The organism is Castellaniella sp. S9 (assembly GCF_027257175.1).
Lineage (GTDB): Bacteria > Pseudomonadota > Gammaproteobacteria > Burkholderiales > Burkholderiaceae_B > Castellaniella.
The window spans coordinates 391010-502114 of the sequence record NZ_JAPFGD010000001.1; the positions used below are offsets into that span (position 1 = coordinate 391010).

Annotated in this window: 110 protein-coding genes, 1 other RNA gene and 2 pseudogenes (2 of these 113 only partly in view); 41 read left to right on the forward strand and 72 right to left on the reverse strand. The window is 66.9% G+C overall.

The genetic code is table 11. The features are described from left to right. From rfaD to gyrA, 13 genes are all read right to left on the reverse strand, one after another. Nucleotides 1–135 carry the 5' portion of an ADP-glyceromanno-heptose 6-epimerase gene (rfaD, locus tag OOZ48_RS01915; RefSeq protein WP_269495145.1) on the reverse strand. It extends 864 nt beyond the left edge of the window, so only the first 135 of its 999 coding nucleotides appear in the window; the start codon lies at nucleotides 133–135; its stop codon lies beyond the left edge, outside the window. Further along, entirely contained in the window at nucleotides 132–1064 is a 933-nt protein-coding gene (gene rfaE1, locus OOZ48_RS01920; RefSeq protein WP_269495147.1) for a D-glycero-beta-D-manno-heptose-7-phosphate kinase, read from the reverse strand. Before rfaE1 ends, rfaD begins: the two co-directional genes overlap by 4 nt. Beyond that, entirely contained in the window at nucleotides 1061–2272 is a 1212-nt protein-coding gene (lapB, locus tag OOZ48_RS01925) for a lipopolysaccharide assembly protein LapB (protein ID WP_269495149.1), read from the reverse strand. The genes rfaE1 and lapB overlap by 4 nt, the downstream gene beginning before the upstream one ends. Before the next feature lie 19 nt (nucleotides 2273–2291). Next, nucleotides 2292–2615: a LapA family protein gene (locus OOZ48_RS01930; RefSeq protein WP_269495151.1), complete on the reverse strand. Its 324-nt coding sequence runs from the start codon at nucleotides 2613–2615 to the stop codon at nucleotides 2292–2294. Nucleotides 2616–2741: 126 nt separating this feature from the next. Beyond that, nucleotides 2742–3092 (reverse strand): integration host factor subunit beta, encoded by a 351-nt coding sequence (locus OOZ48_RS01935; RefSeq protein ID WP_269495389.1) that lies wholly within the window; start codon nucleotides 3090–3092, stop codon nucleotides 2742–2744. Between the two features lie 8 nt (nucleotides 3093–3100). After that, nucleotides 3101–4816, reverse strand: a complete 1716-nt coding sequence (gene rpsA, locus OOZ48_RS01940; RefSeq protein WP_269495153.1) for a 30S ribosomal protein S1 — start codon at nucleotides 4814–4816, stop codon at nucleotides 3101–3103. 104 nt (nucleotides 4817–4920) lie between these two features. Further along, nucleotides 4921–5595, reverse strand: coding sequence for a (d)CMP kinase (cmk, locus tag OOZ48_RS01945; RefSeq protein WP_269495155.1), 675 nt, complete (start codon nucleotides 5593–5595; stop codon nucleotides 4921–4923). Next, entirely contained in the window at nucleotides 5592–6914 is a 1323-nt protein-coding gene (gene aroA / locus OOZ48_RS01950) for a 3-phosphoshikimate 1-carboxyvinyltransferase (protein WP_269495157.1), read from the reverse strand. The genes cmk and aroA overlap by 4 nt, the downstream gene beginning before the upstream one ends. Further along, complete coding sequence (locus OOZ48_RS01955; protein WP_269495159.1) at nucleotides 6911–7801, reverse strand: prephenate dehydrogenase; 891 nt, start codon at nucleotides 7799–7801, stop codon at nucleotides 6911–6913. Before OOZ48_RS01955 ends, aroA begins: the two co-directional genes overlap by 4 nt. Nucleotides 7802–7808: 7 nt before the next feature. Continuing rightward, on the reverse strand, nucleotides 7809–8927 hold the full coding sequence (hisC, locus tag OOZ48_RS01960; protein ID WP_269495163.1) for a histidinol-phosphate transaminase: 1119 nt from the start codon (nucleotides 8925–8927) through the stop codon (nucleotides 7809–7811). A 6-nt stretch (nucleotides 8928–8933) separates the two neighbouring features. Next, a complete protein-coding gene (gene pheA / locus OOZ48_RS01965) occupies nucleotides 8934–10019 on the reverse strand; it encodes a prephenate dehydratase (protein WP_269495166.1) in 1086 nt (361 codons plus the stop codon). Further along, nucleotides 10012–11139, reverse strand: a complete 1128-nt coding sequence (serC, locus tag OOZ48_RS01970) for a 3-phosphoserine/phosphohydroxythreonine transaminase (protein ID WP_269495168.1) — start codon at nucleotides 11137–11139, stop codon at nucleotides 10012–10014. The genes pheA and serC overlap by 8 nt, the downstream gene beginning before the upstream one ends. Further along, nucleotides 11139–13841, reverse strand: a complete 2703-nt coding sequence (gyrA, locus tag OOZ48_RS01975; RefSeq protein WP_269495171.1) for a DNA gyrase subunit A — start codon at nucleotides 13839–13841, stop codon at nucleotides 11139–11141. Before gyrA ends, serC begins: the two co-directional genes overlap by 1 nt. Before the next feature lie 366 nt (nucleotides 13842–14207). On the opposite strand from gyrA, the gene ompA reads away from it, so the two are divergent. From ompA to OOZ48_RS02005, 6 genes are all read left to right on the forward strand, one after another. Next, nucleotides 14208–14780, forward strand: a complete 573-nt coding sequence (gene ompA, locus OOZ48_RS01980) for an outer membrane protein OmpA (protein ID WP_269495173.1) — start codon at nucleotides 14208–14210, stop codon at nucleotides 14778–14780. 94 nt (nucleotides 14781–14874) lie between these two features. After that, nucleotides 14875–15582: a bifunctional 2-polyprenyl-6-hydroxyphenol methylase/3-demethylubiquinol 3-O-methyltransferase UbiG gene (ubiG, locus tag OOZ48_RS01985; RefSeq protein WP_269495175.1), complete on the forward strand. Its 708-nt coding sequence runs from the start codon at nucleotides 14875–14877 to the stop codon at nucleotides 15580–15582. 6 nt (nucleotides 15583–15588) lie between these two features. Beyond that, entirely contained in the window at nucleotides 15589–16269 is a 681-nt protein-coding gene (gene gph / locus OOZ48_RS01990) for a phosphoglycolate phosphatase (protein ID WP_269495177.1), read from the forward strand. A 17-nt stretch (nucleotides 16270–16286) separates the two neighbouring features. Then, nucleotides 16287–17021 (forward strand): transporter substrate-binding domain-containing protein, encoded by a 735-nt coding sequence (locus OOZ48_RS01995; RefSeq protein WP_269495179.1) that lies wholly within the window; start codon nucleotides 16287–16289, stop codon nucleotides 17019–17021. 117 nt (nucleotides 17022–17138) lie between these two features. Next, nucleotides 17139–17502: a transfer-messenger RNA gene (ssrA, locus tag OOZ48_RS02000) on the forward strand. 124 nt (nucleotides 17503–17626) lie between these two features. After that, a complete protein-coding gene (locus tag OOZ48_RS02005) occupies nucleotides 17627–18016 on the forward strand; it encodes a cupin domain-containing protein (RefSeq protein WP_269495181.1) in 390 nt (129 codons plus the stop codon). Between the two features lie 107 nt (nucleotides 18017–18123). On the opposite strand, the gene OOZ48_RS02010 is transcribed toward OOZ48_RS02005, so the two are convergent. From OOZ48_RS02010 to OOZ48_RS02020, 3 genes are all read right to left on the reverse strand, one after another. Further along, entirely contained in the window at nucleotides 18124–18315 is a 192-nt protein-coding gene (locus OOZ48_RS02010; protein WP_269495183.1) for a DUF3008 family protein, read from the reverse strand. 103 nt (nucleotides 18316–18418) lie between these two features. Beyond that, complete coding sequence (locus OOZ48_RS02015; RefSeq protein WP_269495185.1) at nucleotides 18419–18772, reverse strand: YgiW/YdeI family stress tolerance OB fold protein; 354 nt, start codon at nucleotides 18770–18772, stop codon at nucleotides 18419–18421. Nucleotides 18773–18857: 85 nt separating this feature from the next. Then, a complete protein-coding gene (locus tag OOZ48_RS02020; RefSeq protein WP_269495187.1) occupies nucleotides 18858–19322 on the reverse strand; it encodes a MaoC family dehydratase in 465 nt (154 codons plus the stop codon). A 116-nt stretch (nucleotides 19323–19438) separates the two neighbouring features. On the opposite strand from OOZ48_RS02020, the gene OOZ48_RS02025 reads away from it, so the two are divergent. Together OOZ48_RS02025 and OOZ48_RS02030 are read left to right on the forward strand one after the other, a co-directional pair. Then, complete coding sequence (locus tag OOZ48_RS02025; protein ID WP_269495189.1) at nucleotides 19439–20296, forward strand: zinc-dependent peptidase; 858 nt, start codon at nucleotides 19439–19441, stop codon at nucleotides 20294–20296. A gap of 96 nt (nucleotides 20297–20392) precedes the next feature. After that, the gene (locus OOZ48_RS02030) at nucleotides 20393–21070 is read left to right on the forward strand and encodes a dienelactone hydrolase family protein (protein ID WP_269495191.1); all 678 of its coding nucleotides are present in this window, start codon (nucleotides 20393–20395) and stop codon (nucleotides 21068–21070) included. On the opposite strand, the gene OOZ48_RS02035 is transcribed toward OOZ48_RS02030, so the two are convergent. From OOZ48_RS02035 to OOZ48_RS02085, 11 genes are all read right to left on the reverse strand, one after another. After that, a complete protein-coding gene (locus tag OOZ48_RS02035; RefSeq protein ID WP_269495193.1) occupies nucleotides 21067–21792 on the reverse strand; it encodes a dienelactone hydrolase family protein in 726 nt (241 codons plus the stop codon). The genes OOZ48_RS02030 and OOZ48_RS02035 overlap by 4 nt on opposite strands. Before the next feature lie 69 nt (nucleotides 21793–21861). Continuing rightward, nucleotides 21862–22680, reverse strand: a complete 819-nt coding sequence (locus OOZ48_RS02040) for a shikimate dehydrogenase family protein (RefSeq protein ID WP_269495195.1) — start codon at nucleotides 22678–22680, stop codon at nucleotides 21862–21864. Continuing rightward, on the reverse strand, nucleotides 22677–23687 hold the full coding sequence (locus OOZ48_RS02045) for a Gfo/Idh/MocA family oxidoreductase (protein WP_269495197.1): 1011 nt from the start codon (nucleotides 23685–23687) through the stop codon (nucleotides 22677–22679). Before OOZ48_RS02045 ends, OOZ48_RS02040 begins: the two co-directional genes overlap by 4 nt. 23 nt (nucleotides 23688–23710) lie before the next feature. Beyond that, the gene (locus tag OOZ48_RS02050; protein ID WP_269495199.1) at nucleotides 23711–24466 is read right to left on the reverse strand and encodes an SDR family NAD(P)-dependent oxidoreductase; all 756 of its coding nucleotides are present in this window, start codon (nucleotides 24464–24466) and stop codon (nucleotides 23711–23713) included. A 29-nt stretch (nucleotides 24467–24495) separates the two neighbouring features. Then, nucleotides 24496–26049, reverse strand: coding sequence for an acyl CoA:acetate/3-ketoacid CoA transferase (locus OOZ48_RS02055; RefSeq protein WP_269495201.1), 1554 nt, complete (start codon nucleotides 26047–26049; stop codon nucleotides 24496–24498). Then, entirely contained in the window at nucleotides 26046–26516 is a 471-nt protein-coding gene (locus OOZ48_RS02060) for a MaoC family dehydratase (RefSeq protein WP_269495203.1), read from the reverse strand. The genes OOZ48_RS02055 and OOZ48_RS02060 overlap by 4 nt, the downstream gene beginning before the upstream one ends. A gap of 53 nt (nucleotides 26517–26569) precedes the next feature. Then, complete coding sequence (locus OOZ48_RS02065; RefSeq protein WP_269495205.1) at nucleotides 26570–27616, reverse strand: alcohol dehydrogenase catalytic domain-containing protein; 1047 nt, start codon at nucleotides 27614–27616, stop codon at nucleotides 26570–26572. Between the two features lie 52 nt (nucleotides 27617–27668). Further along, complete coding sequence (locus OOZ48_RS02070; protein WP_269495391.1) at nucleotides 27669–28388, reverse strand: amino acid ABC transporter ATP-binding protein; 720 nt, start codon at nucleotides 28386–28388, stop codon at nucleotides 27669–27671. An 86-nt stretch (nucleotides 28389–28474) separates the two neighbouring features. Continuing rightward, nucleotides 28475–29341, reverse strand: a complete 867-nt coding sequence (locus OOZ48_RS02075) for a transporter substrate-binding domain-containing protein (RefSeq protein WP_269495207.1) — start codon at nucleotides 29339–29341, stop codon at nucleotides 28475–28477. Between the two features lie 67 nt (nucleotides 29342–29408). Continuing rightward, nucleotides 29409–30059 carry an amino acid ABC transporter permease gene (locus OOZ48_RS02080; protein ID WP_269495209.1) on the reverse strand — a complete coding sequence of 217 codons (651 nt, stop codon included), beginning with the start codon at nucleotides 30057–30059 and terminating at the stop codon, nucleotides 29409–29411. Between the two features lie 9 nt (nucleotides 30060–30068). Further along, a complete protein-coding gene (locus OOZ48_RS02085) occupies nucleotides 30069–30737 on the reverse strand; it encodes an amino acid ABC transporter permease (RefSeq protein ID WP_269495211.1) in 669 nt (222 codons plus the stop codon). Between the two features lie 239 nt (nucleotides 30738–30976). On the opposite strand from OOZ48_RS02085, the gene OOZ48_RS02090 reads away from it, so the two are divergent. The 5 genes from OOZ48_RS02090 to OOZ48_RS02110 all read left to right on the forward strand — a co-directional run bounded on the left by OOZ48_RS02090 (nucleotide 30977) and on the right by OOZ48_RS02110 (nucleotide 33505). Continuing rightward, nucleotides 30977–31759, forward strand: a complete 783-nt coding sequence (locus OOZ48_RS02090; RefSeq protein WP_269495213.1) for an IclR family transcriptional regulator — start codon at nucleotides 30977–30979, stop codon at nucleotides 31757–31759. Nucleotides 31760–31907: 148 nt separating this feature from the next. Beyond that, complete coding sequence (locus OOZ48_RS02095; protein WP_269495215.1) at nucleotides 31908–32234, forward strand: virulence factor; 327 nt, start codon at nucleotides 31908–31910, stop codon at nucleotides 32232–32234. A 60-nt stretch (nucleotides 32235–32294) separates the two neighbouring features. Continuing rightward, nucleotides 32295–32630 (forward strand): carboxymuconolactone decarboxylase family protein, encoded by a 336-nt coding sequence (locus OOZ48_RS02100; protein WP_269495393.1) that lies wholly within the window; start codon nucleotides 32295–32297, stop codon nucleotides 32628–32630. Nucleotides 32631–32704: 74 nt separating this feature from the next. After that, the gene (locus tag OOZ48_RS02105) at nucleotides 32705–33067 is read left to right on the forward strand and encodes a DUF4870 family protein (RefSeq protein ID WP_269495217.1); all 363 of its coding nucleotides are present in this window, start codon (nucleotides 32705–32707) and stop codon (nucleotides 33065–33067) included. A gap of 216 nt (nucleotides 33068–33283) precedes the next feature. Then, the gene (locus OOZ48_RS02110; RefSeq protein WP_269495219.1) at nucleotides 33284–33505 is read left to right on the forward strand and encodes a YgdI/YgdR family lipoprotein; all 222 of its coding nucleotides are present in this window, start codon (nucleotides 33284–33286) and stop codon (nucleotides 33503–33505) included. An 83-nt stretch (nucleotides 33506–33588) separates the two neighbouring features. Here OOZ48_RS02110 and lipA read toward each other — a convergent pair whose 3' ends face one another. Further along, nucleotides 33589–34575, reverse strand: coding sequence for a lipoyl synthase (gene lipA, locus OOZ48_RS02115; RefSeq protein WP_269495221.1), 987 nt, complete (start codon nucleotides 34573–34575; stop codon nucleotides 33589–33591). Nucleotides 34576–34747: 172 nt separating this feature from the next. Between lipA and OOZ48_RS02120 the strand changes: the two genes are divergently transcribed. After that, nucleotides 34748–36283: a glycosyltransferase family 39 protein gene (locus tag OOZ48_RS02120; RefSeq protein ID WP_269495223.1), complete on the forward strand. Its 1536-nt coding sequence runs from the start codon at nucleotides 34748–34750 to the stop codon at nucleotides 36281–36283. 9 nt (nucleotides 36284–36292) lie between these two features. Here the strand turns inward: OOZ48_RS02120 and OOZ48_RS02125 are convergent, their stop codons facing one another. The 6 genes from OOZ48_RS02125 to OOZ48_RS02150 all read right to left on the reverse strand — a co-directional run bounded on the left by OOZ48_RS02125 (nucleotide 36293) and on the right by OOZ48_RS02150 (nucleotide 44253). Further along, on the reverse strand, nucleotides 36293–38443 hold the full coding sequence (locus OOZ48_RS02125) for a putative bifunctional diguanylate cyclase/phosphodiesterase (RefSeq protein WP_269495225.1): 2151 nt from the start codon (nucleotides 38441–38443) through the stop codon (nucleotides 36293–36295). A gap of 134 nt (nucleotides 38444–38577) precedes the next feature. Further along, the gene (gene ribA / locus OOZ48_RS02130; protein WP_269495227.1) at nucleotides 38578–39222 is read right to left on the reverse strand and encodes a GTP cyclohydrolase II; all 645 of its coding nucleotides are present in this window, start codon (nucleotides 39220–39222) and stop codon (nucleotides 38578–38580) included. A gap of 116 nt (nucleotides 39223–39338) precedes the next feature. Further along, nucleotides 39339–40043, reverse strand: coding sequence for an ABC transporter ATP-binding protein (locus OOZ48_RS02135; protein WP_269495230.1), 705 nt, complete (start codon nucleotides 40041–40043; stop codon nucleotides 39339–39341). Then, nucleotides 40030–41841, reverse strand: a complete 1812-nt coding sequence (locus tag OOZ48_RS02140; protein WP_269495232.1) for a branched-chain amino acid ABC transporter ATP-binding protein/permease — start codon at nucleotides 41839–41841, stop codon at nucleotides 40030–40032. The genes OOZ48_RS02135 and OOZ48_RS02140 overlap by 14 nt, the downstream gene beginning before the upstream one ends. Nucleotides 41842–41933: 92 nt before the next feature. Then, nucleotides 41934–42800, reverse strand: coding sequence for a branched-chain amino acid ABC transporter permease (locus OOZ48_RS02145; RefSeq protein WP_269495234.1), 867 nt, complete (start codon nucleotides 42798–42800; stop codon nucleotides 41934–41936). A 91-nt stretch (nucleotides 42801–42891) separates the two neighbouring features. After that, nucleotides 42892–44253 carry a substrate-binding protein gene (locus OOZ48_RS02150; RefSeq protein WP_269495235.1) on the reverse strand — a complete coding sequence of 454 codons (1362 nt, stop codon included), beginning with the start codon at nucleotides 44251–44253 and terminating at the stop codon, nucleotides 42892–42894. A gap of 693 nt (nucleotides 44254–44946) precedes the next feature. On the opposite strand from OOZ48_RS02150, the gene OOZ48_RS02155 reads away from it, so the two are divergent. Continuing rightward, a complete protein-coding gene (locus tag OOZ48_RS02155; protein WP_269495237.1) occupies nucleotides 44947–45426 on the forward strand; it encodes a hypothetical protein in 480 nt (159 codons plus the stop codon). Between the two features lie 58 nt (nucleotides 45427–45484). Here OOZ48_RS02155 and OOZ48_RS02160 read toward each other — a convergent pair whose 3' ends face one another. From OOZ48_RS02160 to OOZ48_RS02170, 3 genes are read right to left on the reverse strand one after another with little or no spacing between them, the layout of a single operon-like run. Continuing rightward, a complete protein-coding gene (locus tag OOZ48_RS02160; protein ID WP_269495238.1) occupies nucleotides 45485–46924 on the reverse strand; it encodes a YdgA family protein in 1440 nt (479 codons plus the stop codon). 11 nt (nucleotides 46925–46935) lie between these two features. Beyond that, complete coding sequence (gene ispH, locus OOZ48_RS02165) at nucleotides 46936–47907, reverse strand: 4-hydroxy-3-methylbut-2-enyl diphosphate reductase (protein WP_269495239.1); 972 nt, start codon at nucleotides 47905–47907, stop codon at nucleotides 46936–46938. Next, entirely contained in the window at nucleotides 47904–48380 is a 477-nt protein-coding gene (locus OOZ48_RS02170) for an FKBP-type peptidyl-prolyl cis-trans isomerase (protein WP_269495241.1), read from the reverse strand. Before OOZ48_RS02170 ends, ispH begins: the two co-directional genes overlap by 4 nt. A gap of 51 nt (nucleotides 48381–48431) precedes the next feature. Between OOZ48_RS02170 and radC the strand changes: the two genes are divergently transcribed. Further along, on the forward strand, nucleotides 48432–49139 hold the full coding sequence (radC, locus tag OOZ48_RS02175) for a RadC family protein (RefSeq protein ID WP_269495243.1): 708 nt from the start codon (nucleotides 48432–48434) through the stop codon (nucleotides 49137–49139). 32 nt (nucleotides 49140–49171) lie between these two features. Here radC and OOZ48_RS02180 read toward each other — a convergent pair whose 3' ends face one another. Next, the gene (locus OOZ48_RS02180; RefSeq protein WP_269495244.1) at nucleotides 49172–50329 is read right to left on the reverse strand and encodes a mandelate racemase/muconate lactonizing enzyme family protein; all 1158 of its coding nucleotides are present in this window, start codon (nucleotides 50327–50329) and stop codon (nucleotides 49172–49174) included. A gap of 320 nt (nucleotides 50330–50649) precedes the next feature. Between OOZ48_RS02180 and OOZ48_RS02185 the strand changes: the two genes are divergently transcribed. The 3 genes from OOZ48_RS02185 to OOZ48_RS02195 all read left to right on the forward strand — a co-directional run bounded on the left by OOZ48_RS02185 (nucleotide 50650) and on the right by OOZ48_RS02195 (nucleotide 54173). After that, complete coding sequence (locus tag OOZ48_RS02185; protein WP_269495245.1) at nucleotides 50650–50916, forward strand: type B 50S ribosomal protein L31; 267 nt, start codon at nucleotides 50650–50652, stop codon at nucleotides 50914–50916. Nucleotides 50917–51003: 87 nt separating this feature from the next. Continuing rightward, nucleotides 51004–52764, forward strand: coding sequence for an ArnT family glycosyltransferase (locus OOZ48_RS02190; protein ID WP_269495247.1), 1761 nt, complete (start codon nucleotides 51004–51006; stop codon nucleotides 52762–52764). Then, the gene (locus tag OOZ48_RS02195; protein ID WP_269495249.1) at nucleotides 52761–54173 is read left to right on the forward strand and encodes an MATE family efflux transporter; all 1413 of its coding nucleotides are present in this window, start codon (nucleotides 52761–52763) and stop codon (nucleotides 54171–54173) included. Before OOZ48_RS02190 ends, OOZ48_RS02195 begins: the two co-directional genes overlap by 4 nt. 15 nt (nucleotides 54174–54188) lie before the next feature. Here the strand turns inward: OOZ48_RS02195 and OOZ48_RS02200 are convergent, their stop codons facing one another. From OOZ48_RS02200 to OOZ48_RS02215, 4 genes are all read right to left on the reverse strand, one after another. Continuing rightward, the gene (locus OOZ48_RS02200; protein WP_269495252.1) at nucleotides 54189–55439 is read right to left on the reverse strand and encodes a quaternary amine ABC transporter ATP-binding protein; all 1251 of its coding nucleotides are present in this window, start codon (nucleotides 55437–55439) and stop codon (nucleotides 54189–54191) included. A 1-nt stretch (nucleotide 55440) separates the two neighbouring features. Then, nucleotides 55441–56295 carry an ABC transporter permease gene (locus tag OOZ48_RS02205; protein ID WP_269495394.1) on the reverse strand — a complete coding sequence of 285 codons (855 nt, stop codon included), beginning with the start codon at nucleotides 56293–56295 and terminating at the stop codon, nucleotides 55441–55443. 11 nt (nucleotides 56296–56306) lie between these two features. Continuing rightward, nucleotides 56307–57290 (reverse strand): ABC transporter substrate-binding protein, encoded by a 984-nt coding sequence (locus tag OOZ48_RS02210; RefSeq protein ID WP_269495395.1) that lies wholly within the window; start codon nucleotides 57288–57290, stop codon nucleotides 56307–56309. A gap of 346 nt (nucleotides 57291–57636) precedes the next feature. Further along, nucleotides 57637–58893 (reverse strand): class I SAM-dependent methyltransferase, encoded by a 1257-nt coding sequence (locus tag OOZ48_RS02215; RefSeq protein ID WP_442867504.1) that lies wholly within the window; start codon nucleotides 58891–58893, stop codon nucleotides 57637–57639. An 88-nt stretch (nucleotides 58894–58981) separates the two neighbouring features. Between OOZ48_RS02215 and OOZ48_RS02220 the strand changes: the two genes are divergently transcribed. The 5 genes and pseudogenes from OOZ48_RS02220 to OOZ48_RS02240 all read left to right on the forward strand — a co-directional run. After that, the gene (locus OOZ48_RS02220; RefSeq protein ID WP_269495257.1) at nucleotides 58982–60175 is read left to right on the forward strand and encodes a multidrug effflux MFS transporter; all 1194 of its coding nucleotides are present in this window, start codon (nucleotides 58982–58984) and stop codon (nucleotides 60173–60175) included. A gap of 70 nt (nucleotides 60176–60245) precedes the next feature. After that, on the forward strand, nucleotides 60246–60482 hold the full coding sequence (gene rpmB / locus OOZ48_RS02225) for a 50S ribosomal protein L28 (protein ID WP_269495260.1): 237 nt from the start codon (nucleotides 60246–60248) through the stop codon (nucleotides 60480–60482). A gap of 19 nt (nucleotides 60483–60501) precedes the next feature. Then, nucleotides 60502–60669 carry a 50S ribosomal protein L33 gene (gene rpmG, locus OOZ48_RS02230; RefSeq protein WP_003810296.1) on the forward strand — a complete coding sequence of 56 codons (168 nt, stop codon included), beginning with the start codon at nucleotides 60502–60504 and terminating at the stop codon, nucleotides 60667–60669. An 85-nt stretch (nucleotides 60670–60754) separates the two neighbouring features. Continuing rightward, nucleotides 60755–61250: pseudogene (locus OOZ48_RS02235) on the forward strand (integrase); the annotation flags it as partial. Between the two features lie 43 nt (nucleotides 61251–61293). Next, nucleotides 61294–61422 (forward strand): annotated as a pseudogene (locus tag OOZ48_RS02240) (XRE family transcriptional regulator); the annotation flags it as partial. A 245-nt stretch (nucleotides 61423–61667) separates the two neighbouring features. Here OOZ48_RS02240 and OOZ48_RS02245 read toward each other — a convergent pair. Further along, nucleotides 61668–62597: a LysR family transcriptional regulator gene (locus OOZ48_RS02245; protein ID WP_269495262.1), complete on the reverse strand. Its 930-nt coding sequence runs from the start codon at nucleotides 62595–62597 to the stop codon at nucleotides 61668–61670. A 124-nt stretch (nucleotides 62598–62721) separates the two neighbouring features. Between OOZ48_RS02245 and OOZ48_RS02250 the strand changes: the two genes are divergently transcribed. Continuing rightward, nucleotides 62722–63438, forward strand: a complete 717-nt coding sequence (locus OOZ48_RS02250) for an SDR family oxidoreductase (RefSeq protein ID WP_269495264.1) — start codon at nucleotides 62722–62724, stop codon at nucleotides 63436–63438. A gap of 167 nt (nucleotides 63439–63605) precedes the next feature. Here OOZ48_RS02250 and OOZ48_RS02255 read toward each other — a convergent pair whose 3' ends face one another. Continuing rightward, the gene (locus tag OOZ48_RS02255) at nucleotides 63606–64484 is read right to left on the reverse strand and encodes a LysR family transcriptional regulator (protein WP_269495266.1); all 879 of its coding nucleotides are present in this window, start codon (nucleotides 64482–64484) and stop codon (nucleotides 63606–63608) included. 102 nt (nucleotides 64485–64586) lie between these two features. On the opposite strand from OOZ48_RS02255, the gene OOZ48_RS02260 reads away from it, so the two are divergent. The 11 genes from OOZ48_RS02260 (at nucleotide 64587) to OOZ48_RS02310 (ending at nucleotide 76504) form a co-directional block, all read left to right on the forward strand. Next, nucleotides 64587–65660, forward strand: coding sequence for an alkene reductase (locus tag OOZ48_RS02260; protein ID WP_269495267.1), 1074 nt, complete (start codon nucleotides 64587–64589; stop codon nucleotides 65658–65660). 204 nt (nucleotides 65661–65864) lie between these two features. Beyond that, a complete protein-coding gene (gene leuS / locus OOZ48_RS02265; protein WP_269495269.1) occupies nucleotides 65865–68516 on the forward strand; it encodes a leucine--tRNA ligase in 2652 nt (883 codons plus the stop codon). A gap of 4 nt (nucleotides 68517–68520) precedes the next feature. Beyond that, complete coding sequence (locus OOZ48_RS02270; protein WP_269495270.1) at nucleotides 68521–69156, forward strand: LPS-assembly lipoprotein LptE; 636 nt, start codon at nucleotides 68521–68523, stop codon at nucleotides 69154–69156. Between the two features lie 4 nt (nucleotides 69157–69160). After that, nucleotides 69161–70216 (forward strand): DNA polymerase III subunit delta, encoded by a 1056-nt coding sequence (gene holA / locus OOZ48_RS02275; RefSeq protein WP_269495274.1) that lies wholly within the window; start codon nucleotides 69161–69163, stop codon nucleotides 70214–70216. Between the two features lie 14 nt (nucleotides 70217–70230). Beyond that, the gene (locus OOZ48_RS02280; protein WP_269495276.1) at nucleotides 70231–71496 is read left to right on the forward strand and encodes a glutamate-5-semialdehyde dehydrogenase; all 1266 of its coding nucleotides are present in this window, start codon (nucleotides 70231–70233) and stop codon (nucleotides 71494–71496) included. A 2-nt stretch (nucleotides 71497–71498) separates the two neighbouring features. Beyond that, nucleotides 71499–71915, forward strand: coding sequence for a CopD family protein (locus OOZ48_RS02285; RefSeq protein WP_269495279.1), 417 nt, complete (start codon nucleotides 71499–71501; stop codon nucleotides 71913–71915). A gap of 30 nt (nucleotides 71916–71945) precedes the next feature. After that, nucleotides 71946–73415 carry a THUMP domain-containing class I SAM-dependent RNA methyltransferase gene (locus OOZ48_RS02290; RefSeq protein ID WP_269495281.1) on the forward strand — a complete coding sequence of 490 codons (1470 nt, stop codon included), beginning with the start codon at nucleotides 71946–71948 and terminating at the stop codon, nucleotides 73413–73415. A 143-nt stretch (nucleotides 73416–73558) separates the two neighbouring features. Further along, nucleotides 73559–73741: a hypothetical protein gene (locus OOZ48_RS02295; protein ID WP_269495284.1), complete on the forward strand. Its 183-nt coding sequence runs from the start codon at nucleotides 73559–73561 to the stop codon at nucleotides 73739–73741. A 145-nt stretch (nucleotides 73742–73886) separates the two neighbouring features. Then, nucleotides 73887–74390, forward strand: coding sequence for an RDD family protein (locus OOZ48_RS02300; protein WP_269495287.1), 504 nt, complete (start codon nucleotides 73887–73889; stop codon nucleotides 74388–74390). Further along, entirely contained in the window at nucleotides 74387–75301 is a 915-nt protein-coding gene (gene hslO / locus OOZ48_RS02305) for an Hsp33 family molecular chaperone HslO (protein WP_269495289.1), read from the forward strand. Before OOZ48_RS02300 ends, hslO begins: the two co-directional genes overlap by 4 nt. Before the next feature lie 192 nt (nucleotides 75302–75493). Next, a complete protein-coding gene (locus tag OOZ48_RS02310) occupies nucleotides 75494–76504 on the forward strand; it encodes a hypothetical protein (protein ID WP_269495290.1) in 1011 nt (336 codons plus the stop codon). A 26-nt stretch (nucleotides 76505–76530) separates the two neighbouring features. Here OOZ48_RS02310 and ftsB read toward each other — a convergent pair whose 3' ends face one another. The 9 genes from ftsB to OOZ48_RS02355 form a co-directional block, all read right to left on the reverse strand. Continuing rightward, a complete protein-coding gene (gene ftsB, locus OOZ48_RS02315; RefSeq protein WP_269495292.1) occupies nucleotides 76531–76821 on the reverse strand; it encodes a cell division protein FtsB in 291 nt (96 codons plus the stop codon). An 18-nt stretch (nucleotides 76822–76839) separates the two neighbouring features. Next, a complete protein-coding gene (gene eno, locus OOZ48_RS02320; RefSeq protein WP_269495294.1) occupies nucleotides 76840–78126 on the reverse strand; it encodes a phosphopyruvate hydratase in 1287 nt (428 codons plus the stop codon). 119 nt (nucleotides 78127–78245) lie between these two features. Beyond that, complete coding sequence (locus OOZ48_RS02325; protein WP_269495296.1) at nucleotides 78246–78530, reverse strand: DUF1330 domain-containing protein; 285 nt, start codon at nucleotides 78528–78530, stop codon at nucleotides 78246–78248. 19 nt (nucleotides 78531–78549) lie between these two features. After that, a complete protein-coding gene (gene kdsA, locus OOZ48_RS02330) occupies nucleotides 78550–79401 on the reverse strand; it encodes a 3-deoxy-8-phosphooctulonate synthase (protein WP_269495298.1) in 852 nt (283 codons plus the stop codon). Between the two features lie 9 nt (nucleotides 79402–79410). Continuing rightward, on the reverse strand, nucleotides 79411–81066 hold the full coding sequence (locus OOZ48_RS02335; protein WP_269495299.1) for a CTP synthase: 1656 nt from the start codon (nucleotides 81064–81066) through the stop codon (nucleotides 79411–79413). A 46-nt stretch (nucleotides 81067–81112) separates the two neighbouring features. Further along, nucleotides 81113–82918: an aminopeptidase P family protein gene (locus OOZ48_RS02340; RefSeq protein WP_269495301.1), complete on the reverse strand. Its 1806-nt coding sequence runs from the start codon at nucleotides 82916–82918 to the stop codon at nucleotides 81113–81115. 12 nt (nucleotides 82919–82930) lie between these two features. Continuing rightward, complete coding sequence (locus OOZ48_RS02345; protein ID WP_269495302.1) at nucleotides 82931–83584, reverse strand: CoA transferase subunit B; 654 nt, start codon at nucleotides 83582–83584, stop codon at nucleotides 82931–82933. Nucleotides 83585–83598: 14 nt separating this feature from the next. Continuing rightward, nucleotides 83599–84297 (reverse strand): CoA transferase subunit A, encoded by a 699-nt coding sequence (locus tag OOZ48_RS02350; RefSeq protein WP_269495303.1) that lies wholly within the window; start codon nucleotides 84295–84297, stop codon nucleotides 83599–83601. 33 nt (nucleotides 84298–84330) lie between these two features. Beyond that, nucleotides 84331–84768: an acyl-CoA thioesterase gene (locus OOZ48_RS02355; protein WP_269495304.1), complete on the reverse strand. Its 438-nt coding sequence runs from the start codon at nucleotides 84766–84768 to the stop codon at nucleotides 84331–84333. Between the two features lie 121 nt (nucleotides 84769–84889). On the opposite strand from OOZ48_RS02355, the gene OOZ48_RS02360 reads away from it, so the two are divergent. Further along, nucleotides 84890–86536 (forward strand): electron transfer flavoprotein-ubiquinone oxidoreductase, encoded by a 1647-nt coding sequence (locus OOZ48_RS02360; protein ID WP_269495305.1) that lies wholly within the window; start codon nucleotides 84890–84892, stop codon nucleotides 86534–86536. A 79-nt stretch (nucleotides 86537–86615) separates the two neighbouring features. Here the strand turns inward: OOZ48_RS02360 and acs are convergent, their stop codons facing one another. The 3 genes from acs to OOZ48_RS02375 form a co-directional block, all read right to left on the reverse strand. Next, a complete protein-coding gene (gene acs / locus OOZ48_RS02365; RefSeq protein ID WP_269495307.1) occupies nucleotides 86616–88595 on the reverse strand; it encodes an acetate--CoA ligase in 1980 nt (659 codons plus the stop codon). A 127-nt stretch (nucleotides 88596–88722) separates the two neighbouring features. Further along, nucleotides 88723–90009, reverse strand: coding sequence for an MFS transporter (locus OOZ48_RS02370; RefSeq protein ID WP_269495396.1), 1287 nt, complete (start codon nucleotides 90007–90009; stop codon nucleotides 88723–88725). A gap of 11 nt (nucleotides 90010–90020) precedes the next feature. Further along, entirely contained in the window at nucleotides 90021–91907 is a 1887-nt protein-coding gene (locus tag OOZ48_RS02375; protein ID WP_442867505.1) for a propionate--CoA ligase, read from the reverse strand. A 215-nt stretch (nucleotides 91908–92122) separates the two neighbouring features. On the opposite strand from OOZ48_RS02375, the gene OOZ48_RS02380 reads away from it, so the two are divergent. Continuing rightward, the gene (locus tag OOZ48_RS02380) at nucleotides 92123–92851 is read left to right on the forward strand and encodes a C40 family peptidase (RefSeq protein ID WP_442867506.1); all 729 of its coding nucleotides are present in this window, start codon (nucleotides 92123–92125) and stop codon (nucleotides 92849–92851) included. 16 nt (nucleotides 92852–92867) lie between these two features. Here the strand turns inward: OOZ48_RS02380 and OOZ48_RS02385 are convergent, their stop codons facing one another. The 4 genes from OOZ48_RS02385 to lptF all read right to left on the reverse strand — a co-directional run bounded on the left by OOZ48_RS02385 (nucleotide 92868) and on the right by lptF (nucleotide 97172). Beyond that, nucleotides 92868–93239, reverse strand: coding sequence for a DUF2325 domain-containing protein (locus tag OOZ48_RS02385; RefSeq protein ID WP_269495308.1), 372 nt, complete (start codon nucleotides 93237–93239; stop codon nucleotides 92868–92870). 137 nt (nucleotides 93240–93376) lie between these two features. After that, a complete protein-coding gene (locus tag OOZ48_RS02390; protein ID WP_269495310.1) occupies nucleotides 93377–94339 on the reverse strand; it encodes a CysB family HTH-type transcriptional regulator in 963 nt (320 codons plus the stop codon). Between the two features lie 114 nt (nucleotides 94340–94453). Further along, a complete protein-coding gene (locus OOZ48_RS02395) occupies nucleotides 94454–95947 on the reverse strand; it encodes a CoA-acylating methylmalonate-semialdehyde dehydrogenase (RefSeq protein WP_269495314.1) in 1494 nt (497 codons plus the stop codon). A gap of 118 nt (nucleotides 95948–96065) precedes the next feature. After that, nucleotides 96066–97172, reverse strand: a complete 1107-nt coding sequence (lptF, locus tag OOZ48_RS02400; protein ID WP_269495317.1) for an LPS export ABC transporter permease LptF — start codon at nucleotides 97170–97172, stop codon at nucleotides 96066–96068. Between the two features lie 63 nt (nucleotides 97173–97235). Here lptF and OOZ48_RS02405 point away from each other — a divergent pair, with 63 nt between their 5' ends. From OOZ48_RS02405 to OOZ48_RS02415, 3 genes are all read left to right on the forward strand, one after another. Then, nucleotides 97236–98735 carry a leucyl aminopeptidase gene (locus OOZ48_RS02405; protein ID WP_269495323.1) on the forward strand — a complete coding sequence of 500 codons (1500 nt, stop codon included), beginning with the start codon at nucleotides 97236–97238 and terminating at the stop codon, nucleotides 98733–98735. 3 nt (nucleotides 98736–98738) lie between these two features. Next, nucleotides 98739–99188 carry a DNA polymerase III subunit chi gene (locus OOZ48_RS02410; RefSeq protein WP_269495325.1) on the forward strand — a complete coding sequence of 150 codons (450 nt, stop codon included), beginning with the start codon at nucleotides 98739–98741 and terminating at the stop codon, nucleotides 99186–99188. Nucleotides 99189–99302: 114 nt separating this feature from the next. Further along, nucleotides 99303–100007: a Bax inhibitor-1/YccA family protein gene (locus OOZ48_RS02415; RefSeq protein WP_269495327.1), complete on the forward strand. Its 705-nt coding sequence runs from the start codon at nucleotides 99303–99305 to the stop codon at nucleotides 100005–100007. A 10-nt stretch (nucleotides 100008–100017) separates the two neighbouring features. Here the strand turns inward: OOZ48_RS02415 and rarD are convergent, their stop codons facing one another. From rarD to acpP, 12 genes are all read right to left on the reverse strand, one after another. Beyond that, the gene (rarD, locus tag OOZ48_RS02420) at nucleotides 100018–100908 is read right to left on the reverse strand and encodes an EamA family transporter RarD (protein WP_269495330.1); all 891 of its coding nucleotides are present in this window, start codon (nucleotides 100906–100908) and stop codon (nucleotides 100018–100020) included. Beyond that, nucleotides 100905–101504: a DNA repair protein RecO gene (gene recO / locus OOZ48_RS02425; RefSeq protein ID WP_269495332.1), complete on the reverse strand. Its 600-nt coding sequence runs from the start codon at nucleotides 101502–101504 to the stop codon at nucleotides 100905–100907. The genes rarD and recO overlap by 4 nt, the downstream gene beginning before the upstream one ends. Next, the gene (gene era / locus OOZ48_RS02430; RefSeq protein ID WP_269495335.1) at nucleotides 101497–102384 is read right to left on the reverse strand and encodes a GTPase Era; all 888 of its coding nucleotides are present in this window, start codon (nucleotides 102382–102384) and stop codon (nucleotides 101497–101499) included. The genes recO and era overlap by 8 nt, the downstream gene beginning before the upstream one ends. Then, nucleotides 102381–103136, reverse strand: a complete 756-nt coding sequence (rnc, locus tag OOZ48_RS02435) for a ribonuclease III (protein WP_269495336.1) — start codon at nucleotides 103134–103136, stop codon at nucleotides 102381–102383. Before rnc ends, era begins: the two co-directional genes overlap by 4 nt. After that, nucleotides 103136–104023: a signal peptidase I gene (gene lepB / locus OOZ48_RS02440; RefSeq protein ID WP_269495337.1), complete on the reverse strand. Its 888-nt coding sequence runs from the start codon at nucleotides 104021–104023 to the stop codon at nucleotides 103136–103138. Before lepB ends, rnc begins: the two co-directional genes overlap by 1 nt. Nucleotides 104024–104053: 30 nt before the next feature. Continuing rightward, on the reverse strand, nucleotides 104054–105847 hold the full coding sequence (gene lepA, locus OOZ48_RS02445) for a translation elongation factor 4 (RefSeq protein ID WP_269495338.1): 1794 nt from the start codon (nucleotides 105845–105847) through the stop codon (nucleotides 104054–104056). Nucleotides 105848–105991: 144 nt separating this feature from the next. Beyond that, nucleotides 105992–107458: a DegQ family serine endoprotease gene (locus tag OOZ48_RS02450; RefSeq protein ID WP_442867507.1), complete on the reverse strand. Its 1467-nt coding sequence runs from the start codon at nucleotides 107456–107458 to the stop codon at nucleotides 105992–105994. Between the two features lie 19 nt (nucleotides 107459–107477). Further along, on the reverse strand, nucleotides 107478–108521 hold the full coding sequence (locus tag OOZ48_RS02455; protein WP_269495339.1) for a MucB/RseB C-terminal domain-containing protein: 1044 nt from the start codon (nucleotides 108519–108521) through the stop codon (nucleotides 107478–107480). Next, entirely contained in the window at nucleotides 108521–109033 is a 513-nt protein-coding gene (locus tag OOZ48_RS02460; RefSeq protein ID WP_269495340.1) for a sigma-E factor negative regulatory protein, read from the reverse strand. Before OOZ48_RS02460 ends, OOZ48_RS02455 begins: the two co-directional genes overlap by 1 nt. Nucleotides 109034–109042: 9 nt before the next feature. Next, nucleotides 109043–109642, reverse strand: a complete 600-nt coding sequence (rpoE, locus tag OOZ48_RS02465) for an RNA polymerase sigma factor RpoE (protein WP_269495341.1) — start codon at nucleotides 109640–109642, stop codon at nucleotides 109043–109045. Between the two features lie 45 nt (nucleotides 109643–109687). Further along, nucleotides 109688–110917, reverse strand: coding sequence for a beta-ketoacyl-ACP synthase II (gene fabF / locus OOZ48_RS02470; RefSeq protein WP_269495343.1), 1230 nt, complete (start codon nucleotides 110915–110917; stop codon nucleotides 109688–109690). Between the two features lie 151 nt (nucleotides 110918–111068). Next, nucleotides 111069–111105, reverse strand: partial view of an acyl carrier protein gene (gene acpP, locus OOZ48_RS02475; protein WP_043680887.1) — the final stretch only. The gene runs 203 nt beyond the window's last position; 37 of the gene's 240 nt are visible here — the last part of the coding sequence; its start codon lies beyond the right edge, outside the window; its stop codon occupies nucleotides 111069–111071.

Below are 111105 nucleotides of genomic sequence, written 5' to 3' on the forward strand. Positions count from 1 at the left end.
CAGATCGACCATGTTCAGGAACTTGTCGCCGTCGCTCAGGTCATCGACCACCAGGATGTCGTCGATCCCCCGCTGGTTGAGGCCGCGCACGAGATTGCTGCCGATGAAGCCGGCGCCGCCGGTCACGATGATCATGAGAGTTCCTCCACACTGACGATGGACGTGCCGAGCTTGCCGACCACGATGCCGCCCGCCCGGTTCGCCCACAACATCGATTCATGCCAGTCCAGGCCGGCCGCGCGGGCGACGGCCAGCGTCGCCAGCACGGTATCGCCCGCGCCCGATACGTCGAAGACCTCGTGCGCCTGGGCATCGGCATGCCGGCGCCCCTGCCCGGTGAACAGAGTCATGCCCTGCTCGGAACGCGTGATCAGCAAGGCCTCGAGCCCCAGTTCGACGCGCAGCGCCTGGGCGCGCCGCGCCAGGTCGTCCTCGGAATCCCAGCGCCCGACCGCGTCCTGCATCTCGCTACGATTGGGCGTGACGATGCTGGCGCCGTAATAGCGCCGGTAACGGTGGCCCTTGGGATCGACCAGCACGGGCACGCCGGCGGCGCGCGCGGCCTGGATCAGGCCCTCGACGCGCCCCAATGTCCCTTTGGCGTAATCGGAGAGCACCAGCAGGTCGCAGTCGGCCAGCGCAGCCGCCACCCGGGTGTCCACACCGTCGAGTGCGCGTTCGCCGGGCAGGTGCTCGAAGTCCACGCGCAGCAATTGCTGCTGGCGACCCAGGACGCGCATCTTGAGGGTCGTGTCCATGCCGTCCGTATCCTGGACCAGATGCGCCTCGATGCCGGCGTCCGCGGCCAGCGCGTCGATGCGGGCGCCCGCCTCGTCGGCGCCGACCACGCCCACCAGCACGGCCTTGGCGCCCAGCGCCGCGATATTGCGCGCCACGTTGGCCGCGCCGCCCAGGCGGTCCTCGCGGCGCGCGACGCGCACCACGGGCACCGGGGCCTCGGGGGAAATACGGTCGACCTCGCCGAACCAATAGCGGTCCAGCATGATGTCGCCGACCACCAGTATCGTGGCGGCGCGAGCCGCCTGCGCCGGAAACGGCGTCATTTCAGTTCCTCCAGACGGCGCGGGGCATAGGATTCCCAGGTATTGCATCCCGGGCACTGCCAGTAGAAACGCCGGGCCTCGAAGCCGCAATGGTTGCATGCGTAGCGGTCCAGGCGCTGGGTGTGCTTGTGGATCATCGAGCGCAGCAGGCCAAGATCGGCGCCGGGAATCATGTGCTCGCCGGACGCGCCTTCCTTGGCATGCGCGAGTTCGACCTCGAGCAGGCGATCCAGGCCCAGGAGCGACGGATGCGCCCTCAGCGCCTCGCGTGCGAAGGTCCATGCCGGCAAGGAGCCCTGCCGCGCTCTCAGCGCCCGGAAGACGACATTGAACAGGTCGAGGGTCGGCACGCGCATGTAATGGGCATGCAGCAGGGTCAGGCCCTCGTCGGGCTGTCCCAGGGTCTCGTAGCACGCCAGCAGGGGTTCGGCCACCAGGCCGGCATAGTCCGGCGCCCCCGTCAGGACGTCCTGCAAGTGTGCGCGCTGGCCCTCGACGTCGCCACTGGCCGCCGCCCATTGCGCGCGCAGCATCCGCACGCGGGTTTCCGCGGCGGGACTGCTGCCGGTCTGGCGCATGGCGTTGTCCGCCGCCTCGAGGGCCCGCGCGGCGCCTTCGAGGTCCGGCGGGTGGGCGGCGAGCATCCCGCCGGCGAGTTCGCACTGATAATGGGCCAATTGGGGAACGGGCTCGTCGACCAGCTTGTGGAGGTGCCGCACGGCATCGATGGCCCGCGGCCAATCGTGCTCGGATTCATAGATGCGGATCAGCGCGCGCACCGCGTCAAGGGCATGGCGCGTGTGCATCACCGCCTGGAAGCCCTGCTCTGCCCGGTCCAGCATGCCGGCCTTCAGGAAATCCTGGGCCAGCTCGAACTGCGCATTCTCGCGGTCGGGCATGGGCAGGTCCTGACGCGTCAGCAGGCTTTGGTGCACACGGATGGCGCGCTCCACCTCGCCGCGTCGGCGAAACAGGCTGCCCAGGGCGAAATGCAGTTCGGTGGTCTCGGGGTCGAGCTTGGCCACCTCGACGAAGGCGTCGATCGCCCGGTCGGGCTGCTCATTGAGCAGAAAATTCAGGCCTTTGAAATAGGAGTCGGGCAGATTCCGGGTCTCGGAGAGCATCTGCCGGAAATCGAAGCGTGCGGCCATCCACCCCAGGGCGAAGACCACCGGCACAAAGATCAGCCACCAGGGTTCGAAGGACACTTTTCGCGCGCCCCGCTGATCAGAGCGGCGCGAGGGGCGCCACGGTTTCGGGGATGACCGGCCCGTCGGGCGCCTGCGGGCGCTCGAGCGCCTCCTGGGCGCGCGCGAGCTCGCGGCGCAGGCGAGCGGCCTCGCGCCGCTTGCGCAGGACCGCCGTGGCCGCAATCAGCAGGCCGAAGGCCACGCCCAGAACGAAGGCGACCAGCATCACGACGATCAGGGGGACCTGGTGGAAGACCCGGTCGGCGAAGAATCCCACATCCACCGGCGCTGTGTTCTTGAGAGCGAAAAGCAGCACGATGACGAAGATCGCCAGCCGCAGTATCCAGACCAGATAGCGCATATCCAAAGCTCCGTGCGAGGGAATTCCGACATTGTAAGGGGAAACGGCCGGGCCGCAGGCCGCCGTGCAGCCAAATGAAACAGGCCCTCGCATGAGGGCCTGCCTGCGGTTGCCGTCCGGGAGGACCTAGCCGCCGATCACACGCGCCTGGTACAGGTCGGCCTCGGTGGCGAGTTCCTCGCCGCCGTCGCCGTCCGGCCCCCGGTCCACGCGCTCGCGCAACTCCTTGCCCGCCTTGAAGTGCGGCACCAGCTTGGCTGGCACCAGGACTTTCTCGCCGGACTTGGGATTGCGGCCGATGCGCTGCGAACGCTGCGACAGCGAAAAGCTGCCGAAGCCGCGGATCTCGATGCGCTGGCCCCTGGACAGGGTGTCCGCCATGGCATCGAGCAGAGTCTTGACCGCAAAATCCATATCCCGGGCCGCCAATTGGGGATAGCGGCCCGCGAGCAGGGTGATGAGCTCAGACTTGGTCAAGCCACCCATCAGCTATCGTCACGCTGCTGGTCGAGCTTGGCCTTGAGCAGCGCGCCCAGGTTGGTGGTGCCCGAGGAGGCGCTGGCTTCGGTCATGCGCTGGATGGTCTCGGCGGTCTCGGCGTTGTCGCGCGCCTTGATCGACAACTGGATCGAACGCGCCTTGCGGTCGATGTTGATGATCATGGCCTCGACCTGGTCGCCGGCATGCAGGACCGTGGTGGCATCCTCGACGCGGCCGGCGGAGATCTCGGAGGCGCGCAGATAGCCCTCGACGTCCACCGACAGGGTCACGACCGCACCCTTGGGCTCGACCGACTTGACCGTTCCGGTCAGCACGGCGCCCTTGTCGTAGGTGGCCACGAAGTTGTTGAACGGGTCGCCTTCGAGCTGCTTGATGCCCAGCGAAATGCGTTCCTTGTCGGTATCGATGCCCAGGACCACGGCGTCGATTTCGTCGCCCTTCTTGAAGTTGCGCACGGCTTCTTCGCCCGTCTCCGTCCACGAAATGTCGGACAGGTGCACCAGGCCGTCGATGCCGCCGGGCAGGCCGACGAACACGCCGAAGTCGGTGATCGACTTGATCGCCCCGTGGACCTTGTCGCCGCGCTTGAAGTTGGCCGCGAAATCCTCCCAGGGATTCGGGCGGCATTGCTTCATGCCCAGCGAGATGCGGCGGCGATCCTCGTCGATCTCGAGGACCATGACCTCGACTTCCTCGCCCAGGGTCACGACCTTGCGCGGATCGACGTTCTTGTTGGTCCAGTCCATTTCCGAGACGTGCACCAGGCCTTCGATGCCGGCCTCGACCTCGACGAACGCACCGTAGTCGGTGAGGTTGGTGACCTTGCCGAACAGGCGGGTGCCTTGCGGATAGCGGCGGCCCAGGCCGATCCAGGGATCCTCGCCCAGTTGCTTGACGCCCAGCGAGACGCGGGATTTTTCCTGGTCGAACTTGAGGACCTTGGCCTCGATTTCCTGGCCGACCTGCAGCACCTCGGAGGGATGGCGGACACGGCGCCAGGCCATGTCGGTGATGTGCAGCAGGCCGTCGATGCCGCCCAGGTCGACGAACGCGCCGTAGTCGGTGATGTTCTTGACCACGCCCTTGATGACGGCGCCCTCGTGCAGGGTCTCGAGGAGCTTTTCGCGTTCCTCGCCCATGCTGGCCTCGAGCACCGCGCGGCGCGACAGCACGACGTTGTTGCGCTTGCGATCGAGCTTGATGACCTTGAATTCGAGTGTCTTGCCCTCGTAGGGGGTGGTGTCCTTGACGGGACGCAGGTCGACCAGCGAGCCCGGTAGGAAGGCGCGGATGCCGTTGGTCATGACCGTCAGGCCGCCCTTGACTTTGCCGGTGATGGTGCCGTTGACCAGTTCGCCGGACTCGAGGGCTTGTTCGAGCTGCAGCCAGGCCGATAGGCGCTTGGCGCGGTCGCGCGACAGGATGGTGTCGCCATAGCCGTTTTCGAGGGAGTCGATGGCGACCGAGACGAAATCGCCGTCCTGGACTTCGAGCTCGCCCTGGTCGTTGAGGAATTCTTCGAGGGGAATCAGGGCCTCGGACTTGAGACCGGCGTTGACCACGACGAAATTATGGTCGACGCGCACGACTTCGGCGGAGATGACCTCGCCGGAGCGCATGTTCTGATCCTTGATGCTGGCTGCAAACAGATCGGCAAAGCTTTCGCCGCCCAGCGCGGCTTCGGTTGAAAGGGTGGACATGAACAATGTTCCATTCGCCCATGGGGCGATCAATGACACGCCAGGCATCATGCCCGGCGGAGTGAAAAAAACCCCGCAAGACCGGCTGCGGACCTCGGTGCCGCCTACCTTGCGAGTCCTCGTGCCGACCACAGGTCGAGCACCTGCTGGACCGTTTCATCGATTCCCAACCGGGACGAATCCACGATCACGGCGTCCGCCGCCGCCACAAGCGGCGCGTGCGCCCTGTCGCGATCGCGCGCATCACGCAACCGCAAATCCTCTAAAAGGTCGCATAGATTAGCAGAAAACCCTTTTTCCTTCAACTGCTTATGGCGCCTGTTCGCCCGTTCCGCCACGTCCGCGTCGAGGAAAACCTTCAGCGATGCGTCCGGAAAGACCACGGTGCCCATGTCGCGGCCGTCGGCGACCAGCCCGGGGGGCGCGCGGAACGCCCGCTGGCGTTCGAGCAAGGCCTCGCGCACCGCCGGATAGGCGGCCACGCGCGAGGCCAGGTTGCCGATCGCCTCGCGGCGGATCTCGTCGCCGACCTCGGCGCCGCACATCCAGATGCCGCCGTCCCTGAAGGCGACGTCCAGCCCGCGCGCCATCGCCGCCGCGCCGGCCTCGTCGCCGCCGTCGCCCCCCGCGCGCGCCACCGCCAGCGCCGTGAGGCGGTACAGCGCCCCGCTGTCGAGGGCGTGCCAGCCCAGCGCGCGCGCCACGCGCGCCGCGATCGTGCCCTTGCCGGAGGCGGTCGGGCCATCGATGGTGATGACGGGGATCGAGGATGAGGTCATGCTTGGATCAACCGGCGAAAGTCCTCGAAATAGGCGGGATAGGTCTTGCTGACGCAGCCCGGATCCAGGATGGTCACAGGCACGGGACCAAAGGCAGCCAGCGAGAAACACATGGCCATGCGGTGATCGTCATAGGTGCGGATGTCGGCCGCGCGCCACTGGCCCTCGGCCATGGGATGCACCGTCAGGCTGTCGGCGTCCGACTCGACCCGCGCGCCCAGGCGCGCCAGCTCGGCATGCATCGCATCGATGCGGTCGGTCTCCTTGACGCGCCAGCTGCCGATGTTGCGCAGCCGGCACGGTCCATCGGCGTACAGGGCCAGCACGGCCGCCGTCATCGCGGCATCGGGAATCAGGTTGAAGTCCAGATCGAAGGCCTTGAGGCGATCGCCGCGGGCCACCACCGGGCCGGTGACCGTCATGGCATGGTCGCCGCGCTGGATCCGCGCCCCCATGCCCTCGAGCACATCGGCGAAGGCGATGTCGCCCTGGATGCTGCGAGCCCCCGCCCCGCGCACCTCGATCGGGCCGCCGGCGATGGCGCCCAGCGCCATGAAATAGGACGCCGAGGACGCGTCGCCCTCGATCGTGTAGCACCCCGGACTGCGGTAGCGGGCACCGGCCGGGATCACGAAGCGATGCCAGTCCTCGCGCGCGACCTCGACGCCGAAGCGCGCCATGAGGTTCAGCGTGATCAGGATGTAGGGCTTGGAAATCAAGGGGCCGTCCAGTTCGACGACCACCTCGCGCTCCTGGCGGGCCGCGAGCACCGGCGCGGCCATCAGCAGCGCCGTGAGAAACTGGCTGGACACCGAGCCGCGCACGCGGATCGCACGGCCGGCGTCCGGCCGGCCGGCGGCGATGCGCAGCGGCGGATAGCCGGCATGCGCCTCGTAATCGATCTCGCAACCCATGCCGCGCAAGGCTTCGACCAGGTCGCCGATCGGGCGCTCGTGCATCCGGGGCACGCCCGCAAGCCGGTAGGATCCGCCCATCAAGGCCAGCACCGCCGTCAGCGGCCGGAAGGCCGTCCCCGCATTGCCCAGGAACAGGTCGGCGCCCTCGGCCGGCCAGCGCGCAGCGCCCATCACCTCGATGCCGGCGGGATCGGCATCATCGACGGCCACGCCCAGCGCGCGCAAGGCCGCCAGCATCACCCGTGTGTCGTCCGAATCCAGCAGGCCCTCCAGCCGCGTGCGGCCCTCGGCCAGCGCGGCCAGCAGCAAGGCCCGGTTGGAAATGCTCTTGGAGCCTGGCAGCGCCACCTCGCCCTGGGCGCGCACGGCGGGCTCCAGGCACAGCGCGTCAGTCGAATTCATGTCATCGCACTCCTGCCGTCCCACAGGCGGCGCGCCAGCGCAGCCTGCTCGAGAAAGGCCTCCAGCGCCCGGGGATCCGGGTCCTCGAGCGTTTTGCGCAATTCGCCGAGCACGCGCTCGAAGGCCGCCAGTTCGTCCAGCACCGACTCGCGGTTGGACAGAAAGATATCCCGCCAGACCTCGGCCGAGCCGGCCGCAATCCGCGTGAAATCACGAAATCCGGTACCCGCCAGCGACAGGCGCAGGTCGGCGTCACCCTCGCGCGAGACCTGGGCCATGTAGGCCGCGGCCAGCAAATGCGGCAGGTGGCTGATGGAGGCCAGCACCCGGTCGTGGCGCTCGGCGTCCATCAGCAGCACGTGCGCGCCGCACGCCTCCCAGACCCGCGTCAGCCAGTCACGCGCCCGCACCGGCGTCTCGGCCAGCGGCGTCAGGACCACCTTGCGCCCATGGTAGAGCGCCGGATGCGCCGCCTCGGGGCCGGTCATCTCGGACCCCGCGATCGGATGCCCGGGCAGGAATTGACGCAGGCGCTCGCCCAGCGCGGCGCGGGCGATGGCCGCCACGTCGGCCTTGGTGCTGCCCGCATCGGTCACGAGGGCCTCGGGGCGCAGGTGCGGACCCAGCGCCTCGAGCGCGGCGCGCATGGCGCCCACCGGGGTGGCCAGCAGGATCAGGTCGGCCCGCCGGGCCGCCTGCTCGAGATCCACGACCTCGTCGATCAGTCCCAGCGCCAGCGCCCGGTCCAGCGACGCCTGGCGGCGACCCACGCCCAGCACCCGCCCCACCTGCCCCGCGCGGCGCAGCGCCGCGGCGAACGAGCCGCCGATCAGGCCGATGCCCACGACCGCGAGCACCGGCACGAGGGGCACGGGCTGTGCACTCATGGCGCGCTCATGCCGCAAGAATATCCGTGAGCGCCCGGATGAAGCGTTCGTTCTCCTCGGGCAGGCCGACCGAGACGCGCAGGTGCTCGGGCAGGCCGTCGCCGCCCACGGGGCGCACGATGATGCCCCGTTCGAGCAGGGCGCGGTTGATGCGGGCCGCATCGCCCACCCGCACCAGTACGAAATTGGCGCTGCTGGGGACGAATTCCAGGCCCAGCGCCCCGAACGCCTGGGACAGGCGTTCGCGGCCGGCGCGATTGAGCGCGTAGGTCTGCCGCAGGAAGTCCTGGTCGGCCAGGGCCGCGCACGCCGCCACCTGCGCCAGGCTGTTGACGTTGAACGGCTGGCGCACGCGATTGAGCAGGTCGGTGGTCTCGGCCTGCGCCAACGCGTAGCCTACACGCAAGCCCGCCAGGCCATAGGCCTTGGACAGCGTCCGGGTCACGATCAGGTTGGGATACCGGCGAACCCACTGGGCGCTGTCGAAGCGCTCGGCCGGATCCAGGTAATCGTCATAGGCCTCGTCCAGCAGCACCCTCACCCGGCCGCCGTGCCGGGCCTGCACGCGCTCGAGAAAGGCCTCGATGGCGGTGGCCGGATGATGGGTGCCGGTGGGGTTGTTGGGGTTGGCGATGAACACCAGCCGCGTGTCCTCGGCGATCGCCTCGGCCATCGCATCCAGGTCGTGGCCGTAGTCGCGGGCCGGCACCATGAGGTGGCGGGCGCCCCGCGCCTGGGTCGCGAGGCGATACACGACGAAGGCGTACTGGGCATAGACCGAGGACGTCCCCTCGTCGAGAAAGGCCAGCGAGGCCAGTTCCAGCAAGTCGTTGGAGCCGTTGCCCAGCGTGATCCAGTCCGCCGGGACCCCGTGGCGCGCCGCGATCGCCGCCTTCAGTTCGAAGCCGTTGGGGTCGGGATAGCGGCCCTGCATCGAGACCACCGCCTGGCGCAGGGCCTCGCGAACCTGTTCCGAGCATCCCAGGGGATTCTCGTTGGAGGCCAGCTTGATGATGCTTTCAGGATCCAGCCCGAATTCGCGGGCCAGTTCCTCGATCGGCTTGCCCGCCTGATAGGGTGCGATCGCCTGTATGTGCGCCGGCGCGGGCGACGGGGAGGTGGACATAGGGATTTACTGTCTGGGATAGGAACCGAGGATCTTGAAGAACGCCGCCTGCTGTTTCAGCTCGGAGAGCGCCTGGCCGACCGCCTCGTCCTCGCGGTGACCCAGCAGATCGACGTAGAAATAATATTCCCACTGCCCGGTGCGGGCCGGGCGCGATTCGAAGCGCGTCATGGACACCCCGTGCGCGGCCAGCGGCGCCAGCATCTCGTAGACCGCGCCGGCGCGATTCGGCACCGCGAGGATGAGGCTGGTCTTGTCGCGGCCCGTCGAGCCCGAATCGGCTGCGCCGATCGCCATGAACCGGGTCTGGTTCTGGGGATCGTCCTGGATGCCCGACACCACGACGCTCAGGCCCCAGGCGGCGGCGGCCGCATCGCCGGCGATCGCTGCGCGCGACGCGTCCTCGGCCGCCAGGCGCGCCGCCTCGGCGTTGCTGGCCACAGGCAGGCGCTCGAGTTCGGGATGATTGCGGCTGAGCCAGGCCTGACATTGGGCCAGGGCCTGCTGATGGCCGAGCACCTGGCGCACGCCCTCGAGCCCGCCGGTGAGCGTCATCAGGTTGTGGTGGATGCGGATCGTGCGCTCGCCCAGCACCTTCAGCGAGGAATTCAGCAGCAGGTCGAGGCTGCGGTTGACCGCGCCCTCGGTCGAATTTTCTACCGGCACCATGCCCACGTCGGCCTGCCCCGCCTCGACCGCGCGAAAGACCTCGTCGAAGGACTCGCAGCGCAGGCCGCTGATCGCGTGGCCGAAATGCTCGTAGGCCGCCTGCTCGGAAAACGAACCCTGCGGCCCCAGGTAGGCCACCGTCAGGGTGCTCTCGAGCCCGCGACAGGCGGAGATGATCTGGTTCCAGACGGCCTGGATCGCCTCGGCCGGGACCGGGCCGGCATTGACGTCCTGCAGGCGGCGCACGACCAGGGCCTCGCGCTCGGGCTTGAGGACCGGGCCGCCGGCGTCGAAGGCCTTTTTAACCTCGCCGACCTCCAGGGCCGTGCGCGCGCGTTCGTTCAGCAGGTCGAGGATTTGCTCGTCGAGCGCGTCGATGTGCGCCCGCAAAGGCTCGAGCCGCGCCAGCAGGTCTTTATCCATGACGCCTCTCGAAGTCGCGCATGAAGTCGATCAAGGCCTGCACGCCCTCGTAGGGCATGGCGTTGTAGAGCGAGGCCCGCATGCCGCCCACGCTCTTGTGACCCTTGAGCGACAGCAGCCCCGCCGTCTCGGACTCGGCCAGGAAGGCGGCATTCAGCTTGGAGTCGCGCAGCACGAAGGGCACGTTCATGCGCGAGCGGCTGGCGGGATGAATGGGATTGTCATAGAGCCCCGAACCGTCGATGTATTCATACAGCGCGCGGGACTTGCGGTCGCTGGCCGCGTCCATCGCCGCCACGCCGCCCTGGCGCAGCAGCCACTTGAAGACCAGCCCGGCGATGTAGATCGCATAGGTCGGCGGCGTGTTGAACATCGATTGCGCGCCGGCCACATTCGCATAATCAAAGACCGAGGGACAGACCGGCAGCGCATGGCCCAGCAGGCCCTTGCGCACGAACGTCAAGGTGACGCCCGCCGGGCCCGCGTTCTTTTGCGCACCGCCGTAGATCAGGCCCACCCGCGAGAAATCCACCGCGCGCGAGAGGATGTCCGAGGACATGTCCACCACCAGGGGCACGTCCGGCGCCCCCAGGTCGGCCATCACCGGCAGTTCGGGCAGTTCGACCCCGCCGATCGTCTCGTTGGCGCAAACGTGCAGGTAGGCGGCGTCCGGCCGCACCCGCCACTGCGCGGCGGGCGGCAGCCAGCACCAGGGGCCATAGTCGCGTCCGTCGATCCGCGCCGCAGACTCGGCGGTGGCGGCCACCGCGATGTCGCCGTAGCGGCGCGCCTCGTTCAGGGATTTGCGCGCCCAGTGACCGCTGAGGACGTAGTCGGCGCGGCCCAGGCCATTCCTGCCGATCAGGTTCAGCGGCACGATGGCGTTCTGGGCCGAGGCGCCGCCCTGCATGAACAGGACCTCGAAATCCTCCGGCACCGCCAGCAAGGCCCGCAGGTCGGCCTCGGCCTCGTCGCGGATGCGGGTGTAATGCCGGCCGCGATGGCTCATTTCCATCACCGACATGCCGCTGCCCTGCCAGTCCGTCATCTCGGCCGCCGCCTGCTGCAATACCTCGAGAGGCAGGGTCGACGGACCCGCCGCGAAATTCCATGGGCGCATCACGCATCATCCCCGCTGTCCGTGTCCCCGGCCGCTGCCGGGCCCGCATCGTCCGCGCCGTCGGCGCCCGGCTCACCGCCGGCATCCGCGCCGGGTCCGCCGCCCTCGGCCTCACCGTCCTCGACTTCGTCGGCATCGCTTTCGACGATGCGGCGCACGCCCGACAGCAGGCTGTCCTCGTCCACATTGATCAGGGTGACGCCCTGCGTCGCCCGGCCCATCTCGCGGATCTCGGACACGCGCGTGCGCACCAGCACGCCGGCGGTGGTGATGAGCATGATTTCGTCCTCGGGCCGCACCAGCACCGCGCTGACCACCTTGCCGTTGCGCGCCGAGGTCTGGATGGCGATCATCCCCTTGGTGCCGCGCCCGTGGCGCGTGTATTCGACGATGGAGGTGCGCTTGCCGTAGCCATTTTCGGTGGCGGTCAGCACGCTCTGGGTTTCATCCTCGGCAACCAGCAGCGCGATGACCGTCTGCCCGTCCTCGAGCATCATGCCGCGCACGCCGCGCGCGGCGCGGCCCATCGGGCGTACATCGTTCTCGTCGAAGCGCACGGCCTTGCCGGCATCCGAGAACAGCATCACGTCGTGCTCGCCGTCGGTGAGTTCGGCGCCGATCAGGAAATCGCCCTCGTCCAGCCCGACGGCGATGATCCCCGCCTTGCGCGGATTCGAGAAATCCGACAGCGGCGTCTTTTTCACGGTGCCGCGCGAGGTCGCCATGAAGACGTACTGGTCCTCGCTGAAGGCCTTGACCGACAGGACCACGGTGATGGTCTCGCCGTCGGCCAGCGGGAACATGTTGACGATGGGCCGTCCGCGCGAGTTGCGCGAACCCTGCGGCACCTCCCAGACCTTGAGCCAGTACACGCGGCCGCGATCCGAGAAGCACAGGAGATAATCGTGCGTATTGGCGATGAACAACTGGTCGATCCAGTCGTCTTCCTTGGTGGCCGCCGCCTGCTTGCCCCGGCCGCCGCGCTTCTGGGCCCGGTACTCGGACAGCGGCTGGCTCTTGATGTAGCCGCTGCGCGACAGGGTCACCACCATGTCGGTCGGCGTGATGAGGTCCTCGGTTTCGAGTTCGGTGGCGTTGTATTCGATCTCGGAGCGGCGCTGGTCGCGCGCCGCGGTCGAGAACTCGGCCCGGATCGCCTGCAACTCGTCGCCGATGATGTCCGTGACGCGCTCGGGACGCGCCAGCACATCGAGCAGGTCGGCGATCGTGTCCATGATCTCGCGGTACTCGCCGACGATCTTGTCCTGCTCGAGTCCCGTCAGGCGCTGCAGGCGCATATTGAGGATTTCCTGCGCCTGGACTTCGCTCAAGCGGTACTGGCCGTCGGCCTGCAGGCCGTAGCGGGGCTCCAGCCCCTCGGGCCGGTAGGCCGCGCGCCCGCCCGAGGCGATGTTCTCGTCGGCGCGCGCCAGCATCTCGCGCACCAGCGAGGAATCCCAATCGCGGTCCATCAGGGCCTGGCGGGCGACCGGCGGCGTGGGCGCCGCCTTGATGATGGCGATGAAATCGTCGATGTTGGCCAGCGCCACCGCCAGGCCTTCCAGCACGTGGCCGCGCTCGCGGGCCTTGCGCAACTGGAATATGGTGCGCCGGGTCACCACCTCGCGACGGTGCAGCAGGAAATACTCGACCATCTGCTTGAGGTTCAGCAGGCGGGGCTGGCCGTCGACCAGCGCCACCATGTTCATGCCGAAGGTTTCCTGCAGCTGGGTGTTCTTATAGAGATTGTTCAGGACGACCTCGGGCACCTCGCCGCGCTTCAGTTCGATCACCAGGCGCATGCCGTCCTTGTCGGACTCGTCGCGGATGTCGGAGATCCCCTCGATCTTCTTTTCGTTGACCAGTTCGGCGATGCGTTCCTGGAGGGATTTCTTGTTGACCTGATAGGGAATGGCGTCGACCACGATCGCCTGGCGGTTGCCGCGTTCCATGTCCTCGAAGTGCACCTTGGCGCGCATCACCACCCGGCCACGGCCGGTGCGGTAGCCTTCGCGCACCCCGCCCATCCCGTAGATGATGCCGCCGGTGGGAAAGTCGGGCGCCGGAATGCGCTCGATCAGCTCGTCGATCGAGCACTCGGGATTACGCAGGCAGTACAGGCAGCCCTCGACCACCTCGGACAGGTTGTGCGGCGGGATGTTGGTCGCCATGCCCACCGCGATCCCGGCGCTGCCGTTGACCAGCAGGTTGGGCAGCCGCGAGGGCAACAGCAAGGGTTCTTGTTCGCTGCCATCGTAGTTGGGCCCGAAGTCGACCGTTTCCTGATCGATGTCGGCCAGCAGTTCATGGGCGATCTTGGCCAGGCGGATTTCGGTGTAGCGCATCGCCGCCGCATTGTCGCCGTCGATCGAGCCGAAGTTGCCCTGCCCATCGACCAGCATGTAGCGCAGGGAAAAATCCTGGGCCATGCGCACGATGGTGTCGTACACGGCGGTATCGCCATGGGGGTGGTACTTACCAATCACGTCCCCGACGATGCGGGCGGATTTCTTGTAGGCCCGGTTCCAGTCGTTGTTCAACTCGTGCATGGCGAACAGCACCCGGCGGTGGACGGGCTTGAGGCCGTCGCGCACGTCGGGCAGCGCACGCCCGACGATCACGCTCATCGCATAATCGAGGTAGCTGCGGCGCATTTCATCTTCGAGCGAGATGGGTAGCGTCTCTTTCGCAAAGGAGTCCATGGTGTATCCGAAACCTTCAGGCGTAAATGATTACCGATGACGGGCCAATCGTAAATTCTAGCATTGACGCGCCCCCTCCCGACCCTCGAGGGATCCGACGGCTCGATCCCGCCCGATCGCCCCGTCGTTGCGAAAACCCCACAACAAGCCGGCCGGCAACCGAGAAATCCCCCGTTCTGAGGCTCTATGCCCGCGATGACTTAACCCAGGCTAGAAAAATGCCTTAAGATTTCGGCTAACACGCATGAAACCCAGCGCAAATTCTGAGTATTCAAACAGGACATTGCTATACTGGAAGCGTTTATCGATATGCGGCGGGGGTTCGCTGCGGTCACTTTCAAGCATCATGCTCAAACGAGGAGAAACATGAACAAACCCTCCAAAATCGCTATTGGACTCGCCATCGCTGCCATGTCGGTCGTCGGTTCGGCTTCTGCCAGCGACAACTGGACGAACGTTGACGGCAACGTCTGGAAGGATGCGAGCGGCCAACACTGCTGGCGCGATGCGTTCTGGACTCCGGCTACCGCCGCCAGCGCAGAATGTGGCCTGCCCGTCGCCCAGGCTCCCGTGGTCGCTCCGACCGCCAGCAAGGTCGTGCTGAACGCCGATACCTTCTTCGACTTCGACAAGTCCACCATCAAGCCCGAAGGCCGTCAGGTTCTGGACCAGGTTGCTTCGCAAGCCTCGTCGATCAACCTGGAAACCGTGATCGCCACCGGCCACACCGACTCCATCGGCACCGAGGCCTACAACCAGGGCCTGTCCGAGCGCCGCGCCAACTCGGTCAAGCAATACCTGATCAGCAAGGGCGTGCCGGCCGACCGCATCTACGCGGAAGGCAAGGGCGAACTCAGCCCCGTCGCCTCCAACCAGACGCGTGAAGGCCGCGCCCAGAACCGTCGCGTTGAAATCGAGATCGTCGGCACCCGCAAGTAATCCCTGCCTGTCGCCGCAGCACCCGCCGCGCCCCTGGCGCGGCGGGTACAATAAGGGCTCCATTCGGAGCCCTTATTCTTTGGAGCACCCTGCCATGCAGACCGCCAACGCCGATCAGGCCGAAGTCGACAAGTTCAGCGCCCTGGCCTCCTCCTGGTGGGATCCCAACGGCGAACTCAAGACCCTGCACGACATCAATCCCCTGCGCCTGGACTGGATCCGCGAGCAGGCGGGCGGGCTGAATGGCCGGCGAATCCTGGACGTGGGCTGCGGCGCCGGCCTGCTGTCCGAGGCCATGGCCATCGAAGGCGCCGAGGTCACCGGCATCGATCTGGCCGGCGAATCCCTGCAGGTCGCCCGGCTGCACGGCCTCGAGACCGGCGTCAAAGTCGATTACCAGCAAGCCAGCGCCGAGGAACACGCCGCCGATCATCCCGCGCAGTACGACCTGGTGACCTGCATGGAACTGCTCGAGCACGTGCCCGACCCGGCCTCGGTCGTGCGGGCCTGCGGCGCCCTGGTGCGCCCGGGCGGGCTGGTGTGTTTCTCGACGCTGAACCGCAATCCCAAGGCTTTCATGCTGGCCATCCTGGGGGCGGAATACCTGCTGCGCATGCTGCCGCGAGGCACGCACAGCTACGAACACTTCATCAAGCCCAGCGAACTCGCCGCCGCCGCCCGCGCGGCCGGACTCGAACCCGCGGCATTGGCGGGACTGGAGTACAACCCGCTTACCCGGCATTACCGGGTGACGCGCGACACGAGCGTCAATTACATGATGGCCGCCCGGCGCCCGGACTGACCCCCTATGAAAAACCTGGTTCTATTCGATTTCGACGGCACGCTGGCCGATACCGCGCCGGACCTGGCAGCCGCCGCCAACAAGCAGCGCGCCTATCGCGGACTGCCTCCCCTGCCCTACGAGGCCCTGCGGCCGTATGCCTCGCACGGCGCGCGCGGCCTGCTCAAGGTTGCCCTGGGCCTGCAGCCCGGCGATACCGACTACGAGGACAGCCGCCGGCGCTTCCTCAGCGACTATGCCCAGGACATCGCCGTGCACACCCAGTTGTTCCCCGGCATTGCCGAATTGCTGGACGAGCTCGCCCGGCACGACTATGCCTGGGGTATCGTGACCAACAAGGTCGAATACCTGGCACGGCCGATCATCCGCCACCTCGGGCTCGAATCCCGCTGCGCGGTCACGGTCGGCGGCGACACCACCCCGCACGCCAAGCCGCACCCCGAGCCCCTGCTGCACGCCGCCCGGCAGGCGGGCTGTGCGCCCATCCGTTGCATCTACATCGGCGACGACGAGCGCGACGTCGTCGCGGGCAAGGCGGCGGGCATGGCCACCGTCGTAGCGGCCTACGGCTATTGCTCGCTCGCCGACCCCGTCACCTGGCAGGCCGACGCCATCGCCCAGCAGGCGCCCGACCTCTGGCCCATCATCCAGCGATGGTCCGGGCCCGCGGCCCGGCCGGCGCAATAAGCGACGATACAGCGACCATGGACCTCTCCGCTTCCGACGCCCAGGCCCTGGCACCCGGCGGCCGCCTGCGCGCGGCGATCAATGTGGGCAATCCCATCCTGGCCCGCCTCGACCCCGCCACCGGCCAGCCGGTCGGCGTGTCCGTGGACCTAGCCGCCCGGCTGGCGGCGCTGCTCGGCGCCAGCCTGGAACTGGTGGTCTTCGACGCCGCCGGCAAGTCCGTCGAAGGCGTGGCGGCTGACGAGGCGGATTGCGGCTTCTTCGCCGTCGATCCGAAACGGGGCGAGGCCATCGCCTTCACCGCGCCCTACGTATTGATCGAGGGCTGCTACCTCGTGCGCAAGGACTCGCCCATCCGGGACAACGGCGAGGTCGACCAGGCCGGCCTCACCGTGGTCGTCGGCAAGGGCAGCGCCTACGACCTGTTCCTGACCCGCGAACTCGCCCAGGCCACGATCCTGCGCGCCCCGACCTCGCCGGCCGTGGTGGACACCTTCATGGAATCCGGCGCCGACGTGGCCGCGGGCGTACGCCAGCAGCTGGAAATCGACGCCCGACGCCTGGGCGGCCTGCGGCTGCTGGACGGCCGCTTCATGGTCATCCGGCAGGCCATGGGCACGGCGCGCAGCCGCGGCCCACGGGCCGCCGCCTTGCTATCGGACTTCGTCGAGGACGCCAAGGCCTCGGGCTTCGTCGCCGAGGCGCTGGCGCGCCACGGCATCCAGGGCGCATCCGTGGCGCCCGCCGCCTGAGGACAGCCGCGCGTCCGGCCGCCGTATCCGGCCGGCCATACGATCGCGGCTTCCACTGCCGATTTTTGGCCGAACTTTATTTCATTATCTGAAAAAGACCGGTATAATCGAGGGTCTGGGGCCGACATGGCTTCGACGTGGGTCACAAAGCAAGATAGTGCATACCGAGCACCAGTACGCTCGTAAATCCACTGGAAAACTACAAACGCCAACGACGAGCGTTTCGCTCTGGCCGCTTAAGCGGTGAGCCGCTGCACCGACTGGTCCCTGGGTCGGGTGGGGTCAAACCCACAGCAGCGTCATTCACAGGGAATCGGATTCGGCCAGGTCACTGGGCCGGATCTTAAATCAGTGTGAATCGCCAAGGAAGGGCCTGTCGTCCGGCACGATCCAAGGTTAAATCCAAAATAGGCCGACTAAGTATGTAGAGCTGCTTGTGGAGGGCTTGCGGACGGGGGTTCAATTCCCCCCGGCTCCACCAGATGCCCCAATAAAAACAACACCCAACTGTGATAAAACCCATACATGGCCTTTGGGCCGTGCATGGGTTTTCTTTTTCCAGCCGCCGATGAACCGGCAGGCCATTTTTTCCAGGAGTCAAGACATTGAAAGGCTTTGTGCAGAATATCGAGACACTGACCGTCGAAAACGACAACTTCCGCAAGGTGCTGTATACCGGCAAGCACATGCAGCTCGTCCTGATGACGTTGCAGGCGGGCGAGGAAATCGGCGCCGAGGTGCATGAGACCCACGACCAGTTTTTCCGTATCGAGGCCGGCAAGGGCCGTGTCGTCATTGACGACAACACCTACGATATCGAGGACGACGATGCCATCATCGTGCCGGCCGGCGCGCGCCACAATGTCATCAATACGGGCGCCGAGCCGCTGCGCCTCTATACCCTGTACGGACCGCCCGAGCACCGCGAAGGCGTGCTGCACCCCACCAAGGCCGACGACAAGGAAGAACACTTCGACGGCACCACCACCGAGTAAGCCCGGGACGCTTCCGTTTCCCCGGGCATGCACCTTGATGTGATCGCTGCGAGCCGGGCCTCCTGTCCGCCTCGTAGCGCTGCGGCCTCCCGCCGGGCGCGCCAGATTCAGGATTTTTCGGACTTGTGCTTGGGCTTGTCGCGGGTCTCGGTGTCGGCGAGCTCGTGCAATTCCTTTTCGCTCATGGACTCGTACATGGATTTCGACGCGCCCTTGAGTTCGCCGACTTTCTTGTCACCGCGCTTGGCGGCGAGCGCGATGCCCGCCGCCTGTTGCTGGGCCTTGGATTTTGCTGGCATGGAGACCTCCTGTCGCCGCATGGATCCGCCGATCGGAATCGCGGCCCTGGGCCCGCAGCAAGCGACATGCCCGTGCGCATGATCCGGCCCGCGTCGCCCGCCCCTACTCGACCACTCGCATGGAGTCGACCTCGATTTCGGGCGGCCGCGTCAGGCCGGTATCCACCTCGCCGATGATCTCGACCTTCGTTTTTTCATCCACAGGCCGGGCCGGGAAGCGCTTGTCATCGATCTCGGCGACGATTTCCCCGGTGCCGTCCGAGAACACATATTTTTCCGGCCCCGTGCGTCGCAGCAGGTAGCCTTGCAATTGCACCGCCTGGTCATCGACGGGTTTGGCCAGTATCCCTGCAACAGTGCCCTCGCCGATCGCCGATGGCCCGGTGTACTGCGCCTGTGCGGGCATGGCGATGAACCCGGCGGCCATCGCCAGGGCGATCCCATAGCGCGCTTTCATGCATACGGTCATACTGCCTCCGAAATGATGGTGCAAAAGCCAACGATAGCAGCAAATGGCGTCCCCGCAACGGGTTGGCGGACGGCTATGCCTCGTCGGGGACGGGCCGGCGCATCACGACGAGCGTCGGCGACAGCCGCTGCAGGACCTCGCCGTGCTGGTTCAGCGTCAGGGTCTGGATGCGCACGATGCCGCGATCCGGTTTCGAGCGGGACGGCTTGATCTCCAGGACCTCCGATTCCACGTGCAGGACGTCGCCGGGGCGCGTGGGTTGTGGCCACGCGATCTCGCCGCCGGCGCCGATGAGGCCGCCGGCCAGCGGCAAGCTGGAAACCAGCAGTTTCATGCTGAGGGCGGCGGTATGCCAGCCGCTGGCCGCCAAGCCCTGGAAAAAGGTGTCCCGCGCCAGCGTGTCGTCCAAGTGAAATACCTGCGGATCGAACTGCCCGGCGAACGTGACGATCTGCTCCGCATCCAGGGCATGTTCGCCGCTGACGAAGCGATCCCCCGGCGCCAGATCCTCGAGATACAGCTTGGCTTGATCTTGCATGATTGTTGTTGTCCTTGATTGACCTGCCGCCATTGTATCCATGCGGCGGTGGGCCCGGGCAGCCGCCAACAGGCCTGCTATCCTTTACAGGGTTCGAAACATCCGTGGATGCAAGCATGTTCAGATGGCTGGCCGGCAGGGGCGCCTCGAGGCGCAATGTGGAACGCACCCTCGCCCGGATCGAGGACGCCCAATGGCGGCGCTCGGTCCAGGCACACCCCTTCCTCGATGGCCTGTCCCCGCGCGAGGACGAGGCCCTGCGCCTGCGCGCCGCATGGATTCTCGCCAGCAAGTCCTTCCATGGCGCGCATGATTTCCGCGTCGACGACGACATCATGCTGTCGATCGCCATCCAGGCGGCCCTGCCCATTCTGGAGCTCGACCCCGTGCTGTACGAGGGTTGGACCGACATCGTGCTCTACCCGGGCGGTTTCCTGATCCCGCGCGTCGAGATCGATGAGAGCGGCGTGGTGCACGAATACCTGCAGGAATCATCCGGCGAGGCCTGGGACGGCGGTCCGGTGATCCTGTCCTGGGAGGACGCGGATCCGGACACATCGCGCTATGGCAACGTGGTCATTCACGAGTTCGCCCACAAACTCGACCAGCATGCGGGCGAGGTCGACGGCATGCCCAGCCTGCATGCGCATGCCGATCTGCGACCGCGCCGGTGGCGCCAGGTGCTCGAGGCGTCGTACGAGGCGTTCTGCGAGGCCTTGACCGAGGTCGAGGATGCGATCCCGCACGACGTCGACCCGGAATCCGAGGCCGCCTCGCCCTGGTACGACACGCTGCCGCTGGACCCTTACGCCGCCACCGATCCGGCGGAGTTCTTCGCGGTCAGCTCGGAGGCGTTCTTCGTGGACCCGGCGCCGCTGGCCGATGCGCTGCCCGACTGGTATGGGCTGCTGGCGCGCTACTATCGCCAGGATCCCCTGCTGCGCCTGGGGGGCGACGCCCGCCGCATTGCCTGAACCGGCTCGCCGCGCGGCCCGGCTGGCACGGGCGGCCGGCACCCCCTACACTGCGGGCATCGGGTTCCCGCAAGCATCGAAACCATGGAGGCACACATGAGCGACATCACCCTCACCGCGGCCGACGGCCACACCCTGGACGCCTACATCGCCGGTCCCGAGGACGCCAGCCTCGGCGTCGTGGTCCTGCAGGAGATCTTTGGCATCAACGCGAACATCCGCCAGATGACCGACATGTTCGCCTCGCACGGCTACCGTGCCATCTGCCCCGCGCTGTTCGACCGCGCCCAGCGCAATGCCGAACTGGGCTACGACGACGCGGGTCGCGACCTGGGCCTGGCCTTGCGCAACCGGATCCCCGAATCCGACTCGCTGCTCGACATCCGGGCCGCCGCCGATGCCCTGCCCGCGCAGGGCGCGCGGGCCATCGTCGGCTACTGCTGGGGCGGCACCCTGGCATGGCTCGCCGCCTGCCACGATGCGTCGTTCGCCGCCGCCTCGTGCTGGTACGGCGGCGGCATCGCCAAGGCCATGGACGGCACGCCGACCTGCCCGGTCCAGATGCACTTCGGCGAGGACGACCGGTCGATCCCGATGCACGACGTGGAGGCCATCGGCCGCGCCCATCCCGAGGTCGATCTGTACACCTACCGACATGCCGGACATGCGTTCGGGCGCGCCGGCACGCCGGCCCATCACGCGGCCTCGGCGGCCCTGGCCTGGGACCGCACGCTGAAACTTTTTGCCGCCGCCGCGGGCACGCCCCGCGGCTAGTGCAGGTCCTCGGGGCCGGGGCCGTTGTCCTGCGGATCATCGGCGCTATATTCGTCCACCCGCAGATCGGGCGCGCCCATGGCGGCCTCCCAGCTGCGCAAGGGCACACAGGTCTGCAGGCGCACGATGCCCTGCCGGATCAAGGCCGCATGCAGCGCATGGCCGACGCCCGAGGCGATGTCCAGGGTGGCATCGCCCCGCAATTCGGCCAGGCGCGCATGAACCTGGCGCGCCTGGCCGACGGGCGCGACGTGATCCTGCGCACCGTGCAGCAGATGCAGGGTGGTACGCGGCGGCGCAGCCTGGGGCAATGTGGCGAAGCGCGTGCAGAACAATAGGGCGCGGCCGGCCACGCCCGCCGCGATGCAGGCCTCCAAAGCGACCGCCGCGCCTTCCGAGAAGCCCGCCAGGGCGGTCCGTTCATCGTCCAGTCCATGGGCCCGCTGCCAGGACCGGACCTCCGCGGCCAATGCCGCGCCCGCGTCCGCGACCTGATCCGCATAGCCCTGCGCGTCCGGCTGCGCCTCGGCGATCCAGCGCCACGCCTGCGGCTCGCCGAACGGCCCGTGCGGCTGAACGATCAGCGCCTGGGGGAAGGCCTGGCGCACCGCGCCCGCCAGGTCGAGGACTTGCCCCGGCCCGGCGGATTCACCGTGCAGCAGCACGAACAGCTGGGCGGGCGCGCCGCCCGATGGAGGAATGAACAGAGGATCCGGCCTCATGGATGGGCTCCGGCAGTGGGCATTCGCCCCACTGTACGGCCCGGAGCGCCGCCCCGGCAAGGCCGCCGGTCAGGCATCCCCGAGGAAAAATCGCCTGTACATGTCGATCTGGTGCGACAGCATGTGTTCCCCATGCAGCACCGGCATCCCGCGCCCCAGGGCGCACTGCAGCAGGCGGGTCTCGCGCGGCTTCATGATGATGTCGGCGATCAGCGTGTCCTTCGGCAACACCAGGGGATCGAAGGGCAAGGGATCCCCACTCCCCAGGCCCAGCGGCGTGGCATTGATCATGATGTCCGCCCCGGCCCAGTCGGTGCCGTCGGGCTCGACCTGGGCGACGCCCGCACGATGCGCATTCAGGCGCCGCACGAGTTGCTCGGCCTGCCCCGCGCGCACGTCACGCACGCGGATCGAGGCGATGCCCGCCATCACCAGCGCCGCCGCGATCGCCACCCCCGCGCCGCCCGCGCCGACCAGGCCGATCACCGTGCCGGCCGGCTCCCAGCCTTCGGCCTGGAGCCCGGCGACAAAGCCCCGGCCGTCGAAGTTGTCGGCCTCCCAGGCGCCATCCGCCGCCCGGCGCAGCGCATTGGCCGAGCCGGCGAGCTGCACGGCGGGGCTCAGGCGCTCGACGCCGTCGCACACGGCGAATTTATGGGGAATGGTGACCAGCATGCCGTCCATGTTGTCGATTCGCCGCAGCGCGGCCAGCACGCCCGGCAAGGCCTGCGGACTGGCCTGCACCGGCACCATCACCGCATCGACGCCCAACTGCACGAACAGCTGGTTCATCATGGGCGGCGCCTTGGCTTGCGCGATCGGATGGCCGAGCATGGCGTATAGCCGCGTCGTACCCGTGGGGCTGGGGATGGTCGGGTTTTGCGTCATGATGGGTCCAGTTCGTCGATTCTCACACTACGGCCTTCCCGCGCGGACAGGACGGCCGCCTCCGCGATGCATTGTGCCGCAAGCCCGTCCTCGATGGTGGGCACCGAGGCCTCATGGCCTGCGATAAAGTCCGCGAAACCCTCGATGACGCGATAGTACGAGCCGCCGATCCGTTCATAGATGGTCTGCGGGAACGGCGCCGACGCCAGCTCGGCGCCTACCGCCCGGCGAACGGCGGCTGCCGGCTGGCGGCAGGACTCCACCCACCCCTGCGAACCGAAGGCCTCGATGCGCTCATCGTATCCGTAGCTGGCCGTCCGGCTGTTGTCGATCTGGCACAAGGCGCCGCCGCGCATGCGCAGGCTGACGATGGCGGTGTCGAAGTCCCCGAGGTCGCGCACGTCCTGATGCACCAGGGCGGCGCCCATGGCCGAGACCTCCTCGACCTCGTCGCCGGTGATGAAACGCGCCAGATCGAAGAAATGCACACCCTTGTCACGAAAGAAGCCGCCGCTGGTTCGCAGATATTCGACGCTGGCGAGACGGCTGGGGCCGCGCGAGGTGAGCTGCACGATCTGCAATCGGCCGAGGCCTCCGGACGCAACCTGGGCCCGCACGGCGGCATGGCTCTCTTCGTAGCGCCGATTGAATCCCATCATGACGCGCGCACCGCAGTCGCGGACCACCGCGGCCGCCTTGCGGGCCTCATCCAGGCTCAGATCGATGGGCTTCTCGCAGAAGACCGGCTTGCCCGAATGCGCGGCCCGCTGCAACAGTTCACTGTGGCTGTCCGTGGAAGACGCGATCATCACGGCGTCGATGTCGGGCGCATCGAGGATGTCCTCCAGGCTGTGCGCCGCGCGGCCGCCGAACTCGACGGCAAAAGCCTGGCGGCGCTGGGACGAGCGTGAGTACGATGCGGCCAGGGTCAATGCCGGATGGCAGGCGATATTGCGCGCATGCACGGCGCCTATATGACCGGCGCCGATCAATCCAATTTTATACATTGTATATACTATATAAGGTGATCTCACAACGCGAGAAAGCCGCCATCCACAGCGATCTCGACACCCGTGATGTACGAGGCCTCATCCGAGGCCAGAAAGAGGACGGCAGCCGCGACTTCCTCCACCTGCCCGACGCGTTTGAGCGGCACGGCGGCAATCTGCTTTTCGCGCCAGGCCGGATCCGCCGAGCCCCGGGACGTGCGCATGGCCGGCAGCATGCCCGGCGCCACGGCATTGACGCGAATCCGGTCATCGGCATAATGGACCGCCGCTGCGCGGGTCATGGCCTGCACCGCCGCCTTGGAGGCGCTATAGCCCATGTGCACCCGATGCTGGCCGACTGAGGCCGATATCGAGGACATGTTGACGATCGCACCGCCGCCCCGCATGCGCATGAGCGGCACGGCATGCTTCATGCCGAGGAAAACCCCCTTGGCATTCACGTCCAGCAGCCGCTCCCAGGCCGGTGTACTGGTCAGGTCGGGATCAAAGGTTCCGCTGATGCCCGCATTGTTGAACAGCACATCCAGGCCGCCATGGGTGTCCCTCAGTGTCCGCCCCAGCGCCTCCCAACCGCCCTCGCTGGCGACATCCAGGCACACGAACTGCGCAGCCCCGCCGCCGGCGGCGCCCAGTTCGGCCAACAGCGAGGCGGCCTCGTCCTGCAGCACGTCGCATGCGATGACGCGCGCGCCCTCGCGGGCGAAGGCCACGGCGGCGCTGCGGCCCATGCCGCTGGCGGCGCCGGTGACCGCCACTATTTTGTCCTCGAACCTCATGGTTTCTCCTGTTTTTGAATGTTGCGGCTTCAGGCCGGTTCGGCGCACGCCGCAGCATCCTCGAACAAGGATCTGTCCATGCGTCTGGGTTCGGCGGGAATGATCGGCGTGAATCCCATTTGCTCGAGCACATCGCGGCGCACGTCGACGCCCGGCGCAACCTCGGTCAGCACCATGCCCTCGCGGCTCAGTTCGAATACGGCCCGCTCGGTGACGACCGTGGCCTGGTGGCCGCGCAGCAGCGCCTGGGTGCCCGAATACGTGATCTGCTCGACCCGCTCGACCAGTTTGCGCACGGTGCCATACCGGTTCACCCGCAAACCGTCGGGCGTCACCTGGGCATCGCCGCCCTTCGCGTCGAAGGTGCCGCAGAACACCACCTTTCGAGCATTCTGGGCAATGTCCATGAAGCCGCCCGGGCCTACGGTCAGGCCGCCCAGCCTCGACACATTGACGTCCCCGCGCGCATCGAGTTCGCCGAAGCCCAGAAAGGCGATGTCCAATCCCCCGCCCGCATAGAAATCGAATTGCGACGGCCCGTCGATCATCGCCGACGGGCTCTGCGCGAAGCCGAACAGCATCCCCACCAGCAGCGAGCCGCCGTAGGTGCCGTGCTCGATCGTCTGGTAGTAGCGGCCGCCCTCGCCGCGCTCGGCGATCAGGCGGGCCACCCCTTCGCCGATGCCCACGCCGAAATTGAGGATTGCGCCATCGCGCAGCTCCTGGTGGGCACGCCGGGCGATGAGGGCGCGCACGGACGAATGTTCGGCCGCCGGCAAGCGGGCCGGGCCGGCGCGCTCGCCGGAAATCGTGGGGTCGTACGGCAGGTCGTAGCTCATGCGTTGCTCGGGATCGACCACCACGACATCGACGATGGCGCCCGGGACCCGGACCGATCGCGCCGGCAAGGAATTCACGTTGACGGCGGTGCGGACCTGGGCGATCACGAGCCCACCGGAATTGTGTGCCGCCAGCGCGGCCGCATAGACGTCCACATTGGCAGCCTCCTGGTCCAGGCTGATGTTGCCCTCTGCGTCGGCAAAAGAGCCGCGGATGATGGCCACGTCGATCGGAAAGGACTTGTACCAGAGCAGTTCGCGCCCGCCGATCTCGACCACCTCCACCAGTTCCCCGGTGGCCGAGCGGTTCATCCTGCCGCCCTGTTGCCGCGGATCGACGAAGGTCCCCAAGCCCACGTGGGTGAACAGTCCGGGGCGCCCTCCGGCGATGTCTCGATAGAGCTGCATGAGGCAGCCGCTGGGCAGGACGTAGGCCTCGATCTTCTCGTCGCGGGCCAGCGCCTGCATCCTGGGCGACCACACCCAATGGCCGCCGATCACCCGCCGCACCAGCCCCTCGTGGGCAAAATGATTCATGCCCTCGGCTTTCTTGTCGCCGATGCCCAGCGCATGCACCACAGTCAGGTTCCTGGGTGCGCCGGTCTGAAGAAAGCGGCGGGAGATCGCGCGGAACACGCAGGTGGGCTCCATCAGTCCGCCGCCGCCGCCCACCAGCGCAACCGTGGCCCCGTCGCGGATCAGGGCCACGGCCTGCTCCGCAGTCCTGAACTTGCTGCCTTTCATGCCTGCGCCGCCCCCTCCGCACCCTGTGGGCGGCGCGGCACCATGAGCTGGTGCTCGCCCTCCTGGACGGTTTCTCCGCGCTGATTCAACAAAGTGACCTCGACATGCACGATGCCCATGTGGGGGCGGCTCTCGGGCACACGCATCGCCGCGATCCTCAGCCGCGCCTGCAGCGTGTCGCCGATGCGGATCGGACGCTTGAATTTCCAGTTCCAGCCCAGGGCGATGCCGTCCTGGAAAAGAGCCGATTGCACTTTCAGCCCATCGACCAGCGACAGGCCCATCAAGCCGTGGGCGATCCGCTGGCCGAACTCTGTCGTCTTGGCGTACTCCTCGTCCATGTGCAGGGGCGAGAAATCCCCAGACACGCCCGCATAGGCCAGGATGTGGCCCTCGGTCACCGTCACGCGCGGGGTCAGGCGTTCCTCGCCCAGCGCGATCTCGTCATAATACTTTCCAGGTAACATCTCGTTCCTCGATATCGTGGGGCGCTTGCCCCGGGGTATGACCAAAGAAGTGCTCAGGGCACCAGCAGGATGCGGCCTATCGCCTCGCGGTCGGCCAGCATGCGATGGGCTTGTGCGGCGTGCGCCAGGGGCAGCTTTTGCCACACGACAGGCTCGATGTCGTGCTTGTGCATGAAATCCAGCACCTCCGCCAGTTCCTCGCGAGTGGCGCTCTGGACGCCGCGAATCTCCCATTCCTTGAGGATCAACAGGCCCAGGTTGATGCTCACGGGCGTGCCATGCAGTTCGCCGATCACTGCGCAGCGCCCACCCGGCGCCAGACTGCGCATGGCGCCGTCGAAGGTCGGCGAACCGATCAGCTCGACCACCAGGTCCACGCCCCGGCCCCCGGTCAGTCCCCTGACCTGCTCGCCGAACGCGCCATCGGGGCTGACCACCACCTCGTCCGCGCCGGCGGCGCGCAGGGCCTCGACCTTGCCCTGACTGCCCGTGATGGCGATGCTGCGGGCGCCGAGGGCGCGCACGATCTGGATGGCCGCCAGGCCCAGCCCGCCGCTCGCGCCGGTGATCACGACCGACTGCCCGGCGCGGATCTGGCCAACGTGGCGGATCGCCTTGTAGGGCGGCGCGAACACGCAAGCGCCGAAACACGCATGCTCGAACGGCATGCCGGACGGCAGTTTGACCAGATTGCCCTGGCGCAGGCAGGCGTATTGGGCATAGCCGCCATCACGCGTCTGGCCGATGTCGCCATGGGTCTGGCGGCACAGCGAGGGGCGCCCGCGCCGGCAATCCTCGCACTCGCCGCAGGCCTGGAAGTTGAAGGACGCCACCCGGTCGCCGGGTGCAAAACCCTCGACACCCTCCCCCACCTCGGCCACTGTGCCGGCCAGTTCGTGGCCGATGATGCGCGGCGGCTTGACGCGCGAACGCATGCCCTTGCGCAGGATCAGATCCAGGTGACAGACCCCGCAGCAGCCGATCTCGATCAGGACCTCTCCGGGTCCGGGCGCCGGTCGGAGCACCTCGCCGTACTCCAGGACCTCGGGCTCGCCAAACGCCCGCAGCACCACGGCCTTCATCATCGTTTCAGTGTTCATAAACAGCCATTTCCTCTATGTCGTCCGGCGCACCCGCAGGTGCGCGCTCACTCTATTTATGCAGAATCTGCCCCAGGAATTCACGCAGGCGCTCGTGCTTCGGATTGGAGAAGAAGCGCTCGGGGGCATCCTGCTCCACGATACGGCCGCCATCCATGAAGATCACCCGGTCGGCGACGCTGCGCGCAAAGCCCATTTCGTGCGTCACGCACAGCATCGTCATGCCATCCTGCGCCAGCCCGATCATCGTGTCGAGCACCTCTTTGACCATCTCGGGATCGAGCGCCGAGGTGGGTTCATCGAACAGCATGACCCTAGGCGTCATGCACAGCGCCCGCGCAATCGCCACGCGCTGCTGCTGGCCGCCCGACAACTGGGCGGGGTACTTGCCCGCCTGATCGGGAATGCGGACCCGCTCGAGATATTTCAACGCCAGCGCCCGCGCCTGCTCACGGCTGGCCTTGCGCACCCGCATCGGGGCAAGCATGCAGTTTTCGAGCACCGTCATGTGGGGAAACAGATTGAACTGCTGAAAAACCATGCCCACCTCGGCACGCACCGCCTGGACGTTGCCGGCATCCCCGCCCAGGTCGATGCCGTCCACCAGGATGGTGCCCTGCTGGTACTGCTCCAGACTGTTGAGACAGCGGATCAGGGTGGATTTACCCGAACCCGAAGGGCCGCAGATCACGATGCGCTCGCCGCGCGCGACCTCCAGGTCGATGTCGCGCAGCACCTGGAAGTCGCCATACCATTTTTGCACCCCGCGCATCGAAATGATGCTCGGCGGCGGCGAGCCGCCCTCCACTGGGCTGGCGGCGGCGCCGATCGGCTCCTGGAGGGTCATCGGCACACCGCTCACTTCGTCACGATGGCCGGCAGCGGCGCATCACCCTCGCCCGTATCGGGCATATTCGGGGGGAGGTCGTTGCCGATCCACTTCTTGTAGAGCGCGGAGAGCTCGCCGTCGGCGATCTTGCGTCCGATCAGGCCATTGAGGTAGTCGACCCACTCGCGCTCTCCTGGACGCACGGCGACGCCGTTGTACACCCGCGAGAGCACCAGCCGGGATTCGTACGTGCCGGGTCCGGCGACCTGGGCCAGATTGCCCACCTGGGTGATGGCTGCGCCGATGGCGTCCACTTGCCCCGACACCAGCGCCTGCACGGTGGCGGCATCGTCGTCGAAGCGCATCAGCTTGGTATCCGGCGGGTTCGCGTCGGTCAGCGCCTTGTCCTGAGGCGTCCCGCGCGGCACGCCGATGCGCATCCCCTTGAGGTCTTCCCAGCCCTTCATCTGCGGGCCGGCCTTGGCGATGACCACATTCTCATTGACGGCATAAGGCCTGGTGAACAACACGACCTTCTGCCGATCCGGAAAGATCCCCATCACCGCCGCCAGCATGTCGACCTGGCCGGTCAGCAGCGCGGCCGTGCGGTTGGCCGGCGTCACCGGCACGATCTGCGGCTGGACGCCGAGGTCCTGGGCCACCATGCGGACGAACTCGACCTCAAAGCCTGTGAGCTTGCCCTGTGCATCGGTGAAGCCCCAGGGCACTTGCGCAACCTGCACGCCGGCCTTGAGCACGCCGGATGCCTTGACCGCGTCGACGCTCTGCGCGTGGGCCGACGGTGCGAGCGTCGCCCCCAGCGCCAGGGTGGCGGCGGCACCCAACAAGAGCCGGCGGATGGGGTTGACGGGTCGAAACGATGTTGAGTCTTTCATGATGTCTCCTGTGGAGGGGTGCCGGCCGGAGGCCGCAAGGAATGAACGTTCGGCGAGTTCCGCGTGCTCAGGTGGCCACGGCGTACCGGCGCTCGAGCCGCGCTGCGTAGCGCGACAGGGGGAAGCAGATCAGGAAATAGCCCAGGGCCGCGAAGCCGTAGGCCCATAGGGGCTTGTAGGTCGCGCTCGAGACGATCTGTGCGGAGCGGGACAGCTCGACGAAGCCGATGATGGCGGCCAGCGAAGTGCCCTTGATCAATTGCACCAGGAAGCCGATGGTCGGCGCGAAGGACATGCGCAGCGCCTGGGGAAGCACCACATAGCGCATCCGATCGACGTAGCCCAGGCCAAGCGCGAGCGCTGCCTCGCTCTGGCCACGAGGCACCGCCTGGATGCCGCCGCGCCAGATTTCCCCCAGGAAGGCGGCGGCATGCAGCGTCAGGCCGACGGCCGCCGCCACCCACACATTGACATGCACACCGAAAACCGGCAGGCCGTAGAAGACCAGGAACAACTGCAGCAGCATCGGCGTGCCCTGGAAGAAATCGATGAACCCCCCGGCCAGCCTCCGCAATCCCCGCACGGGCGCCGTGCGCAGCAGGGCCACCAGCAGGCCGAATATCCCGCCGCCCGTGAAGGCGATGACCGACAGGATGAGCGTGGCCTGGGCACCTGCCAGGATCAGCCAGATTTCATTGAGCGTGAATTCTCGGACCATGGCCTCGCCTCACTTGGTCGGATAGGAAAAGCAGGCCCGATCGATCGCCTTGAACAGCGTGGAGAACATCAGTGACATGCACAGGTACAACAGCGTCGCGACGATATACACCTCGAAACTGCGGAACGTCGTCGAGTCGATGCTTTGGGAAACTGACGTGAGTTCTTCGGCCGAGATCGAGGACACGATGCTGGTGGTCAGCAACAGCAGAACGAACTGTCCGGAGAGCGCCGGGAAGATCACGCGGAATGCGGGCTTGAGTATGATGTGGCGGAACGTCTGCAGCGGCGACAATCCCAAGGCCGCCCCGGCCTCGAATTGGCCGCGCGGAATGGCGTCGATGCCGCCGCGCACGATCTCGGCGGAAAAAGCGCCCAGATTCAGGCTGAGCGCGGCGACCGCGGCGGCCCAGGGCGACAGGCTGACGCCAAGCTGAGGCAGTCCAAAGAAAATGAACAGCACTTGGACCAGAAAAGGCGTGTTGCGAATGATCTCGATGTAGCTCAGGCCCGCCGCCCTCAACAAGGCATGGCGGCTGCGGCGCGCCAGAATGGTGATCATCCCGAGGCTCAAGCCGAGCACGGTCGACAAGGCGGTGAGTCCGAGTGTCAGCAGGCAGCCGTGCAGAAAGACTTGCCAGTACGGCAGCAGCGCGGCGAAGTTGAAGGTATAGGTCATACACGTCCAGCCTTTGATCGTTAGCGGAGTATAGCAATGCATGGAAAGGCTTTCCATATTGGAATATCTTTTCTGATATCAGCATTTACCCTTAATAGAACTGTGTTCTAATTATTTGATGACCACGAAAACAGGGTTTCGCGATCGGTGTTTCCCTTCAAGAATTCCAATATGGAACGGCTTTCCAATACAATGGAGCCTCCCCTGCCGCCGGTGTCTTCATTCTTTTAGGATCGTCCATGAGTAGCAACCTGCCCCGAGGGCTGCTCGCCCTGGAAATGCTCGTCCGCCATCCCGCGGGCATGCCGCTGCATGCCATCGCCGCGGAATTGCAGATCCCGCGCAGCACGGCGCACCGGATACTGGCCGAACTGGCGAAGGCCGGGTACGTACAGCAGCAGGCCGGCGATTTCAGTCCCTATCGCCCCACACTGAAGATCGCCACCCTGGGCATGCAGTTTCTCTCGGCCACCGGCGTCGTGGAACTGGTCCAGCCGGTGCTCGACAAGCTGGCCGCAGCCAGCGGCGAGCTCGCACGCATGAGCATCGTCGAGAACGACCGCTTGATCTGGGTCGCCAAGGCCCAAGGCGCCCGGGGCGGCCTGCGCTACGACGCGCAGTCGGATCCGGGCGAGGACGTGCGCCTGTTCTGCAGTTCCAACGGCCAGGCCTGGCTGTCGACGCTCAGCGACCAGAAGGCGCTCGAGGTCGTGTCCCGCCAGGGTTTCGGCGAGTCCGGGCAATTCGGCCCCAACGCGCCACGCACCATCGAGGCCTTCCTCGAGAGCATCCGGCTTGCCCGGGAACGGGGCTACGCCGTCGTCCATGAGACCTACGAGATCGGCCTGGCGGCCATCGCCGCGCCCGTCCGCCATCCGAATACGGATGCGGCGATCGGCGCGGTCAGCATCGCGGGGCCCGAGGCCAGGCTCAAGCATGCCGAGCACCTCGTCCCCCTGATCCTGGACGCCGCGCGCGAACTCTCCGCGCTCAGCCCCGGCATACGCGCCTGCGGGCGCTGAGCCGCGCAACAATCGTGAACGGATGTATGCCCGGCGGCGTAAACCCCCCGTCCCGTAGCGTTTTGATGCGAAACTGTCGGAAATCCTCATCCTTGCCGGCGCCGCGCAGACCATAATGGGCGCATCGAGGCACCTGCAAGGAACGGACATGAAGAAAATCATATTGACGGCGGCCGCGGCGCTGGCCCTGACCGTCGGCCAGAACGCCTCGGCGGATGTGGACGTGGGGATCTCGATCGGCATTCCCGGCTTCGTCTATCCGGCGCCGGGATACTACTACGCGCCGCCGCCTCCGCCGCGGTACATCCATCGGCCGCAAGTCGTGGTCGTCCCCCAGCCCGTCTATGTGCCGGGCTCGCGTTGGGTATGGTCCGGTGACAAACGCGGCCACTACCGCGCCGTCCCGCCGGGCCACCGCGGCGACAAGCATTGGCGCAAGCACCACCGGGGCCACGGCGGCTGGGGCCGCGACTAGGGCCTGTCCAGGGGGCTATGATGTCCGGTACGAACCCTCTACCAGGAGCCCCTCATGGACATGTACCCGAACCCCACCTCTGACATCGCCCGCAAGCGCGCCGAGCTCGCCCCCGAGGCCCTCGCGGCCTTCAAGGCATTCAGCAAAGCGGTCTTCGCGCCGGGCGCGTTGGATGCCCGGACCAAGCAGCTGATCGCCGTGGCGGTCGCGCACGTCACCCAGTGCCCGTACTGCATCAAGGGCCACACCGAGGGCGCGGCGCGGGCCGGCGCCACCGAGGCGCAGATCATGGAGGCCATCTGGGTGGCGGCCGAGATGCGCGCCGGCGGTGCCTACGCGCACTCCGCGCTGGCCCTGCAGACGCTGGATCACCTGCACCCGCGCGACCCGGCCTGAGGGCGCGCCCCAGCAGGCGCGTGCTACGATTCCCCGGATCGATGCCATACGCACCACACCAGGGAAGCCACGCCATGACTCCAGACCCGATGCCCGCCACGACGTCCGACGACGGGCGCCTCCGATCCGCCAAGACGCTGACGGCGCTCGTCTACGGCCTGCAAGCCGTGGCCTTTTTCCTGGGCATTACCGCCGTGATCGCCGTCATCATCAATTACGTCAAGCGCGGCGACGTGCGCGGCACCTGGATCGAATCGCATTTCCGCTGGCAGATCCGCACCTTCTGGTTCAGTCTGCTGTGGCTGGTCGTGGGCACGGCGACGGTCTTCGTGCTGGTCGGATACGCCATCCTGCTGGCTGACACGATCTGGGTGATCTACCGCATCGTCAAGGGCTGGCTGCGTCTGAACGACCACAAGCCCATGTACCAGGACTGAGGCCCGGCCGCCGCATCGGCCGGGGAACCGGATAGCAAACCTGTCGTTTTGTCAGTGGAGCCTACAGGCCGTCCACCGCGTCGCCCTGCCCGGCTCCCAGGGTCCGGCGGCGGGATCGCACCCGCCGGACCGCGTGCGGCTGTCGGATGTGCTTACAGGCCCGCGCCGGCGCCTTTGATAAGGTGAAAACCCAGACATTCTTTTCAGGAGGCGCTCATGTCCATGCACACACCCGGTCTTGCGGGAATTCTTGCGGGATGCTGCATTCTGGCCGCATGCTCGAGCCCGTCGACGGTCACGACACGCGACGGGCAGACCACCTACACGACCGATGCCCCGGAGACCGACAAGGACAGCGATTTCATCACCTATGAAAAGGGCGATCGCGAGGTCAAGGTCAACAAGTCGGAGGTCAGGCAGATCGAAGAGATCGACTAGCGGCGGTTGGCGACACCCCCCTTCGATGGATCGGCGGATCGACCGAAGGGGGCGCCAGGGGCGTATCCGGCGACCGTCGGGCCTCAAAGCCCGACGTTTTCCTTGTCCAGGACCTGTTCGGCGCGATAGCTGGAGCGCACCAGGGCCCCCGAGACGACCTCGCGGAATCCCTTGGACAGGCCCAGCTCGCGGTAGGCCCGGAATTCATCGGGCGTGACGAAGCGGCGTACCGGCAGATGATGCTGGGTCGGGCGCATGTATTGGCCGAAGGTGAGGATATCGACGTTCGCGGCGCGGATGTCGTCCATGGCCTGCTCGATTTCAGCGTCGGTTTCACCCAGGCCCAGCATCATGCTGGTCTTGGTCAGCGTCTGCGGGGCGTGGCGCTTGGCGAAGGCGAGCACGTCGAGGGTCTGGCGATAGCCCGCGCGCACGTCGCGCACCTGGTGGGTCATGCGCTCGACGGTCTCGACGTTCTGGGCGAAGGTGGTCAGGCCGGCGTCCAGGACCTTGGCCACACAGGCCTCGCTGCCGCTGAAATCGGGCGTGAGCGCCTCGACCGCGGTCCGCGGCGAGCGTTCGTGGATGGCCCGGATGCAGGCCGCATAGTGCGCGGCGCCGCCGTCGATCAGGTCATCGCGATCGACCGAGGTCAACACCACGTATTTCAGTTGCATCAGCGCAACAGCGTCGGCGACGCTGGCCGGCTCGTTGTGGTCCAGCCAGCCATGCGGATTGCCGGTGCTGACCGCACAGAACTTGCAGGCGCGCGTACAGACCGAACCCATCAGCATCAGGGTCGCCGTGCCCCGACCCCAGCACTCGGCGATATTGGGGCACTTGGATTCGGCGCAAACCGTATTCAATTTGTGGGTCTCGACGATCTCGCGGACTTCCTGGTAGCGGGCGCCCGAGGGGATGCGCACGCGCAGCCAGGCGGGCTTGGGCTGGGAGTCTGGGATATGCGAGAGATCGCTGGGGCGCATGCCGTCCTTGACGGCCTTGGTGCCCTGGGGACTGACGAACTTGCTGCCCGATCGGGCGCGGATGATGATGCCTTGTTCGGCCATGACAGACCTATCGGGTAAACGATTCAGGAGGCTTGCCGCTTCGGCAAACCCTGCGGGAATAGTAACACGCGCGCCTTTGCCGGCCGTGCAGTAGCACTATTGCGGATGGGCATTCTGCGCGGCATATCGCTCCGGTATACTGGCCGCCATGTCCGCCACCTCGCCAACGATCATGCGCCCTCCCGGAGACCGGCTGGTGCTGGCCTGCCTGGCGGCCATGGTCTGTTTGTGGACCGTCCTGTGCGCCATCAGCCACAAGGCGCCCGACCTGGACGGCATGGAGGAACTCGTCTGGGCGGCCAGCCTGGAACTCGGCTACACCAAGCATCCGCCGCTGCCTTCCTGGTTCATGCACCTGGCGACCGAGGTCCTCGGCCGCCCGATCTGGCTGCCCTTCCTCATGGGACAGCTGTTTTCCGCACTCGGCCTGTGGTTCGTCTGGAAACTGGGCTGCGAGATCACGAACCGGCGACTGGCGCTGATGGCCACCCTGCTGGTCTCGGTCACCGCCTATTTCTCGCTGCGCGGCACGATCTACAACCACAACACGGCGCAGCTCTGGTCGATCGCCTGCGCCACCTGGCTGTTCTACCGCGCGTTGCGCGACCAACGCCTGGGCGACTGGTTCTGGCTGGGCGTGGTCAGCGCCCTGGCGATGATGACCAAGTACAGCGCCCTCATCCAGTTCGCGGCCTTCTTCCTGGCCATGCTCGCCGCCGGCAGCTTCGGGGATGCGCGCACCTGGCGCGGCCTGGGCATCGCCGTGGCAGCCTTCCTGGCCGCCGTGTCGCCACATCTCATCTGGCTGGCCGACAATCGTTTCGAACCGCTGCTGTACGCGGATGCCTCCATCGCCGTCCCCACCCGCCTGCAATCGCTCTCGCTGATGCTGGATTTCGTGCTCGACCAGGCCGGACGCCTCGCGCCGATGGCAGTGGTGCTGATCGCCTGGACGATCTGGCAGCGCCGCAAGGGTTACAGGGGCCGGGGCGCCGCCCCCGCCGGGGAACGTCCGGCATCGGACCCTGTGCGGTACTATCATGCCTTCGCGCCCGCGGACCGGCGCTTCCTGCTCTGGGTGGGGCTGACCCCGCTGCTGTCCACGCTGCTGATGTCCGCCGTGCTGGGCACGCGCCTGGAAGCCTCGTGGGCCAGCACGTTCTTCATCCTGTTCGGCTTTTACGCCGCCTGGTGGCTGCACGGGCCGCAGGCCCTGCAACTGCGCCGCATCCTGATCCTGGTGGCCGCCGTCCACGTCGCCATGGCTGCGGGCTATGCTCTGGCGCGCGGCCCGCTGGCCTGGGAAACCGGCCGCGCGGCGCGCTCGACCTACCCGGGGCCGGAGCTGGCGAGCATCGTACTGGCCCGCTGGAACGAGCACCAACCGGGACGCCCGCTGCGGGTGGTGGTGTCCAATACCTGGATGGGCGGCAACATCGCGGTACACGTGGGCAATCGCACCCAGGTGTTCATCGATGCCGACGAGGCCGAGTCGCCCTGGTTCGCCCCGGGCACGGCCCTGGCATGCGGCGCGGTGGTGGCCTTCAGCGACAAGGGCCGCGCAGCGCCCACCGCGGCCGTGCGGGCTTTGTACGACGCGGCCCCGTGGCGAGGCGTGACCGAGTTGCGCTGGTCATCGGAACGCAGCCCCCTGATCGACCTGCACTGGGCAGTCCTGCCGGCGACGCCGGACTGCCAGCACCCCTGACACGGCGATTCAGTTGGGACGGCCGGCCGCCGTCGGACGCATGTCGCGCCCGGCCGAGAGCAAGGCCTCGAAATGCCGCGCCAACAAGGGCTTGGAAAACAGGAAGCCCTGGCCGAAATCGCAGCCGGCCGCCGCCAATAGCTCGTATTGGGCGCGGGTCTCGATGCCCTCGGCCACGACTTTCAAGCCCAGCTTGTGCGCCAGCAGGATGATGGCCTCGCACAGCGCCAGATCGGGCCCTTGCGGTCGCAGGTTCGAGACAAAGGACTGGTCGATCTTGAGAGAGTCGATGGAGAATTTTCCCAGATAGGACAGGGATGAATAGCCGGTGCCGAAGTCATCCAGCGAAATCTGGATGCCGGCCTCGTGGAAGGCGGCGATCTGCTGATCGATGCGCACCGCGGAATCCAGCAAGATGCCCTCAGTGATCTCGATGGTCACTCCTGTGCCATCGAGGCCCAGCGTGTCGAGGTGGCCGAGCCAGAAACCCAGATCGATCCCCTCGTGGCGGAATTGCACGGGCGAGATGTTCACGCTGAGCTGCAGGCCGCTGGCGTAGTCGCGGCGCCAGTTGCGCGCCTGGCGGGTGGCCTCGCAGAACACCCAGTCGCCGATGCCCCGGATCATGCCGGTTTCCTCGGCCAGGGGGATGAACTCGGCCGGCGGGATGAGCCCACGCACGGGATGGTTCCAGCGCAGCAGGGCCTCGGCCTTGGCGATGCGCCCGGTCGAGAGCTCGACGATGGGCTGATAGGCGAGGAAGAACTGTTTCTGGTCCAGGGCCACGTGCAGGTCGTTGACCAGGCGCATGCGCGTCTGCGCCTGTTCCTGCATGGAGGCGGTGAAATAGCAGCTGCGGTTGCGGCCTTCGGCCTTGGCGGCATACATGGCCTGGTCCGCGTTGTTGAGCAGGACGTCGGCCTCGGTGGCGTCGTCGGGATAGAAGGTGATCCCGATGCTGGTCGAGATGAAGACGGTCTCCATCCCGAGGTGGAAGGGCTCGGAGAGACGGCGCAGGATCTTGTGGGTGACGCGCTCGACGTCGCGGGTTTCATGGATGTCGTCGATCAGCACTGTGAACTCGTCGCCTCCCAGGCGCGCCACGGTGTCGCTTTGGCGCACGCAGCCGTTCAGGCGGCGGGCGGCCTCCTTCAGCAATTCGTCGCCCACGGCGTGGCCCAGCGTGTCGTTGATTTCCTTGAAACGATCCAGGTCCAGGAACAGCAAGCAGGTCCTGGTGTTGGTGCGCTTGGATTTCTTGATGCTTTGTTCCAGGCGGTCATGGAACATCTGCCGGTTGGGCAGGTCGGTGAGCCTGTCGAAATTGGCCTGCTTCCAGATGATGGCCTCGGCGCGCTTGATCTCGGCGATGTTCGAAAAGATCATCACGCGCCGATAGACCTCGCCGTCCTCGGTATACGAGGTATTGATGCTGAGCCACTCGGGGTAGAGCTCGCCGTTCTTGCGCTGGCCCCAGTGTTCGCCCTGCCAGCGCCCGGTGTCGAGCACGCTGCGCCACATGTTGCGGTAGAAATCGCGGTCGTGGCACGAGGAATTAAGACAGCGGACATGGCGGCCGATGACCTCGGATTCGTGCTGGCCGCGCAGGCGGACGAATGCGGGATTGACGTCGAGGATGAAACCCTTGGGATCCAGCACCAGCATCCCTTCACTGGTGGCGCGATAGACCAGAGAGGCGAGGCGCGCCTGGCGCTCGTCGTCGCTGACTTCGGGATTGCGCTCGCGCATCAGGAACAGGAAGCTGCGCCCCGTGGGGCCGAGCATCGACGTGACGGCGCCCGCGAGGCTGAACGGCACCCGCCCCAGGCGCAGGCCGGTGCTGCGCCAGGCGATCGAGGAGGCCTCGCCGGGATCGTCGAGGCGATCGAGGAAGGTCTGGATGTCGGGCAGCAGGTCTGAGGCCGGCAAGCCGATCGCAGAACCCCGCCGATAGCCGAACAAGCGTTCGGCGGCACGATTCAGATAGGTGACGCCGCCCTGGGGGTCCGTGGCGAGGAACGCGTCGCGCGCGAAGTCCCCGAGACGCAGCAAGGCAAGAATATGACTGCGATCCGGCGTGCTGCGCGGCAATTCCTGGGCGGCGGCCGTATCGGCGGTCAACACGTGAAAAAAAGTGTCGGCTGCGTTGTTCTGAGGCATGAAGCCGGTCCCTTGCCAGGGCCGCTAATGCCCCGCGCCAGCGGGCTCCTGGGATTGATCGGTAAATCCAAACTTTTTTAACATAAACACACATTCGGAACCATCGGGTTTACCCCTTCCACGACGGCCGAACTTTAGGGCCCCTCGCCGAAATACTCCTTGAAGCGATGGCCGAGCTTGCGCGCCTTGGTGCGCAGATACTGCTCGTTGTAGGGATTGCGGTTGACCTGCAGGGGGATGCGCTCGGCAACCTCGATGCCCATGCCCTCGAGCTTGCGTTCCTTGCGGGGATTGTTGGTCATCAGGCGCACACGCGCGATGCCGAAATGCGCCAGCATCGGGCCGCACAAATCATAGCGCCGCATGTCGGCGGGAAAGCCCAATCGTTCGTTGGCCTCGACCGTGTCGGCGCCCTGGTCCTGCAATTGATAGGCGCGGATCTTGTTCACCAGGCCGATGCCGCGGCCCTCCTGGCGCAGGTACATGATGATGCCCCTGCCTTCATGGGCGATGCGCTGCATGGCCGCCTCGAGCTGGGCGCCACAGTCGCAGCGCTGGCTGAACAGGGCATCGCCCGTCAGGCATTCGGAATGGATCCGCGCCAGCACCGGCCCGTCCGCGCCCAAGTCGCCCAGGGTCAGCGCAATGTGCTCCTTGCCCGTGCCGGGCTCGACGAAGGCATGGATGTCGAAGATGGCCCAGGGCGTGGGCAACTTGCTGGAGGCGACGTACTGCAGGACCGCGCCCGCCGCGCCGCTGGCGCCCTCGCTGGCATGCATAGGATAGGCTCGAGAACTCGAAAAATGAACGGGCTATAGGTTACCACCAAAAAAAACCGGACCCCGCTCGCGCGGGATCCGGCCGCAGCCCCCCCGGGCCACACACAAAACCGTGGTCAGGCTTTCACACCCAGATAGCGTTCGATGATCTCGCCATTGCCATGCAGGTCGTTGGGCGTGCCTTCATAAACCATATGACCATTGTTGATGATATAACAACGATCCGCAAGTGACAAAGCCGCCCGCACATTCTGCTCGACGATCACGATGGTGTTGCCGGCGTCCGCGAGCTTGCGGCACACCGCGATCAGGTCGCGCACGATCAGCGGCGCCAGGCCCTCGAAAGGCTCGTCCAGAAAGATGATGCCGGCGTTGCGGATCATGGCCCGGGCAATGGCGAGCATCTGCTGCTCGCCGCCGGAGAGCTGTTTGCCGCGATTGCGCTTGCGTTCGGCCAGCCGCGGAAAGCTTTCGTAGATCTCATCGAGCGAGCGCGGATTGTCAGCCGTCATGGCGGCCAGCTGCAGATTTTCCTGAACCGAGATCGAGCCGAACACCCGACGCTCTTCCGGCACCAGTTGAATCCCCAGGGCGGCACGCTCGAACGGCGGCAGTTGCTGGATCTCGACCCCGTTGTGGCGGATAGCGCCGGACTTGACCGTCACCATGCCCATCAGGGACTTCAAGGTCGTGCTCTTGCCCGCTCCGTTGCGGCCCAGCAGCGCCACCACCTCATGTTCCTCGACCCGCATCGACACATCGAACAGGATGTGCGAGTCACCGTAGTAGCTGTTGATTTTGTCGACTTCAAGCAGGCTCATGATCGTCCATCCCCCCCAGATAAGCAGCCTGCACCGACGAATCCCGGCGGATCTCGTCCGGCGTGCCTTCCGCCAGTTTGCAGCCTTCGTACAAGACCGTGATGCGCTCGGCGAGCTCGAACATGGCGTCCATGTCGTGCTCGACGATGACCATGCTGCGGCCCCTGCGTATGGATTTCAGCAGCCCCACGACCAGCACGCGCTCCTCGGGTCCGAGGCCGGCCAGCGGCTCGTCGAACAGCAGCACATTGGCTCCCGTGGCCAGCGCCAGGCCAATCTCCAGACGGCGCTTTTCACCATAGGCCATCTCGGAGACTATCGTATCTGCATGGCTGCTCAGGCCGACCAGTGCAATGGCCGCGTTCACCTGCTCATCCAGGGCATCCGAATGCAGGCCCTTGAGCATGTCATTGCGGAATTTGCCACGATTGCGAGCCAGGACGGGAATCATGACGTTCTGGCGCACGGTGAGATGTTCGAACAGCTGGTTGATCTGGTAGCTCTTGCTCATGCCCAGTTGGCACACCGCCGTCACACCGATCCCCGTGATTTCCTGTCCGCGGAAATACACCTTGCCGGTGGTGGTGGGCAGCTCGCCAGCGAGCATGGCAAAGAACGTGGACTTGCCGGCTCCGTTAGGGCCGATCACACCGTGCAGCTCGCCTTCCCGCAAAGAGAAGTTCACGTCGCTGACCGCCTTCAGGCCGCCGTATTGCTTGCCGATGCCCCGCGCCTCGAGTACGGGCGCGCCCGGCCGGCTGGTGGCGAGCGGAGGAACGATCGAGAGTTCGGATGACACCTTGGCGCTGGCGTCGGCGTCGATGTCGGCGGGCAGCCGGCCGCGCCGCGCGCGAACGAAGTCCAGCATGGCACCCGCCACGCCGTGACGGAAAACGGTCACCAGCACTACGAAGACGATGCCCAGGATCAGCTTCCAGTACGGGCCGAGCTCGCCGATGCGCTGCAGCCCCTCGTAGAGGTACAGCCAGATCGTTGCGCCCAACAAGGGCCCGAGCAAGGTCCCCGCCCCGCCCATGACTGTCTGGATCACGAGTTGCGCCGAGGTGTCCAGGCTGAAGGCGTCCGGCGGCATATAGGACTGAAAGATGCCCAGCAGGCCACCCGCCAGCCCGCCATAGGCCGCGGCCACCACGAACACCGTCAGTTTGTAGGACTGGATCGAATGGCCCAATGCCATGGCGCGCTTGGGATTGCCACGGATGGCCTTGAGCACTGCACCGAACGGCGAACGCACGATGCGCCGGGCAATCAGGTAGCCGATGAAGAAAAAGAACGCCACGAACCAGTACATCGGCCAGCCACTGGAGATGTGGATGTCCACGAAACCCAGCGAAAGCTGCGGCGGAGGCACGCCGGCGATGCCGTTCTCGCCCCCGGTATATTCCTTGAAGGACGAGTTCTGCAGGAAATAGAACATTTCGCCGAAAGCAAGTGTGCTCATGGCGAAATAAATCCCTGTGCGGCGCAAGGTCAGGTAGCCGATCACCAAGCCGGCGACCGAGGCCACGGCCGTGCCGATCAGCAAGGCCACGAGCATGTTTGGCACCAGGCCGGCCGTCAATAGATAAGCAGTGACGAAGCCGCCCGTCCCGTAGAAGGCCGCTTGTCCGAAGGACAGCAGGCCGGTGTAGCCGAACAACAGGTCGAAGCCCAGGCCGAACAGGCCCCAGATCAGGATCCGGGTCAGCAGGTCCGGGCTCATCCCGAGGTAAGGCAGGACGAAGGGCGCCGCGATCAGGCACAGCCCCACGATCATTTCCGGAAGTTGTCTACGCATGCCTCCACCGTGAATCGAGTGTTGGGCGGGGGCATTTCCCGCCGTCTGTTGATCCGCGCCATGCGCGGCCACAGCGCCTTCGTGTACCGTGCTCATTCTCGTCCCTCCTGCCCCATCAGTCCCTGCGGGCGCAAGATCAAAACGAGCGCCATGACGACGAAGAGCATCACGTGTGAATAGGCGGGATCAACGATCGAGGTCAGGCTGAGGATCACGCCTGCAATGATGCCGCCGATGATTGCTCCCGGAAATGATCCCACCCCGCCGATCACCACCACCACAAAGGAGTCCACCAGGACGCGATGCCCCATATCCGGCAACAGGGTGACGATGGGCGCATCAACCATGCCGGCATAACCCGCCGCCATGGCTCCGATCCCGAACACCAGCAGGAAGGTGCGCTTGACGTTGATACCCAGCGCATTGACCATTTCGGCATCCTCGATGCCGGCGCGCACAATCAGCCCGAGGCTGGTGCGATAGAGGATGAAGTACAGCAGCAGCAGCGTCGCCGCAGCGATCCCCAGTGCCTGCAGGCGGTACAACGGATAAATGAGCGAACCGATGTGGGCCACTCCCTGCCCCCAGGCCGGCACATCGACCGACAAGCTGACGCCGCCATAGATCGAACGTACGATCTCGACCAGAATGATGCCGATCCCGAAAGTCACCAGGATCTGGTCCTCAGGCGGACGGCTATAGTACTGGCGCATCAATCCGCGCTCGATGATCAGGCCGACGGCCAGCGACATGGCCGCGCCCCCGGCAATGGCCAGCACGAATGAATCCGTGATGCCGTAGACGGTATAGCCCGCATACGCACCCACCACGAACAAAGCGCCATGCGCAAAGTTGATGACGCCGAGCGTGCCATAGATGATCGTCAAACCGGTACTGATGAGCGCAAGCAACAGGCCGGTGGCCAGCCCGTTGAACAACTGCGATAAGAACAAGGACATGCTCGGCATCTGAACGCCCTCCTGTGATCGTCTGTCCTACGAAGGCCCGGGCGCCCTCCCCGCGAGGGAGCACCCGGGCGCGACCCGGCGCTTAGATGTAGTCGCCCAGCTTGCAGCCCAGCAGACCCACCGGCGGCAGGGCCGACTTGCCATCGACCACCTGAACGACCTCGAAGAAATCGTCCGGGTTCTTCATGTCGGCAGGCTTCTTGCCGCGCAGGATGGGGAAGTTGATGATCCCCTGGTGATCCTCGGCGCGGAAGCTGACCTTGCCAGCAGGGCCGTCACGGACCTCGCCGGCTTCATAGGCCTTGATGACGTCCGGCGGATAGAAACTGCCCGCGCGTTCCACCGCGTCGGCCCACAGCACGAGTTGCAGGTAGGCGATATAGGCCGAATCCCGGGGCTTGGCCTTGAACTTCTTTTCGTACGCCGTAACGAAGTCCTTGGCGATCGGATACTGGTCCTCCAGCGTCCACCAGAAGCCCGAACCCGTGTAGACGCCTTGCATGATCTCGGCGCCGATTTCCTTTTCCAGGAAGGCGGACATGTAAGGCACCACGATCTTCATCTTGTCGAGCAGACCGAACTGTTTGGCCTGCTTGATCGCATTGGCGGCATCGGCGCCGTATGCGATCACCACCAGGGTGTCGGCATCGCTGTTGGCGATGTTGATCAGGAACGAGCTGTAGTCCTTGGCGCCCAGTGGATGGACCTGGTTGGTCACGGTGGTCCAGCCTTCCTTCTCGGTGAATTCCTTCATCGAGTCGAAGGTGGTGTGGCCGTAGGTGTAGTCGGGCGTGAGGTATGCGGCCTTGCGGTCCTTGCCCAGGTTGGCGGCCAGCACGGGGGCAATGGCCTTGCAGGCCATATAGGCGAAATAGCACAGACGAAAACCGTAGCGTTGGCAGTCCACCCCGGTGGTCTCGTTCGAGCCCGAGATGGCCGGCAGGTAGATGGTGTGCTCGCGGTTGCAGACTTTCTGCAAGGCGATGGCGACCGCGCTGCTGGTGCTGCCCGTGATCACGAGCGCCTTGTTGTCGTGGATGAAGCGCGTCGCCGCCTGAACGGCCGTATTCGGCTTGGTCTCGGCATCGGCGGACCCCAGTTTCACGGTCTTGCCCAGCACGCCTTTCTTGGTCAGGGGGGAAATCTTCTTGACTTCCTCGGCACCGGCATTGAGCTGTTCGGCCGCCAACTCGTAGCCGTTCTTTTGCTCAGCGCCCTGGGCGGAATACGGTCCGGTCAGGTCGACGGTCAGGCCGATGAATACCGAATCCCCTTCGGCGCCCGCAGGCCATGCCCCCAGGGGCTTCTTGTCCTGGGCCGTGGCAACCCGGGCCGCCCCGGGCAACAGCATGCCGCCGGCCACACCGGCCGCGCCCGCCTTCAGTACCGAGCGGCGCTGCACGCGTGCCTTCATGGCCTTGCCCAAAGTCTTCTTGTCATCCATTGCTTGTCTCCTGAGTGGTTGGGTCCGGACATCGGGGACGTCCGGTATGACGTCAGTTTCCAGTGCAGCCTCTGCAATTCTTTTTGATATTCGAACCAGCTTTGTTTTTATGTCGGCAGATAAACGAACCTCGCTTATTGCTGCATGCCGCTATTAGTAAGATTTGAAACTTACGCAAAACTTACGCAATCAGGACACGGATTTATTCGCTTCGGACACCCTCGGGCCATGCGTGAGCCTGTCGCGGCATCACGCAATATCCAATACGCTGTTTTCAAAAGATTTATTGGCGAACGAGACACTGCCCGGGAGTCCGGGATCAGGGTAATTCCCTAAGGGAAAACGGCAGTGCGGAAAAATCCGCTTTTTCCAGCTTCAATATGCGCCGGCCGGTGCGGCCGACGACAGATCATTCAAGCCAAAATGATTTTCGACGCATATTCGCGCCGGGTCTCGAGACCCGGATCCCTGCGCGGCCACACCAGGCCCACGCCGTCGTCCTCGTAGCGCGGGAGCGCCTGGGGCATCCGCCGGACGGCGGATGGGCGCCCCTTGCATTCGGAAAGAAAATGAAATGTAATCAACGGGTCGCCTGACGCCCGCCCCACCTTCGCAATTTGCGGCCTTGTGCGGCGGAACGCAGTGGTCCGACAGGCTTTCCGAAACCTCAGCACACTCCTTGCGCCCATCATCATGCGGTTCATTGCCGGCCTGCTATCCGTCGTCGTGATCTGGGCAGGCCTTGCGCCGGCCGGCGCAGAAACGGGCGACGCATGGCCCGTCCCCCCGTCCCGTACCGTTCTGGCGAGCCCCTATGGGACGCTGTCGGTGCACGACAGCGCCTATGTGTACGAATCCACCCTGATGCTGGACGGCGCCGAGGTCGCCCCCCTCGTCAAGGGCCTCATCACCATCAGCTACGCCTATCGCATGAAGAACCGCAGCATCGCCCTGATCAGCGTCGATACGGGCGATACGTCCTGCCCCATTCGCTATCATTGGATCGCCCTGCGAAAATCGGGCTATCGGATGACCGAGGCGTTCGGCTCGTGTTCACCCAAGATCCGGGTCGCCGCCCATGGCCACACCCTGGTGCTCGAAACGCCCAACGCCGACGACCCGGACAAGATCGACCGGTGGTCCTACGACGGCCGTTCAGTCAAGCGCCGCTAGCCGATACCGTGACCAGGACGACGTCCGCCGGACGCCGACAGCCGGCTGTCCGGCGCGGCTAGCCGGCCGGCCCGACGAGCCAGGGCGACACCAGCGCCAGAAAATCCGCGACCGGCATGGCTTGCCCGTTCAAGGTCACCCGCCCCGCGCTGTAGGCGAGTTCCAGCCGCGCGGCGCCATCCTCGACCCGAACCAGGCCCGCGCGGGCGAGCCGGCCCGTGACACCATCGAACAGCATGCTCGCCAGCGCCGCCGTGCGATCGGCGTCGCCGGGATTCACACGCCGGGCGGTCTCGACCAGCATGGCCTTGGACACCTCCAGGTTCAGCCGCAACTGTCGGATGGCACGTTCGAGAAAAGCGCCGAGATCCGTGTCGCCGCCCTCGCCTGGCGGCGTGAAATCCACGGCCAGGGAGGCCTGGCTCTGGCCCTGCGCATTGCGCCAGCGCAGGGCGTCGATCGCCACGGAAGGGGCGGCCGCCAGGACAGGCCGCAGGCGCTCCAGCAGGGCCGCCCGGTCCGCGGGATCGAGGCCGGCGTCGGGATCGCCCGCCGCCGCGATGTCCTCCCAGGTCTGCTGCAAGGCCTGGAAGGCGCCCGCATCCACGTGCTGGGCGGAGGCCTGGAATTCCAGACGTCCCATGTCCAGCTCGCCGACGCGCAACTGGTCGAGGGCGTAAGCCAGCCGGCCGTCGACCAAGGCGCCGGTGCGCGCCGCATCCAGTCCGACCTCGATGCCGTGGGCCTCGACGGCGGGCTGGTCGGGCCGATCCAGGGCAAGCCGCTGGATCCGCAGGCGATGGCTGGTCCGCCCGTCGTCTTCACCCGATGATGCGCTGTCGCCCTGGATCGACAAACCCTCCAGGCGCAGACGCTCGCCTGTGTCGGGCATGATCAAGGCGAGGTGGTCCAGTGCGCCCGACGCCACGGACGCGCGTGTCGCGGGATCGTAGTCGACGGTCATGCGTCCGGCACTGAACCCGACCTGCACCGCCTGGCCGCGCACCTGCGCCGCCGCCAGGCGCCAGACGGCATGGACCTTGCCGTCGAAGGCGATGCGGGTATCGATCGCCAGCGGCGCGCCCCTGTTCTCGACGCCGTCGAACCAGGCGCCCCCGGTGTCGCCGGGCGCCAGCACCAGGCGGCTGTAGGCTATCGCCGGCCGCCAATCCCCCATGCGCAGCGCGGCCCAGGGCAATGGGCCGTGCGCCAGGGCGTCCTGGAAATGGAGGCCGCGCGCATGCCCGTCGGCGTCCTGATAGGCCAGGGTGTACCGGATCCGGGACGAGAACCAGCCGCGCCGGTACTCGTCGATGCGCAGGACCGGTTGCGGCTGGGTCACCGGCCATTGCGCCGCCAGGCCCAGATTGGCCTGTTCGACGAGCTGCTCGATCCTGGCCTGGGCCTCGCGGCCCGCATACCATGACGCGCCCGCATAGAGGCCCGCCAGGGCGATCACCGTACCCGCGAGGATGGCAAGCGTGCGCCGTGTATTCATGAGGCTCGGCACTAGGACGGGGACGCGATCTTGCGCGAGAGTTCCCTGGGCAGCGGGAAAGAGACGTTTTCGACTACGCCCTCGAGCGGGCGCACCGAACGCGCGCCCAAGGCCTTGAGCCGTTCGATCACGCGCTCGACCAGGACCTCGGGAGCCGAGGCGCCGGCCGTCACGCCGATCCGGCGGGCGCCTTCGAGCCATGCCGGATCGATCATGTCCGGGTCGTCCAGCAGGTAAGCGGCCACGCCCCGGCGCTCGGCGACTTCGCGCAGGCGATTGGAGTTCGAGCTGTTGGGGCTGCCCACCACCAGCACCAGGTCACACGCCGGCGCCATGATGCGCACGGCGTCCTGGCGGTTCTGCGTCGCATAGCAGATGTCGCTTTTCTTGGGCTCGGCGATGCCGGGAAAGCGCGCGCGCAAGGCGGCGGCCACCGCGGCCGCATCGTCGATGGACAAGGTGGTCTGGGTCACGAAGGCCAGCCGCTGGGGGTCGGCCACCTGCAGCGCCGCGACATCCTCGACGGTCTCGACCAGGTGCATGCCGCCGTCGGCCTGGCCCAGCGTGCCCTCGACCTCGGGGTGTCCCCGATGGCCGATCATGATGATCTCGCGCCCATCGGCCCGCATGCGGGCCACCTCGACGTGGACCTTGGTGACCAAGGGGCAGGTCGCATCGAAGATCCGCTGGCCGCGCGCCTCGGCCTCGGCGCGCACTGCCCGTGAGACCCCATGCGCGGAAAAAATCACGATGGCGCCGGCGGGCGCTTCGACCAGTTCGTCGATGAACACGGCGCCCTTGGCGCGCAGGTCCTCGACCACGTAGCGGTTGTGCACGATCTCGTGGCGCACGTAGATCGGCGCGCCGTGTATTTCGAGGGCGCGCTCGACGATGGCGATGGCCCGGTCCACACCCGCGCAGAATCCGCGCGGCTGGGCCAGGACGATGTCCGGCTCGGGCCGGGACGTATCAGATGTGTTCACAGCACCCCCAGGATCCGGACTTCGACCTGCAGGTCGACGCCTGCCAGTGGATGATTGAAATCGAACAGGCCGGAGGTTTCGCCCAGTTCCTTGAGCACTCCCGAATACCGTCCGCCGTTGGGCGCCACGAACTCGACCATGTCGCCGGGCTGGAACTCGGTGTCCGGCGGCGCATTGTCGCGCATGGCCTCGCGGCTGACGCGCTGGACGAGGTCGGGATTGCGTTCCCCATAGGCCCGAGCGGCCGGCAGGTCCACCATGAAGTGCTCGCCTTCGGCGCGGCCGACCAGCAGGTCCTCGAGCCCGGCGGCCCATTGCCCCACGCCCATCTGCAGCGTGGCCGGCCGATCCAGGAAGGTATCGACGAACACCGTCCCCGCCGCCTGGCCGCTGGTGAGCTCGATGCGATAGTGCAGGGTCACGTAGGAATCGGCACGGACAAAAGTATTCACCGCGTCAGATGTGGAAGTCAAAGTGTGTCACCGTAGAAGATCTCGCGCATGCGCCATATTTTAGAGCCTATCATGACCTCGGGTCCCGCATCCCCCTATTCCCGGCCCGCAGCCGGCCACGCGCCGAGCCCCGAGCGCCCCCGCGAACGCCTGCTGGCCCATGGCGCCCACGCCCTCACCAGCGCCGAATTGCTGGCGGTCGTCCTGCGCACCGGCACCCGCGGCTGCGATGCCGTCGCCCTGGGGCGGCGCCTGCTGGAGCATTTCGGCGGCCTGCGCAGCCTGCTGTCCGCGCCGGCGGGGTCGCTGCTGGGCTTTCCCGGCATGGGCACCGCCAAGACCTGCGAACTGCTGGCCATCCGCGAACTCAGCCGCCGCGCGCTCGAGGAGGACCTGCGCGCCGGCCAGGCGATGAGCCAGCCCCAGCAGGTCAAGCGGTTCTGTGCCGCGCAACTGGCGCACCTGCGCGTCGAGCACTGCATCGCGCTGTACCTGGATACCCAGCTGCAATTGATTCTTTGCGAAGAGGTGTCGCGCGGCACGCTGTCGCAGGCCACGGTCTATCCCCGCGAAATCGTCCGGGCCGCGCTGGGCCATCACGCGGCCGGTGTCATCCTGGCGCACAATCACCCCTCGGGCCTGGCCGAACCCAGCCCCGCGGACCTGGCCCTCACGCGCCACCTGAAGCAGGCGCTCGCCCTGGTGGACATCCGGCTGGTCGACCACCTGATTGTGGGGGCTTCAGGTGCGGTGTCCCTCGCCGAACGCGGCGAGGTGTAGGCCGCCGGGCAGGAAGGCCCGCCGGCCGCTACTCATCGCTCGGCGATGCCCTCGACGACATCCCAGTCGACCTCGACGCCCAGCCCCGGCGCGCCCGGAACGATCGCCTGGCCCTGATCGAAGGCGACGCCGCCCTGAAACACATCGTCCCGGCCCAGCGTGAGGAAAGACACGTGACCCTCGCAATCCACGGGGTAGTGGTCCTTGATGATGGCGGCGATGTGGGCGCAGGCGGTATCGCCCACCAGGGTGAAGGGATTCGTATCGACACTGACGCCGATGCCCGCGGCGGTGCACAGGGCGATGATTTGCTGGGCCGGGAAGAAACCGCCGACGCGATTGATCTTCAGCACGATTCTGTCGCAGGCCTGCGCCGCAATCGCATTGGACATGGCCTCGACCGACCAGATGGACTCGTCCAGGATGACGGGCGTACGGGCATGCTCGCGAACATGGCGGGCGCCGGCCAGATCCGCATAGGCCAGGGGCTGTTCGATCGACAGATTATCGTATTCCTCAAAGCGCGCGAGCTTGGCCACCGTCCACTTGGCGTTGCGCCAGCCCTGATTGGCATCGGCGTCGATATAGACGTCACGCGGCGTGACCTCGAGCGCGGCCTGCAGGAACTCCAGTTCCTGCTCCATGCGCTGCATTGAAAACCCGTGGTGCAGCAGGGTGTCGCCCACCTTGATCTTCAGGCCCTTGAAGCCCCGGGCGACGAAATCCTTGCACGCTTGCGCCATGCTCTCGGGCGTCTTGTGGTAGAGGTTGGTCAGCAGGTCCAGGCGCGTGCGGTACGCCCCGCCCAGCAGCGCATGCACGCTCAGGCCCTTGGCCTTGCCGACCAGGTCGTACAAAGCCATGTCGACCGCCGACCGGGCGCCGCGTCCGCCCGGCATGCCGCCAGCATACGTGCGCTCCATGATCTGGTGCGCCCGGGCGATGTTCGTGGCGTCCTGACCCACCAGCGCCTGCGCATAGAGCGCCAGGCAGCCGGCGATCTGCTCGGCGGTTTCGCCCAGATACCAGACTTGGCTCGTCACCTCGCCAACGCCGGTGACGCCGTCTTCGCCAGTGACCCGCACGAGGAAGCTGGGCGGCGCATCGGGCCAGACGGATTCATCGCTGTCCCAGGATTCCTTGATGGCGCGGCAAGGCAGTTTCCAATAATCGATGGCAATGATTTTCATATCCGGGTGTCCTTCATGGTGTTGAGGAAGCATGGCGGGCCGTGACGGAAACATGCCGTCATTCTAGATGCAGGATACTGGATACAATTTATCAATCGATATCAGTATTAATCCCAGGCCGAACCCGGAAACGCCCGCCACGCACCGCGGGTCGCGCACAGGCGACCCGCGTCCTGCTGTCGGCGCACCGACGGCTATTGAATAAATTCCCTATAGGGATTAGAATACTGGGCTTTACCGGATACGTTGTCAGGCACTACAGGCACTACAGGCACTAGTGGGCCTGGCTGGCGACCCTCACACAGACTGGAACATCCACCATGAAAGAAGGCATCCACCCCGAATACCGCGAAGTCGTATTCCTGGATCAGCAAACCGGCAACACGTTTATCTCGCGCTCGACGCTTTCGACCCGCGAAAAGACCGAGATCGACGGCAAGACCTATCCGCTTTTCAAGTGCGATGTGACCTCCGAGTCCCACCCCTTCTACACGGGCGCCCAGACCCGCATCGTCGAGACCGGCCGCGTCGAGAAATTCCGCGCCCGCTTTGCGCGCACCGCCGGCACGGTCAAGAAAGACCAATAAGCCCGCCGCAGCCGAAAAGGGCAGCCATCCAGGCTGCCCTTTTTCATTTAAGATGGCTTTGTCCATTTTCTCGGTAGTGCTGTCCCGGTGTTCCAAGACAACGTTCGCTCGACGCCCGCCCGGCTGACGGCCCCCGCCACGGTCAAGCTCCCGCGCCTGTTCCTGCTGTGCGTCGGGCTGGTCTACATCCTGGCCGGCCTGTTTTACCGCGACCCCTGGAAGACCGACGACGTCACCAGCCTGGCCACCATGCTCACCGCCCTCTCGGAGACGAGCGCTCACGCCTGGCTGCTGCCACAGATCGGCACGCTCGCGCACGCGCAGGACGGCCCGCTGGTCACCTGGGTGGGGGCCTTCTCGATCTGGGCGTTCACGCCGCTGTTCGAATGGTTCTCGGGGCCGCTGGATGCGACGATCATCGCTTCGCGCCTGCCCAACCTGCTGTGGTTCGGCATCCTGACCAGCTCCATCTGGTACGGCACTTACCTGCTGGGCCGGCGCGCCGAGGCGCAACCCATGGCGCTGCCCTTTGGGGGCGAACCCCATCCCCGCGACTACGGGCGCATGCTGGCCGACGCCGCCCTGCTGCTGATCGTGGCGACCGCCGGCATCATCTGGCGGATGCACGAGACCTCCGAGGTCCCGGCCGTCATCGCGTGCCAGGCCCTGGCCTTCTATGCCGTGGCCCGCATGCTGGACCATCCCCTGTCGGGGGCCGTGACCCTGGGCGTGGCGCTGGGCGCCGCCTTCCTTGCGCGCGGCTGGCTGGGTGGCCTGCCGCTGATGCTCGCGGCCGGTTGCGCGTTCCTGCCGCCCGGCCCGCTGCGCGCCGAGTCCAAATGGCTGGCGATCAGCGCCCTGATCTGCGCGGGGCTGATCCTGCTCTGGTGGATTCCCGCCCGCGAGTTCGGCCCGTATTGGACACGAAGCTGGTGGTACTGGACCAGCCAGTCATTCGGCTGGCCCAATCCCAGGGCCCTGCTGAGCATCGCGCGCGACCTGCCCTGGTTCCTGTGGCCCACCTGGCCTCTGGCGCTGCTTGCGCTCTGGCGCTGGCGCAGCTGGCTGGCCGCGCCGCACATCCTCATCCCCGCCGGCTTCGCCGCCTGCGCCCTGCTGGTGATGCTGTTCGTGGCCGATCCGTTCGAACCCGAGTACAGCACGCTCGCCGTGCCCTGCGCGGTCCTGGGCGCATTCGCCCTGCCGACCTTGCGCCGCGGCATCGTCAACACCCTGGACTGGTTCGCCATCATGTGCTTCTCGCTGACGGCGGCGACGGTCTGGCTCGGCTGGGTCGCCCTGCAAAGCGGCTGGCCGGCCCAGATCGCCCACAACATCGAGCGCCAGACTGCCGGGCTGGACGCCCACGTCGCCTGGCCGGCACTGACGCTGGCCGTATTGGGAACTCTGGCCTGGATCCTGCTGGTGCGCTGGCGCCTGCGCTCGCATCCGGCCGGCCTGTGGCGCGGCACGGCCCTGTCGGCCGGCGGGCTCATCACCACCTGGCTGCTGCTGGCGACGCTCTGGATGCCCGCGCTGGACTATGTGCGCAGCTATCGCGAGGTCTCCCACTCGTTCGCCGCCGCGCTCGACGCCCACCGCCGGCCGGGCGAATGCGTGCGCACCCTGCACCTGGGCACCGGCCAACGGGCTTCGTTCCTGGTGTTCGACGGCCTCGAATTCAGTTTTGACGAGCGCTGCCCGCTGGTGCTGCAACAGGTGACGCCCGCCGCGCTGCGGGACGGCACCGCCGCCTACGCCGGGCATGAGGCGCTGTGGGAGGGCCGGCGCGGCCCCGACCGCAACGAGATGTTCCGCCTATTGCGGATCGCGCCGCGCACCCCATGACCCCTTCACCGCGGCACAGTCCCTCGCACAGGGCCGCCGCCGACATCCTGCGACAGGCCTGGCCCATCCTGGTCAGTTCCTGGGCGGGCATCGTCTTCGCCGTCCTGGACACGGCAATGGTCGGCCATACCACCGCCGCCGACCTGCAGGCCATGGCGTTGGGCGCCTCGATCTACATCACGATATTCGTGGGCCTGATGGGGGTCGTCCACGCCCTGATCCCCATTGCCGCCCAGCACTTCGGCGCCGGGCGCCTGGACCTGGCGGGCCACGCCTGGGGCCAGGGTGTCTGGCTGGCCCTGTACCTGTCGCTGATCGGCGGCACCACCCTGCTGTTTCCCGACGTCTGGCTGTCGATGTCAGGCACCGTCGATCCCGAGGTGCGCGCGCGCATCGCCTGGTATCTGCTGGCCCTGGCGGCGGCGCTGCCGGCCGCGCTGATGTTTCGCAGCATCTACGCACTGGCCACGGCGATCTCGCAGACCCGGGTCGTGATGCTGATCAACGTCGCCAGCATCGGCTTCAAGCTGCTGTTCAACGGCGCCTTCATATTCGGCTGGGCGGGCATCCCCGCCATGGGGGCCGTGGGCGCCGGCCTGTCCACCCTGCTGGTCAGCTGGATGACTTTCGCCGCCGGCCTGTGGGTGATCCGGCGGCTGCCGGCCTTCCGCGCCCTCGACCTGCGGGTGGGCCGCCCGCGCTGGGCCGACCAGAAGGCCTTGCTGCGGCTGGGACTGCCCATGGGCGGCTCCTACCTGATCGAGGTCTGCGCCTTCAGCTTCATGGCCTTGCTGATCGCGCGCGACGGCCTGTACGTGAGCGGCGGCCAGCAGATACTCGCCAACCTGATCGCCCTGTGCTACATGCTGCCGATGTCGATCAGCCTGTCGACCGCCTCGTTGACCGCCCAGGCGATCGGCGCGCGCGATGCCGCCAGGGCTCGCGCGACCGGTTGGTCGGGCGTCCTGCTGGTCGTGGCGGGCGCCGCGATCACCGCGGCCGTCCTGATCATCGCACAGAAACCCATCGTGCATGCCTACACCGACGAGGCGCGCGTGGCGGCGGTCGCCCTCGCCTTGCTGCAGGTGGCGCCCTGGTTCCATTTCTGCGATGCCATGCACTGCATCAGCGCCTACTTGCTGCGCGCCTACAAGGTGGCGGTGGTGCCGCTGGTCCTGCAGATCGCCGCTTTGACGGGCCTCGGCCTGATCGGCGGCTGGTGGCTGGGATACGGACCCGGCGCCGGCCGCCTGCGGCCCGTGGCCGACTGGGTGATGCCGGGCGCGCCCGTGGGCGCCGCCACGATGTGGATCATGGCGGCGGCCGGCCTGGGCCTGACCGCGGTCCTGCTGTTCGGCTGGTATGCCCGCGTGCGGCGACGCGAAGAAGCCCGCATGATGCGGGCCTGAAAACCGGACCGGTCTTCAGGCCGCATCCCGGGCGGCTGCCGCCGCCGGCTCGGACGAATCCGATGGATCCGACGGCTCGGGGTCGTCGGCGACCACGGCGGGGGTCACGAGTTCGACCACGCGGCTGCGCGACAGCACGCCCACGAACTCGTCGTCCTCGCCGGTGACCGCCAGGGGCTCGGGGCTGCGCAGCAGGCGGGCAAGGACCTCGTCCAGGCCGGCGCTGGCCGGCACGGAGGCCATGTCGCCCACATAGCGGGCGATGTCCCGCGCGCCGGCGCGCACCGCGCCTTCGGCCTGCTCGCGGGTCAGGACGCCCGCCAGGCGCTTGCCGTCCAGCACGGCCGCATAGTCGTAGCCGCGCCCCGCCAGGCGTTCCAGGGCATGCGCGGGATGCGTGCGCATGGTCAGCGTCAGGGGACGCTCGTTGCAGGCATGCGCAGCATTGAGGACCTTGCCGCGATTGACGTCCTGCAGGAAGGACTGCACATAGTCGTTGGCGGGCGCCAGCAGGATGTCCTCGGGCGCGCCTTCCTGGACCAGTTCGCCGTCCTTGAGGATGGCGATCCGGTTGCCCAGGCGCAAGGCCTCGTCCAGGTCGTGGGTGATGAACACGATGGTCTTGTTCAGGCGCGCTTGCAGGGCCAGCAACTGGTCCTGCATCTCGCGGCGGATCAAGGGGTCGAGCGCGGAGAACGCCTCGTCCATCAGCAGGATCTCGGCATCGGTGGCCAGGGCGCGCGCCAGGCCCACGCGCTGCTGCATCCCGCCCGAGAGCTGGTGCGGATACTGCGCCTCGAACCCGGACAGGCCGACCTGTTCGAGCCAGTGCATGGCGCGCGCCTTGCGCTCGGCGCGGCCCATGCCCTGCACGGCCAGCCCATAGGCCGCATTGTCCAGGACCGTGCGGTGCGGCAGCAGGCCGAAGCGCTGAAACACCATGCTCATCTTGGCCTGGCGGAAGCGCTCGAGCTCGCGCGGACGCAGGCTCATGACGTCGACGCCGTCGACCAGGATCTGGCCGGCGCTGGGGTCTATCAGGCGGTTGAAATGGCGTATCAGCGTGGATTTGCCGGAGCCCGACAGGCCCATGATCACGTGGATATGGCCTTCCTCGATGGACAGGCTGATGTCGCGCAGGCCCAGGGTATGGCCGCTGCGCTCGAGCAGGGCTTCTTTCGAGATGCCCTCGCGCACGGCCCCCATCCAGCGCTGCGGCCGGGGGCCGAATACTTTATAGATATGGCGGACTTCGATCTTGCTCATGTCAGGCCCTCCGTCGCATCTGCCGGTTGCCGAACTGCTGGGTGATCCGGTCAAAGATGATCGCCAGTATCACGATGCCCAGGCCCGCCAGCAGGCCACGACCCACCTGAAGGCGGTTGATGCCCTGCAGGACCTCGTAGCCCAGCCCGCGCACGCCGATCATCGAGGCGATCACCACCATGGCCAGCGCCATCATGGTGGTCTGGTTGATGCCCGCCATGATGTTGGGCAGCGCCAGCGGCAGCTGCACGCCAAAGAGCTGGCGCGTGCGGCTGGCCCCGAAGGCCCGCGAGGCCTCCAGCACCTCGCGGTCGACCAGGCGGATGCCCAGGTCGGTGAGGCGGATGACCGGCGGCACCGCATAGATCACGGTGGCGAACAAGGCCGCGAGCTTGCCCAGGTTGAACAGCATCACCACGGGAATGAGGTAGACGAAGCTGGGCATGGTCTGCATGACATCCAGGATGGGCAGCATGGCCGCGCGCACCCAGCGCACGCTGGCCATCAGGATGCCGATCGGAATACCGATAGCGACCGAGAACAGCACCGCCACCAGCATGAGGGACAGCGTCTGCATGGCCGCGTCCCACAGGCCGATGGCCCCCACCAGGCACAGCAGCCCCCCCATGATGAGGCTGAACCCGGGCTTGCGGCTGCCCATCCAGGCGATCGCCACGATCACGCCGATCACCAGCCACCAGGGCGCGTGCCGCAAGGTCTGGTCGGACCACACCAGCAAGTCGAGCAGGGGCTGGGTCAGCGCGCGCAAGGTATCCGCATACTGGTTGACGATGCCCTCGACGAAATGGTCGATGGGACGCTGCAGCTCGCGCGCCTGGATGAGCTCGGGAAACACCGCGGCCACGCTCAGAGCGCCGCCTGGACGCGTTGCGCCACGTCGGCGGGCAGCCACTGGGTCCAGATATCCTGCTTGGATTTCAGGAACCACTGGGCGGTGGGCTCGGCATCCAGTTCGTTCTCATCCATGTACGACAGGGTTTCGTTCATGGCATCCAGCGGCACCTCGACCTTGGAGAGGAAGCCGATCAGCTTGGGCGCCTTTTCGGAGAATTCAGTGTTGACCGCGGTGAACACCGGATTGTCGGGATAGGCGGTGGGTTGCGGATCGGCGCAGTTGACGTCCGTCAGGCACAGCTGCTTTTCCTTGTCGTAGGGCGGCAGCTCGAGCTGGACCAGGTCCATGGAACCGACCACGGACGTCGGGAACCAGTAGTAGAAAACGATGTTTTCCTTGCGCTGGTAGGCGGACGCCAGCGCCGCCTTTTGCGTCGCGCCGGTGCCGGGCGAGAACAAGGTGTAGGTATCGCCCATGCCCAGCGCCTTGAACAGATTGCCGTTGACGACTTCGCAGGCCCAGCCCGCCGGGCAGCCATAGAAGCGGCCCTTGCCGGGCTCCTCGGGATCCTTGAACGCATCCTTGAACTTCGGCAGGTCGGCGGCCTTCTTCAGTTCAGGGAAACGCTCGGCGGTGTAGCGCGGGATGAACCAGGCCTCGCCGCCCATGTACAGATCGCCGATGCGCTTGACCTTGCCGGTGGCTTCGGCCTTGTTCCAGGGTTCGAGCGTGCTGTTCAGCCAAAGTTCGGTATTGATGTCCAGGTCGCCGCGCTCGAGGGCGGCGAGCGCCGGCAGGGTTTCCGTGGGCAGGACCTCGGATTCGCAGCCGTAGCCGTGCTTGATGATGAAGCGTTCGACCTCGACGAGCACCAGGTTGGATTCCCAGTTCATGCCGCCAAAGCGCATGGGGCGGTCCAGTTCGCACTGGGGCGCGTCGGCCGCCTGGGCGGCCAGCGGCACGCCGCCCAGCAAGGCGGCAAGCATCAGGCCCATGGCTTTGAGCGGCAGGCGTTTACGGACAGCCGGTTTATGCGGCGCGGGGGATTGGATAGACATGTAGCCTCCTTTGGGTTACGGAGACGCGGGACGCACCAATATGCGCAACGCGCCATAGCTTAGGGGAGGGTGTGCGGAAGACGGGGCCAGCCCGCCAATACATACCAGCACTAGCGCGGATGCCTGCGGCATCCCTTGACAGGTTTCTGGGGCCGGCGCGCGCCGACCCGTCATACGCCAGAATTGAAAGACCAAACCGCCGGGCCGGGTCGCGAATCGCAACAGCCTGCCACGGCGGAAACTTTATTTTACACGCATGATGCGGTGAAATAAACCCTGATGGCTACTGGGCACCGGCCGGCGGGCTGCGATACATGTAGTCCCGGCGCCAGGGATAGCTGAGATCGGCGGGGTGGTCGAGCTCGTCATCGCGCCCGTGGGGGTGCGGCTGGACGAGGATCTGATGCAATGCGATCCAGCCGTGCTCGAAGCCCATCGCGCAGCCCGCCAGGTACATGCGGTAGGCCCGCAGCGAGCGGGCGCCCTGCTCGGAATCCAGGATGGCGCGCGCCTGCTCGAGCTTGTCCTCGAGGGCGTCGCTCCAGGCCCAGAGCGTGCGCGCATAGTGCGGCCTGAGGTTCTCGACATCCACGTCCTCGAGCCCCGCCTCCGCCAGCGTGCGCATGACGTAATTGACGTGGGACAGCTCGCCGCCCGGAAAGATGAACTTTTCGATGAAGTCGCCCATCCCCGCGCCGAGCTCGGCATTGTCCAGGCCGCCGGCCGTGATGCCGTGGTTCAGGATGAGGCCGCCGGGGCGGACCAGGCGCCGCAGCTTGGAGAAATACCCCGTCAGCTGGGCGCGGCCCACGTGTTCGAACATGCCCACGGAGGCGATCTTGTCGTAGGGCTGGGACTCGTCGAGCTTGCGGTAATCCAGCAAGTCCATGCGCACCCGGCCGCCCAGGCCTTTTTCCTCGATCAGCCGGTTGACGTAGGCATGCTGGTTGCGCGATAGCGTGATCCCGGTGGCCTGCACGTCGTAGTGCTCGGCGGCCCACAGCAGCAGGCCGCCCCAGCCCGCGCCCACGTCGAGGAAACGGTCGCCGGCCTTGAGGGCGAGTTTGCGGCAGATGTGGTCGAGCTTGGCCTCCTGGGCCTGCGCCAGCGTCATGCCGGGCTCGCGGAAATAGGCGCAGGAATAGACCCGCCGGGGATCCAGCCACAGCGCATAGAAATCGTCCGACAGGTCATAGTGGAATTCGATCTGCCGGGCGTCGCGTTCGATCGAGTGGCGCCAGACCGAGGTCAGGCGACGCACGATCTCGGTCAGCCAGCCCGAGCGGGCGGCATCGACCGGGGACTGGGGCAGGATCCCGGCCGCCAGGCGCATCAGGTCGCGCATGGAACCCTCGAAACTGAACTTGCCCTCGACGTAATCCTCGCCCAGCACGCCAACCTCGCCCGCCGCGAAATGCGTCAGGACGACTGGGTCCCGGACCTTCAATCGGAGCGCCGCATCGGCGGCGCCGACCAGCCGGCCGTCGGGCAGCTCCAGGGACACGGGAACGGGCAACGCGGCAAGCTTGGCTTCTATCATGGACTGGATCGAGCTCAACACAACCTCCCTTTTGGACGCACAGGACCTTGTTATAGTAGCGCCAAACAGAACGATCCGAAGCCCCCGCATGCCACCCCGAACGACACTGGAAAACCTGCCGCCCTGGCTGATTCTCATGGGGTCGCTCGCGGCCATCGGTCCGCTCGCGATCGACATGTACCTGCCTTCGTTCCCGGCCATCGCCGCCGACCTCGGCGTGGCCCAGGGATTGGTCGAGCAGACGCTCGCCACCTACCTGCTGGGGCTGGCGCTGGCGCAGCTCTGCTACGGACCGCTCGCCGACCGCTACGGGCGCAAGATCCCCCTGCTGGGCGGCCTCGCGCTGTTCGTGGTCGCATCGCTGGGCTGCGCCACCGCGGCCACCATCGATCAGTTGGCGCTCTGGCGGATCGTCCAGGCTTTCGGCGGCGCGGCCGGCATGGTGATCCCGCGCGCCGTGATCCGCGACCACCTCGAGACCCGCGACGCGGCCAAGGCCTTGTCCTTGCTGATGCTGGTCATGGGGGTGATGCCCATCCTCGCCCCCTTGCTGGGCGCCCAGGCCCTGCTGCTCGGTTCCTGGCGCACGATCTTTCACATCATGGCCGCGGTCGGCATCCTGCAGTGGGTGGCGGTGGCGACCTCGATGCGCGAGTCGCTGGACCCCGCGCACGTCGCGGCCCTGACGCCGCGCATCGTCGCGTCCACCTACCGCGACCTGCTGCGCCACAAGGCTTTCATGGGCTACGCCTTGGCGGGCGGCTTCGGATCGGCGGGCCTGTTCGCATACATCTCGGGCTCCCCGCGGGTCTTCATCCTGCTCTATGGCGTCGAGCCGCAATACTTCGGCCTGCTGTTCGGCCTGAACGCGGCGTCGCTGATCGTCGCCTCGCAAATCGGCGCCCGCCTCCTCAACCGCCACACCCCGGCCGCGCTGCTCAAGCGGTCCCTGCGCGCCATGGCGCTGGCCGCCCTGGCCGCCCTGCTGCTGACGCTGGCGGACCTCATCAATCTGAGCCTGCTGATGCTGTGCCTGATGGGCTTCATGGCCAGCCTGGGATTCGTCGGCCCGAATGCCGCGGCGCTCGCCCTGTCGGAACAAGGCCGCCGGCTGGGGATCGCCTCGGCCCTGATGGGCGGCCTGCAGATGCTGTGCGGCGCGCTCTCGGGGCTGGCCATCAGCGCCTGGCATACCGAAACCCCCCTGCCGCTGGCGGGTATACTGGCGCTTTGCGCCGCGCTCGCGTGGCTTTCCGGGCGTTTTGCGATGCGCGCGGCTTGATTCACCAGGCACTTTCAGTTTAGAATGCTTGGCTTTACTGATCTCCATATTACACAGCAGAGGTGAGCCCATGGCACGCGTATGCCAAGTGACTGGCAAAGGCCCGATGGTGGGCAACAATGTCTCTCACGCCAACAACAAGACCAAGCGCCGTTTCCTGCCCAACCTGCAGTCGCGGCGTTTCTGGGTCGAGAGCGAAAACCGCTGGGTGCGCCTGCGCGTGTCCACCAAGGCCCTGCGCATCATCGACAAGAACGGCATCGACGCCGTGCTGGCCGACCTGCGCGCACGCGGCGAACTGGCCTGACAGGCCCTAGGAGCACATCATGGCAAAAGGCATCCGCGAAAAGATCAAGCTCGAGTCCACCGCTGGGACGGGTCATTTCTATACGACGACCAAGAACAAGCGCAACATGCCCGAGAAAATGCTGATCAAGAAATTCGATCCGGTCGCGCGCAAGCACGTCGACTACAAGGAAACCAAGCTGAAATAATCTCGAGCGCCCTCCGGGGCGACTCGCCGGCTTGCGCCGGACTGCCAGCCGCCCGTTCCACGGGCGGTTTTTTTACCGGTATGGTGGGGAACTGACCGTCGATCAGGCGCGCACGATGGCGCAGGAGTGACTGGCCGAGATGCGCAAGGGCGGCGACCCCAGCGCGGCTATCAATCAGGGCGTCATCGACCGCTGCATCATCCCCATCCTGGGGCGAATGAAGGCGCAGGATGTAAAGCGCTCCCGACGGTACGAATCCGTGCCGCCACGTCCCGATGCACCCGCCCGGAAAGGAAACCCGGCCCATCGTAGACGATGAACTGGTGCGGATCTTCCGTCACCTGGAGCATTTGGAAGCGGAAGGACTGGAGAACTATGTCATCGCGCTGGCGATCCACCTGCAATTCGAGTTCGCTGCTCGCCGCTCCGAAATCCGCCCCCTGGAACGGGACTGGGTTGATCTGGAGAAGCGTCGCGCCGTCTGGCCTGACAGCAAGACCGGCGGCATCTCCAAGCCCATGAGCGAGGACGCCTATCGGCTGCTGTCCAGCGCATCGCGCCGAGATCCCAGACGGTGCCCGGCAAATCTGCTCGGGTGCAGCCCAACACTGGCGTTAGAACTTGCTCCTGATGGTGTCCCGCCCGCGCGTGTCGGACGTGGTGCACAAGAAGACCACCAAGTTCACTATTGATACGCTGGTCGAAATGTTGAGCCGCATCGGCAGGCCCGTCCGCTTGGCGGTTGGTCAGTAGGCACGGAGGGCTGCTTGATCGTGGATCTTTTGGATATTCCCTCGACATCGGATGGTCGGGTCAATCCGATTTGAACGGGCATGGCGTTCTCAGAATTCCTTATTGGGATCATCATAGCTGCGCAGCGTCGTCGGGCCGCCGACGCCCGCAGCGACAGCGAAGGGCACAGACGAAAGGCAAGATTGAAGGGTGCGGCACCACTGTGCGCGCAAAGCTAGCGTCCCGAGCTGGAGATTCAGCGCACATCAGTTGACCAACTGCGTGTCCTTGCAGACAGCCAAAATGGTGTCGCGGAGCCAGCGATGGGCGGGGTCTGCATGGAGGCGTGGGTGCCATATGGCGGATACCTTGATCGGAGGGGTACGCACCGGCAACTCGAAATGCTGAACGCCCGCACTGATGGCGGCATCATCCGCCGACCCAATGCCCAGACTCGAACGCGGGACAAGCCCGATGAGGTCTGAGTGGCGCACGATCCGCACGGCATTGGCATAGGCAGGCACGACCGTGGCAACCGTTCTGCGCAAGCCCATCTGATCAAGGGCATCATCCACTGGGCCGGAAAATTGGCGTTTGCGCGAGACGACCACATGCCGATAGCCTGCATAGCGTTTGGCCGTTACGCCTGGTCTTTCCAGGAGAGGATGACCCGTTCGACAAATACCGACGAACCGGTCTTGAAGAAGAAGCCGCGTCTTCAGTTCTGGTGCCTTGGTTCCGATCACCCCGATCTCCAAGTCGATCATGCCTTCTCGCAGCGGTTGTGCGTCCTTGTCGAACTTCGGAACGAAACGGATGCGGACACGGGGCGCGCTCTGGGCGATCACGGCCATCAGCGACGGGCCGATCAGATCGACAAACCCGTCATTGGCCCGGATCGTGAACGTTCGCTCCAAGGTCGCCACGTCTAGGACGTTACTGACGGGCTGAAGCACCGCGAGCGCATTGCGCGCAAGCTCATGCACTTGCTCGGTCAGTTGTTCCGCGTAAGGGGTTGGAACGAGTGTCCTGCCGGCCTGCACGAGCAGTTGATCCCCTGTGGCTACCCGAAGCCTGGAAAGCGCCCTGCTCATGGCCGATGGGCTTAAACCAAGCCGACGTGCCGCCCGTGTCACATTGCGCTCGGTGAGCAGCATGTCCAACGATGTGAGGAGGTTCAAATCAACGTGTCGCATCACGGACAATCCCTGGGTTTTCTGTGCATCAGACGCAATCAATTATTGCATTACGCGCGTCTGGTGCAAAACATGAGGCGCATCCAGAATCAATGTCTGTCCAGTCGCATGAAGAGGTGCAACCATGACGAACTCAATCAGCCGTGAACCTCGCCCGAGCATTTTGCTCATCGGCGCTTCGCGTGGCCTTGGTGCCGCGATGTCGGCGGAATTTCTCAAAAGGGGATGGAACGTCACCGGCACCGTGCGCGGGGATGTCAGAACCGAATTGCATGATTTGGCCGATGCCCACGCAGGCCGCGTCGAGATCGAGCGACTCGACGTCACCGAACAGGCGCAGATTGCCGCATTGCGTGATCGCCTATCTGGCCGCAGCTTCGACATCCTATTCGTGAATGCCGGAACCGCGAACGCCAATCAGCACGAAACCATTGCTGACGTGTCCACGCAGGAGTTCGTGCGCGTCATGCTCACCAACGCGCTCGCACCGATGCGCGTCATCGAAGTGTTGCAGGGCTTGGTGCCTGCCAACGGCCTGATCGGCGTCATGTCGTCTGGGCAAGGCAGCATCGCCAGTAACGAGAAAGGCAAGCATGAGGTCTATCGCGGCAGCAAGTCGGCCCTGAACCAGTACATGCGCAGCTACGCCGCTCGGCACGCGGGGGAATCCCGTGCGTTGATGTTGTTGGCTCCCGGCTGGATTCGTACCGCGCTGGGCGGGCCGGAAGCGCCGTTCAGCCTTGATGAAACCGTCCCCGACATCGTAAAGGCGCTGCTCTCGAAACGAGGAAAACCCGGTCTGGAATACCTCGACCGCATGGGTCGAACCGTTCCTTGGTGAAGCGCCTGAATACCGCGAATGTCAATGAAGGGCGCCGGGCGGTGCATGGCGTCGCGCCGGTCCTGGCGGGTTGGCCGGGTTGGTTCTTGCCGCTCGCTGCCCGGCGCTGCCCGACGCGGAGGCCGTGCGGGACGACTCGGCGTGCGTTTCGGTGCATAGCGTCGTTCTCAGCCAGAGAGCACGAGCAAATCGTCGGGATACTGGTTGCTCATGAAATCCACGAACGCGCGAACCTTCGGGCTGGGCAGGCGGCGGGACGTGTGCAGCACCCACAGTTCGACATCCCTGCCGGCCGATCCCCACTGCACGAGTTCACCGCTGGCCAGCAGCGTCCAGATGATGGATTGCGGCAGCAGCGCCACGCCCGCACCGGCAAGAATGGCATCGCGGATCGTCAACAGAGATGAGGCGCGCAGCACCGGCTGCGGCTCGATGGTGAAACGGGCACCGTCGATGGACCAGGATTCGCCCGCATACGTGGGCAGCACGACGGCAGGAACCCGGACGGGCTTCCTGCTCCCGCCTGTCGGCATCGGCACCGAAGGCGCAGCGGCGATCACCAGGCGGTCCTTGGCGATGCACCGGCCCACCAGCGTGCTGTCCTTGCTCGGGTTGATGCGGATCGCGACGTCGAAATGCTCATCCACGAGATCGATGACACGATCCTCCGACACCACCTCCAGTTGCACTTCGGGATAGGTGGCCAGGAATTGCGCAGCAAGGCGCCCGAGCGCCAGTTGGGAGAACAGCAGCGGCGCGGCGACCCGCAGGCGGCCCCGGGGGATGGCGAGCCCTTCACGTGCCGCGGCCATGGCATCGGCGACTTCGTGCATGGGCTCTTCGGTTCGGCTGGCCAACAATCGTCCGGCCTCCGTGAGGGCGAGGCCGCCGGCGCCGCGCTCCAGGAGCCGGACACCCAATGCGTCTTCCAGGCCGGCGATGCGACGGGACAAGGTGGCTTTCGAGCGGCCGCTGGCGCGACTGGCCTTCCCCAAGCCGCCGTGAACCGCCACCAGGTTGAAGTCTTCAAGGGCATTGAGATTCATGTGTTTTGAAACCGAGACGATCTGTCTAGTAAATATGGTCTTTGTTTTGTTTATGGGACTCCTTACAGTGTAGGGCAAATCACTCAGCCCGAGGACTCTCCAATGGACACACTATTCACTCCCGTTCGTGTCGGACGCTATGTGCTGCCGAACCGCTTGGTCATGGCGCCGATGACCCGCTCGCGCGCCCAGTCCGACGGCACGCCGGGGGAATTGGCCGCCGACTACTACGCTCAGCGCGCCAGCGTTGCGCTCATCATTACCGAGGGGACCCAGCCGTCGGACGATGGTCAGGGCTATCTGGCGACACCGGGCATTTACACCGACGCGCATGTCGCCGGCTGGCGAAAGGTTGCGGCTGCCGTGCACGGGCAGGGAGGGCATGTCTTCATCCAGCTCATGCATGCCGGCCGCATGTCGCACCCGGACAATACGCCGCATCACCGTCAGGCCGTTGCGCCGTCGGCCATTGCGCCGGGTGCGCAGATGTTCACGCCCAAGGGTTTGCAGGACATCCCCGCACCGCGTGCGCTGACCGCGGCAGAGGTACGTCAGACGGTGGCCGACTTCCGCATCGCGGCACGCCGCGCGATCGAGGCCGGGGCCGATGGCGTCGAGCTCCATGGCGCGAATGCCTACCTGGTCCAACAATTCTTTGCGCCCAGCGCCAACACGCGCTCCGACGAATACGGTGGCTCGGTCGAGAACCGGACCCGCTTCGCTCTCGAAGCCATCGATGCGATCGTCGATGAGATCGGTGCCGACAGGACGGCGATCCGCCTGTCGCCCGGTACGACGCTATGGGGCATCGACGAAGGCGCCGACGGACCGGATCTCTATCGCTGCCTCGTCGCTGCACTCGACCAGCGCAGACTGGCCTACCTGCACGTCGTTCATCAGGGCGACGAACAACTTCTGGCCAAAATCCGCGGCCTCTGGAGCGGCGCGCTGATCCTGAACCGGGCGGGCCGCCCGCGCGACCAGATAGGGACGGACATCGCCTGCGGACTGGCCGAGCTGGAATCCTACGGCCAACTGGTGCTGGCGAATCCGGATTTCGTTAGCCGGGTAAAGACCCATGCGCCGATGAACAGCGCCGACCGCAGCACATTCTTTGGAGGCACGGCTCGGGGCTATACCGACTACCCTGCATTGAACAAAACCGAAGCGGCTTGAGGCAAAGCACTGCCTTCGGAGTGTCCTGCAACTCGACGAGCACATGGCGGGACGTCATTGCCAGACGCCCTGGAGTGTCTGACACCAGTCATTTTTTTGGCGCCCGGCCGACGAAAAGCACCCGCGCGGCGCCCGACCCCGGCGACACAGCACGGTACAATGACGGGTTGCTTGATCCGACCCACCCCACATCCCGACAAATCCATGCAGGAACGCTACATCCCGACCGAAGTCGAAACCGATGCCCAGGCGCACTGGCGCGCGGGCGACGTCTACCGCGTCACCGAGGACGCCCGCGACGCCCAGGGCACGCCCAAGCCCAAGTTCTATGCCTGCTCGATGCTGCCCTACCCCAGTGGCAAGCTGCACATGGGCCACGTGCGCAACTACACCATCAACGACATGATGACCCGCCAGTTGCGCATGCGCGGATACAACGTCCTGATGCCCATGGGCTGGGACGCCTTCGGGATGCCGGCCGAGAACGCCGCGATGAAATCCGGCGTGCCGCCCGCCCAGTGGACCTACGACAATATCGCTTACATGAAAAAGCAGATGCAGTCGATGGGCCTGGCGATCGACTGGTCGCGCGAGATGTGCGCCTGCGATCCCAAATACTACAAGTGGAACCAGTGGCTGTTCCTCAAGATGCTGGAAAAAGGCATCGCCTACCGCAAGACCCAGGTCGTCAACTGGGACCCGGTCGACCAGACCGTGCTGGCCAACGAACAGGTGATCGACGGGCGCGGCTGGCGCTCGGGCGCGCCCGTCGAGAAACGCGAGATTCCCGGCTATTACCTGCGCATCACGGACTATGCCGACGAGCTCCTCGACACGCTCGAGGACGGCCTGCCCGGGTGGCCCGAGCGCGTGCGCCTGATGCAGGAAAACTGGATCGGCAAGAGCGAAGGCGTGCGCTTCGCCTTCCGGCATGACATCCGCGACACCGACGGCAGCCTGATCCAGGACGGCCTGCTGCACGTATTCACCACGCGCGCGGACACCATCATGGGCGTGACCTTCTGCGCCGTGGCCCCCGAGCACCCGCTGGCGGCGCGCGCCGCGCGCGACCAGCCGGCGATCGCGGCCTTCATCGAGGCTTGCCGGCACGGCGGCACCACCGAGGCCGAGCTCGCCACCCGCGAAAAGGAAGGCATGGACACCGGCCTGACGGCCATTCATCCCCTCAGCGGCGAGCCCGTGCCGATCTGGGTCGGCAACTACGTCCTCATGAGCTACGGCGACGGTGCGGTGATGGGTGTGCCCGCCCACGACGAGCGCGACTTCGCCTTTGCCTTGAAATACGGCCTGCCGATCCGCCAGGTGATCGCCGCCGAAGGCCGCGAGTACTCCACCACGGCCTGGCAGGACTGGTACGCCGACAAGCAGATCGGCCATACCGTCGCCTCCGGCAAATATGACGGCCTGGGCACCGCCGAGGCGATCCGCGCCGTGGCCGCCGACCTGCAGGCCATGGGCCTGGGCGAGCCCCGCAGCACCTGGCGCCTGCGCGACTGGGGCATTTCGCGCCAGCGCTATTGGGGCACGCCGATCCCCATCATCCACTGCGAGGACTGCGGCCCCGTGCCCGTGCCCGAGCACGACCTGCCGGTGATCCTGCCCGAGGACCTCGTGCCCGACGGCAGCGGCAACCCCCTGGCCAAGCACGAAGGCTTCCTGACATGCCAGTGCCCGCGCTGCGGCAAGGCCGCGCGCCGCGAGACCGACACCATGGACACCTTCGTGGATTCGTCCTGGTATTTCATGCGCTATACCTCGCCGGGCAACGACACCGCCATGGTCGATGCGCGCAACGATTACTGGATGCCGATGGACCAATACATCGGCGGCATCGAGCACGCAGTCCTGCACCTGCTGTATGCCCGGTTCTGGACGCGCGTCATGCGCGACCTGGGCCTGCTGAAATTCTCCGAGCCCTTCACCCGCCTGCTGTGCCAGGGCATGGTGCTCAACCATATCTATTCGCGCAAGAACGCCCGCGGCGGCATCGAATATTTCTGGCCCGAGCAGGTCGAGAACATCCGCGACGACAAGGGCACGATCGTCGGCGCGCGCCTGAAATCGGACGGCTCGCCGGTCGACTACGGCGGCATCGGCACGATGTCCAAATCCAAGAACAACGGCGTCGATCCGCAATCCCTGATCGACGGGCTGGGCGCCGACACCGCGCGGCTGTTCGTCATGTTCGCCAGCCCGCCGGAACAGACCCTCGAATGGTCGGACTCCGGCGTCGAGGGCGCCCATCGCTTCCTGCGCCGCCTCTGGGCGCTGTGCCACAGCCACGCTCGGGACATCCGCGACGCCGCCGGCGCCGCGGCCGACTGGACGACCGCAGCCCCCGCCGACCGGGACCTGCGACGCCAGATCCACACCCTGCTCAAGCAGGCCGACTACGACTACCAGCGCATCCAGTACAACACCGTCGTCTCGGCGGCGATGAAGATGCTCAACGCGCTCGAGGCCGCCGGCGCGGCCTCGGCCGGCGGGCCCGCACTGGCCGAAGGCATGTCGATCCTGCTGCGCGTGCTGTATCCGGTCGTGCCCCATATCACGTGGCGGCTGTGGCGCGATCTCGGCCTGGCCGACCAATGGGGCGATCTGCTCGATGCCCCCTGGCCCCAGGTGGACGAGGACGCCCTGCGCGCCGACCGTATCGAGCTCGTCCTGCAGGTCAACGGCAAGGTCCGGGCCCAACTCACCGTCGACCCGGACGCCGACAAGGCCGGCATCGAGGCCCAGGCCCGCGGCCACGAGGCCGTCGGGCGCTTTCTGGAAGGCCGCGAGCCCAAGCGCGTCATCATCGTTCCCGGCCGCCTGGTCAACGTCGTAGGATAGCCCCATGGCCCCCTTCCCGCCCGTCCGCCACCGGTCCCGTCTGTTCCTGGCCGCCGCCCTGGCGCTGTGCACCGTGCTGGCCGCTTGCGGCTTCCATCTGAAGGGGGCCACGCCCGTGCCCTTCAAGACGCTCTATACCAACATCAACCTGGATACGGAATTCGGCGCGCGCCTGCAGCGCACCATCCTGTCGAATTCGCCCGACACCCGCTTCACCGGCCGCCGCTCCGAGGCCGACGCCTACCTGCATCAGATCTCGGACGAGCAGAACCTGCGCCAGGTGTCCCTGGACGCCGAGGGCCGCGTCGAGGAATACGAGCTCGAACTGATCTTCACCTTCGAGGTCCTGGACCGCGCAGGCCACCTGATCCTGCCGCCGACTACGCTGCACAGCCTGCGCGAACTGCCCTACAACGAACGCATCGTCCAGGCCAAGGAAAGCGAGATCACCCGCACCTTCGCCAATATGCGCAATGGGCTGATCGACCAGATCCTGCGGCGCCTGAGCGCCCCCGAGATCGCCAACGCCTATGCCGACGCCGCCAACCGCCCGGTGGTCGAGGCCCCCTCCGAGCCGGCGCCCGCCGGGCCGCCGGCCAGCCCGCTGTCGCGGCCGGGATCGCCGGCCACCTATCCCTGAGGCCATGAGCCGCGGCCCGGATCCCGACCGCTACGTCGCACAGCTGGCGTCGGCACAGACGCTGGCGCCCTGCACGGTGATCAGCGGGGACGAGATCCTGCTCGCCACCGAGGCGGGCGACGCCCTGCGCGCCGCCGCCGCGCGCCTGGGCTGCTCCGAGCGCACGCGCCTGGTCATGGACGCGCGCGGCGACTGGAGCGCCGTCCTGGCCGCCACCCAGAACACCTCGCTGTTCGGCGACCTGAGGCTGCTCGAGATCAGCCTGCCCACGGGCAAGCCCGGCAAGGCCGGCGGCGAAACCCTGCAGCGGCTGGCGGCCCTCGCCCGGGAGGGACGGCTGCCGGACGTGCGCATCGTGGTCCATCTGCCCGGCCTGGACCGCGCCACCCAGCAAAGCAAATGGGCACAGGCCCTGCGGCAGGCCGCCCTGTGGGTGGACGTCCCCACGGTCGGCCGCGAAGCCCTGCCCGCCTGGATCGCCGCCCGCCTCGCCCGCCAAGGGCAGGACATGGCGCGCGAGGCCCTGGAATGGGTGGCCGACAAGGTCGAGGGCAATCTGCTGGCGGCCCACCAGGAGGTGCAAAAGCTCGGCCTGCTCCATCCGCCCGGGCCTATTTCCCTCGAGCAGGTCCAGGCCGCCGTCCTCAACGTGGCGCGCTACAACGTATTCGACTTGCGCGATGCGATGCTGCTGGGCCGGGCCGAACGCGCCTTGTCGGTCCTCGAGGGCCTGCGGGCCGAGGGCGAGGCCTTGCTGCTGGTATTATGGGCGGTGGGCGAGGAAATCCGCATCCTCGGCCGCCTGTCCGAGGCGCAGCGCGCCCGCCAGGGCATCGATGCGCTGCTGCGCAAGCACCGGCTGTTCGGCCCGCGCGAGCGCCTGGCCCGTCAGGCACTCGACCGCGTGCCGCCCGGCGCCTGGCCGGCCGCCGTGCGGCACGTCCAGGAAATCGACTGCCTGATCAAGGGCGTGCCCGTCGCAGGCAGGCTGTCCGATCCCTGGGATGAACTGGCCCGCCTGGTCATGCGCATTGCGGTGGCCGGCGCACCGCGTCCCTGAACCGTCCTGACACCATGAACGACACGTCTTCCGATTCCTCCATGATCCTCCTCGGCCGCCAGGCCCGCCAGGCCGCGCGCGGCATGCGCAATGCCACCGGCCGCGACAAGGCCCGCGCCCTGCGGGCGATGGCCGACGGCCTGCGCGCCCGCAAGGACTGGCTGCAGGCCGAAAACGCGCGCGACCTGGATGCGGCGCAGCGCAACGGCCTCGACGCCCCGCTGGCGGAGCGCTTGAAACTGTCGGACAAGGCGCTGGACACCATGGCCCTGGGCCTGGAGCAGATCGCCGCCATGCCCGATCCCATCGGCGCGCTGACCGAAACCCTGATCCGGCCCAACGGGATGCGGGTCGCGCGCATGCGGGTGCCGCTGGGCGTCATCGGCATCATCTACGAATCGCGCCCGAACGTGACCATCGACGCGGCGGCCCTGTGCCTGAAATCGGGCAACGCGGCCATCCTGCGCGGCGGCAGCGAGGCCTTCCATTCCAACCGAGCGCTGGGCGACGTCATCCAGGCGGGCCTGGCCGAGGCCGGGCTGCCGGCCCACGCGATCCAGGTGGTGGGGACCACCGACCGGGCCGCCGTGGGCGAGATGGTCCGCATGACCGACTACATCGACGTCATCGTGCCGCGCGGCGGCAAGGGCCTGATCGCACGCCTCGCCGAGGAGGCCCGCGTCCCCATGATCAAGCACCTGGAGGGCAACTGCCACATCTACGTCGACGCGGCCGCCGACCTGGAGCGCGCGATCGGGATCGTCGTCAACGCCAAGACCTACCGCTGCGGCATCTGCGGGGCGGTCGAGACCCTGCTGGTCCACGCCGGCATCGCCGAGGCCCTGCTGCCCCGGCTGGGCCGGCGCCTGGCCGAACTGGGCGTCGAGTTGCGCGCCTGCCCGCGCGCGGCCGCCTGGCTCGACGGCAGCACACCGGCCACCGAGGCGGATTGGGCCACGGAATTCCTCGCCCCCATCCTGGCCGTGCGCGTGGTGGACACGATCGACGAGGCCATCGACCACATCGCCCGCTACGGTTCCGAGCACACCGAATCCATCGTCACCGAGGATCTGGCGGCGGCCCAGCGCTTCCAGCGCGAGGTCGACTCCAGTTCCGTGTACGTCAACCTGCCCACCTGCTTCGCCGACGGTTTCGAGTATGGCCTGGGGGCCGAGATCGGCATTTCGACCAACCGCCTGCACGCCCGCGGGCCGGTGGGCCTCGAAGGCCTGACGATCCTGAAATGGGTCCTCACCGGCGAAGGGCAGTTGCGGGGATAGGCGTGCTCTGGGTCAAGGCCTTCCACATCCTGTTCGTCATCGCCTGGTTCGCGGGCCTGTTCTACCTGCCGCGCATCTATGTGAACCTGGCGCAGACCGACGAGCCCGGCGCACGCCGGGTGCTGCTGGGCATGGCGCGGCGCCTGTACCGCTTCATGACGCCGCTGGCGGTGCTGGCGGTCCTGCTGGGGCTCTGGCTCTACCTGGGCTGGGGCCTGGGCCGGGGACAGCTCTGGATGCACGTCAAGCTCGCCGCCGTCGCCGCCCTGGCGGCCTATCATCTGCTGTGCCTGCGTTACCTGCGCCGTTTCGAGCGCGGGGCCGGCACGCCCGGCCACCGCTACTTCCGCGGATTCAACGAGATCCCCGTCCTGCTCCTGCTGCTGGTCCTGATCATGGTCGTGGTCAAACCCTTCTGATGCCATGAGTCAAACAACCCTTCTGATGCCATGAGTCAAACCCCGCCCCGCAAGACCCTGAGCCTCAAGGACAAGACGCCCGCCGCACCGGAACGCGAAGCCCCGCGCAAGCGCTCGGGCGCGCGAGCGCGCCAGGTCGCCCTCCAGGAACTGGCGCAGGGCCAGTCCGCCGAGGCGCGGCGGCCGCCAGACGCCAAGCCCACGCGCCGGGCGAAAAGCCCGCGCAGCGAGCCGGATTCACGCGACGCCATGCCGCGGCGCGATGCGAGACCGTCGCGCAAAGCCGCCACTGCGCCCATCACGCCATCGGACCCCGACGCGCGCATCCGGCGGATGCGCCGCCCCCGCGAAGCCGAGGTCTACGACCTGTATGCCCCGTGTCCGCACGGCCTGGAGCAGGCACTGGCGCTCGAGCTCCAGGCGCTGGGCTACGAGGCCGTGCGCGAGGGGCGCGCGGGATGCCATTTCCGGGCGGACTGGACCGGCGTGCTGCGCGCCAACCTGTACTCGCGGCTGGCGACGCGCATTCTGGTGCGTGTCGCCCAGGCCGAGATCCACACCGAGGACGACATCCTGGCGCTGGCGCGGGATACTCCCTGGGAGCGCTGGTTCGGCGCCGAGCAGACGCTGCGGGTGGACACCTCGGCGGTGCGCAGCCCGTTGCGCAGTCTCCAGTACTGCAACCTGCGGGCCAAGGACGGCATCTGCGACCGCCTGCGGGAGCGCGAGGGCGCCCGGCCGGACATCGACACGGTGCGCCCGGACGCCCGCGTGCACCTGTTCCTGGATGCCACCCGCGCCACGCTGTATCTGGACGTCTCGGGTGAATCGCTGTTCAAGCGCGGCTGGCGCCTGGACAAGGGCGAGGCGCCCTTGCGCGAGAACCTCGCGGCGGGCCTGCTGGCCCTGTCCGACTGGACACCCGACAAGCCCCTGCTGGACCCTTTCTGCGGCAGCGGCACCATCCTGATCGAGGCCGCCTGGATCGCCCTGGGCGTGCCGCCTGGAATCTGGCGCCCGTTCAGCTTCGAACGCCTGCGCAATCACGATGCCCGCCGGTGGCGCGACCTCAAGGAGGACGCGCGGGCGCGCATCGCGCCGCGGATCGAGCAGGCCCTGGTCGGCTGCGACCTCGATCCCTCCGCCATCGATGCGGCCCGCGCCAATCTGGAGCGCGCCCACCTGACCCCGGATGCCATCCGCCTGGAGGTCGGCGATGCGCGCCGGATACCCGCGCCCGCGCCCGAGGGTTGGATCGTCACCAACCCGCCCTACGGCGAACGCCTGAGCGGCGACGACACCGAGCTCTGGCCCCAATGGGCCAGCCACCTCAAGCGTCATTACGGCGGCTGGCAGGTCAACGTCATCAGCAGCGACCTCGAGCTGCCGAGGCACATGCGCCTCAAGCCGCGCCGCCGCCAGCCCGTACACAATGGCGCATTGGACTGCCGTCTGTTCCAGTTCGACATCGTGGCGGCGGGCTACCGGGACGAGGCATAGCACGGCCCGGTGCCGTGGCGATTTCACACCACTGTCGCCCCTCTTTATTGCACCGCAAAAAAATCCTTGCTTTTTGACTAGGGTAAACCCTATAATAGGGTTAACCCGAGCGAAACGCTCTTCATTCAGCAAAGAGGCTAGCTATGAACACGATGAACCACACCCGCCTGACCGACTCCCTCGAACGCGAACTGCTGCAGCAAGCCATCGAGGCGCAATACGAATATCCCGTCCTGGACAAGATGCTGAGCAATCTGTTCCGCAAGGTGGCGACGTTCTTCCGTGGTCCCGAGGTCACGATCCATCAGACCCACACCGCCCACTAAGAAACTCTCTGCTGCACCGCAAAAGAGCCGCCAGGAGGCGGCTCTTTGCATTGAGGGTCCCGGCGATCCCGCGCCGCCTGCCGGCGCATGGCCAGGTTTCGGCGTTTTGCAGGATAATGACGGGTTTCCGGTCCCTCTTCGCGCCATGCCCCTCACCCCAGCCCCCAGCCGCCTCAGGCGCTTCGCCTGCATGATGTATGAAGGCGTCCTGCTTTTCGGCGTCCTGTTCCTCGCGTCCTACCTGCTCGATACGCTGACCCAGAGCCGCGACGGCCTGATGCTGCGCCATACGCGCCAAGGCGTCGCCTTCGTGGCCATCGGCCTGTACTTCATCCTGTGCTGGCGGCACGGCGGCCAGACCCTGCCCATGAAGACCTGGGACATCCGCCTGGCCGGCCGCGACGCCGCGCCGGTACCCTTGACGCGCATGGTGCTGCGCTATGTGCTGATGTGGCTGCTGCCCCTGCTGGCCGCCTGGCTCGTCGGGCGCCTGTCCACCGCCACCGGCTACGCCTCGGTCGACCTGCTGATCGTCGCGGCGCCCTTCTCGATCTTCGTCTGGACCTGGTTCGATCCCGAGGGCCAGTTCCTCCATGACCGCCTGCTGGGCACCCGGCTGGTCGACCTCAAGGCATCGACACTCCCATGAGCGACACCCTGCACAAGTACCTCGCCCTCGACCACGCCACCCGCGTCCAGGCGGTGCGCCTGACCGACACCTGGCGCACCGGACTGGCGCACCAGGACCATCCGCCCGTGCTGCAGCGGCTCATGGGCGAACTGTCCGCCGCCGCGGTCCTGCTGGCCGGCAACATCAAGTTCAACGGATCGGTCGTCCTGCAGCTGCAGGGCAACGGCCCCGTGCGCCTGATCGTGGTCGAATGCACCACGGACCTGGGGCTGCGCGCGACCGCCCACGTGCGCGAGGATGCCGGCATCCCGGACGACGGCACCCTGCAGACGCTGCTCAATGCGGACGGCCAGGGCCGCTTCATGGTGATGCTGGACCCCGAACGCCGCGAGACCGGCGCGCCGGCCTACCAGGGCATCGTGCCCCTGGAGGGCGAAACAGTCGCCGACGCGCTCGAGCACTACATGCGCAATTCCGAGCAGCTCGACACGCGGATGTGGCTGGCGGCCGACGAGCGGCACTGCGCGGGCTTCCTGCTGCAGCGCCTGCCCGAGGCCGGAGGCCGTGCCGCGGAATCGGCCGAGGAGCCCAGCTGGGACCGTTTCGTCGCCCTGGCCGAAACCCTGCAGACCGCCGAGCTCCTGGACGAGGACACCGACACCCTGATCCATCGCCTGTTCTGGCAGGATGAACTGCGGATGTTCGAGCCCCAGGCCGTGCGCTGGCATTGCCCATGCTCGCGCGACCGCGTCGCCAACATGCTGCGCACCCTGGGCCGCGCCGAGATCGACAGCATCCTCAGCGAACAAGAGCAGGTGCGGATCGCCTGCAATTTCTGCGGCAAGCCCTATGTCTTCGACGCCGTGGACTGCGCGATGCTGTTCACCGACGGTCCCCAGCCGCCGCAGGAGCCCGGCACGCTGCACTAGACATAATGGTTGCTCGTTAGGCGACGGAGGCTCGTCTCCTGTATCGCGGATTGCGCCCTCTTTCGAGGGGGCCGAGCCACATGCGGCGGGGCGAGCCCGCGCGCATCGGGATCCGCGCGGTTTCCACACTCGACAGGCCTGCGCCGCCCCCCGACACTGAAAGGCCTCCGATGGTCTTCCAGGTCCCCCGGCATGCGCTTTCCACTTGCGGTCCCGCTGCGGCCCGCCACCCGCCAACGCGGCGCGGGCATGGCGGGATTCCTGCTGACCGCCCTGCCCGTCCTGCTATTGGGGGCGGGCGCCATAGAAACCGCCCATTGGCTGTTCCTGCGCCAGACCCTCAGCCACGCCCTGGTCGAGGCCGGCCGCGCAGCGGCTACCCGACACGCGCAGCCCGCGGCGCTGGCGCGGGCTTTCGAGGACGCCCTGCGCATGCTGCATCCCGAGATCCGGCAGCGGGATGCCGCCTTGGCCTGGCGCCGGCGGGCGCTGGACGGCCCGCCCTGGCGCATCCGGGTGATCCGCCCCGCGCGCGCGGCTTTTCTCGATCACGCCGACCCGGGCACGGGCGCCCCGCCGTTCGGCGCCCTCGGGCCGGCTCAGATCCGCAATGATCGCCAGCACGAACAACACCAGCGGGCGATGAGGATGGGTTGGCCCGCCGGACGCGGGCCGGTGTCGGGCGAGACGGTCTTCGAGGCCAACACCCTGCAGCTCGAGCTGATCTGGCCTCACCGTCCCCTGCTGCCCGGCGTGGCCGCCGTGCTGCGCCTGATGGCGGAATCCGCCTCGCCCGAGGATGACCGCCGGCGTGTGCTGACGCAGGGCCTGTTGCCCATCGTGCGCAGCGCGACCCTGGCCATGCATTCGCATCCTGCGCAATGGCCCGACCTGGCCGACGGCCGGGTGGTGCACGGCAATCCCGCCTCGGGGCCGCCTTCGGCCGCCGGGCCGGACTGCGCCCATGGACCCAACGCCTGCCTGCCGCATGGGTCCCCGCCCGGCGCGGCCGATGGCGGCACAGCCGGCGAGGCGGGGCACGGCGTGCCGCCCGCTGTCCCGGACGGCACGGCCGCCGGCCCGCCGTACGACCCAGCCGCCTCCAGACCGGATGGCAGCCATGCGGACGGCCGCGGCAACGCCGGTATCGAGGCGGGCGACGCGGCGCCCGGGGATCTGTCCTGTGATCCCCCCCTGCCATGAATGCCCGGGCCGGGCGGGCCTTGGAATCAGGGCTTGGGGGCGGACGCGGGCGGCAGGATCTGGACGAAATACTCGCCCTCGCGGATCATGCCCAGCTCGCCGCGGGCGCGCTCCTCGATGGCCGAGGTCCCGGATTTCAGATCCTGGACCTCGGCCTGCAAGGCGTTGTTGCGCGCGGCGAGCGCCTGCGTGCTGTCCTGCTGGGCCGCCACTTGTTTCTGCAATTCATGGACCCGCATCCAGCCGCCCTTGCCCCACCACAGCGGATACTGGGCGGCCAGCGTGAGGACGGCCAGGACGAGGATCAGCAAGCGCATGCCCGGATCCCCGCAGGATCAGCGCAGGTTGTAGAAGGCGTCACGCCCGGGATAGGCGGCGACCTCGGCGAGCTCCTCCTCGATGCGCAGCAGCTGGTTGTACTTCGCCATGCGGTCCGAGCGCGACAGCGAGCCGGTCTTGATCTGCATGGCGTTGGTTGCCACGGCGATGTCGGCGATGGTGGAGTCCTCGGTCTCGCCCGAGCGGTGCGAGATGACCGCCGTGTAGCCGGCGCGCTTGGCCATCTCGATCGCCGCGAAGGTCTCGGTCAGGGTGCCGATCTGGTTGATCTTGATGAGGATGGAGTTGGCGATCCCCTGGTCGATGCCTTGCTTGAGGATCCGGGTATTGGTCACGAACAGATCGTCGCCCACCAGCTGGACCTTGCGCCCGAGCTGTTCGGTCAGGATGCGCCAGCCTTCCCAATCGTCCTCGGCCATGCCGTCCTCGATCGAGACGATCGGGTATTTGTCGCACCAGGAGGCCAGCAGATTGGCGAAGTCCTGCGACCCCAGGGCGATGCCGCCCTCGCCGGCCAGGTGGTACTGGCCGTCGCGATAGAACTCGGAGCTGGCGCAATCGAGGCCCAGCACGATCTGCGAGCCGGCCTCGTAGCCGGCCGCATCGATGGCCTGCAGGATGAGGCCGATGGCCGCCTCGTGGTTGGCCACGTTCGGCGCAAAACCGCCCTCGTCGCCCACGGCGGTCGACATGCCCTGCTGGCCGATGATTTTCTTGAGGGCGTGAAAGACCTCGGCGCCCATGCGCAGGGCCTCGCGGAAACTGGTGGCACCCACAGGCAGGATCATGAATTCCTGCAGGTCGAGCGTGTTGTTGGCGTGCGCCCCGCCATTGATGACATTCATCATGGGCACGGGCATCTGCATCGGGCCGCTGCCGCCGAAATAGCGATACAGCGACAGGCCGGCATCGTCGGCCGCGGCCCGCGCCACGGCCATGCTGGCCGCGAGGATCGCGTTCGCGCCCAGGCGGCTTTTCGTGTCGGTGCCGTCCAGGTCGATCAGGGTGTGATCGATGAAGGTCTGCTCCTGTGCGTCCAGCCCCATGAGGGCGTCGGAAATCTCGGTGTTGACGTGCTCGACCGCCCGCAGCACGCCTTTGCCCAGGTACCGGGCCGCGTCGCCGTCGCGCAGTTCGATCGCCTCGCGCGAGCCGGTGGATGCGCCCGAGGGAACGGCGGCCCGGCCCATGGCGCCGGACTCGAGCAGCACGTCGCACTCTACGGTGGGATTGCCGCGCGAATCCAGGATTTCGCGCCCGATGATATCTACGATTGCACTCATGTCTGACTATCCTGCCTGTATTGAGGGATTGCGTGAAAAAACGCAGGGCTCGGGTATTTTACCCATGCGCCCTGGGGGCCAGTCTACCCCGCGGGCGCGCCGCGCGAGCCCAAGAGATGCTAGACACCCTGGACGATGTACATCGTCATGTGCGCCGCCTCGGCGCGGGCCGCCCGGCCCTGGCGATATTCCGGCGAATCATAGAATCTGCGCGCCGCCTCGACGTCGTCGAACTCCAGCACCACGAGGCGACCCGGATGCGCGCCCTCGAGGGCGGTCACCTCGCCGCCGCGCACCAGCACGCGCGCGCCGTACTTTTGCATCGCCTCGGAGGAAAATTTCTGGTAGTGCTTGTATTGCTCGGGATCAGTGACTTCGACGTTGGCAATGATGTAGGCGCTCATGGGGATTCCTGTCGGAGGTTCAAAGTGAGTTCAGCAACGCGCCGCCTTCCTTGACGCAACGGTCGATGGCCTGCAGGCTGGCGAGCAGGTCGCGCATGCGGTCCAGGGCCACGGCATTGGGGCCATCGGACAGCGCACGGTCGGGGTCGGGATGGGTCTCCATGAAGACCCCCGCCACGCCGGCGGCCACCGCGGCGCGGGCCAGGACGGGCACGAACTCGCGCTGTCCGCCCGAGCTGGCGCCCTGCCCGCCGGGCAGTTGCACCGAGTGCGTGGCATCGAACACCACCGGACACCCGGTCTCGCGCATGATCGCCAGCGAACGCATGTCGGACACCAGGTTGTTGTAGCCGAACGAGGCGCCGCGCTCGCACACCATGATGGTATCGCCGTCGCCGCCGGCCTCCTGCGCCGCGGCGCGGGCCTTGGCGACGACCTGCTGCATGTCATGCGGCGCGAGGAATTGCCCTTTCTTGATGTTGACCGGCTTGAGCGTGGCCGCGCAGGCGTGGATGAAATCCGTCTGGCGGCACAGGAATGCAGGGGTCTGCAGCACGTCGACCACCTGGGCCGCCGCGCGCGCCTGGTCCGCGTCGTGCACGTCGGTCAGGACGGGCACGCCGAGCTGGGCGCGCACGTCGGCGAGGATCGCCAGCCCCTGCTCGATGCCGGGGCCGCGAAACGAACGGTCCGAACTGCGGTTCGCCTTGTCGAAGGAACTCTTGTAGATGAAGGGAATGCCCAGCGTGCGCGTGATGTCCTGGAGGCGGCCGGCCGTCTCGAAGGCGAGCTCGCGCGATTCAATCACGCAGGGGCCGGCGATCAGGAAGAACGGCTGGTCCAGGCCCACCCGGAAATCGCACAGTTTCATGGGTTCTCCTCAGGCTTCGGCCAGCTCGCGTTTGCGGCGATGCGCAAGCGCCGCCTGGATGTAGCTGGTGAACAGCGGATGCCCGTCACGCGGCGTCGAGGTGAATTCCGGGTGGAACTGCACGCCCATGAACCAGGGATGGCTGGGAATCTCCATGATCTCGGGCAGGTTCTCGGTCGGCGTGCGCGCGCTGATCACCAGGCCCGCCTCCTCGAGGCGGTTCACGTAGACGTTGTTGACCTCGAAACGATGGCGGTGGCGCTCGTTGACCTCGGGACCATAGATCTCGAAGGCGCGCGTGCCGGGCTTGATCGGGCAGCGCTGCGCGCCCTTCCTCATGGTGCCGCCCAGGTCGGAGGTCTGGTCGCGGCGCTCGATCTTGCCCTCGCGGTCCTGCCACTCGGTGATCAGGGCGATCACGGGGTGCGCCGCCGAGGGATCGAACTCGGTGCTGTTCGCACCGCCCAGGCCGGCGACGTGGCGCGCGAACTCGACCACCGCGAGCTGCATGCCCAGGCAAATGCCCAGGTAGGGGATGCCGTGCTCGCGGGCGTACTGGATGGTCTTGATCTTGCCTTCGGTGCCGCGTTTGCCGAAACCGCCCGGCACCAGGATGGCGTCCAGGGTTTCGAGCACCTCGGTGCCGCGGGTTTCGATTTCCTCGGAATCGATGTATTCGATCCGCACCTTGGAATGGGTGTGGATGCCCGCGTGCACCAGCGCCTCGCTGAGGGACTTGTAGGATTCGGTCAGGTCGACGTATTTGCCCACCATGCCCACCGTGACGGTATCGCGCGGGTGCTCGATGGCGTCGATCAGCCGATCCCAGAGCGTCAGGTCGGCGGGCGGCGGCGTCAGCGCCAGGGCATCGCACACCAGGCTGTCGAGGCCTTGCTGGTGCAGCATGGCGGGGATCTTGTAGATCGAGTCGGCGTCCCACACCGAGATCACGGCATCCAGCGGCACGTTCGAGAACAGCGAGATCTTGGCGCGCTCGTCATCGGGCACCGGACGGTCGGCCCGGCACAGCAGCGCGTTGGGATAGATGCCGATTTCGCGCAGCTTCTGCACCGAATGCTGGGTGGGCTTGGTCTTGAGTTCACCGGCCGAGGCGATGAAGGGCACCAGGGTCAGGTGCACGAAGGCGCACTGGTTGCGCCCCAGCCGCAGGCTCATTTGGCGCACGGCCTCGAGGAAGGGCAGCGACTCGATGTCGCCGACCGTGCCGCCGATCTCGACGATGGCGACGTCGGCCGCGCCGTTCCAGGCCGCATCGGCGCCGCGCACGATGAAATCCTGGATCTCGTTGGTGATGTGGGGGATGACCTGGACCGTCTTGCCCAGGTAGTCGCCACGGCGTTCCTTGCGCAGCACGGACTCGTAGATCTGGCCGGTCGTGAAATTGTTGACCTTGTGCATCCGCGTCGAGATGAAGCGCTCGTAGTGGCCCAGGTCGAGGTCCGTTTCCGCGCCGTCCTCGGTGACGAATACCTCGCCGTGCTGGAAGGGGCTCATGGTGCCCGGATCGACGTTGATGTAGGGATCCAGCTTGAGCATGGTGACGCGCAGCCCGCGAGACTCGAGGATGGCGGCGAGCGACGCCGCCGCAATGCCCTTGCCCAGGGAGGACACGACGCCTCCCGTGACGAATACGTATTTGGTCATCTTGATACAGTGCCCGGGGTTGGCGGGCCGGAGCGGGAAATTTGGATTATAGCCTTTCGGTGCGGGCCAGCAGCCAGTCGCGGGCGGCGCCGTCGACCCACGGCAGCAGGCGCTCGCGCACCATGGCGTGGTAGTCGTCGAGCCAGCCGCGCTCGTCCGCCGACAGGGCGTCGGGCAGCACGCAGCGGGTGTCGATCGGGCACAGCGTGAGGGTTTCGAAGCGCAGGAAATCGCCGAACGGGCTGCGGCCGTCCTCGATCGCCAGGACCAGGTTTTCGATGCGGATGCCCCACTGCCCGTCGCGGTAGAGGCCGGGCTCGTTGGAGGTCACCATGCCGGCGCGCATGGCCTGTTCGGGACGGGGCCGGGCACGCACCGCGATCGACTGCGGACCCTCGTGGACGTTCAGGAAATATCCCACGCCGTGGCCGGTGCCGTGGCCGTAGTCCAGGCCCGCGCGCCACAGCGGCATGCGCGCCACGACGTCCAGCGAGGGCGAGGGGGTCCCATCAGGAAAGCGTGCCATGGCCAGTGCGATGTGCGCGCGCAGGACGACGGTGAAATCCGCCAGTTGGGCCTGGCTGGGCCGCCCCACCGGCACGACGCGCGTGATGTCGGTCGTGCCGCCCAGGTATTGTCCGCCCGAGTCGATCAGCAGCAGGCCGTCGCCCTCGATCACGGCATGCGACTGCGGCGTCGCCTGGTAATGGGGCATGGCGCCGTTGGCGTTGAAACCGGCGATCGTGGCAAAGCTGGGCGACACGAAGTCCGGTCGGCGCGCCCGCGCCGCGGTGATGCGCGTGTCCACATCGAGCTCGGTGATGCGCTCGCCCGCCGCCAGGGTGGCCTCGAATCCGGCAAAGAACTCGCACAGCGCGGCACCGTCCTGCTCCATCGCCCGGCGGATATTCGCCGCCTCGGCCTCGGTCTTGAGGGCCTTGAGGATCTGGGACGGATTGGCCGCCTCGATCAGGCGCGCCTGCGGCGCCCAGGCCACCGTGCCGGCGGTCACCCGGGCGGGATCGACCATCAGCGCCGCGCCCTCCGGCAGCGCCTCGAGGTCGGCCGCCAGGTCGCCGTAGCCGCGCAGGACCACGCCGTCGTCACGCAGGATGCGCGCGAGCGCACCGTCGATCTTGCCGGGCGCAATGTACAGCCTGGCCTCGTCCGCGGCTACTAGCGCATGAGCCAGGAATACGGGGTTGTAGGACACGTCGGCGCCGCGCAAGTTGAACAGCCAGGCGATGTCATCCAGCGTGGACAGCAACAGCCAGCCGGCCGCCTGGCTGCGCATGGCCTCGCGCACCGCCGCCAGGTTGTCGGCGCGGCTGCGGCAGGCATGCGGCGGCCGGTGCTCGTAGACGGGCGCCGCCGGCAAGGACGGGCGCCCCGCCCAGACCGGCCCGACCGGATCGCGTCCGAGCTCCAGCGCCATGCCGGCCGCCTCGAGCCCCTCGCGCCAGCGCCGGGCCGTACCCAGGTCGAGCACGCGGCCGTCCGCGGCCACGCGCGCACCGCGCGGCAGGTGCGCCAGGATCCAGTCCAGCGGATCGGGCACCCCGGCCTGGCCGGCGCGCATCAGCGCGATCCCCGAGCCTTGCAGCTGGACCTCGGCCTGCGCCCAATAGCGGCTGTCGGTCCACAGGCCGGCGAACTCGCCGGCCACCAGCAGGCTGCCGGCCGAGCCGGTGAAGCCGCTGGCCCAGGCGCGGGCCTGCCAGTGCTCCGGCAGATACTCCGACAGATGCGGATCGGCCGAGGGAATCAAGCAGGCGTGCAGGCCCTCGGCGCGCAGATGCGCGCGCAGGGCCTGCACGCGGCCCGCGGCGGGCGCCTCGGATGACGATGCCACGAGAAAACCCCTTCAGGCGACGGCCGACACGTCCAGGCGGGCGGAGGTCTTGGCGCGGATCTCGTCGACGGTGACGCCGGGGGCGAGCTCGGTGAGCCGCAGGCCGTCTTCGCCGACCTCCATCACCCCCAGGTCGGTGATGATCATGTCGACCACGCCCACGCCGGTCAGCGGCAGGGTGCATTCGGGCAGCAGCTTGAGGTTTTCCGTGCCGTCCTTGGCGCGCGCGACGTGCTCCATCAGCACCACGACCTTGCCGACGCCGGCCACCAGGTCCATGGCGCCGCCCATGCCCTTGATCATCTTGCCGGGAATCATCCAGTTGGCCAGGTCACCCTTTTCGGACACCTGCATGGCCCCCAGGATGGCCAGGTTGATCTTGCCGCCGCGTATCATGCCGAACGAGTCCGCCGAGGCGAAGATCGAGGAGCCGGGCAAGGTGGTGACGGTCTGCTTGCCGGCGTTGATGCAATCGGCGTCGATCTCGTCCTCGGTCGGGAAGGGCCCGATGCCCAGCAGGCCGTTTTCCGACTGCAGCCAGACCTCCATGCCCTCGGGCACGTGGTTGGCCACCAGGGTCGGCAGGCCGATCCCCAGGTTCACATAAAAGCCGTCCTGCAGCTCGCGCGCCGCGCGCGCCGCCATTTGTTCGCGATCCCAAGCCATTTCCGTAATCCTCCTCAAGCCTTGCGCGTGGTGCGTTGTTCGATGCGTTTTTCCGGATTCGCGTTGAGCACGATCCGATGGACGAAGATCCCGGGCAGGTGGACGTCATCGGGGTCGAAGGCGCCCGTGGGCAGGATTTCCTCGACCTCGACAATGGTGATCTTGCCGGCCATGGCCACGTTGGGATTGAAGTTGCGGGCGGTGCGGCGGAACCGCAGATTGCCGCTGCGGTCGGCCTTCCAGGCCTTGACCAGGGAGACATCGGGCACCAGCGAGCGCTCGAGGACATAGGTGCGGCCGTCGATTTCGCGGGTTTCCTTGCCGTCGGCGACGACCGTGCCGACACCGGTGGCCGTGAAGAACGCGGGGATGCCCGCGCCGCCGGCGCGCAGCTTTTCGGCCAGCGTGCCCTGGGGCGTGAATTCGAGCTCGAGTTCATTGGCCAGGTATTGGCGCTCGAATTCCTTGTTCTCGCCCACGTAGGAAGCGATCATCTTGCGGATCTGGCGGGTGGTCAGCAACTGGCCCAGGCCGAAGCCGTCGACCCCGGCGTTGTTGCTGATGCAGGTCAGGTCACGCACCCCGGAATCGCGCAAGGCGGCAATCAGCGCCTCGGGGATCCCGCACAGGCCGAAACCGCCCACGGCGATCATCTGGCCATCGGCGACGACCCCTTGCAAGGCCTCCGCGGCGCTTCCATAGACTTTTTCCATGCTCTATTCCTCTTGAAGAATGGCTATAACGACTCAAACAGAAAAGCAGCGTGCCAGGGCCTGGCGATCGGCGTCGGTCCAGGGCGTCGGCCGTCCGGTGGCGCCATCGGCGAACACCAGGACGTTGCGGCCCCGCGCATGTATGTCCTGCGGCTCGTCGGCCTGCGCAATCCAGGTGTCCAGCTCGAGGCTGGTGCGCCCCACCCGCAAGAGCTTCAGGCCCACGACGATACGGGCAGGATACAACAGCGGCTTCAGAAAATCACATGAGGCATGGACGAGCACGCCGACGCGGCCGGTGCCTCCGTCCGGTTCCATCGCCTCGTAGAGATGGACGCGGGCCTCTTCGAAATAGCGGAAGTAGACTGTATTGTTGACGTGGCCCAGCGCGTCCAGATCCCCCCAGCGCACGTCCATCCGGCACAGGAATACCCCGGTGCCGGGCGCCTCGGCGCCTCGATCCTCGGACATCACGAAACCCTCCGTCACAAGCAGAACTCCAGAGGTGCAGTATAACGATCTGCAATACAATGGCCCGCATGCCGCGGGGGCACCGCCGGAACAAACCTCGACAACGGGAGCAACACCACCCATGACCGAACGCGAATCAATGGAATACGACGTCGTGATCGTCGGCGCCGGGCCCGCAGGCCTGGCCGCGGCGATCCGCCTCAAGCAACTGGCGGCCGAACGCGGCCAGGAGGTCGCTGTCTGCGTCCTTGAAAAGGCCGCCGAGATCGGCGCCCACATTCTCTCGGGCGCCGTGATGGACCCCCAGGCCTTGACCGAACTCATTCCCGACTGGAAAGAGCGCGGCGCCCCGCTGGACGTGCCGGTGACCGAGGACCAATTCCTGTTCCTGACCCCCGGCAAGGCGCGCGCCACCCCGTCGTGGCTGCTGCCCGACTGCTTCAAGAACCACGGCAACTACATCGTCCGCCTGGGCCATGTCACGCGCTGGCTGGGCGAGCAGGCCGAGGCCCTGGGCGTGGACGTCTTTCCCGGTTTCGCCGCCGCCGAGATCCTGTACGACGAGGCCGGCGCCGTGCGCGGCGTGGTCACGGGCGACATGGGCGTGGCGCGCGACGGCAGCCACACCGACCACTACCAGCCAGGCATGGAACTGCTGGCCCGCTACACGGTCTTTGCCGAAGGCTCGCGCGGCCACCTGGGCCGCCAGCTGATCGAAAAATACCGCCTCGACGCCGGACGCGACCCCCAGAGCTACGCCATCGGCATCAAGGAACTCTGGGAAGTCGACCCGGCCCAGGCGCATCCCGGCCGCGTGGTGCATACGGCCGGCTGGCCGCTGGACTCCGACACCTACGGGGGATCCTTCCTGTATCACCTGAACGACGGGCTGGTGGCCGTGGGCCTCGTGGTGGGCCTGGACTACGCCAATCCGTGGCTGTCGCCCTTCGAGGAATTCCAGCGCTACAAGACCCATCCGGCGATCCGGGCGACCCTCGAGGGCGGCAAGCGCATCGCCTATGGCGCGCGCTCGCTGACGGCCGGCGGCCTGCTGTCGGTGCCCAAGCTCTGTTTCCCCGGCGGCGTGCTGGTCGGCTGTGAGGCCGGCGTGCTCAATGCCTCGCGCATCAAGGGCAGCCATTCGGCCATCAAGACCGGCGCCCTGGCCGCCGAGGCGGCATTCGAGGCCCTGGCCGCCGGCCGCTCGCACGACGAACTGTCGGCCTATCCAGCGGCCTTCGAGCAGTCCTGGCTGCATGCCGAGCTGAAAAAATCACGCAATTTCAAGCAGTGGTTCAAGAAAGGCCGCACGGTCGGCACGCTGATGACCGGCATCGAGCAGTGGCTGCTCAAGGGCAACGTCCCCTGGACCCTCCACCGCAACAAGCCGGATCACGCCTGTCTGCAGCCGGCGGCGGAATGCGCGCGCATCGACTACCCCAAGCCCGACGGCAAGCTGACCTTCGATCGCCTCAGCTCGGTCTTCATCTCGAACACCAACCACGACGAAAACGAGCCGGTGCACCTGACGCTGAAGGACGCCGCGGTGCCGGTGGCGGTCAACCTGGCCAAATTCGGCGGCCCCGAGGCGCGCTACTGCCCGGCGGGCGTCTACGAGTTCGTCAAGACCGAGACCGGCGAGGACCGGCTGCAGATCAACGCCCAGAACTGCGTGCACTGCAAGACCTGTGACATCAAGGACCCGACCCAGAACATCGTCTGGGTGACGCCGCAAGGCGGCGAGGGGCCGGTGTACAACGGGATGTAAAAAAGAGGCGGGGAAGGTTCTCCCCCGCCTCTTCAGCTGCGTCCGATGCCCCGGATCACGGGACATCGTCCAGCACTTGCTACCGGACCTGGGCCAACTGGTCCAGAATCCCCGGGTTCTCGAGTGTCGATACGTCCTGCGTGATGGGTTCGCCCTTGGCCACCACCCGCAGCAGCCGGCGCATGATCTTGCCCGAGCGCGTCTTGGGTAGATTTTCGCCAAAGCGGATCTCGCGCGGCTTGGCGATCGGGCCGATCTCCTTGGCCACCCAGTCGCGCAGCTGCTTGGCCATCGCGTCCGCATCGGCGCCTTGCGGCAGCGCCCCGTTGAGCACCACGAAGGCCACCACCGCCTCGCCCGTGGTGTCGTCGGGACGGCCCACCACCGCGGCCTCGGCCACCAGGTCGTGCGCCACCAGCGCCGATTCGACCTCCATCGTGCCCAGGCGGTGTCCCGAGACGTTGAGCACGTCGTCGATGCGGCCCATGATCCAGAAATAACCGTCCTTGTCGCGCTGCGCTCCGTCGCCCGCCAGGTAATAGCCCTTGAGATCGGGCGGGAAGTAGGTCTTTTTGAAGCGCTCGGGATCGCCCCAGATCGTGCGGATCATCGACGGCCACGGCCGCCGGATCACCAGGAAGCCGCCCTTGCCGCGCTCGACCTCCTCGCCGGTCTCGTCGACCACCGCCGCGTCGATGCCCGGCAGCGGCAGCGTGCACGAGCCCGGCTTCAGCGGCGTGACCCCCGGCAGCGGCGTGATCATGTGCGCACCGGTCTCGGTCTGCCACCACGTGTCGATCACCGGGCAGCGCTCGCGTCCGACATTGTTGTAGTACCACACCCAGGCCTCGGGATTGATGGGCTCGCCCACCGAGCCGATGATGCGCAGGCTATCCAGGTTGAACTCGCGCGGATGCACCTTGGGGTCGGTTTCCGCCAGCTTCGTCAAGGAACGGATCGCCGTCGGCGCCGTGTAGAACACCGTCACCTTGTGCTGCTCGATCATGCGCCAGAAGCGCGCCGCGTCCGGATACGTCGGCACCCCCTCGAACACCACCTGCGTGACGCCGGCCGCCAGCGGGCCGTAGGTCACGTACGAATGGCCCGTCACCCAGCCCACGTCGGCCGTGCACCAGAAGACGTCATCGGGCTTGGCATCGAAGGTCCACTTCATGGTCATCAGCGACCACAGCAGAAAGCCCGCCGAGGCGTGCTGCACGCCCTTGGGCTTGCCGGTGGAACCCGAGGTGTACAGGATGAACAGCGGGTGGTCGGCATCGACGGCCACCGGCGGGCAGTCCGTCGGCTGGCCCTGGATCACGTCGTGCCACCACAGGTCGCGGCCCTCGTGCCACTGGACCTCGGAGCCGGCGCGGCGGTAAGTGATGACCTGGCGCACCCCCTCGCAGCCGCCCATGGCCAGCGCCTCGTCGACGGCGTTCTTCAGGGCAATGGTCTTGCCGCCGCGGATCTGCGCATCGGCCGTGATGATCAGCGTCGCGCCCACGTCGACCGTGCGCTCGTGGATGCTCTTGGACGAAAAACCGCCGAACACCACCGAGTGGATGATGCCCAGACGCGCGCAGGCCTGCATCGCCACCACCGCCTCGATGGACATCGGCAGATAGATGATGGCGCGCTCGCCGGTCTTGAAGCCCAGCGCCTTGAGGGCGTTGGCGAACTGGCCCACGCGCGCCAGCAGTTCCTTGTAGGTGACCTGGGTCACCTGCCCGTCATCGGCCTCGAAGATCAGCGCCACCCGGTTTTCCGCCGGCGTGCCCATATGCTTGTCCAGGCAGTTGGCCGACACGTTCATCTGGCCGTCCGGATACCATTTGTAGAACGGCGCCTCGGACTCGTCGAGCACCTGCGTGAAGGGCCGCGTCCAGACCAGGTTCTCGCGCCCCAGGCGCGCCCAGAAGGCGTCCGGATCGCGCCGCGCCTCGTCGCACAAGGCCTCGTACCCCGCCATCCCCGACACATTGGCCCGCCGCACCAGATCCTCGGGAGGCTGGAACACCCGGTTCTCTACCAGTATCGATTCAATCGCCGTCGTCATGGTTGGCTCGCTCCTATGAATATTTGAAGGTTCTATTTGTATTCTTGTGCATCTGCCAACTGCAACCCTACTGCAGGATGCTTACTCGTCGCTGACAAATGCAACAGGACTGGGCGGCGGCGGCCCCTCATCGGGGCGCCGCGGCGTCGCGGCTGCGCAGCCCGCGCCCGAAATCCAGGCCTGCCAGGACCACCAGCCCCGCCACGAAGAACACGCCCGTGACCAGCAGCCCCAGTCGATGATTGCCGTCCGTGATCCAGACCACCAGGCCATAGCACAGAGGCCCCACCACCGCCGCCAGCTGCACCGCGAAGGCCCACAGCGCGTAGAATTCGGCGGGCCGCCGCGTCGGCGCAAGCACCCCGACCATCGCCCGGCCCGCGCTCTGGCTGGTGCCCATGCACAGGCCGGCCAGCGCCGCGGCCACCCAGAAGGTGCGCACGTCCTCGGCGATGACCGCCAGGGCGACCATCAGCAGCCACCCCGCCAGCGTGATGGCCAGCGCGCGCTTGTGGCCGATGCGGTCCTGGGCATAGCCGAAGAGGAAGGCGCCCAGGGCGGCGGCGATATTGACCAGGAACACCAGCAGCATGGTCTGCTGCATCTGGAAGCCCATGACCTCGGTGGCATAGACCGCCGCCAAGGTAATCACCACGGTGATGCCGGCCTGATAGCAGGCGATGCACAGCAGCAGGCGGCGGAAATCGGGAAAATCGGCGCGTGTCTCGCGCCAGGCGCGCAGCAGATTGCCAAGCAACGGCCGGGCCTCGCCGCCGCCCGGCACCGCCCGTTCGCGCAGCCACAGCAGCGAAGGAATGGCGGCGATGGCGAACAGCAGCGCCGTCGACAGCATGACCCAGGGCACATAGTCCTCGGCGGCCAGCCCCTGGGCCTCGCCGCGCGAGGCAATCCACAAGGCCACGCCCAAGGCCAGCATCCCGCCGCAGTAGCCGAAGCTCCAGCCCCATCCCGAGACCCGCCCCAGGGATTCGGTGCGGGCCAGCCCCGGCAGGAACGAGGCGACGGCGGATTCGCCGATGCAATAGCAGTAGTTCGACAGCGCCAGGCACAGCAGCCCCCACACCACGGCGCCCGGACCCACCGTGGCCAGCAGCACCGTGCCGGCGACGCAGCCCGCCGTGCTGGTGAACAGCAGCCGGCGTTTGGCCGCGCGCGCGTCGGCGCGTGCGCCCAGGCCCGGCATGGTCAGCATCACCGCCAGGTAGGACAAGGACAGGGCCGCGGTCAGCGCCAGCGTTCCCCAGGCATGCCCGGCCGCCACGACGCCCACGAAATAGGCGTTGAACACCGTGGTCAGGACGACCGTGGTGTACCCCGAGTTGGCAAAATCGTACATCGCCCACGACCACACCTCGCGGCGGCCGACGCCGGGCCGCAGCGCCTCGCCGCGCATCGGCCCGGGACTCAAAGCGTCGAACGGATCTGGTCGAGCGCGCCCGGATCCTCGATGGTCGTCAGGTCGCCGGGATCGCGCCCCTCGCACAGGGCCACGATGGCACGGCGCAGGACCTTGCCCGAGCGGGTCTTGGGCAGCGTGTTGACGAAGCGGACCCGCGCCGGCCGGGCCACGGCGCCGTTGCGCTGCTCGATGACGGTCTTGATCTCGGCCTCGAGCCGGTCGCGCGCGCCGTCCTCGAGCAGCAGGTCGGGATTGCGCAGCACCGCAAAGGCCATGGCCTCCTGGCCCTTGGTCGAGTCGGCCACGCCCACCACGGCCGATTCCGCCACCGCCGGGTGGGTGTTGACGGATTCCTCGATCTCGCGCGTGCCCAGCCGATGCCCGGCCACATTGATGACGTCGTCGGTACGGCCCAGGATGTACCAGTAGCCGTCCTCGTCGAACAGCCCCCAGTCCGAGGTCGAATACAGCATGCGGCCCGGGAAGGACTCGAAGTAGGTGTGCACGAAGCGCTCGTCGTTGCGCCAGATCGTACTCATGGCCCCCGGCGGCAGCGGCGGCTGGATGGCCACCACGCCCTTTTGCCCCGGGCCGGCGTCCTTGCCCGTGGCCTCGTCCACCACCCGCACGTCGTAGCCGTAGACCGGGAAGGACGGGCTGCCGAAGCGCGTCGGGGCCTCCTCGACGCCGGGCTGCGCCGAGAGGATCGGCCAGCCGGTCTCGGTCTGCCAATAGTTGTCGATGACCGGCTTGTCCAGCGCCTCGGACAGCCACTGGCCGGTGAGTTCGTCGAGGGGTTCGCCCGCCAGGTAGATGCGCTCGAGGCTGGAGAGGTCGTGGCGGTGCAGGAGCCCGGGATCGTGCTTTTTCAGCACGCGGATGGCGGTCGGTGCCGAGAACAGGGCATTGACCCCGTATTGCTCGATGATGCGCCACAGGACGGCGGCGTCCGGACGCACCGGCGTGCCCTCGTACATGACGGTGGCCTGGCCGTTGAGCAAGGGCCCGTAGACGACGTAGGAATGGCCCACCACCCAGCCCACGTCGCTGGACGAAAAGTACACGTCGCCCGGCTTGCCGCCGTAAATGTATTCCATCGAGGCGCACAGGGCCACGGCATAGCCGCCGGTGTCGCGCTGCACTCCCTTGGGATTGCCCGTGGTCCCCGACGTATACAGCACATAGGAAGGATCATTGGATTCCAGCCAGACGACCGGCACGTGCGCGTCCAGGTGGCGCGCGCGCATGGGCGCGTACGCCAGGTCCCGGCCCTCGCGCATGGCGCAAGGGACCAGGCCGCGGTCGATGATGACCACGTGCTCGGGCGCATGGCCGGCGATGTCGAGCGCCTGGTCCAGCAGGGGCTTGTAGGCAATGGGCCTGCCGCCGCGCGAGCCGGCGTCGGTCGAAACCACCACCTTGGGCTGCGCATCGTCGATGCGCTGGGCCAGGTTGTGCGAGGCGAAGCCGCCGAACACCACGGAATGGATGGCGCCGATGCGCGCGCAGGCCAGCATGAAGAACGCCGCCTGGGGAATCATGGGCAGGTAGATCAGCACGCGGTCGCCCTGATCGACGCCGAGTTCCTGGAGGATGGCCGCCGCCGCGTTGACCTCGCGCGCCAGATCGGCGCGCGTATAGACGATTTCCTGGTCGACCTCGGTGGACACCCAGATCAGCGCCGGCTGGTCCCCCTGGGTGTCGAGCCAGCGGTCCACGGCGTTGTAGCAGAGATTCGTGCGCCCCCCCACGAACCAGCGCGCGAACGGCGGATTCGAATAATCCAGCACCTGCCGAAAAGGGGTCTCCCAATGGATACGCTGGGCCTCCCGCCGCCAGAACGATTCCCGATCGTCGATGGATTGGCGATGAAACTCGCGAGTCTTCTGCATTGCCGTCCTCCTGTGCGCGCATGCCCTCCACGAGCATGCGCGGGGGGTGGTCTTGTCGGAATTATGATGGGTCTACATCCTACACCCGAAAGCCCACCGCACCCATCCAGGACATCCCCGGATCCCGTCCGCGCCGCGGCGCGACTTTACCGGGGCGTCAGGATTCGCTAAACTCGCCCGATTGGTCCCACCCTTCGCCCCCCCGAAAACGAGTCATGCCGCCGCCACATTCCCCGCCACAGCGTGCCCTGTCGCGCCCATTGACCCGATTATCGACACTCATCCTATGCACGGCCGCCCTGGCACTCGCCGGTTGCGCGACCCAGACGAAACAGACCGCCGACGCCTCTTCCCAGCACCTGCTGCGCGACGCCTACCTCATCCAGACCCAATCCGACCCCCTCGGGGCATGGCTCGACAACAAGGACAGCCTGGCGATCAATCGCGCCAATGCCCTGGACTACGGCTCGTCCGCGGTGCCGCCACGCACGCTCGTGTCGACCGCCATGACATTCCTCGGCGTCAAGTATCGCTACGGCGGCGACTCGCCGGGCGAGGGCTTCGATTGCAGCGGGCTGGTGGCCTATGCCGCCGAAAAGTCGCTGGGGCTCAAGCTGCCCCGCAGCGCCCGCGACATGGCTCGCGAGGGGATCTCGGTCAATCGCAACGAGCTGCGCCGCGGCGATCTGGTGTTCTTCAATACCCGCGGTCATCGCAATTCGCACGTGGGCATCTACGTCGGCGACCATAAATTCGTCCATGCGCCGCGCACCGGCGCCAAGGTGCGCGTCGAAAGCATGAACGTCGCCTACTGGCGCAAGCGCTATAACGGCGCGCGCCGTCTCGGGGTCGAAACCCAGACGGCCTCGGCCGCGACCTCCCGGCAGGCCCGCTCCCAGCGCGTCAGGCAGGTACAGCGGCAAATCGCCAAATCGGGCCGCTAGGCCCGACCTCGCCGCCTCACGCAGCGGCGGCGACGACCCGGTGGCCGCGTGCCGCGGGCGCCTCGCCGCGGATCGGACAAGCCTGACAATAGCCGCACTGATCCAGAGCCTGCTTGACGCTGCAGACCGAACGCCGGCAGGCCATCACCCGGATGCCCGCGCGCTGTGCCGCCGTGCGGAAGGTCTTCATCACATTGTGACCCAGGAAGTCGGTCAACAGGATCACCAGCTCGGTGCCCGAGGGCAGCTGCGGTGTTTTCTTTTGATGGGCGGGATCGCGGCCGCTGATGTGGTGCCGGATGGCGATGTTGTGATCCCTGAGCAGGTCGGGGATGTTGCCCAGTCGATCCGCGCCGACGACGAGGGCACTGACTTGTTGCTGCGCCATGGGATGGCTCCTGAGAGACTCATGAGCATTAATGATAATCATTCCTATTCTCGAAAGCAATAAGATTCTCATGGTTACTCGACACCCTGGCTGGCCGTGCGGCGCGGCAGCCCTTTCCCGCCCTTCCGGGACGCTCTTCAGGCCGCTACGCGGGCCGGTTCGCCGATCCCCTCGACGGCCTTCTCGACCACGTCGCGCGTCAGGTCCGTGGCCAGCATTTCAAGCAGCACGTACACGTAGTCGCGCAGGAAGACGCCGCGCTTGATGGCCACCGAGGTGGTGTGCTGGCCAAAGAGATGTCCGGCGGACAAGCCGACCAGGCTCTTGTCGCGGCGCGGATCGAAGGCCACGCCCGCGATGATGCCGATTCCCAGGCCGATGTCGGCATAGGTCTTGACCACGTCGGCATCGATCGCCTCGAGCACGATGTCGGGCACGAGGCCGGCCCGTTCGAAAGCCGCATCGATCGCCCGGCGCCCCGAGAATGCCCGGTCGTAGGTGACGATGGGATAGCGTGACAAGTGCTCGAGCGAGAGGCTGCGGGCGGCGCTGGAGGTCAGTTCGGCCAGGGGATGGTCGGGCGGCACCACCAGGGTGTGCTCCCAGGTATAGACGGGCAGCGCCACCAGGCCGGGGGTCTGCGCGAGGGTTTCCGTGGCGATCGCCACGTCGGCCTGCTCGTGCAGCACGAGCTGGGCCAGGTGCTCGGGATTGCCCTCGGCCAGGGACACGTGGACCTTGGGGAATCGTTCTCGAAACGCGGGTATCACCCGCGGCAGCAGGTAGCGGGCCTGGGTGTGGGTGCAGGCGATGACCAGGGCGCCCTCGTCGCGCCGCGCGAACTCGTCGCTGACTTTCTTGAGGTTGTCGACCTCGCGCATGATCCGGTCGATGATGACCGACACGACCTGGCCGGGCTTGGTCAGGCCCTTGAGGCGTTTGCCGTGGCGCTCGAAGATCTTGATCCCCAGCTCGTCCTCGAACTCGATGATGGCCTTCGAGACCCCGGGCTGCGAGGTATAGAGGGCGCGCGCCGCCTCGGTCAGGTTGAAATTTCGCCGGATGGTCTCGCGCACGAAGCGGAATTGCTGGAGGTTCATAAAAATAGCCCTTATGGAAGAGCTATTATATGGAATATAGAACTGGTTTATTATTATTTTTAGTAATTTGCTTAGGCCCGCTCTCCAGGTTCGCCGAGCGGGCCGGCCACGGGTCTACTTCATCGCAATCGTGGTGTTGACCTCGCGCGCGTGCGACTGCCAGCGGGCGGTGACGGTCTTGGTCTGGGTCCAGAAATACAGGGCCTGCCGCCCATTGGGCCCCAGGTCGCCGAGCTTGGACGCGCGCGACCCGGTGAAGCTGAACCAGGCCACCGGCACCGGAATCGGAATGTTGATGCCGACCTGGCCGACATCGATGTGGTTCTGGAAATAGCGGGCATGGCCGCCGTCCTGCGTGAAGATCGACGTGCCATTGCCGTTCGGATTGGCGTTGATGAATTCGACCGCCTCCTCCAGCGTATCGACCAGCACGACCGAGAGCACCGGCCCGAAGATCTCCTCGCGGTAGATGCTCATGTCGGCCCGCACCCCGCTGAAGACCGTCGGCCCCACGAAATTGCCCTGCTCGTAGCCCTCGATGCGGATGCCGCGGCCGTCCAGCAGCAGTTCGGCGCCTTCGTCCACCCCCTTCTGGATCAGGCCCTCGACGCGCTGCTTGGCCTGCGGGGAAATCAGCGGCCCCAGATCGGCCTGGCGATCGGTCCCGACGTTGACCTTGAGCGTGCGCGCGCGCTCGACGAAATCGGGCAGCCATTCGCGGGCCTGGCCCACCAGCACCAGCACCGAAATCGCCATGCAGCGCTCGCCGGCGGCACCGAAGGCCGCGCCCAGCATCTGGTTCAGCGCCGCCTCACGGTCGGCATCGGGCATGATGACACTGTGGTTCTTGGCGCCCATCATCGCCTGGCAGCGTTTGCCCGCCATCGAGGCGCGGCGGTAGATCTCGGTTCCCACCCGCGTCGAGCCGATGAACGAGATCGCCTTGATCGCGGGATGGTCGCACAGGGCGTTGGCGGCATCCGGACCGCCATGCACCACGTTCAGCACACCGGGCGGCAGGCCCGCCTCGAGGGCCAGTTGAGCGACCATCAGCGAGGCGGTCGGGTCTTGCTCGGATGGCTTGAGGACGAAGGTATTGCCCGCCGCCACCGCCATCGGGAACATCCAGCAGGGCAGCATCACCGGGAAATTGAAGGCGGTGATCCCGGCGCACACGCCCAGGGGCTGGATCACCGAATACACGTCGATGCCGGTGGCGGCGTTCTCGGCGTATTCGCCCAACTGCAGCACATTCATGGAAATCGCGTGCTCGACGCCCTCGAGGCCGCGCGCGACCTCGCCTTCGGCATCGGGCAGGGTCTTGCCATGCTCGCGCGAAATGGCCGCGGCGACGTCGGGCGTGCGCTCGCGCAGCAGGCGGGCGAGGTTCAGCATGATCTGCTGGCGCTTGGCCTGGCTGGTGTTGCGCCAGGTCCGGTACGCCTCGCGGGCGTCGGCCACCGCGCGCTCGATCTCGTCGGGCGTGGCGAAGGGCACCCGGGCGACGACCTGCTGCGTCGCCGGGTCGACCACGTCGCGCCACTGCCGGGTCCTGGATTGCACCAACTCGCCGCCGATCAGCAGCGGGACGTGGGAAATATCGCTCATTTCATTCTCCTGGGTGGACTGCGCCCTGCCGTCATGGCTTCGACGAACGGACGGGCGCCCGGTTTGCCTGGGTCAAAAATAGCACCACCGACATCCGGAGCCCAGTGAGGGGAATGCCTTATGCCGCCGCCTTGCGGGGCCGGCGGATGCGCAGGCGATGCCAGAACAGCCCGATGGCCAGGACGAAGAACAGGGCGTGGACCAGCCAGACCCCCAGGCCGAAGCTCAATTGTCCATGCGCGATCCAGCCGCGCGACAGATTGATGAGGTTCATGTACAGCAGCGCCACCAGGCCGGCGATCAGCAGGTCGCCCGAGCGTCCCAGGCGCGGATTCACCGCCCCCAGGGGAATGGCGATCAGGGCCAGGTTCAGGACGGCCAGCGGCAAGGCCAGGCGCCACATGAGCTGCGACAGGGATTCAGTATCGCCGCTGGCCAGCAGGGAGGCGGTGGGCCGCGCCTTGATCTGTTGCAGCGCCGCCTGTCGGGCGGCCTCCAGGGAACCGGCATCGCCGCGGCTCTCGATGCGGACCCCGTAGCGGTCGAAGTCCAGCAGCCGGAGCTCGGGCGTGCCGGGCTTGAGGTCGTAGCGGTGTCCCGGGCCCAGCACCAGGAAACGGTCGCCATTGGGCTCGCTGCGGATCGAGGCGTTGTCGGCGGTCACGATGCTGAGCCACTCGGGCTCGATGACGCGGGCGATCACGCGCCCCAGCTCGTCGCCGTCGCGCGCCGGCGGCTCGGCGAAAAAGACCCGCGCGCCGTCCTCGGTCTCGATGAACTGGCCGGCGGTGACCTTGGACAGGTCCGAACGCTGTTCGAAGCGCTGCCGGTATTCGGCGATCTGGCTGTACGCCCACGGCGAAGCCGACAGCGACAGCACGGCCACCAGCGCCGCCACCGGCAAGGCGAAGCGCATCACCGGCCGCACCCACTGGGCCAGAGACAGGCCGCTGGCGAACCAGACCACCATTTCGGATTCACGATAGTTGCGCGTGACCGTGGTCAGGACGGCCACGAACAAGGCCACCGACAGGATCACCGGCAAGGCGGTGATGCTGGAGAAGGCCGCCAGCCCCAGCACCACGTTGGCGCCGATGTCGCCGTTCGCGGCCTCGCCCAGCAGGCGCACCAGCAGGACGCTCAGCCAGACGACCAGCAGGGTCGAGAACACGATGCCCGCATGGCTGGTGATCTCGGAAAAAACGGAGCGCTTGAACAAGGACATGGAAAATGCGGAATAATGGACCGTCAATCCAGGACTGCACGGAACCCACCGAGGAAGAATCGAATGGAATTTAGCACACTGACCACCGCCTCATTGCACACCCTGAAAACCCCCGCCCTGGCGGTGGGCGTATTCCAGGACGGCGTCCTCAGCGAGGCCGCCGACGCCCTCGACCAGGCGGCCTCGGGCGCGCTGCGCGCCATCGTCAAGGCCGAATTCGATGCCGCCCCGGGCAGCTGCCTGCCGGTCCATGCCCCCGCGGGCATCGCCGCCAGCCGGGTCATTTTACTGGGACTCGGTGCGCAGGACCACTACAAGGCCGCGGTCCACGCCCGCGCCCAGGCGGCGCTGGCGGCCTATTGCGCGCGCGCGGGCGTCGCCGGCACGGTGTCCACCCTGGCGGCCATCGCCTGCCCCGACAGCTCGATGACCGACCGCGCGCGCGCGGCGGCGCGCGCCGCCGCGGCGGCGGCCTATCGGTACGATGCGACCTTCAGCAAGCCCCGGCCCGCCCCCAAGCTGCGGACCTTCGCCCTGCACGTGGGCCGCGGCCAGGCCGCCCAGGCGCGCGAAGGCTTGCGCCAGGGCGGTGCCATCGGCGCGGGCATGAACCTCGCCCGCACCCTCGGCGACCTGCCGCCCAACGTCTGCACGCCCACCTACCTGGGCAAGACCGCGCGCGACCTGGCCCGCCAGTTCAAGACCCTCAAGGCCGAGGTGCTCGACCAGCGCAAGATCGAAGCCCTGAAAATGGGCTCTTTCCTCTCGGTGGCGCGCGGCTCGGCCGAGCCCCCCGCCTTCATCGTCCTGCGGCATACCCCCAGCGCGCGTCCCGCCGGCAAGCACGCCCCCGTCGTCCTGGTCGGCAAGGGCATCACCTTCGACTCGGGCGGCATTTCGATCAAACCCGGCCCGGCCATGGACGAGATGAAATTCGACATGTGCGGGGCCGCCAGCGTCCTGGGCACCATGCGCGCAATCGCCGAGCTCGACCTGCCGCACGAGGTCATCGGCATCGTGCCCTCGTGCGAGAACCTGCCCAGCGGCACCGCCAACAAGCCCGGCGACATCGTCACCAGCATGTCGGGCCAGACCATCGAGATCCTCAACACCGACGCCGAGGGCCGCCTCATCCTGTGCGATGCCCTGACCTATGCCGAGCGCTTCAAGCCCGCCGCCGTGATCGACATCGCCACACTGACCGGCGCCTGCGTGATCGCCCTGGGGCACGTCAACAGCGGCCTGTTCAGCCAGGACGAGGACCTGGCGCAGGCCTTGCTGGCCGCCGGCCGCGAGGCGCTGGACCCCGCCTGGCGGATGCCGCTCGAGGACGCCTATCAGGACCAGCTCAAGTCCAACTTCGCCGACATGGCCAACATCGGCGGACGCCCCGCCGGCTCGGTCACGGCGGCCTGCTTCCTGTCGCGATTCGCCGGCAAGTATCCCTGGGCGCACCTAGACATCGCCGGCACCGCCTGGAACGAAGGCAAGGACAAGGGCGCGACCGGCCGCCCGGTGCCTCTGCTGGTGCAGTACTTGCTGGACCGTGCGGGCAGCCGCTGAGGCATGAGCCGCATCGACTTCGCGTTCGGCGCCGAGGACCGCCTGCGCATGGCCTGCCGGACCGCCGCCCGCCACGCGGACGCCGGCCGCCGCCTGCTGGTCTACTGTACGGACCCGCGCCGGATGCGGCGCTTCGACGCCCTGCTCTGGTCCTTCGAGCCGGCCAGCTTCGTCACCCATGCCGCGGTCGGCGACCCATTGGCCGCCGAGGCGGCGGTCCTGCTGGCGGCCGGCCCCGAGGCCCTGGACGAGGCCGTCCACGAGGGCTGGCTGCTGAACCTGGACCTGGATTGCCCGCCCGGCGCGGGACGCTTCGAGCGCGTGCTCGAGATCGTCTCGGGCCACGAGGCCGACATCGCCGCGGCGCGCCACCGCTGGCTGGCCTACAAGGCCGAGGGCCACGAGCTGCGTGCCCACGACCTCGCCGCCGGGAACCTCGGCGCCGCCTCGTAGTCCAAGTCTTTCCGACCCTGAAAACAGCATGGACGCCAGTATTCAGCTTGTTGTAAGATGATTCCCATCCCGGCCCGGAACCCATGCGGGCCCAACGCTTCATAGGAAACCGACATGTCCGACTTCCAACCATCCAGCCTGCCTCGCGAGGGGATGTACCCGGCCAGCGCCGCGGCACGCAACCGCGTCCTGCGCAATACCTATTGGCTGCTGGCCCTGTCGCTCATCCCCACCGTCCTGGGCGCCGCCCTCGGCCTGACCTCCGGCGTCAACCAGTTCATGGCCGCCAGCCCCGGCACCAGCACCATCATCTTCCTGGTGGGCGCCTTCGGCCTGATGTTCCTGGTGGAACGCAATAAGAACTCGTCCCTGGGCGTGGCCCTGCTGCTGGCCTTCACGTTCTTCATGGGCCTGATGCTGTCGCGCCTGCTCGGCCACGTGCTGGGCATGGCCAACGGCTCGCAACTGGTGATGCTGGCCTTCGGCGGCACGGCCGCGGTGTTCGGCGTCATGTCCAGCGTCGCCGCCACGACCAAGCGCGATTTCACCCACCTGCAGAAATTCCTGTTCATCGGCGTGGTGCTGCTGATCCTGGCGTCGCTGGCGAATATCTTTCTGCAGATCCCGGCCTTGATGCTGACGGTCTCGGTGCTGGCGATCGGGATCTTCTCGGCCTTCCTGCTGGTCGACCTGCAGCGCATCATCCAGGGCGGCGAGACCAACTACATCAGCGCCACCCTGGCGGTGTACCTCGACCTGTACAACATCTTTGCCAACCTGCTGATGCTGCTGGGCATCTTCGGCGGCGACCGCGAGTAAGCACAAAAACCTATGACGAACGGCGGGCCTCGGCCCGCCATTTTTTCGCGCCTTCGAGGGCCACCAGCAGCACCGCCAGCCAGATGGGGATGTAGGTCAGCCATTCGGTGATCCCCACGGGCTCGCCCAGCAGCAGAAACGCCACCCAGAACAGCAGCACCGGCTCGACGTAGCTGAGCAGGCCGAACAGGGACAGGGGCAGCATGCGGCTGGCGGCCAGGTACATGGCCAGGGCCACCGAGCTGATCAACCCCAGCAGCGGCACCAGCAGGAACAGGCGCGGGAACTCCACAAAGGCACGCGCGGCCTCGTGGCTCTGCATCTGCAGGATCAGCAGGGCCGGCGGCAGCAACAGCAGCATGTCATACCACAGAGAGGCCAGGGAACCGACCTTCAGGCGCCGGCGCAGCATGAAGTACGGCGGATAGCCCAGGATCACCACGGCGGTCGCCCAGGACACCGCCCCCACCCGCCACAGCTCGTGCGCCACGCCCAGCGCGGCCAGGCCGACCGCCCAGGCCTGCCCGCGGCTGAGCCGCTCGCCGTAGAACAGCCGGCCCACCACCACCATCATCAACGGCAGCAGGAAATATCCCATCGCCACGTCCAGGCCCATGCCATGCAGGGGCGCCCAGACGAACAGCCACAGCTGCACGCCCAGCAGGGCGGCGCTGACGAACGTCAGCGCGAGGAACCCCGGCTCGCTCAGGCGCCTGCCGACGGCGCGGATCTCGGTCCAGCCCCGCGCGCGCTGCACCACCACGGCCAGGGCGGGCAGGCCCAGCAGGACGCGCCAGGCAAAAATGATGTCCCCATCGAAGGGCCGCATCAAGGTGGCGTAGTAATACAGGCCCGCAAACAGCGCCGAAGCCCCCACCGACAGTGCGACACCCTGTTTCATGGGCGCTGGTAGCGCTGCAGGTCCATCAGGACCTTGCGGGTGCGCAGAGGAGACTCCAGCAGCGTGTCCAGCCGCTCGCGTAGGCGCCGGCGCAGGTCGGGCTCCATGCGGTCGTCGTCGAAATCGGGCGCATCGCCCTCCTGCCCATAGCCGGTTTCGTCCAGCAGCAGCCACTCGAAGCGGCGCAGCGCACCGGCGGGCGGGCGGCGGCGCGGGTCGGCCAATTCGTCGAGCGCGGCCTCGTAGGCATCGAACACGCCCGGATGTGGATCCTCGCGCGCCAACAGGCGCAGGATCAGCTCGTTCATGTACCAGCCCGACATCATCGCGCGCCCATCGAGCAGCCGTACGCCGCAGGACTCGGCCCGCACCAGGGTGCGCACCTCGGCCGCGCCGCTCCAGGACAGGCTCAGGGGCTGGAAGGTCGCCAGGATCGGCCGCAGGACCGAATAAGGCCGCTTGGCGCCCTTGGCCACCAGGGCCACGCAACCGTGTTCGCGGGTGAACCCCTGGACGATCAACGAGGTTTCGCGCCAGGCGCTGGCATACAGGACGTAGCCGCGCACGTCCTGCACCCGCTGGCCGCGTCTACTCATAGCCCAGTTCGCGCAGCGCCGCCTCGCGATCGGACCAGCCCTTGCGCACCTTGATGTAGACGTCCAGGAACACGGGCTTTTCCAGCAGTTTGACGATGTCCTGGCGCGCCTCGGTGGCGATGCGCTTCATGTGCTGGCCGCCGGCGCCCAGCAGGATGGGCCGATGGCTCTCGCGCTCGATCACGACGCAGGCGGCGATGCGCGCCCCGCCCTCGTTTTCCTCCCACTGCTCGATCACGACGGTGCAGCCGTAGGGCAGTTCGTCGCCCACGAGGCGGAAGATCTTTTCCCGGATGAGTTCGGCGGCGATGAAGCGCATCGGCCGGTCGGTCAGGGTGTCGGCCTCGAAGAGGTGTTCACCCTCGGGCAGGCGTGTGGCGATCTCGTCGAGCAGGATGCCGAGCTGGACGTCGCGCAAGGCGCTGACCGGCACCACGGCGGCATAGGGAAACTGGGCGGTGATGCGCGACACGTACGCGAACATCGCGTTCTTGTCCTTGAGGGCATCGACCTTGTTGACGGCCAGGATGACCGGGCGCGAATCCGGCAGCAAGGGCAGCAGGCGGGCATCGCCCGAGGACCACTTGCCCGCCTCGACCACGTGCACCACCACGTCGACCTCGGCCAGGGCCTGGGTGACTACGCGGTTCATCATGCGGTTCATGGCCCCGCCGTGCCGGGTCTGGAATCCCGGGGTGTCGACGAAGACGAACTGGTCCGCCTCGCGCGTCAGCACGCCGTGGATGCGGTGGCGCGTGGTCTGGGCCTTGCGCGAGACGATGGAGATCTTGGTGCCGATCAGGGCGTTGGCCAGCGTGGACTTGCCCACGTTGGGGCGGCCCACGATCGCCACGAAGCCGCAGCGAGTGGGGGTGCTCATTTTTTCTCCTGGGCGACCGCCACGGGCAGGCTGAGCTGCGCCGGCTTGCGGCCGCGGCGGGCGGTCTTGCGGACCGGCCCCAGCGCCTCGATGGCGGCGATCGCCTGGCCGGCGGCGAGCTGCTCGGCGGCGCGGCGGCTGCTGCCCGAGGCAGTGACGCGCACATCGAGCCGCTCGATGCGGCACTCGACGTCGAACAGCTGGCTGTGCGCGGCGCCATGCGTGGCCAGGACCTCATAGCGCGGCAGCTCCAGGCCGCGACCCTGGACGATCTCCTGCAGCAGGGTCTTGGGGTCCTTGCCGAAGGTGCGCATGTCGATGTTGCCGAGGATCGGGCGGTAGAGACGCTCGATCACCCCGCGCACGGCCTCGTAGCCGCCATCGACGTATACGGCGCCGAAGACGGCCTCGAGGGCGTCGGCCAGGATCGACGGCCGGCGGAATCCGCCGCTCTTGAGTTCACCCTCGCCCAGGCGCAAATGGCCCGAGAGCGAAAGTTTCTGGGCGATGTCGGCCAGGGCGGCCTGCTTGACCAGGTTGGCGCGCACCCGCGACAGGTCGCCCTCGTCCATCTCGGCGTGTTCGCCGAACAGCAGGGTCGTGACCACGAAGTTCAGCACCGAATCGCCGAGGAATTCGAGACGTTCGTTGTGCGGCGCACCATGGCTGCGATGAGTCAGCGCCTGCTCGAGCAGGCCCGGGTCGCGGAAGGCGTGCCCCAGGGCGGACTGCAAGGACGACAGGGTAGCCATCAATCGAATCCACCTATCCGGCTCGGCGAGCCGAAGTTCATCCAGATGAAGAACGCCCGGCCGACGATGTTGGCATCCGGCACGAAGCCCCAGTAGCGGCTGTCCAGGCTGTTGTCGCGGTTGTCCCCCATCATGAAGTAATGGCCTTCGGGAACCGTGCAGCGCACGCCGCCGCCCGCGTACGCGCACTGGTCAAAGCCCGGAAACTGTACGATCGGCCCCAGGTCCTGGGGCGCGTGCTCGTTCAGCAGGATCCGGTGGGACGCCTGCCCGAGTTGCTCGCGGTATTGCCCCACGTAGACCGCCCGGTCAGGCTCATAATAATCCCCATCGCGCTCGCGCGGCACCCGCTGGCCATTGACCGTCAGGATTTTGTCGCGGTACTCGACCACGTCGCCGGGCAGGCCGACGACCCGCTTGATGTAGTCCACGCTGGGGTCCACGGGATAGCGAAACACCACCACGTCGCCGCGATCCGGCGCCCCGATGTCGATCACCTTGCGGTCGATCACCGGCAGGCGGATGCCGTACTGGAACTTGTTGACCAGAATCAGGTCGCCGTTCTCGAGGGTCGGCAGCATCGAGCCCGAGGGGATTCGGAAGGGCTCGACGACGAAGGAGCGCAGGACGAAGACAAACAGGATCACCGGAAAGAAGCTGACCCCGTACTCGACCCACCAGGAGGGACGCGCCGCGCGCTCGTAGGCCTGCTCGCAGGCCTCGCGCAGGGCCGCCTCGTCCAGCCCGGCCGCATTGTTGCGACAGGCCTCGGCGGCCTGCTCGGCGCGCACGACCCGGCGTGCGCGCAGGCGCAGGACGTCCAGGCTCCAGATGGCGCCGGTCACGACCAGCGCCACAAACAAGATCAGGGCGAAATCCCAGCTCATCCGGTTTCCTCAGGCTATTGACGGCACGGCTTATTTGTCCTCGACCTGCAGCACGGCCAGGAAGGCCTCCTGCGGGATCTCGACGTTGCCGACCTGTTTCATGCGCTTCTTGCCGGCCTTCTGTTTCTCGAGGAGTTTTTTCTTGCGCGAAATATCGCCGCCGTAGCATTTGGCGAGGACGTTCTTGCGCAATGCCTTGACGTTCTCGCGGGCGACCACCTCGGCGCCGATGGCGGCCTGGATGGCGATGTCGAACATCTGGCGCGGAATCAGCCCGCGCATGCGCGAGACCACCTCCCGCCCGCGGAACCGGGCGTTGGCCCGGTGCACGATCATGGACAGGGCGTCGACCCGGTCGCCGTTGATGAGCAGGTCGACGCGCACCACGTCGGCGACGCGGTATTCCTTGAATTCGTAGTCCATCGAGGCATAGCCGCGGGACACGGACTTGAGGCGGTCGAAGAAATCCAGGACGATCTCGGCCAGGGGGATCTCGTAGCTGAGGTGGACCTGGCGGCCATGGTAGCTCATGTTGAGCTGCACACCGCGTTTGGCGGTGCACAGCGACATGACCGGCCCGACGTATTCCTGCGGCATGAACAGGGTCACGGTCATGACGGGCTCGCGGATCTCCTGGATGTTGCCGACCTCGGGCATGCGCGAGGGGCTGTCGACCATCAGCAGGCTGCCGTCGCGGTGCAGGACCTCGTAGACCACCGAAGGCGCGGTGGTGATGATGTCCATGTCGAACTCGCGCTCGAGGCGCTCCTGCACGATGTCCATGTGCAGCAGCCCCAGGAATCCGCAACGGAATCCGAACCCCAGGGCTTGCGAGACCTCGGGCTCGAACATCAGCGAGGAATCATTGAGCTTGAGCTTTTCCAGCGAGTCGCGCAGCTGGTCGTACTCGCTGGACTCGATCGGATACACCCCGGCAAACACTTGGGGCTTGACCTCCTTGAAACCGGGCAGGGCCGCCTGCGCGGGCTTGCCGGCCAGGGTGATGGTATCCCCCACCTTGGCGTGCTCGAGTTCCTTGATGCCGGCGATCACGAAGCCGACCTCGCCGGCCGACAGGGACTCGCGCGGCTGGGACTTGGGCGTGAAGACTCCCAGGTGCTCGCACAGGTGGGTCGCCCCCGTGGCCATGAGCAGGAGCTTGTCCTTGGGGCGCAGCACGCCGTTGACGATGCGCACCAGCATCACGACGCCCACGTAGTTGTCGAACCAGGAATCGATGATCAAGGCCTGCAGGGGTGCCGCAGGGTCGCCCTGGGGGGGCGGGACGCGGCGGACGATGGCCTCGAGGATCTCGTCCACCCCCAGACCGGTCTTGGCGCTGGCGGCGATGGCCTCGGTGGCGTCGATGCCGATGACGTCCTCGATCTCGGCGGCCGCCGCGTCCGGATCGGCCGACGGCAGGTCCATCTTGTTCAGGACGGGCAGCACCTCGACGCCGAGCTCGATCGCGGTATAGCAGTTGGCCACGGTCTGGGCCTCGACGCCCTGCGAGGCGTCGACCACCAGCAAGGCGCCCTCGCAGGCCGACAGCGAGCGGCTGACCTCGTACGAGAAGTCCACGTGCCCCGGGGTGTCGATCAGGTTCAGGTTGTAGACCTTGCCGTCGGCCGCCGCATAGCTGAGCGCCGCGGTCTGGGCCTTGATGGTGATCCCGCGCTCGCGCTCGATGTCCATCGAATCCAGGACCTGTGCCGCCATCTCGCGGTCCTGCAGGCCGCCGCAGCGATGGATCAGGCGGTCGGCAAGCGTCGATTTGCCGTGATCGATGTGCGCGATGATGGAAAAATTGCGGATGTGGTCCATAAAACCCGTCGATTACCTGGAATGCGCGGCGCCCGAAGAACGGCCGCCGCATCGCCCGCCTTGGGCGCGATGGCATAAAAGGGGGACGCCCTGGGGCGTCCCCTTCACGTCAAGCCGCTATTTTAGCTTTTTCCGACGGCAAGATTATTCGGGCTTGACGATGACCCACTGGGACTGGTCGCCGCGCTGGACCAGCAGCACCGCCGGACGCGACTTGTTCAGCCCCTTGACGACCCGTGCATATTGCTCGGGGCTGGTGATGTCGACGTCGTTGACGCGCAGGATCAGGTCGCCGGGCTCGATGCCGGATTGGGCCGCCGCGCCGTCGGACTCGAGCACCTCGACCCCGGTCGCGCCCTTGTCGTCGGCGGGCACGGGGCCGACCTTCAAACCGAGCCTGTCGGTGCCGACCGCCGGCCCCTCGGCCTCGGCCTGCGGCGCGGACGGCTCGTCGCTGAGTTCGGCGACCTTGGCCTTCAGGTCGACGGTCTTGCCCTTGCGCCAGACCTGGATGTCGGCATCGGTGCCGGGCCGGGTCGCGCCGACCAGGCGCGGCAGGTCGCTCATGTGCTCGATCTGCTGGCCATTGAAGCCGAGGATCACGTCGCCGGCGCGGATGCCCGCCTTGGCGGCCGGCCCGCCGGGCTCGACGTTGCTGACCAGGGCGCCGTGCGCCTCCTCCAGGCCCAGGGCCTTGGCCACGTCATCCGGGACTTCGGTGATCTGCACGCCGATGCGTCCGCGGGTGACCTTGCCGTGCGCCTTGAGCTGCTCGACCACCCGCATGACCTCATCGATCGGGATCGCCAGGGAAATGCCCATGAAGCCGCCGCTGCGCGACACGATCTGGGAGTTGATGCCCACCACCTGGCCTTGCAGGTTGATCAGCGGGCCGCCCGAATTGCCGGGATTGACCGCCACATCGGTCTGGATGAACGGCAGGTAGTCGCCCGTGTCGCGGTTGATGGCGCTCACGATCCCCGCGGTCACGGTCGAGTCCAGGCCGAAGGGCGAGCCGATGGCCAGCACCCACTGCCCTTTCTTGAGCGTGTTGGAGTCGCCGACCGGCAGGGGCTTGAGTCCCTTGGCGTCGATCTTGATGAGGGCGATGTCGGTGCGCGCGTCCTTGCCGATGACCTTGGCGTCATATTCCTTGCCGTCGGTCATCGTCACGAAAATCCCGTTGGATTTGTCGACCACGTGGTTGTTGGTGAGGATGTAGCCGTCCTCGGAAATGATGAAGCCCGAGCCGATGCCGCGCGGCACCGTGCGCTCGCGCGGCGCGGGTGTGCGCTGCTGGCCGCGCGGCTGGGGCGGCTGCATGCCCGGCGGCATGAAATCGGGCCCGAAGAACCAGCGGAACAGGTCGGACGGATCGGCGCCCGGCCCCATGGGCGAGCGGCGCACGGGCACGGCCTCCGTGGTGCGGATATTCACCACGGAGCCCTCGGTCTGGGCGACGATCCCGGTAAAGTCGGGCAGCCCCGCAACCGTGGCGGGCGTTTGCGCCTGCGCCGCGGCCATGGGTGCGGCAACGGCGAGGACGAGGCTGGCCGCCGCGCCGGCCATGGCCCGTTTGATGATCGAGCGGTCTGGCGGGTTCAATGACATGGAAGACTCCTTGAAATAATTATTCCCGACGGGCGGCACGCGGCACGTACTCGACGGCATGTGCGATGTCGCGTACGGTCTGCGCCGGCACCTCGCCCACCGCGGTCAACCAAAAAGACGCGACCCGCTTGCGGTAGACGTTGATGGCGCCTTGGCTCATGCCACCCTGCCTGACGTTTTGATCGCGTTCGGGGTCAAAGGTTTCAATGAAAATCGAAATTGCCGCCAATCCGTCCGACAGGACCAGTTGGTCGGCCTGGTGGCCGGGCCGGATGACGCGCACGATCTGGGTCAGCGGCACGAAACCGACGGGATAGGCGAAGCGCCAGCCCCGGGCCGCCAGGTCCGTCGACTGGATGGTTTCCTCGACCAGGCGCCAATCGCGGGTATTCCAGCGCGAATCGAGTTCATGGGTGTTGGTGTCCTTGCCGAGCTGCACGTTGCCGAAGGCCACCTGGTCGACGACCCGGCCCTGCTCATCGAGGGTCTGGGCCTTGAGCATCAGGTGGGACTCCAGATCGGTGCAGATCCGGTAGCTGTAGCGCAGGCTGTCGCGCGCCAGCAATTCGGAGACCGCGCAGTCGCGGCCGGCCACCCGATAGGATCGGGAGGACTGCCGCAATTCGTAGTGTGCGGGGATGGCCGCCGCCTCGCCCAGCAACAGGCTGGGGAAGTGGTCGCTGCGCGAGGACTGCAGCAGGACGAGCTTATGGGCCGGGATCAGGGTCTGGCTGATGCTGCCCTGGCGCAGGTATTCGCGGGGTTCGCCGTCGAGGATCTCGAGGCGCTCGCGCTCGCCGGTGCCGTCGACCACGTGCACGATCCGCGTCGATTGCATCGACGTCCCTTGCTGATAGGTATAGACGCCCGAATAGTCCAGGCTGCGGGCGGCCGCCTGGACCTTCTGGAGGAAGGCGACGCCCGCATCGGGCTTCTGGTCCTGGGCTCGGGCGCCTGTGGGAACGCCCAGGGCGCCCGCCAGCGCCACGGCCAGGACCAGCAGCAGGCCGCGCCCCGCCGGAAACGGGTTCGGCGCCGCGGCCGGTCCGACCCAAGCCTGCATCAGGGCGTCCCCATCCGATCGAACGAGACCTGATGGACAGGCCCGACACCCACGATGGCCCGGTGGGCCGCCATGTAGTCGGCCAGGGCCGGGTCGCCGGGCTCGGGGGCGGCGGGCGCGGCCTGCGCGAGGACCGGCGCCTCGGGAGCCTGGTCCGGCGCGAACAGGGCCGGACGGGCGACCCACACCACCGAAGCCACCGCGGCCGCCACCGCCAGGCCCGACAGCCCGACCCGCAGCATGCCCCGGTGCGAGACGGCCGCGGGCGCCAGCACCGCCGGTTCGGCATCGACCGCCGCCGACACCCGGGCGTAGAAGCGCTCCGAAGGCCGGATGGCCAGATCGCGGCTGCGCATCACGTCGCCGATCAGATGATAGGTATCCCAGACCTGGCGGCCATAGGGGCTGTCGAGTTCGTCCGCGCGCATGTCCGCCTCGCCATCGACCCAGGCGGATACCGAGGCCTCCCAGGAGGCTTCGGCTGCATCATCCGTCGAACGTACGGTATTCATAGGGGCTCCTTACCAACGATGGTCGGCATCGTGGTCCACGACCGGACGCAGGCGGGCGGCGATGGCCTCGCGCGCCCGGAAAATCCGGGACCTGACCGTCCCGATCGGACACTGCATGGTGCTGGCGATGTCCTCATAGCTCATTCCTTCGATCTCGCGCAAAATGATGGCAGTGCGCAAATCCTCGGGCAAGGCCTCGATCGCCGCATTGACGGTCTCGGCGATCTGGCGGCTGGCCATCATGGATTCCGGCGTGCCATGATCGCTTAGGCCGTCGATCTGGTCAAAAGTTTCACCATCCTCGTTTTCCAGGGGTGATACCGTCGCGGGACGGCGGTGCCGCGCGGCCTGCCAGTTGCGGGCGGTGTTGATGGCGATGCGGTAGAGCCAAGTATAAAAGGCGCTGTCGCCGCGAAACTGGGGCAGCGCCCGGTAGGCCTTGATGAAGGCTTCCTGCGCGACGTCCTCGACGTCGGCGGGATCGTGGATCATCCGCGAGAGCAGGCGCATGATCTTGCGCTGGTACTTGATGACCAGCAGGTCGAAGGCACGCCGATCGCCACGCTGCACGCGCTGGACCAGGTCGAGGTCGACGTCGCGCTCGCTCATGGCCACGCCCGGCAGGGCATGCGCGGCGCCCCGCGCATGCCGGCCCTACACCCGGCGCACGATCATCGAACCGTTGGTGCCCCCGAAGCCGAAGGAATTCGACAGGGCCACATCGATCGTCATGTCGCGCGCCTGGTTCGCGCAGTAATCCAGATCGCACTCCGGATCCTGGTCGAACAGATTGATGGTCGGCGGCGAAATCTGGCGATGCACCGCCAGCGCCGTGAAAACGGCCTCGATGCCGCCTGCCGCCCCCAGCAGGTGTCCGGTCATGGACTTGGTCGAATTGACGACGAGCTTGTAGGCATGGTCGCCGAAGGCGAGCTTGAGTGCATCGGTCTCGTTCTTGTCGCCCAGCGGGGTCGAGGTGCCGTGCGCATTGACGTAGCTGATCTCGTCCGCATTCACCGCGCTGTTGCGCAGCGCATTGAGGATGCCCCTGCGCGGCCCGTCCTGGTCGGGGCTGGTGATGTGATGGGCATCGGAGCTCATGCCGAACCCCGAGAATTCGCAATAGATGCGCGCGCCCCGGCGGCGGGCGTGCTCGTATTCCTCGAGGACCACCACACCGGCGCCCTCGCCCAGAACGAAGCCGTCGCGGCCGAGATCCCAGGGACGCGAGGCGGTCTGGGGGTCGTCGTTGCGCGTGGACAGCGCGCGCATGGCGGCAAAACCGCCCATGCCCAGCGGCGAGACGGAACTCTCGGCGCCGCCGGCGACCATGACGTCGGCATCGCCGTACTCGATCAGCCGCGCCGCATCGCCGATGCTGTGCAGGCCCGTGGTGCAGGCCGAGACGACCGCGTAGCTGGGACCCTTGAGGCCCAGCATGATCGAGAGCTGTCCCGAGATCAGGTTGATCAGGGAGGCCGGGACGAAGAACGGCGAAATCCGCCGCGCGCCCCGTTGCATGTATTCGATCTGGGTTTCCTCGATGCGGGGCAGGCCGCCGATGCCCGAGCCGATGATGGTTCCCAGGCGGGTGGGATCCTCGGTCCCGGCGTCCAGGCCCGAATCGCGCCAGGCCTGCAGGCCGGCCACCACGCCGTAATGGATGAAGGTATCCATCTGCTTGGCTTCCTTGGGCGAGATGTAGGCGCCCAGGTCCAGGCCCCGGACCTCGCCGGCGATCTGGCTGTTGAGCCCGGAGGCGTCGAAGCGTGTCACCCGATCAATGCCCGAGCGGCCATTGATGAGGTTGTCCCAGGCGGTATCGACATCGTTGCCCACGGGGGAAACGATGCCCAATCCGGTTATGACGACACGTCGTTTCACGTACGGCTCCTGAAAATGGAAAGGCGGTTTCAAGCAGGCGATACGCAAGCCGGGCACGCCAACCGGTATTGGCATGCCCGCCTACCATCTGCTATGAACCGCCTTGAGGCTCTTGCGCGGCTCGCCGCGTCATCGCCGGGAATGGAAAAGTTTATTGCTTGCTATGCGAGGTGATGTAATCAACAGCC

What these genes read in the sequence shown, in the direction of transcription:
- rfaE1 (WP_269495147.1), bottom strand. Translation starts at nt 1,064, where the DNA reads ATGACGCCGTTTCCGGCGCAGGCGGCTCGCGCCGCCACGATACTGGTG.
- OOZ48_RS01930 (WP_269495151.1), bottom strand. Translation starts at nt 2,615, where the DNA reads ATGCGCTATCTGGTCTGGATACTGCGGCTGGCGATCTTCGTCATCGTG.
- rpsA (WP_269495153.1), bottom strand. Translation starts at nt 4,816, where the DNA reads ATGTCCACCCTTTCAACCGAAGCCGCGCTGGGCGGCGAAAGCTTTGCC.
- cmk (WP_269495155.1), bottom strand. Translation starts at nt 5,595, where the DNA reads ATGACCTCATCCTCGATCCCCGTCATCACCATCGATGGCCCGACCGCC.
- aroA (WP_269495157.1), bottom strand. Translation starts at nt 6,914, where the DNA reads ATGAATTCGACTGACGCGCTGTGCCTGGAGCCCGCCGTGCGCGCCCAG.
- OOZ48_RS01955 (WP_269495159.1), bottom strand. Translation starts at nt 7,801, where the DNA reads ATGAGTGCACAGCCCGTGCCCCTCGTGCCGGTGCTCGCGGTCGTGGGC.
- hisC (WP_269495163.1), bottom strand. Translation starts at nt 8,927, where the DNA reads ATGTCCACCTCCCCGTCGCCCGCGCCGGCGCACATACAGGCGATCGCA.
- pheA (WP_269495166.1), bottom strand. Translation starts at nt 10,019, where the DNA reads ATGGATAAAGACCTGCTGGCGCGGCTCGAGCCTTTGCGGGCGCACATC.
- serC (WP_269495168.1), bottom strand. Translation starts at nt 11,139, where the DNA reads ATGCGCCCATGGAATTTCGCGGCGGGTCCGTCGACCCTGCCTCTCGAG.
- gyrA (WP_269495171.1), bottom strand. Translation starts at nt 13,841, where the DNA reads ATGGACTCCTTTGCGAAAGAGACGCTACCCATCTCGCTCGAAGATGAA.
- ompA (WP_269495173.1), top strand. Translation starts at nt 14,208, where the DNA reads ATGAACAAACCCTCCAAAATCGCTATTGGACTCGCCATCGCTGCCATG.
- ubiG (WP_269495175.1), top strand. Translation starts at nt 14,875, where the DNA reads ATGCAGACCGCCAACGCCGATCAGGCCGAAGTCGACAAGTTCAGCGCC.
- gph (WP_269495177.1), top strand. Translation starts at nt 15,589, where the DNA reads ATGAAAAACCTGGTTCTATTCGATTTCGACGGCACGCTGGCCGATACC.
- OOZ48_RS01995 (WP_269495179.1), top strand. Translation starts at nt 16,287, where the DNA reads ATGGACCTCTCCGCTTCCGACGCCCAGGCCCTGGCACCCGGCGGCCGC.
- OOZ48_RS02010 (WP_269495183.1), bottom strand. Translation starts at nt 18,315, where the DNA reads ATGCCAGCAAAATCCAAGGCCCAGCAACAGGCGGCGGGCATCGCGCTC.
- OOZ48_RS02015 (WP_269495185.1), bottom strand. Translation starts at nt 18,772, where the DNA reads ATGAAAGCGCGCTATGGGATCGCCCTGGCGATGGCCGCCGGGTTCATC.
- OOZ48_RS02020 (WP_269495187.1), bottom strand. Translation starts at nt 19,322, where the DNA reads ATGCAAGATCAAGCCAAGCTGTATCTCGAGGATCTGGCGCCGGGGGAT.
- OOZ48_RS02025 (WP_269495189.1), top strand. Translation starts at nt 19,439, where the DNA reads ATGTTCAGATGGCTGGCCGGCAGGGGCGCCTCGAGGCGCAATGTGGAA.
- OOZ48_RS02030 (WP_269495191.1), top strand. Translation starts at nt 20,393, where the DNA reads ATGAGCGACATCACCCTCACCGCGGCCGACGGCCACACCCTGGACGCC.
- OOZ48_RS02035 (WP_269495193.1), bottom strand. Translation starts at nt 21,792, where the DNA reads ATGAGGCCGGATCCTCTGTTCATTCCTCCATCGGGCGGCGCGCCCGCC.
- OOZ48_RS02040 (WP_269495195.1), bottom strand. Translation starts at nt 22,680, where the DNA reads ATGACGCAAAACCCGACCATCCCCAGCCCCACGGGTACGACGCGGCTA.
- OOZ48_RS02045 (WP_269495197.1), bottom strand. Translation starts at nt 23,687, where the DNA reads ATGTATAAAATTGGATTGATCGGCGCCGGTCATATAGGCGCCGTGCAT.
- OOZ48_RS02050 (WP_269495199.1), bottom strand. Translation starts at nt 24,466, where the DNA reads ATGAGGTTCGAGGACAAAATAGTGGCGGTCACCGGCGCCGCCAGCGGC.
- OOZ48_RS02055 (WP_269495201.1), bottom strand. Translation starts at nt 26,049, where the DNA reads ATGAAAGGCAGCAAGTTCAGGACTGCGGAGCAGGCCGTGGCCCTGATC.
- OOZ48_RS02060 (WP_269495203.1), bottom strand. Translation starts at nt 26,516, where the DNA reads ATGTTACCTGGAAAGTATTATGACGAGATCGCGCTGGGCGAGGAACGC.
- OOZ48_RS02065 (WP_269495205.1), bottom strand. Translation starts at nt 27,616, where the DNA reads ATGAACACTGAAACGATGATGAAGGCCGTGGTGCTGCGGGCGTTTGGC.
- OOZ48_RS02070 (WP_269495391.1), bottom strand. Translation starts at nt 28,388, where the DNA reads ATGCGCGGGGTGCAAAAATGGTATGGCGACTTCCAGGTGCTGCGCGAC.
- OOZ48_RS02075 (WP_269495207.1), bottom strand. Translation starts at nt 29,341, where the DNA reads ATGAAAGACTCAACATCGTTTCGACCCGTCAACCCCATCCGCCGGCTC.
- OOZ48_RS02080 (WP_269495209.1), bottom strand. Translation starts at nt 30,059, where the DNA reads ATGGTCCGAGAATTCACGCTCAATGAAATCTGGCTGATCCTGGCAGGT.
- OOZ48_RS02085 (WP_269495211.1), bottom strand. Translation starts at nt 30,737, where the DNA reads ATGACCTATACCTTCAACTTCGCCGCGCTGCTGCCGTACTGGCAAGTC.
- OOZ48_RS02090 (WP_269495213.1), top strand. Translation starts at nt 30,977, where the DNA reads ATGAGTAGCAACCTGCCCCGAGGGCTGCTCGCCCTGGAAATGCTCGTC.
- OOZ48_RS02095 (WP_269495215.1), top strand. Translation starts at nt 31,908, where the DNA reads ATGAAGAAAATCATATTGACGGCGGCCGCGGCGCTGGCCCTGACCGTC.
- OOZ48_RS02100 (WP_269495393.1), top strand. Translation starts at nt 32,295, where the DNA reads ATGTACCCGAACCCCACCTCTGACATCGCCCGCAAGCGCGCCGAGCTC.
- OOZ48_RS02105 (WP_269495217.1), top strand. Translation starts at nt 32,705, where the DNA reads ATGACTCCAGACCCGATGCCCGCCACGACGTCCGACGACGGGCGCCTC.
- OOZ48_RS02110 (WP_269495219.1), top strand. Translation starts at nt 33,284, where the DNA reads ATGTCCATGCACACACCCGGTCTTGCGGGAATTCTTGCGGGATGCTGC.
- lipA (WP_269495221.1), bottom strand. Translation starts at nt 34,575, where the DNA reads ATGGCCGAACAAGGCATCATCATCCGCGCCCGATCGGGCAGCAAGTTC.
- OOZ48_RS02120 (WP_269495223.1), top strand. Translation starts at nt 34,748, where the DNA reads ATGCGCCCTCCCGGAGACCGGCTGGTGCTGGCCTGCCTGGCGGCCATG.
- OOZ48_RS02125 (WP_269495225.1), bottom strand. Translation starts at nt 38,443, where the DNA reads ATGCCTCAGAACAACGCAGCCGACACTTTTTTTCACGTGTTGACCGCC.
- ribA (WP_269495227.1), bottom strand. Translation starts at nt 39,222, where the DNA reads ATGCATGCCAGCGAGGGCGCCAGCGGCGCGGCGGGCGCGGTCCTGCAG.
- OOZ48_RS02135 (WP_269495230.1), bottom strand. Translation starts at nt 40,043, where the DNA reads ATGAGCCTGCTTGAAGTCGACAAAATCAACAGCTACTACGGTGACTCG.
- OOZ48_RS02140 (WP_269495232.1), bottom strand. Translation starts at nt 41,841, where the DNA reads ATGCGTAGACAACTTCCGGAAATGATCGTGGGGCTGTGCCTGATCGCG.
- OOZ48_RS02145 (WP_269495234.1), bottom strand. Translation starts at nt 42,800, where the DNA reads ATGTCCTTGTTCTTATCGCAGTTGTTCAACGGGCTGGCCACCGGCCTG.
- OOZ48_RS02150 (WP_269495235.1), bottom strand. Translation starts at nt 44,253, where the DNA reads ATGGATGACAAGAAGACTTTGGGCAAGGCCATGAAGGCACGCGTGCAG.
- OOZ48_RS02155 (WP_269495237.1), top strand. Translation starts at nt 44,947, where the DNA reads ATGCGGTTCATTGCCGGCCTGCTATCCGTCGTCGTGATCTGGGCAGGC.
- OOZ48_RS02160 (WP_269495238.1), bottom strand. Translation starts at nt 46,924, where the DNA reads ATGAATACACGGCGCACGCTTGCCATCCTCGCGGGTACGGTGATCGCC.
- radC (WP_269495243.1), top strand. Translation starts at nt 48,432, where the DNA reads ATGACCTCGGGTCCCGCATCCCCCTATTCCCGGCCCGCAGCCGGCCAC.
- OOZ48_RS02180 (WP_269495244.1), bottom strand. Translation starts at nt 50,329, where the DNA reads ATGAAAATCATTGCCATCGATTATTGGAAACTGCCTTGCCGCGCCATC.
- OOZ48_RS02185 (WP_269495245.1), top strand. Translation starts at nt 50,650, where the DNA reads ATGAAAGAAGGCATCCACCCCGAATACCGCGAAGTCGTATTCCTGGAT.
- OOZ48_RS02195 (WP_269495249.1), top strand. Translation starts at nt 52,761, where the DNA reads ATGACCCCTTCACCGCGGCACAGTCCCTCGCACAGGGCCGCCGCCGAC.
- OOZ48_RS02200 (WP_269495252.1), bottom strand. Translation starts at nt 55,439, where the DNA reads ATGAGCAAGATCGAAGTCCGCCATATCTATAAAGTATTCGGCCCCCGG.
- OOZ48_RS02210 (WP_269495395.1), bottom strand. Translation starts at nt 57,290, where the DNA reads ATGGGCCTGATGCTTGCCGCCTTGCTGGGCGGCGTGCCGCTGGCCGCC.
- OOZ48_RS02215 (WP_442867504.1), bottom strand. Translation starts at nt 58,893, where the DNA reads ATGATAGAAGCCAAGCTTGCCGCGTTGCCCGTTCCCGTGTCCCTGGAG.
- OOZ48_RS02220 (WP_269495257.1), top strand. Translation starts at nt 58,982, where the DNA reads ATGCCACCCCGAACGACACTGGAAAACCTGCCGCCCTGGCTGATTCTC.
- rpmB (WP_269495260.1), top strand. Translation starts at nt 60,246, where the DNA reads ATGGCACGCGTATGCCAAGTGACTGGCAAAGGCCCGATGGTGGGCAAC.
- rpmG (WP_003810296.1), top strand. Translation starts at nt 60,502, where the DNA reads ATGGCAAAAGGCATCCGCGAAAAGATCAAGCTCGAGTCCACCGCTGGG.
- OOZ48_RS02245 (WP_269495262.1), bottom strand. Translation starts at nt 62,597, where the DNA reads ATGCGACACGTTGATTTGAACCTCCTCACATCGTTGGACATGCTGCTC.
- OOZ48_RS02250 (WP_269495264.1), top strand. Translation starts at nt 62,722, where the DNA reads ATGACGAACTCAATCAGCCGTGAACCTCGCCCGAGCATTTTGCTCATC.
- OOZ48_RS02255 (WP_269495266.1), bottom strand. Translation starts at nt 64,484, where the DNA reads ATGAATCTCAATGCCCTTGAAGACTTCAACCTGGTGGCGGTTCACGGC.
- OOZ48_RS02260 (WP_269495267.1), top strand. Translation starts at nt 64,587, where the DNA reads ATGGACACACTATTCACTCCCGTTCGTGTCGGACGCTATGTGCTGCCG.
- leuS (WP_269495269.1), top strand. Translation starts at nt 65,865, where the DNA reads ATGCAGGAACGCTACATCCCGACCGAAGTCGAAACCGATGCCCAGGCG.
- OOZ48_RS02270 (WP_269495270.1), top strand. Translation starts at nt 68,521, where the DNA reads ATGGCCCCCTTCCCGCCCGTCCGCCACCGGTCCCGTCTGTTCCTGGCC.
- holA (WP_269495274.1), top strand. Translation starts at nt 69,161, where the DNA reads ATGAGCCGCGGCCCGGATCCCGACCGCTACGTCGCACAGCTGGCGTCG.
- OOZ48_RS02280 (WP_269495276.1), top strand. Translation starts at nt 70,231, where the DNA reads ATGAACGACACGTCTTCCGATTCCTCCATGATCCTCCTCGGCCGCCAG.
- OOZ48_RS02290 (WP_269495281.1), top strand. Translation starts at nt 71,946, where the DNA reads ATGAGTCAAACCCCGCCCCGCAAGACCCTGAGCCTCAAGGACAAGACG.
- OOZ48_RS02295 (WP_269495284.1), top strand. Translation starts at nt 73,559, where the DNA reads ATGAACACGATGAACCACACCCGCCTGACCGACTCCCTCGAACGCGAA.
- OOZ48_RS02300 (WP_269495287.1), top strand. Translation starts at nt 73,887, where the DNA reads ATGCCCCTCACCCCAGCCCCCAGCCGCCTCAGGCGCTTCGCCTGCATG.
- hslO (WP_269495289.1), top strand. Translation starts at nt 74,387, where the DNA reads ATGAGCGACACCCTGCACAAGTACCTCGCCCTCGACCACGCCACCCGC.
- OOZ48_RS02310 (WP_269495290.1), top strand. Translation starts at nt 75,494, where the DNA reads ATGCGCTTTCCACTTGCGGTCCCGCTGCGGCCCGCCACCCGCCAACGC.
- ftsB (WP_269495292.1), bottom strand. Translation starts at nt 76,821, where the DNA reads ATGCGCTTGCTGATCCTCGTCCTGGCCGTCCTCACGCTGGCCGCCCAG.
- eno (WP_269495294.1), bottom strand. Translation starts at nt 78,126, where the DNA reads ATGAGTGCAATCGTAGATATCATCGGGCGCGAAATCCTGGATTCGCGC.
- OOZ48_RS02325 (WP_269495296.1), bottom strand. Translation starts at nt 78,530, where the DNA reads ATGAGCGCCTACATCATTGCCAACGTCGAAGTCACTGATCCCGAGCAA.
- kdsA (WP_269495298.1), bottom strand. Translation starts at nt 79,401, where the DNA reads ATGAAACTGTGCGATTTCCGGGTGGGCCTGGACCAGCCGTTCTTCCTG.
- OOZ48_RS02335 (WP_269495299.1), bottom strand. Translation starts at nt 81,066, where the DNA reads ATGACCAAATACGTATTCGTCACGGGAGGCGTCGTGTCCTCCCTGGGC.
- OOZ48_RS02345 (WP_269495302.1), bottom strand. Translation starts at nt 83,584, where the DNA reads ATGGCTTGGGATCGCGAACAAATGGCGGCGCGCGCGGCGCGCGAGCTG.
- OOZ48_RS02350 (WP_269495303.1), bottom strand. Translation starts at nt 84,297, where the DNA reads ATGGAAAAAGTCTATGGAAGCGCCGCGGAGGCCTTGCAAGGGGTCGTC.
- OOZ48_RS02355 (WP_269495304.1), bottom strand. Translation starts at nt 84,768, where the DNA reads ATGTCCGAGGATCGAGGCGCCGAGGCGCCCGGCACCGGGGTATTCCTG.
- OOZ48_RS02360 (WP_269495305.1), top strand. Translation starts at nt 84,890, where the DNA reads ATGACCGAACGCGAATCAATGGAATACGACGTCGTGATCGTCGGCGCC.
- acs (WP_269495307.1), bottom strand. Translation starts at nt 88,595, where the DNA reads ATGACGACGGCGATTGAATCGATACTGGTAGAGAACCGGGTGTTCCAG.
- OOZ48_RS02370 (WP_269495396.1), bottom strand. Translation starts at nt 90,009, where the DNA reads ATGCGCGGCGAGGCGCTGCGGCCCGGCGTCGGCCGCCGCGAGGTGTGG.
- OOZ48_RS02375 (WP_442867505.1), bottom strand. Translation starts at nt 91,907, where the DNA reads ATGCAGAAGACTCGCGAGTTTCATCGCCAATCCATCGACGATCGGGAA.
- OOZ48_RS02380 (WP_442867506.1), top strand. Translation starts at nt 92,123, where the DNA reads ATGCCGCCGCCACATTCCCCGCCACAGCGTGCCCTGTCGCGCCCATTG.
- OOZ48_RS02385 (WP_269495308.1), bottom strand. Translation starts at nt 93,239, where the DNA reads ATGGCGCAGCAACAAGTCAGTGCCCTCGTCGTCGGCGCGGATCGACTG.
- OOZ48_RS02390 (WP_269495310.1), bottom strand. Translation starts at nt 94,339, where the DNA reads ATGAACCTCCAGCAATTCCGCTTCGTGCGCGAGACCATCCGGCGAAAT.
- OOZ48_RS02395 (WP_269495314.1), bottom strand. Translation starts at nt 95,947, where the DNA reads ATGAGCGATATTTCCCACGTCCCGCTGCTGATCGGCGGCGAGTTGGTG.
- lptF (WP_269495317.1), bottom strand. Translation starts at nt 97,172, where the DNA reads ATGTCCTTGTTCAAGCGCTCCGTTTTTTCCGAGATCACCAGCCATGCG.
- OOZ48_RS02405 (WP_269495323.1), top strand. Translation starts at nt 97,236, where the DNA reads ATGGAATTTAGCACACTGACCACCGCCTCATTGCACACCCTGAAAACC.
- OOZ48_RS02410 (WP_269495325.1), top strand. Translation starts at nt 98,739, where the DNA reads ATGAGCCGCATCGACTTCGCGTTCGGCGCCGAGGACCGCCTGCGCATG.
- OOZ48_RS02415 (WP_269495327.1), top strand. Translation starts at nt 99,303, where the DNA reads ATGTCCGACTTCCAACCATCCAGCCTGCCTCGCGAGGGGATGTACCCG.
- rarD (WP_269495330.1), bottom strand. Translation starts at nt 100,908, where the DNA reads ATGAAACAGGGTGTCGCACTGTCGGTGGGGGCTTCGGCGCTGTTTGCG.
- recO (WP_269495332.1), bottom strand. Translation starts at nt 101,504, where the DNA reads ATGAGTAGACGCGGCCAGCGGGTGCAGGACGTGCGCGGCTACGTCCTG.
- era (WP_269495335.1), bottom strand. Translation starts at nt 102,384, where the DNA reads ATGAGCACCCCCACTCGCTGCGGCTTCGTGGCGATCGTGGGCCGCCCC.
- rnc (WP_269495336.1), bottom strand. Translation starts at nt 103,136, where the DNA reads ATGGCTACCCTGTCGTCCTTGCAGTCCGCCCTGGGGCACGCCTTCCGC.
- lepB (WP_269495337.1), bottom strand. Translation starts at nt 104,023, where the DNA reads ATGAGCTGGGATTTCGCCCTGATCTTGTTTGTGGCGCTGGTCGTGACC.
- lepA (WP_269495338.1), bottom strand. Translation starts at nt 105,847, where the DNA reads ATGGACCACATCCGCAATTTTTCCATCATCGCGCACATCGATCACGGC.
- OOZ48_RS02450 (WP_442867507.1), bottom strand. Translation starts at nt 107,458, where the DNA reads ATGTCATTGAACCCGCCAGACCGCTCGATCATCAAACGGGCCATGGCC.
- OOZ48_RS02455 (WP_269495339.1), bottom strand. Translation starts at nt 108,521, where the DNA reads ATGCAGGCTTGGGTCGGACCGGCCGCGGCGCCGAACCCGTTTCCGGCG.
- OOZ48_RS02460 (WP_269495340.1), bottom strand. Translation starts at nt 109,033, where the DNA reads ATGAATACCGTACGTTCGACGGATGATGCAGCCGAAGCCTCCTGGGAG.
- rpoE (WP_269495341.1), bottom strand. Translation starts at nt 109,642, where the DNA reads ATGAGCGAGCGCGACGTCGACCTCGACCTGGTCCAGCGCGTGCAGCGT.